Source organism: Modestobacter sp. VKM Ac-2983, assembly GCF_026967885.1.
Taxonomy (GTDB): Bacteria; Actinomycetota; Actinomycetes; order Mycobacteriales; family Geodermatophilaceae; genus Modestobacter.
The window spans coordinates 780,048-893,823 of record NZ_JAPVBK010000003.1; the positions used below are offsets into that span (position 1 = coordinate 780,048).

Consider the following 113,776-nt stretch of genomic DNA (forward strand, 5'->3'; position numbering starts at 1 on the left):
GGTCCGCCGGGAGCGGTGGCCGACCGTGACCTGGACGCCGTCGTCTCGCTGTTCGACGCCGCCGCCGGCTTCGTCGACCGCCTCCCGCACGCCACCGTGGCCGCGTTCGTCCAGCACCTGGGCGCCCAGCAGCTGCCCGGTGACAGCGGCGCCGCGCGGGCACCGATGGGGGAGACCGTGCGGCTGCTGACCGCGCACGCGGCCAAGGGCCTGGAGTGGGACCTGGTGTGCGTCGCCGGCGTCCAGGAGGGGGTCTGGCCCGACCTGCGCAGTCGGGTGAGCCTGCTCGGCGCCGAGGACCTGGTCGACGCCGCCGGTGGGACCGACCCGGCGACGCTGGACCGGCGCACCCAGGCGATGGCCGAGGAGCGGCGGCTGTTCTACGTGGCCTGCACGCGGGCCCGCCGCCGGCTGCTGGTCACCGCCGTCGACGGCGCACTGGACGGCGGCGACGCCGGCGCGACCGCCTCGCGCTTCCTGGACCTCGTGGTGCCGCCCCCGGCCGACGGGGACGGCGCCCGGCCGCACACCCCGTTGCCGCGGCAGCTGACCCTCCCCGCGCTCGTCGCCGAGCTGCGCCGGCACCTCACCGACCCGCACACGGCGCCGGCCCGCCGCGCCAGCGCGGCTGCGGTGCTCCGCCGGCTGGCCGAGGAACGGGTGCCCGGGGCCGACCCGGCGGGCTGGTGGGGGCTGGCCCCGCTGTCCGACGATGCGCCCCTGGTCGACCCGGCCGAGGTGGTGCCCGTCCGGCCCTCGGCGATCGACACCTTCCAGCGGTGCCCGCTGCGCTGGGTGCTCGGCGCGGTCGGCGCCGAGGCGGCCCCCGAGGCCACCCGCACCGTGGGGTCCGCAGTGCACGACGTCGCCCAGCAGGTGGCCGAGGGGCTGCCGCCCGCAGCGGCGCCCGCTGCACTGGACACGGAGCTGGACGGCCTCGACCTGGGGCCGGGCTGGTTCGACCAGCGCCAGCGGGACCGGGCCCAGGAGATGCTGACCAAGTTCCTGGCCTGGCACGCCCGCGCCGATCGGGAGCTGGTCGCGGCGGAGGAGGACTTCGACGTCACGGTCGGGCGGGCGCGGCTGCGTGGGCAGGTCGACCGCCTCGAGCGGGACGCCGAGGGCCGGCTGGTCGTCGTGGACCTGAAGACCGGCAAGACCGCGCCGCGGGCGGTGGAGGAACACGGGCAGCTGGCGGCCTACCAGCTCGCCGTCACCGAGGGCGCCTTCGCCGAGCACGGCACAGCCACCGGAGGGGCGGCGTTGCTGCAGGTCGGCGGCTCGCAGAAGGCGGCCAAGGAGCACGTGCAGGCGCCGCTGCCCGCCGACGTCGACCCGCGGGTGAGCTGGGCGGGCGAGCTGATCGCCGAGGTCGGCCAGGGGATGGGAGCCGGGGAGTTCGTGGCACGCACCGACACCGACTGCGAGCGGTGCGCCTTCCGCCGCAGCTGCCCGATGCAGGAGTCCGGTCGGCAGGTGACCCGATGACACCGCGGACCGTCGCCTCCGACGGGCAACTGAGCTTCGACCTGCCCGGGATGGTGCCGGTGGTCGCACCAGAGCCCCCGCGCCTGCTGACGCCGGCCGAGACCGCGGTCCGCAGCGGCGTCGGCCACTCGCCGTCCCCGGAGCAGGCGGGCGTGGTCGCGGCTCCGGTCGACCGGCCGCTGGTCGTGGTCGCCGGCGCCGGGTCGGGGAAGACCGAGACGATGGCCGCCCGGGTCGCCTGGCTGGTCGCCAACCAGCTCGTCGCCCCCGAGGCGGTGCTCGGCCTGACGTTCACCCGCAAGGCGGCCAGCGAGCTCAACGCCCGGGTGCGCAAGCGGCTCGGCGCCCTGGCCGAGCACCCGGACACCGACCCGGGGCTGCGGGAACGGCTCGCCGTGGCGGCGCCGACGGTCGCGACCTACCACGGCTACGCGGCCAGCATCGTCGCCGAGCACGGGCTGCGGATCGGGGTCGAGCCCGGCTCGGGCGTGCTCGGGCCGGCCATGTGCTGGGGCCAGGCGGCCACCGCCGTGGCCGCGCACACCGGTGACATGAGCGACGTCGCCCTGGGCCTGGTCACCACCACCGAGGACGTGCTCCAGCTCGCCGCCGAACTGGGGGAGCACGACATCACCCCCGACGCCCTGCGGGCCTGGACGGCGCGGTGGGAGTCCCAACTGCGCGGCTACCCCGACGCCGGCCGGAAGAAGGGGCCGTACGCCGAGGTGCTCAAGCTGCTGGCCCGGCAGCGGGCCCGGGTCGCCCTGCTGCCCATGGTCGAGGCGTTCCAGGCGCGCAAGCGTGCGGCCGGGGCGATCGACTACGCCGACCAGGTCTCCCTGGCCGCCCGCGTCGCGGTCAGCTCGGCGGAGGTGGGCCGGCGGGAGCGCGCCCGCTGGCGGGTCGTGCTGCTCGACGAGTACCAGGACACCAGCGTCGGACAGCTGCGGATGCTGGAGGCGCTCTTCGGCGGGCCCGGCGGGCACCCGGTGCTGGCCGTCGGCGACCCCCGGCAGTCCATCTACGGCTGGCGGGGCGCCTCCGCCGGGACGATCGAGCGGTTCGCCCGCACCTTCCCCGGGACCCCCGAGCGCCCGGCCGAGCGGCTCACCCTGTCCACCAGCTGGCGCAACGACCGGGCGGTGCTGGCCGTGGCCAACACGGTGGCCGCCGCGCTGCCCGAGCCCGAGCAGCCGCTGCCGGACCTGCAGCCCTCGCCGGTCGCCGGCGTCGGCGCGGTGCACTGCGGGCTGTACGACACGGTCGCCGAGGAGACCGCGGCGCTCGCTGACCGGCTCGAGCAGTGCTGGAAGGGCAGTCCGGAGGAGGGCAGTGTGCCGCGCCCGACCATCGCCGTGCTCGCCCGGCGCCGGGCCCAGCTGCCCGGCATCGCCGCCGCGCTGCGCGCCCGGGGCCTGCCGGTGGAGGTGGTCGGGCTGGGCGGGCTGCTCGACGTCCCCGAGGTCTCCGACGTCGTCGCCACGCTGCGGGTGCTGGTCGACCCGAGCGCCGGCGACGCGCTGGGCCGGCTGCTGACCGGCGCCCGCTGGCGGATCGGGCCACGCGACCTGGCGGCGCTGGAGGCGCGGTCCCGGGCGCTGGTCCGGGAGCGCCGCAGCCCGTCACCGGAACCGGTCGAGGACGGCACCCCGCCGCAGGCCGGTGCCCCGGCGAGCCCGGTCCTGCCCCGGGAGCGCGGCAGCATCGTCGAGGCGCTGGACGACCTCGGCCGCCCCGAGGCGTACTCGACGGAGGGGCACCGGCGGCTCCGGCGGCTGGCCAACGAGCTGTCCGGGCTGCGGTCCCGGTTGGGTGAGTCGCTGCCCGACCTGGTCGACGAGGTGGTCCGCAGTCTCGGCCTGGAGACCGAGCTGGCCAGCCACCCGGACGTGACCCCCGGCGGTGCCCGGACCCACCTGGACGCGCTGCACGAGGTCGCCGCCGAGTTCTCCGAGCTCGCCGAGCTGCCCTCGCTGCCGGCGTTCCTCGGCTACCTGGCCGACGCCGAGGTGCGGGAGCGGGGGCTTGAGCCCGGCGAGGTGGCGGTCAACCCGGAGGCGGTCCAGCTGCTCACCGGGCACTCGGCCAAGGGGCTGGAGTGGGACGTCGTCGCGGTGCCCGGGATGACCGTGGGCCAGTTCCCGGCCAAGGGCGACGCCTCGGACTCCTGGATCCGCGACCCGGGCGCCGTCCCGGTCGACCTGCGGGCCACCGACCGCGCCGAGCTGCCGCGGCTGCACCTGCCGGTCCCCGGCTCCGGCGACCAGGCTGCGGTCCGTGACGCCCTGGAGGACTACGTCGAGGAGTGGAAGGACTTCGGCCTGGCCGAGGAGATCCGGCTCGGCTATGTCGCGGTGACCCGGGCCAAGCGCCTGCTGCTGTGCTCGGGCAGCTGGTGGCGCGACGGCAAGACCGTCTGCGGCCCGTCGTCCTTGCTGCTGGCCGTCAAGGGTGCCTGCGAGGACGGCGCCGGCGTCGTCGACTCGTGGGCGGAGCCCCCGGCGGAGGACGCCGAGAACCCGGCTCTGGCCGAGTGGCCGGTGGGCGTCTGGCCGGCCGACCCGCTGTCGGCCGGCCGGCGCCGCTCGCTCACCGCCGCCGCCGACCTGGTCGCCGCGACCCAGCCGCACCCGTTGACCACCGAGGCCCTCGGCGCGACCGACGACCCGCTGGTGGCCGACTGGCTGCGCGATGCCGACCTGCTGCTGCGCGAGCGGGCCGAGCACTCCCGCGGCACGGTCGACGTCCCGCTGCCCACCCACCTGTCGGTCTCCGCGCTGGTCGCGCTGCGCCGTGACCCCGGCGAGCTGGCCCGTCGGCTGCGCCGACCGATGCCGGCGGCTCCGGCGCCGCTGGCCCGGCGGGGCACCGCCTTCCACGCCTGGCTGGAGGAACGGTTCGGGGCCGCCCGGCTGATCGACCTGGACGAGCTGCCCGGCAGCGGGGACGCCGGGGCGGCCCCCGACGCCGCTCTCACCGCGCTGCAGCAGGCGTTCCTGGCCGGGGAGTGGGCCGATCGGCAGCCGGTGGACGTCGAGGCGCCGTTCGAGACACCGCTGGGGCCGCTGACCCTGCGCGGCCGGATCGACGCCGTCTACGCCACCCCGGACGGCGGCTACGAGGTCATCGACTGGAAGACCGGTCCGGTGCCGGGGACCGCCGAGCTCGCCGCGGCCGGGGTCCAGCTGGCCGCCTACCGGCTGGGTTGGTCCCGGCTGACCGGGGTGCCGGTGGAGCGGGTCAGTGCCGGCTTCCACCACGTCGCCGCAGGACTGACCCTGCGCCCGGTCGACCTGCTCGACGAAGCCGGCCTGCTCGCCCTGGTCACCGGAGGCCCGGCCGGGTGAGGTCCGTGGTCGCTCGCGGCTCGAGGCGGTGCCCTCACGTACGGCCGGCCTCGCCCTCCGGGCCGGGGTCGTCCCGCTCGTCGCGGACGGTCAAGGGGGCCAGCGGTGCTCCGGACAGGTGCGCCGCCTCAGCGATCTTGTAGCCCGCGATGGGCACGGTGAACAGCTGCAGCGCGATGGCCACCAGCAGCGTCACCACCGCCGAGACGCCCGGTGCGAGCACGACGACTCCGAGCAGGACGCAGACCAGTCCCAGGCTCGCCGCCTTGGTGGCTGCGTTGGCGCGGTTGTAGACGTCCGGCAGGCGGACCAGGCCGACCCCCGCTGCGCCGATGAGCAGGACGCCGATGATCGCCAGGCCCTGGCCCAGCACGCTCTGCACGGTCATCGGGACCGCTCCGCGATCAGCCGCGCGAACGCCACCGTGGCGAGGAAGCCGACCAGCGTGGCGACCAGGACCAGGTCGAGCAACGCCGGCGTGCGCAGGCGTACGGCCAGCAGGGCGATGCCGGCGACGACGACCACGAAGCCGTAGTCGACGGCCAGTGCCCGGTCGGCGTCGGTGGGGCCGGTCATCAGCCGCCAGGCAGCGACCAGGAGGGACAGGGCCAGGACGGCGAGCGCCACGTCCAGCACGAGCACCGCTCAGCTCCGGCGCTCGTCGTCGGGGACCCGGTCGCCGGGCCGTGGGGTCACCGGCCGCAGAGCAGTGAGCAACTGGTCCTCCAGTTCGCACAGTTCGGTACGGAACGCATCGGGGTCGCCGGCGTGCATCCCGTGCACGGTCAGCAGCCGCCGCTCCCGGTCCAGCTCGACCGGCAGCGTGCCGGGGGTCAGGGCGATCAGGCTCATGAACGTGGCCACCTCGAACGGTGTCCGGCTCTGCACCGCGATGACGACCACGGCCGGCGCCACCTGCAGCCCGGGGGTCAGGACCTCGCGGGCGACCGCGACGTTCGCGCGCAGGAAGCGGACGAGGAACCGCGCGGCGAAGGCCGTGATCCGCCAGACCCGGTGTGCACTGCGCTGTGGCAGCGACGTCGGACCGGACCCGGGGTCGGCGCTCATCGCCCGGTCACCGCTGCCACGTAGCCGGACGGGTCGGCCAGTCCGGCGCCGGCCGCGGTGCTGATCGAGAGCAGCGGCTCGGCCCAGAGTCCGAGGACGACGGCGGCCGCGGCCAGGACCATCGGCGGGGCGAGCACCAGCGGCCGCACCCGGCTCCCGACGGCGCTGCCGACCGCCGGCGCACCGCCGGCCGCGCCCGGTGCCGCGCCGGCCCCGTCCCCTGCGTCCTCGTGCACTGCGTCCTCGTCCCCTGCGTCCTCGGCACGCGGCTCCCAGAAGACGCCGTTCCACAGCTTGACCATCGACAGCAGGGTCAGCAGGCTCACCCCGACGACGAGGGCCACGGCCAGGTGCTGCCCCGCCGAGGCGGCTGCCGAGGCCAACCCCAGCTTGGCGACGAACCCGGACAGCGGTGGGATGCCCGCCAGTGTGAGCGCGGCGACCGCGAAGGTGCCGGCCAGCAGGGGCTCCCGCCGCGCCAGGCCGCCGAGACGGTCGAGCTCCCCGGTCCTGTAGCGGTGTTCCACCACCCCCGCGCACATCAGCAGCGCTGTCTTGACCAGCACGTACTGGACCAGGAAGAAGACCGTGGCGCTCAGCCCGGCAGTTGTGAAGAGGGCCAGCCCCACGAAGACGTAGCCGATCTGGTTCACCATGTGGAAGGTGAGGACCGGCCGCATCGCGTGTTCCCCGACCGCACCCAGCACGCCGATCACCATGGTCAGCAGGGCCGCGGCCATGATCACCCAGAGGTACCGCGGTGCGCCCTCGTAGACGACGGAGTACAGCCGGATGACGGCGTAGACGCCGACCTTGGTGAGCAGCCCGGAGAAGAGCGCGGCGACCGCCGGCCCGGTTCGTGAGTAGGTCTGGGGCAGCCAGCCGTGCAGCGGGACGACCGCCGACTTCACGCTCAGCGCGAGCAGGGCGACCGCCGCCGCCACCCCGACGGCCGGCGACGACTCACCGGCGCCGGCCAGCTCCCCCAGGTTCACCGTGCCCGCGGCGCCGTAGACGAGACCGACCCCGGCGAGCAGGACGGTGGAGGCCATCAGGCTGATGCTCACGTACAGCCGGGCGGCGGCCAGGCGTTCGGCCCCGCCGCCCGCGGCGAACAGCAGGTAGCTCGGCACGAGCATGACCTCGATGAAGACGAACAGGTTGAACAGGTCGGCGGTGAGCAGGGCGCCGGAGACCCCGGCCATCAGGACCAGCACGAGGGGGACGAAGGCCGGGTCCTCGTCCTCGCCGAGGGCTGCCGCGAACGGCAGGCTGACCAGCACCAGGAACGAGGTGACCGCCAGCATCACCGCGCTGAAGGTGTCGGCCGCGAAGACGATCGCGATGCCCGGCTGCCAGCCGCCGAGGTGGAGCACGGGCACCGAACCGTCCGACGTCGCGGCCAGCAGGAAGCCGGCGAAGACCAGCACCCCGCCGGCGGCGGCCGGCCCGACCACCCGGTCGAGGCGGGTGGTGTGCGGCCGGAGGTGGTGCAGGAGCGCCAGCAGCCCGGACAACAGCAGCGGCCCGGCCACGGGCAGGACGAGGAGGCCGCCGGTCATGACGTCCCGCCCTCGGGCACGTCGGTGCGCCGGCCGCGGGTGGCGGCCGCGTCGTCCCGGGCTGGGTCGTCCCGCTCTGGGTCGTCCGCTGGGGACGACGCACCGGAGCGGGCCGGCGGATGGCCGGTCGTCGCACCCGGGTCACCCGCCCGGGCCAGGGCGAACATGTACACGGTGATCCCGAAGGTGATCACGACTGCGGTCAGCACGAACGCCTGGGGCAGCGGGTCGGCGGCCACGTCGGCCTCGGCCTCCCCGAGCAGCGGGGCGCCGCGCCGCTGCATGCCGCCGGCGGAGACCAGCAGGACGTTCACTGCGTGCCCGAGCAGCACGAAGCCCAGGACGATCCGCAGGAGCCCACGCCGCAACAGCAGGAAGACCCCGCCGGCCACCAGGAGGCCCACCACGAGCGCGGCGGTCACGGCGCCCCCTCCGGGACTCCGCTGGTGACCAGCGGACCGGTGACCGGGGGACCGGGCGGCTCGTCCGCAGCCGTGCGGTCGGGCTGTTCGAGGCGCATGACGGCGGCCGCGAGGAGGCCGAGCACCAACAGGTAGACCCCCAGGTCGAACAGGAACGTGGAGCCGATCCCGAGGGCGTGCAGCAGCGGGAGCTCGACCGGGGTCAGGAACGCCTGGCCCTGCACGGTGGGCAGCGCCCCGACGGCCACGACGAACACCAGGCCGGCGCCGGCGAGCCGGTCGGGCTGGGTCAGCCGGCTGAGCCGGGTGTCGGGCCCGTGGGTCAGCCGGCTGAGCGCGATCGCGGCCCCGGCGACCAGGGCGGCGATGAAGCCCCCGCCCGGTTCGTCGTGCCCCCGCCACAGCAGGAAGGCCGAGAGCAGGAACATGCCCGGCACCAGCACCCGGCTGCTGACCTCGAGCACGGCGTCACCCCGTCGGTCGGCCGGCGTCCCCGCAGCGTCCGTGCGGCGCCGCTCGGAGCGGCCGAGGACCAGGGCCGTGCCCAGGGCGGTCGTACCCAGCACGACGGCCTCGCCGAGGGTGTCCAGCCCCCGGTAGTCGACCAGGATGGTGTTGACGACGTTGGTCCCGCCGGTCTGCTCCTCCGCCGAGGTCAGGAAGTGCTCACCGACGGCGGAGAGCCCCCGGCGGCCGGTGAATGCAAGGGTGGCCAGCGCCGCGGCCACGCCGGCCCCCAACGCCAGCGCCGCGGCCGGGACCGCCTCACGCCGCGGGCTGTGCACGAGCCGGCCCGGGACGCCCCGCAGCACCAGGACCGCCACCACGGCGGTCATCACCTCGACGAGCATCAGCGTGAGCGCGACGTCGGGGGCCCCGGCGAGGAGGAACCAGGTCGCCACGAGCAGGCCGGTGATGCCGACCAGCCCCACCGCCGCCAGGGTCGAGCCGGTCAGCACCGCGGCCGGCACCACCACCGCCAGCAGTCCGGCGACCACCCAGTCGAGGGGACGATCGGTGTCCGCGCGCGCGGGCAGCCCGCCCACCACCAGGGTCCCCACCGCGCCGAGCGCGACCACCGCCAGCAGCGGACGGCTCAGGTGTGCGGCGGGGGAGCCGGTGCGCTCGGGGCCCCCCACCACGTGTCCGAACGCGATCACCCCGTCGTGCACCCGGTCGAACAGCCGCCCGGCGTCGGGGAGGCGGAGACGCTGCAGGGACCGGTCGACGGGGGCGCGGAACGCGAACAGGACCAGGCCGAGCACGATCGTCAGCGCCGACATGGCCAGTTCCGGGCTGAGCCCGTGCCAGAAGTACACCTCCGGGGGGTCCCCGGCCGGGGCGACGTCGCGGGCGGCCGAGACGATCATCGGGCTCAGCACGCTGACCGCGGGGCCGAGCACCAGGCCGAGCCCCGCGGCGACGGCCCCGGGCAGCAGGAAGGCGGCCGGGGGTTCGGAGACGTCGGCGTGCTGTTCGGAGCCACCGAAACCGCCGTGCACGATCCGGGCGGCGTAGGCGAACGTCAGCACCGACGCGGTGACGCCGAGGGCCAGGGCCACCGGGCCGGCCCACGGGGCGCCCTCGGCCTCGAGCAGCCCCATGAACAGGTACTCCTTGCTCACGAAGCCGAGCATCGGGATGACCCCGGCCAGCGAGAGGGCGGCCAGCACCGTCGTCGCGGCGGTGACCGGCATGGCCCGCCACATGCCGGAGAGCTCGCGGATGTCACGGGTCCCGGTCTCCTCGTCGACGATCCCGGCGAGCATGAACAGCGTCGCCTTGAACAGCGCGTGGGCGAAGGTGTGCAGGACGGCGGCCGCCAGTGCCTCCGGCGTCCCGACCCCGATGACCGCGACCAGCAGGCCGAGCTGGCTCACCGTCGAGTAGGCGAGGATCCCCTTCAGGTCGTTCTCGCGCAGGGCCAGGAACGCGCCGGTCACCGCTGTCAGCAGGCCGACGCTGATCAGTGCTGTCGACCAGGCGGACTCCTCGGCGAACAGCGGCGAGAAGCGCAGCAGCAGGTAGATGCCGGCCTTGACCATCGTCGCCGAGTGCAGGTAGGCGCTCACCGGCGTCATGGCCACCATCGCGCCGGGCAGCCAGAAGTGGAAGGGCAGCTGGGCGGACTTCGTGCACGCCGCCAGGACGAGGAGCCCACCGATCGGCCAGGCCAGCCCGGACTCCAGCACCCGGTCGGGCTCGGCGAGGATCGTCGCCAGGTCCGTCGTCCCCGCGGCCACGGTGAGCAGGACCACGGCGGCGAGCAGCGCCAGCCCGCCGGCAGCGGTGACCAGCAGGGCCTGCCGTGCCGGGCGGGCGGCCGCGGCGCCGGCGGTGGAGATCAGGAGGAAGGAGCAGACCGTGGTCAGCTCCCAGAAGACGTAGAGCAGGACGACGTCGGCGGCCAGGACGAGGCCGAGCATGCTGGTCGCGAAGAGGGTCAGCAGCAGGTAGACGGTCCCGTGCGGCTCGTCGTCGCCGAGGTAGCCAGGGCAGTAGGCCATGACGAGGGCGCCGACGCCGAGGACGATGAGGCAGAAGACGCCGGCGACCCCGTCCAGGCGCAGCGAGAGCGCGACGCCCAGCGACGGCAGCCACTCCCACGACGCGGTCTCGCTCTCGCCGGCCCACACCCGCGGGGCGGCCGAGGCGAGGAGCGCCGCGACCGCCAGGTAGCCGGCCGCCAGCGGGTACCCGGTGGTGCGGCCGAGGCGCCGGGCCAGCAGCGGCGCGGCCACGGCGAGCGCGAGCATGCCCAGCAGGGCGAGGAGGAGGAGCACCGGTCAGTCGTCACCTGGGCAGGTGCTCGCCGCGGGAGCAGCGCAGCGCGGCGGCACGGTCACGCGGTCGCGTCTACCCGAGCCCGCTCCGCGTCAACCCGGGGTCCGGCACCGGGTCGGCCACAGCCCGCGCGATCCGGTCCAGCACCGCGCGGGCGAGGTCCTCGGGCGCCTGCTCGGGGACCCAGTGGGTGACCCCGGGCAGCTCGACGAACCGGTAGTCGCCGGTGACCTGGTCCGCGCACGCCTCGGCGGCGATCCGGCCCACCGCCACGTCGCCGTCGCTCCACACGTACGTCGTCGGCACCTCCACCGGGTCGACCCGGGTGGCCGAGCTCATCGCCCGGTACCAGTTCAGCGCCGCGGTGAGCGCGCCCGGCGCCGAGAGCTGCTCCACGTAGACGTCGACCGCCTCGGCGGGCACGCCGGGCGCATCCAGCATCCGCCGCAGCCGCCGCGCGCCGTCGGCCAGCAGCACCTCCTCGGCCTTGCCGGCCTGCCAGAAGAGCTTGATGTAGGCGGAGCGCTCCTTCTGCTCCGGGTCGGCGCGGAAGGCCAGCGTGTAGGCCGTCGGGTGCGGCACCGAGACCGCGGTCAGGGTGCGGACCCGGTCGGGGTGCCAGCCGGCCAGGCCCCAGGCGACGTTGGCGCCCCAGTCGTGCCCGACGACGTCGGCCACCGGCACGTCCAGCGCGGTCATCAGGTCCGCGGTCACCTGCACCAGGTTGGTCAGCGCGTAGGCGTCGACCTCGCCGGGCCGGGCGCCGGGGGAGTAGCCCAGCTGGTCGGGGGCGTAGGTGCGCAACCCGGCCTCGGCCAGCAGCGGGGTGACCGCCGACCAGCTCAGCGACGTCTCCGGGAAGCCGTGCAACAGCAACACCGGCGGGCCGTCCTCCGGCCCGTCCGTCCGCACGTCGAAGGTCAGGTCGCCCACGTCCACCTGCAGCATCCCCACGGCCATGCAGGCAACCTAGCCCGGCACCTGGCCGTTCGCGTCGGTGCGGCGGGATACGGTCCACGGCGTGAGCAGCTCCGCCGAACGCGACTTCGTCACCGCCCACCTCGACGACCTGCACGCCGACCTGGACGCCTGGCTGCGGATCCCGTCGATCTCGGCCGACCCGGCGCACGCCGGCGACGTCGCGGCCAGCGCCGAGTGGCTGGCCGAGGCGCTGCGCCGCACCGGCTTCCCGACCGTGGAGGTCTGGCCGACCGCCGGGGCGCCGGCCGTCTTCGCCGAGTGGCCCTCCGCCGACGCCGGGGCACCGGTCGCCCTGGTCTACGGGCACCACGACGTCCAGCCGGTCGACCCGCTCGAGCTGTGGGAGCACCCGCCGTTCGAGCCCACCCGGGTCGAGGGCCCCGACGGGCCGGAGCTGCACGCCCGCGGCGCCATCGACGACAAGGGCAACGTCGCCTTCCACCTGCTCGGCATGCGCGCCCACCTGGCCGCCACCGGCCGGGACACCCCCGCCGTGACGGTGAAGCTGGTGATCGAGGGCGAGGAGGAGTCGGGCTCGCCGTACTTCGCCGACCTGCTGCGCGCCCACGCCGACCGGCTGGCCTGCGACGTCATCGTGGTCAGCGACACCGGCATGGCCGCCCCCGACGTCCCCAGCGCCGTCACCGCCATGCGCGGGCTCGCCGACGCCGAGATCACCCTCCGCGGCCCCGCCGTCGACCTGCACTCCGGCTCCTTCGGTGGCGCGGTGCCCAACCCGCTGCACGCCATGGCCGAGCTGCTGGCCGCGCTGCACGACGAGTCCGGGCGGGTCACCCTGCCCGGCTTCTACGACAAGGTGCGGCCGCTCACCGACCGGGAGCGTGAGCTGATGGGCCGCGTGCCGTTCGACGAGCAGGCGTGGCTGGCCGGCCCGGCCGCCTCCCGGGTGGCCACCGGCGAGGCGGGCTTCAGCACCCTGGAGCGGATCGGCGCCCGCCCGACCGCAGAGGTCAACGGCATGTGGGGTGGTTACACCGGCCCCGGCCACAAGACGATCGTCCCCGCCGAGGCGCACGCCAAGGTGACCTTCCGGCTCGTCGCCGACCAGGTGCCCGCCGACCTGGGCGAGCAGGTGCGCGCCTGGGTGCAGGCGAACACCCCCGCCGGCATCGAGGCCGACGTGCACGTCCCGCCCGGCGGCGTCGCCCCGTGCCGCAGCGACCTCGACCACCCGGCGATGGACGCCCTGCTGCGGTCGATCGGGCAGGCCTTCGACACCGACGCCGACCAGGTGCTGTTCACCCGCGAGGGCGGCAGCGGCCCGGAGGCGGACCTGGCCGGCATCCTCGGGGCGCCGCTGCTGTTCCTCGGTGCCGGGCTGCCCACCGACCGGATCCACTCGCCGAACGAGCGGGTGCTGCTGCCGATGCTGTACCGCGGTGCGGAGGCCGCTGCCCACCTGTGGCGCGAGCTGGCCGCCGTCCCGTTCCCGGCACGCTGAGCACGGACGGGGAGCCCCGAGGATGAGCGGGCCGGGCCCGGGGGTGGCGGGGCGGTTGACCGGTCAGGGCGGCGCACCCGCACCCGGTTGGTACCCCGACCCGGACGGTGCCCCCGGGCTGGTCCGCTGGTGGAACGGCCTCACCTGGTCCGACGTGACCACCCCGGCCGGCCCGGGCGTCTCCGTCGGCCGGGGGTTCGAGGCCCCGCCGGCCGAGCTCCCGCGCCAGGCCCCGGTGTCCTGGGACTCCTGGGGCAGCCCCCAGCCGTCCCGGCCGCGTCGCAGCCCGCGGCTGATCGGCCTCGGCGGGTTCCTGCTGGTGCTCGTGCTGGTGCTGGCCGGGTTGCTGGTCAACGCCGCCGGGGGCACCGATCCCGAGCCGGACGACGAGTCGCCCGCGGCCGCGGCCGCCCCTGCGCCCGGCCAGGAGTTCCCGCCGGGCACGGTGCGCATCATCGACGAGGCCGCCGGCATCTCCTACCCCTTCCTCGGCGACGGCTGGTTCGAGTGGGACCGCGGGGTGCAGCTGGAGACCACCGAGGTCGCCGGGCAGTACTTCGTCACCCAGGAGGAGCTGCCCGGCGAGAACGGCGTCTTCATCGCCCAGTGCACCTCCGGTCCGCTGGTCCCCGCCTACGGTTGGGCCGGCCCGGAGAGCCTCCAGTCGACGGCGACCGCGCTGGCCGACTCGGTGCGGACCCGGTACTACCCGGAGCCCAACGAGCGTGTGGTCCGTCGGGACGAGGCGGTGACCGTCGACGGGGCGGCAGCCTGGGTCGTGGAGTTCGACCTCACCTGGGACGTGCCGGGCTACGACTCCAGCGGCGAACGGGCGGCGCTGCTGCTCATCGACGTCGGCCGGCCTGCGCCGGCACTGCTCTACCTCTCGATCCCCAACACCCACGCCGAGCTGTACGGCGCCATCGACCGCGTCCTCGCCGACGTCCAGGTGCTGTGACCGAATCGCTCACGTTCCCGTACGCCCGAGCCGGGGCCGTCCGACGATGGTCCTGTCCGCTCGGGTCGTGGTGATCAAGCGGACAGCGCGGTGCCGGTGAGGCGACGGAGGTCGTCCGGTCGGGTGGTGGAGACCGGTCCCGGCAGCGGCGTGTCGGGGTGCGCGGTTAGGGTCGTCGGCGTGACAGCAGCTGGGCCAGACCTGACCCTGCGGCACCCGGTGGAGCGGTTCACGCTCGACAACGGGCTGCGGGTCGTGCTCGCGCCGGACCGGAGTGTCCCCGTCGTCGCCGTGAGCGTCTTCTACGACGTCGGCATGCGCTCCGAGCCACCGGGCCGAACCGGTTTCGCGCACCTCTTCGAGCACATGATGTTCCAGGGCTCGGCGAACGTGCCGAAGATGGAGCACGCCCGCCTCGTCCAGGCCGCCGGCGGCACCTTCAACGGGTCGACCCACCAGGACTACACGAACTACTTCCAGGCCCTGCCCGCCGAGGCGCTGGAGCGGGCGGTCTTCCTGGAGGCCGACCGGATGGCCGCCCCGGCGATCACCGAGGAGAACCTCCGCAACCAGATCGACGTGGTGAAGGAGGAGATCCGGGTCAACGTGCTGAACCGGCCCTACGGCGCCTTCCCGTGGCTGCAGCTGCCGGGGATCGCGTTCGAGAGCTTCGCCAACACGCACGACGGCTACGGCTCCTTCGTCGACCTCGAGTCCTCCACCGTCGAGGACGCGACCGACTTCTTCTCCCGGTACTACGCCCCGGCCAACGCGGTGCTGTGCATCGGTGGCGACCTGGACGTCACCGAGACCGAGGCCCTCGTCCGCCGCTGGTTCGACCAGGTGCCCGCCCGGCCGGCCCCGCCGGCGCCGGTCGTCGGTGAGCCCTCGCCGACCACGGTCCGCCGCGGTGTGGTCGAGGACCGGCTGGCGCCGGCACCGGCCGTGGCGATCGGCTGGCGGGTGCCCGACCCGGTCGGCGACCTGGACACCTACCTGGGCACCGTGCTGCTGGCCGAGCTGCTCAGCGAGGGCGACGCCTCCCGGCTGGAGCGCCGGCTGCTGCACACCGACCGGCTGGCGGTGGCGCAGAGCAGCTACCTGGGCCTGTTCGGCGACCCGTTCGACGTCCGCGACGCCACGCTGCTGGTCAGCCAGGTGCACCACCCGGCCGACGTCCCGGTCGAGCGGGTCCTCACTGCGGTGCACGAGGAGATCGACAAGGTCGCCACCGACGGTGTCCCCGCCGAGGAGCTGGCCCGGGTGACCGCACGCACCGAGGCGCAGCTGCTCCAGCAGGCCGACTCGGTGCTCGGCCGCACCCTCGGCTTCGCCTCCGCCGAGCTCATCCACGGCCGGGCCGAGCTGGCCGGCGAGCTCGCCGCCCGGCTGGCCTCGGTCAGCCCCGACCAGGTGCAGGCAGCGGCCCGCGGGCTGTCGCCGGACACCGCCGCCGTCCTGGAACTGCGCGCGACCGGAGGGGCAGCCCGATGAGCGCACCCGTGCTGGACCTCTCGCTGATCCCGCCGCTGGGCGAGCCGCGGCCCGCCGTGGCGCCCGAGGTGCACCAGACCACGCTGCCCAACGGGCTGCGGCTGGTCGTCGTCCCGCGGCCGGGTGTGCCGCTGGTCGAGCTGCGCTTGCGGGTGCCCTTCGCCGCCTCTGCGCCGCGGGCGGCGGCCACCCACGCAGCCCGGACCGCCCTGCTGGCCAGCGCCGTGCTGCTGGGCACCGCCCGGCACGACCAGCTGGAGATCGCCCAGCTGCTGCAGGCGCACGGCGCCGAGCTGTCGGTCTCGGCGGACGCCGACCGGCTGCTGTTCTCCACCACGATGCTCCCCGACGGGCTCGGCGCCGTCCTGGGCGTGCTGGCCGAGCTGCTCGGCGCGCCGACCTACCCGGCGGGCCTGGTCGACGCCGAGCGGGCCAGGGTGGGGGAGCGCATCCTCATCGCCCGGTCCCAGCCCGGCGTCATCGCCCGCTCGGCCCTGGCCGCCCGGCGGTTCGGTGCCCACCCGTACGCCCAGCAGCTGCCCTCGGCGGAGCTCGTCGCCGCGGTCACCCCGGCGGCCCTGCGCAAGCTGCACCGGGAGCGGGTCCTGCCCGCCGGCAGCACGCTCGTGCTGGTCGGTGACGTCGACCCGGCGGCCGCGGTCGACGTCGTCGGCACCGCGCTGGCCGGCTGGGTCGCCGAGGGCAAGGCGGTCGCCGCGGCGCCGGTGCCCACGCTCGTCCCCGGCCCGCTGGAGCTGGTGCACCGGCCCGGTGCCGTGCAGTCCAACGTGCGCCTGGGCGGGCCCGCGCCGGGCCGCACCGATCCGCAGCTGCCCGCGCTCCGGCTGGCCAGCATGGTGTTCGGTGGCTACTTCTCCTCCCGGCTGGTGGAGAACATCCGCGAGCGCCGGGGCTACACCTACAGCCCGCGCAGCTCGGTCGAGCACCTGATGGCCGGTTCGTCGTTCACCGTCGAGGCCGACGTCGCCACCGGCGTCACCGGCCCCGCCCTGCTCGAGACCGTGTACGAGCTGGGCCGGATGGCGTTGACGCCGGTCACCGAGGCCGAGCTCGACTCCGCCCGCCGGTACCTGCTGGGCACGCTGGCCCTCGGGACGGCGACGCACGCGGGGCTGGCCAGCACGCTGTCGGCCCTGTTCGGTGCCGGGCTGCCCGCCGAGTGGCTCGCCGAGCACCAGCAGGCGCTGGCCGCGGTGACCATCGAGGAGGTCGTCGAGGTGTCCCGGCGGTGGCTGTCGCCGGCGGGGCTGACCGCGGTCGTCGTCGGGGACGCCGAGGAGGTCGCGGACCAGCTGCGCGTGCTCGGCCCGATCGAGGTCACTGCCCCGGCCGTCGAGCCGGTGCCCGAGTCGCTCGCGTGAGCGTCCCGCCCGGCGGCAGCACCGCGGCGGACAACCCCCCGCCGCCGGCCCGGGGCGAGTGGCCGGAGGACCGGCATGCCGGCGCTGTCACCGACGTCCCGCTGCTGTCCCGCACCGCGCACGACCGCGGCCACCTGGCCCGCTCACTGACCGATCCGGCGCAGGGTCGGCCGGTCCGCCTGCTGCGTGTGGACGAACGACGCACGGTGCCGGTGCACGAGGGTCCCGACGGTCCCGAGCTGGTCTTCGAGGAGCAGTCGGCCTGGCCTGAGGGCGCCATCTACCTGGGAGAGGCCGAGGGCATCGCCTACGGCGCGCTCCGCGTGGCGCGTTCGCTGAGCGTGGCCGGCCGACCGGTCGACTCCTGGGCCGGCCTGCGCGAGGTCGGGGGCTCCCTCGGCGACCTGGACGCGGGGCTGCTGGTCCAGGCGGTCGGCATCATCGAGTGGCACGAGCGCAACCGGTTCTCCCCGATCACCGGCTCGGCGACCACCATCGAGCGGGCCGGCTGGGTGCAGCGCGACCCGGACAGCGGCCGGGAGATCTTCCCGCGGACCGACCCGGCCGTGATCATGCTCGTCCACGACGGGGGCGACCGCTGCGTGCTGGGCCGTCAGGCGGTCTGGCCGGCGGGCCGGTTCTCGATCCTGGCCGGCTTCGTCGAGCCCGGTGAGTCCGCCGAGGCCGCGGTGGTCCGCGAGGTCGCCGAGGAGGTCGGCATCGCCGTCACCGACGTCCGCTACGTCTCCAGCCAGCCGTGGCCGTTCCCGCAGTCGCTGATGCTCGGCTTCGTCGCCCGCGCGACGAGTGAGGAGCTGCGCATCGACCACGACGAGATCGAGGAGGCCCGGTGGTTCAGCCGGGAGGAGCTGCGCTCGGGCACCGGCCCGCAGGCGCTGCCGCCGACGGTCTCGATCGCCCGGCACATCATCGACCGCTGGGTGGCCGGCGAGTTCAGCTGACCGACCACCGCCCCTGCAGGACCAGGGCCGGCCGGTCGGCGTGGTCGGCGAGGACCACCGCGTCGGCCAGCGCCACCGGGTCCACCTCCTCGTCGTAGCGGTCGAAGGCCGGCAGCTCCCAGACCCGGTCGGCGGGTGCCCGCCGCCGCCGGGCAGCCGGGCTGATCCGCAGGTGGACGACGACGTCGAACGCCAGCCCCAGCCCCTGCAACAGCGAACCGGGCACGAGCAGCACGCCGCCGGCAGGGGCCGGGCGGTACTTCGCCCGCGCGGCCCGGTCCCGCTCGAGGTCCCACAACGCGGGCAGGTGCTCCCCGGTGCCCCGAGGCCCGCACCGGTCCAGCACCTCACGGGCCAGCGCACCCGCGTCCAGCCAGTCGCTGTACCGGGCGTCCGGGTCGGTGCGGCCGTGCTCCAGTCGCAGCGAGGCAGGTCGGTAGAAGCCCTCCGCCGGGACGACGACCGCCGGCCGGCTCAGCGTGGGCAGCCGGGTGGCCACGGCGTCGGCGAGCACCCGTGGACCGGTCGTCCCGGGCGCACCGGGCAGCTCCGGTCCGTCGACGGCCACCCGGAGCGAGGCCGCCCCTGGTTCGGGCAGCAGCTGCGACAGCAGCTCGGCGAGCCGGTCGGCCAGCGCATCGGGGGAGAGCGGGAGTGGAGCGGTCAGCTGGGGGCCCCGGAGACGGCGTCGCGGGTCGGGAGTGCGTCGAGCACCTCCGCGGCGAGCTCGGCGGCGGGCCGGCCCTGGGACCTGGCCCGGCGGCGCAGCTCCTCGAACGCCGCGCGGGGGGTGGTGCCGTGCCGCTCGGCCAGGACGCCGATGGCCCGCTCGATCGAGACGCGGGCGGCCAGCGCGTGCTCGAGCTGGGAGACGGTCCGGCGCAGTGCGGCGATCTCCTCGGCGCGCGGGTCGTCGCCCGCGGCAGCACAGGTCTCGCCCGTGGCCGACGGGCCCGCCGTGCGGGCCGCCCGTCGCGCCTGCCGGTCCGGTTCCGGCGTGGCGCCCAGCTCGCCGGCGACCAGGTCGGCCAGCGTCATCGCCTCGATCAGCGCCAGCCCGTCGACCCGCTCGCCCCAGCCCGCGGCGGAGTCGCCGACCGGGCCCTCCAGCACGTCACCGAAGGAGGGCGGGGGGCTGAGCACCGACCAGCCGCGCCTGGTGCGGACCACGAGGGCCGCCGGGCCACCGGACGGTCCCACCAGGACGTCGGGCGGCAGCGCGATCGGCACCGGCCAGCTGCCGGGCAGGGGTGCTCCGGTCATCGGCGTCATCACGGTCTCCCTCGGTGCCGGGGCCCGGTCGGCGGGAGGCGAGCCGCAGCTCCCGGGGGGACGATCATCGCTCCCCGGGGGCCACGGACCTGGGATCACGCGCCGGGGAGCTGCGCGAGCTGGGCCTTCACCTGGTCGATGCTGGGGTTGGTGAGCGCCGATCCGTCGGCGAACACCAGCGTGGGGACGGTGCGGTTGCCCCCGTTGGCCTGCATGACGAGGTCGGCGGCGCTCTCGTCGACCTCGATGTTGACCTCGGCGTAGTCGATCCCGTCGCGGTCCATCAGCTTCTTCAGGCGCATGCAGTAGCCACACCAGTTCGTGGTGTACATCGTGACCGCGGCCGTCGGAGTGCTCATCGGGTGGATCCTCCCTCGTGTGTCCCCCGGGAGGCCACCCGGGGAGGGTGGCCCGGTACCCGGGGCCTGCCGCTGGCGGAACGCACCGGGCCTGGGGATCCTTCCCCCTGGTCGTCGGACGCGGCTGGGAGGATCGGGTCGTGGCGATGCAGCGGGTCGACGACGAGCGGGTGCGCCAGGGCGTCACCGAGGGGCCGACCGGGCCGGAGGCCGTGCTGGCGGGCCTGGACGAGCAGCAGCGGGCCGCGGCCGAGGCCGTGCGCGGGCCGGTGTGCATCCTCGCCGGCGCCGGGACCGGCAAGACCCGGACCATCACCCACCGGATCGCCTACGGCGTGCACCTGGGTGAGTACGTCCCCGAGCAGGTGCTCGCGGTGACCTTCACGGCCCGCGCGGCCGGCGAGCTGCGGGGTCGACTGTCGGCGTTGGGCGTCGGCGGGGTCCAGGCGCGCACCTTCCACGCCGCGGCGATGCGCCAGCTGCGGTACTTCGCGCCGCGCGTGCTGGGCGGGCCGATGCCCGAGCTGATCGAGAACAAGCTGCGCGTCGTCGCCGGGGCGGCGACCCGGGCCCGGCTGACCACCGACCGGACGAGCCTGCGCGACCTGGCCGGTGAGATCGAGTGGGCCAAGACGACGCTGGCCACCCCGGAGGACTACCCGGCGCGCGCTGCGGCCGCCGCCCGTGACCTGCCCTTCGACGCTGCCGCCGTCGCCGAGGTCTACCGGCAGTACGAGTCGGCCAAGCAGCGCGACGGCGCCCTGGACTTCGAGGACCTGCTGCTCGTCACCGCCTATGCGATCGAGGAGCACCGCGACGTCGCCCGCGAGGTGCGCGCCCAGTACCGGCACTTCGTCGTCGACGAGTACCAGGACGTGAACCCGCTGCAGCAGCGGCTGCTGGACGCCTGGCTGGGTGGCCGGGCGGAGGTCTGCGTCGTCGGCGACCCGAACCAGACGATCTACTCCTTCACCGGCGCCGACCCCGAGTACCTGCTGGGCTTCGCCGACCGCTACGGCGACGCCGAGGTGGTCAAGCTCGAGCGCGACTACCGCTCCACCCCGCAGGTGGTCGGGCTGGCGAACAAGCTGATCGGCCAGGCTGCGCCGCGCAAGGGCCTGCCCGGGCTGCGGTTGCTGGGGCAGCGGGCCGAGGGGCCGGCTCCCCGGTTCGTCGAGCACGCCGACGAACCGGCCGAGGCCGCCGCGGTGGCCCGAGCCTGCCGTGAGCTCGTCGACGGTGGTCTCCCGGCCAGCGAGATCGCGGTGCTCTTCCGGATCAACGCCCAGTCGCAGGTGTACGAGTCCGCACTGGCCGACCTCGGCGTCCCCTACGTGCTCAAGGGCGGGGAGCGGTTCTTCGAGCGGCCGGAGATCCGTGAGGCGGTGCTGCTGCTGCGCGGGGCCGCGGCCGGTGGCAACGACCCCGGCGCGCTGGTGCCCGCCGTCCGCGACGTCCTCGCCTCCACCGGCTGGGTGGAGCACCGGCCACCTCCCGGTGGCACGGCACGGGACCGCTGGCAGTCCCTGGCCGCGCTGGTCGACCTCGCCGTCGACCTGGTGGCCGAGCAGCCCACGCTGGACCTGGCCGGCTTCGTGGCACACCTCGCCGAGCGGGCCAACGCCCAGCACGCCCCCACGGTGCAGGGGGTCACGCTGGCCTCGATGCACGCGGCCAAGGGCCTGGAGTGGGACGCCGTGTTCGTCGTCGGGCTGGTCGACGGCGTCCTCCCGATCGCCCAGTCGCAGTCGCGTCCCGAGGCGGTGGACGAGGAGCGACGGCTGCTGTACGTGGCGGTCACCCGGGCCCGTGAGCAGCTCACGCTCTCCTGGTCACTGGCCCGCAACCCCGGTGGCCGCCGCTCCCGGCCGCGCAGCCGGTTCCTCGACGGCCTGACCCCGGATGCGGGGGCCGCGCCCCGCCGTCCGGCCACGCGACCGAAGGTCGTCCTCGAGGGCGAGGCGGGGGAGCTGTTCGACAGGTTGCGGGCCTGGCGCAGCACCACCGCCGAGGCGGCGTCGGTGCCGGCCTACGTCGTCTTCACCGACGCCACCCTCCAGGCGATCGCCGAGACGCGTCCCACCACGGTGCGCGAGCTGTCGGCGCTGCCCGGTGTGGGGGCGCGCAAGCTGGACCTCTACGGCGCTGAGGTCCTCGCGACGATCGACGGCCGACTGGCCCCGGACCAGGGCGAACACGCGCCCTGAGGAATCTCGGTTAATTCGATTGACCCGTCTCCGGCAGCTCCCCTAGCCTTCGTGCCACCACCTGGGAGTGATCCAGGACGCACCATCCCGCAGCAGACCGCAGGGAGACCGGCCGCCAGGCCGGGCTCCGACCCCGGAAGGAGGGGCCCCGTGAACAGCACCGACATCACCACCGCCGGCGTGCGCACCGTGACCTCGCCGGCCGTCGGCCTGCGCTGCTCCACCCCGGACGAGTGGGTCGTCTCGATGGCGACCGCCACCGCTCCGCACCACGGCACCGGTCTGCCCTTCGCAGGGTCGGCCACCGCCGTCCGCCTCCGCGGCCTGACCGCCGCCGCCGGCACGACCGGCCTGTCCACCACCGGCGCACGTCTCGGCACCGATGCCCTGCCGTCCGTCCAGACCACGTCCGTCCAGACCACGTCCGTCCAGACCACGTCCGTCCAGACCATCGCCCTGAAGGGGTACGCCGTCATCGGCGCCCCTGCTCGGCACACCAGCAGCACCCCGGGTGACCTGCCCCCGGAAGACCCACTGGGCTAGCACAGCCCAGCAGGTCCTCCTCGAGGCCGCGGAACCCGGACACCGGGTACCGCGGCCTTCGTCTTGCTCCAGCCTCTCGACGAGCTTCCGCGGACCCCGACCACCGGTCGGCGGGGCCCCGTCGACCGGCCGCACAGACGAAGGAAGAGGAGGAGCGGCCGTGCCGACCACGATCGACCCCGCGACGTCCCATCGCCGACCCGGGCTCGACCGCACGCACGTGTCCACCCAGCGGCCGGTCCGGGAGGGCACCCGTCGGGGGCTGCCCTGCCGGGTGCAGGACCCCGACCTGTGGTTCGCCGAGAGCCCGGCGCAGCTCGAGCAGGCCAAGAGCCTGTGCGGCGAGTGCCCGATCCGGACCACCTGCCTGGCCGGGGCGCTCGACCGCGCCGAACCCTGGGGCGTCTGGGGCGGGGAGATCTTCGACCACGGGGTGGTCATCGCCCGCAAGCGTCCCCGTGGCCGCCCGCCCAAGGTCCGGGCCGAGGCCGCGGCATGAGGCCACAGCACCCGAGCACCCGGATCTCCCCGGTCCGGCGCCCCCACCGGGGCCGACCGGCCACCCGATGCACCTCCACCCGGCCACCGCCCAGCGGTGCCGTCTCACCCTGAGGGACCACGATGTACTCGTTCGACCACGACCTGACCAGATCGCACATGAACCGGCGGATGGCCGAGGCGGAGGCGTCCGCCCGGGCCCGTCGGCTGATCACCGCCCGGCGCTGGGCGCGCAAGGCGGAGCGGGCCTCTCAGCGGGCCGCCCGTGCCAGCTCCGCCGTCTGGTGACGACGGCGGGGCGAGCGAGAGCACCGGGGACCGCCCCCTGTGCGGCGGCAGCCGCTGTCCGTTCCGGCCGCGGGGCCACTGGCTCCCGGTCGGGACGGACCTCGTGGCTCCTCCGGAGCCGGGACGTCACCTGGCCGCGGTGTCGTCCGTGCTCACGACAGGTCACCCGGCGAAGCCGGGCAGCCACTCCTCGCAGACGCCGCGGTAGGGCGCCTCGGCGTCGAGCTGGCACAGCACGGCGATCGACCCCATCGTCACCCGGTGGATCAGCAGGTAGGCCGGCGGCAGGTTGAGCTGGCGGCCCAGCCGGCTGGCGTCACTGCGCGGGTCACCGATCCGGTTGGCCTGCTCCTGTATCCACGCCCGGTTGAACTGGAACGAGGGGGCCGACACCGGGGCCAGGAAGGGCAGCAGGAAGTCCAGCACCCCCTGGGCGTCGACCTGGATGTTCTCGCGGACGAAGCCCTCGGCGCGCAGGTCGGCCAGCACGTCCTCGGCGCGGCCCTCCAAGGCCCAGCGGACGAGCCGGCCGATCGGCTCGGGGTGGCCGCCGGGCAGCCGGGCCGTGGCACCGAAGTCGATGACCCCCAGACGGCCGTCGGGCACCAGCCGGTAGTTGCCCGGGTGCGGGTCGGCGTGCAGCAGTCCGGCGCGCTGCGGCCCGGAGAAGTGCAGCACCGCCATCAGCAGTCCCGCCCGGTCGCGCTCCTCCCGGGTGCCGTTGGTGATGACCTGGGACAGCGGGACCCCCTCGAGCCACTCGGAGACGATCACCTTGGGCGCACTGGCCACCACCCGGGGGACGACGATCTGCTCGTCGTCGGCGTACGCGGCGGCGAACGTCCGCTGGGCGTCGGCCTCCAGCCCGTAGTCAAGTTCCTCCTCCGCACGGGCCTTGAGCTCGGCGATGAGCGGCTTGACCTCCATGCCGGGGAAGAGCACCGCGAACATCCGGGCGAACCGGGCGAGCTGGTTGAGGTCGGCCATCAGGGCGGTGCCCGCACCGGGGTACTGGATCTTCACCGCGACGTCCCGGCCGTCCCGCCACGTGGCCCGGTGCACCTGGCCGATGCTGGCGGCCGCCGCCGGGGTGTCGTCGAAGTCGCGGAACCGCTCCCGCCAGCTGCCCCCCAGTTGCTGGGCCAGCACCGCGTGCACGGTGCGGATCGGCATCGGTGGCGCCGCCTCCTGCAGCTTGACCAGCGCCTCGCGGTAGGGCCCGGCCATCTCCTCGGGCACGGCGGCCTCGAAGATCGACAGCTGCTGCCCCAGCTTCATGGCCCCGCCCTTGAGCTGGCCGAGGACGGCGAAGAGCTGTTCGGCCGTCTGCTGCTGGAGTTCTGCGCTGACCTCCTCGGCGTCACGCCCGGAGAGCCGCTTGCCGATGCCCAGGGTGGCTCGCCCGGCGGCGCCGAGCGGCAGGGCGGCGAGCCTCGCCGTTCGGGACACCGCCCCCCGCGGGATGTCCCGTCCGGTGTCACTCACCACACCAGTGTCCCCTCTACGGCGGCGACGTGCCCCGGCCGCCCCCGTGACAGGCGCATCCCGGGTGCGGCGGCCAGCGGCGGAGGCGGGGGAGGAGGCCGGGCGGGCGCAGCTCCAGGGCCGCCCCCACGGTCACCGGGTCGTCGCCGCCGTCCAGGTGGGCCAGCACCTGCACGGCGGCGGTCAGGGCGGTGAGCAGGCAGGTGACGGTCGCGCCGCTGGCGGCCGGCTCGACGGCGGCGAGCTGGGCGGCCAGCCGGGGCCACGCCGGGTCGTCGTCCCGCCGCCAGGCGTCGGCGCAGCGCAGGCACCCCCCGGCGCCGCCGGGCAGGACCAGCGGGCCGACGACGCCGGTCTCCTCGCGCACCGTGGCCACCAGGTGCGGGGTGCCCGCCTGGTGCAGGGCCGCCGAGAGGGGATCGGCGGCCGCCCAGGGCCGGCACAGGACCACCAGGTCCGGTGCGCGGTCCGGGGGGAGCGGGCGCAGGTCGGTCAGCGGACTGGCCCGCCGGACGGCGTCGGCCGCGGCCAGCGCTCGCGGGCGCCCCTCGTCGGCCGCCGTCACCCCACCGACGACGGCGTCCCCGGCGCGCGTGGGGCCCCGGTCCCGGACGTGCACCGACCCCACCCCGCTGGCGGCCAGCACCGCGGCGAGCGGGACGCCCACCCGGGTGGCGCCGTCGACGACGACCGCGCTCTGCCGGCGGGCGCTCCACCTCCCGCCCGTGCCCGCCCGAGGAACTGCTGCGGGCAGCTCGAGCCCCACTCGGGCGATCGCGGCCGGCCCCGGATCGGCGGCCAGCAGGTCGGCGGCGGCCAGGTCGTGCAGCAGGCCGGTGCCGCGCAGCCCGGCCAGCAGGTCGTCCACCACGTCGCCGGGCACGCCGTCTGCCATCCACTCGGCGCGCACCGCACGGTCGCTGCGGCGGCCGTCCAGCCCGCGCAGCCGGGCGGCGACCTCGTCCCCGGCCGGATGGACGCGCAGCCCGTCACGCCCGTCGACGCCGCCGACCTGCAGCAGGTCCGGGTCGAGCCGGAGCAGCGGCGTCGCGGCGGGCAGCAACGGGTGCGGGCTCTCGGTCATCGCAGGGAGGGTGCCAGCGCGGTGGCCCCGCTCGCAGTCGTCGTCCACAGGCCGGGGGAGTGCGGCCGCCGGCCTCCTCCCACAACCTGTGGACGGTGCTGTGGACGCGATGTTGACCACCAGGCGTGTCGCTGTGCACGACCCGGGGGAGCGGGCGGGGACGATGCCCGTCGATGTCGTCCACCGGTGCGCTCACCTGCGGGAACGCGCGACCGGGCCTGTGGAGGGAGCAGGCCCCGTCCATCGTTCGGGGGACAGCCGCCCGCCCCGTGTCCACTGTCCGTGTGCACCTGTCCACGACCGGGTGTCCTCACCCGGAACGTCCGCCGTCCGGCCCGATACGGTGCGTGGGTGGAGAAGCGACCTGACCGCCGCGCGCCGGCTGCGTCGACGGTGGTCCCCGCCGTCCGCACGGCGCCTCGCCCGGTGCCGGAGGTGGAGGTCCGCCGCAGCGCCCGACGCCGCCGGACGGTCACGGCCTACCGGGAGAACGGGCGCACCGTGGTGCTCATCCCGGCGGCCTTCAGCGCCGCCGAGGAACGGCGCTGGGTCGATCAGATGGTCGCCAAGCTGCAGACCCGCGAGGAGCGGCGTCGCCGCACCCTCGGCTCCGACGACGACCTCATGACCCGGGCGATGGAACTGTCCCGGGCACACCTGGACGGGCGGGCCGTGCCGGCCAGCGTCCGCTGGGTGGACAACCAGAACCGGCGATGGGGATCGTGCACCCCCGCCGACCGCACGATCCGGCTGTCGAGCCGACTGCGGGGCATGCCGGAGTTCGTCGTCGACTACGTGCTCGTTCACGAGCTGGCCCACCTGCTGGAGGCCAGCCACGACCAGCGTTTCTGGGCGCTCGTGCACGCCTACCCGCGCGCCGAGCGCGCGCTGGGCTTCCTCGAGGGCGTCGAACACGGCTCCGCTGGTGACCGGGAAGCCGGCGACGACGACATGGAGCCCGGCGCCGTCGACTGAAGAAGGACCCCGCTGCCCCCCCCCCCACCACTCGCACGCTCGTGGCGGGCCCCTGCAGCGGGGCCGTTCCCCCGCCACGGGCTCGTGGCGGGGGCCGGGCGGTCAGGCGCGGGGCTCGGCTCCGCCGTCTTCGTCGTCCGGTGTGCCCTCGCCCTGCTCCGGCGACGTGCCCTCCGACTGGTCCCGCAGGCCGTCGGTCAGCTCGGCGAACGGGTCGCTCGCTCCCTGGCGGGAGACGAAGTCCAGCGGCTCGTCCAGGTCGTCCGACGTGGGGAGCAGGTCCGGGTGCGACCAGAGCCGGTCACGCTCGGCCGGGCCGTGCTGCTGCGCCATCGCGCCCCAGACCGTGCTGGCGTCGCGCAGTCGCCGCGGGCGCAGCTCGAGCCCGACCAGGGTGGCGAAGGTCTGCTCGGCCGGCCCGCCCGAGGCCCGCCGCCGGCGCATCGTCTCGGCCAGCGCGGAGTGGCCGGGCAGCCGCTCGGCGGCGGCCGCGGACACGACGCTGTCCACCCAGCCCTCGACCAGGGCCAGCAGCGTCTCCAGGCGACGCAGCGCCATCTGCTGCTCGGGGGTCTCCTCCGGCTCGAGCAGCCCGCTGCCCAGCAGCTTCTGGATGCTCTCCGGGTCGCTGGGGTCCAGGCCGCCCTCCATGCCGCTCATCGCGTCGTTCAGGCCCCGTTCGATGGCCTCCCGGTCGACGTGGATGCCCCGCGCGTAGGCGTGCACGGCGTCGGTCAGCTGCTGGCGGAGCCAGGGCACGTGGGCGTACAGCCGCTGGTGGGCGGCCTCGCGCAGCGCCAGGAAGAGGCGGACCTCGTCCTCGGGACGGTCCAGGCCCTCACCGAAGGCGGCGACGTTCTGCGGCACCAGGACGCCGGCGCCCTGCGGTCCCAGCGGCAGGCCCACGTCGGTGCTGGTGGTGACCTCGTCGGCGAGCCGGGCCAACGCCTGACCCACCTGGGCGCCGAACATGACCCCGCCCATCTGGCCCATGATCCCGGCCAGCGGGCCGGCGAAGGACGCCGCCTCGGCCGGCAGCGCACTGGTCATGGCGGCGACCACCCGCTCGGCCAGCGGGTCGATCAGTGCGGTCCAGGCCGGCAGCGTCTGCTCCACCCACTCCACCCGCGACCAGGCCAGGCCCCGGTCGACGCCGGAGGGCAGGTCGGTGACCTGGTCCAGCCAGAGGTCGGCCAGCCGCAGCGACTCGGTCACGGCCGCCTGCTCACCGGCGGACGTCGGCTGGTGGCCAGGGGCCAGCTGGCTGATCGCACCCTGCCGGGCGAGGTCCCAGTTCACCGGCCCCCCGGACCAGTTCATCAGCTTCTGCAGCTCGGCGAACAGCGGCATCTTGCCCAGCAGCTCCGCCGGGTTGCCACCGCCCGCCCCGCCCGCGCCGAAGAGTGCGCCGAGGCCGAAGGGGTCGTTGCCCGGCACGTCGCCGCCCTGGCCGCCGCCGCCCTGCCCGCCGGGCTCGCCCCGGCGCTCGGGGTCGCGGTCAGGGGGCCCGAAGCCGAAGGGGAGATCGCTCATGGTCCCACCGTAACCGCGTGCGACCCCGGCCGACCGCCGTCCGGACCCGCCACCGGACGCACCGCCCCGACGGGGCGCTGACCTGCGTCGGACCGGCGACCTTCGCGGGTCACCTACGCTCGCCGTTCGACGGGCCCGCCCGCCGGGCTGCGGATCCGGCGATGGTGGCGGACCCGCCGAGGGCGGTCGACCGTCAACGAGGAGGGGTCGTGGTCGAGGGCGTGGGGACGGCGACGTCCCGGATGGAGCCGGGCGTCGCCGGTGCGGTGCACCGGTGACCCGGCGGACCACGGTGCTGGGGGCCGGGACGGCGCTGCTGCTGTTCTTCGGCGTCCTGGGGACCCTGCTCCCGGTGCCCTTCGTGGCCCAGGTGCCCGGCCCGACCTACAACACCCTGGGCGACATCGACGGCACGCCGATCATCAGCGTGGAGGGCCGGGAGCCCAACGACGTCTCGGGCAACCTGAACCTGACCACCGTCGGCATCCCGCAGGACCAGCTGACCCTGGTGGGCGCGGTGCAGGGCTGGTGGGACGACGAGGTGGTGGTCGTCCCACGCGAGCAGGTCTACCCGCCGAACCGGTCGGTCGAGGAGACCCAGGCGGAGAACCGGCAGGCCTTCCTCACCTCGGAGCAGGCCGCCCGGGGCGCCGCGCTGGGCGAGCTGGGGTACCCCGAGGCGGTCGTCGTCCAGGAGCTCGCCGAGGACTCGGCGTCGGAGGGCAGCCTGGAGGCCGGCGACGCGATCGACGAGGTGGACGGCACGCCCACCCCGGACCTGGACGCGCTGTCGGCCGTCCTGGCGGAGACCCCGCCCGGCGCCTCGGTGGTCGTCGACTACCGGCGCGGCGGCGAGCCGGGGTCGACGACGGTGACCACGTCCCCGGCAGCCGAGGGTGAGGGCTCGGCGCTCGGCGTGCTGGTGCTGCAGACCCCGTACGCGCCGTTCGACGTCGGGATCGAGGTCGCGGACGTCGGCGGCCCGTCGGCCGGCCTCATGCTCGCCCTGGGGATCATCGACCTCGTGGGCGACACCGACCTCACCGAGGGCGCCGTGATCGCCGGTACCGGGACCATCGACACCGAGGGCGTGGTGGGGCCGATCGGCGGCATCCCGCTCAAGCTCGTCGCCGCCCGGGAGATCGGGGCCGAGCTCTTCCTGGTGCCCGCCGAGAACTGTGCCGAGGCGCTGCAGAACCCCCAGGAGGGTCTGCCGACCGCCCGGGTGGCGACGCTGGACGACGCGCTGACCGCGCTGGAGGACCTGCGGGCCGGGCGGACGCCCACGCCGTGCTGACGTCGACGCGCTTCCGTGCCGACACCCCGCCCTGACCCCGGCTGTCAGCGATCCGTGACCTGCTCGTGACCCCGCTGGGAACCCGGCGTCGCTGACAACAGTTGGGAGGAGCGGACCCCATCGGTCCCGCCCGCCGCCGCTGGCGGTTCCCGGGCCCCTGTGATCGTGTTCCCCGGCCGGGCCCCTGAGCCCGCGCTGCCTCGCAAGTCGCAAGAAGACAGGAGACCGACCGTGGCCATGCGGCCCCCCGTGCCGGTGCCGACGCTGTCCCGGCGCGCCAAGCTGGTCATCGGCGTCGTCGCCGTGCTGCTGGTGCTCTTCACCGTGATCGGCACGCTGACCAACGCCTACGTCGACTACCTCTGGTTCGACGAGACCGGCTTCACCGAGGTGTTCTGGACCGAGGTCCAGACCCGTGCGCTCCTGTTCGCCGTGGCCGCGGTGGCCACCGGAGGGCTGGTCGCCCTCGCGGTCTACCTGGCCTACCGGTTCCGGCCGACGTTCCGGCCGATGTCGCTGGAGCAGCAGAACCTCGAGCGCTACCGCCAGTCGGTCGAGCCGCGGCGCAAGCTGGCGCTGGCCGGCATCGGCGTCGTCCTCGGCCTGTTCGCCGGCATCACCGCCCAGGGCAGCTGGCAGACCTGGCTGACCTACCGCAACTCGACCGACTTCGGGACGGTCGACCCGCAGTTCGGGCTGGACATCTCGTTCTTCGTCTTCGACTACCCGTTCTACCGGCTGCTGCTGGGCTTCGGCTTCGCCATCGTCCTGCTGGCGCTGATCGGGTCGGTGCTGACCCACTACGTGTTCGGCGGCCTGCGGCTGCAGACGCCGGGCCAGAAGCTCACCGGCGCCGCGCGCGTGCAGCTGTCGGTCCTGGTCGGGGCGTTCGTGGCCCTGAAGGCGGTCGCGTACTGGCTGGACCGCTACGAGCTGGTCTACTCCAACCGCGGTGAGGTCTTCAGCGGTGCGTCCTACACCGACCTGAACGCCCTGCTGCCGGCGAAGAACATCCTGGTCGTCGTCGCGGCGATCTGCGCCGTCGCCTTCTTCGCCAACATCCTGGTGCGCAACACGCTGCTGCCGGCCGCGGCGCTGGTGCTGCTGCTGGCCTCCAGCCTGGTGATCGGCGTGGCCTACCCGGCCATCGTGCAGCAGTTCGTCGTCAACCCCAGCGCCAACCAGCGCGAGGCCCCCTACATCGAGAAGGCCATCGCGGCCACGCGCGACGCCTACGGCCTCGACGACGTCGAGTACGTCAACTACGCGCAGGACACCGCAGGCGATCCCAATGTCGGTGCCGTCCTGTCCGAGCTGCGCAACGACGACCAGACCATCCCGAACGCGCGCCTGCTGGACCCCAACGTGCTCAGTGACACGTTCACCGCACGCCAGCAGATCCGGAACGTCTACGGCTTCCCGGAGAAGCTGGACATCGACCGCTACACCATCGACGGCCAGACCCAGGACTACGTGGTCGCCGTCCGTGAGCTGAACAGCGACGGCCTGAGCGAGAACCAGGACAGCTGGATCAACCGGCACACCGTCTACACCCACGGCAACGGCTTCGTGGCCGCCCCGGCCAACCAGGTGACCGCCGGCCGAGAGGGTGGCGAGCCCAACTTCACCACCGGGAACCTGCCCACCACCGGCAACATCCCGGTGGACCAGAGCCGCGTCTACTACGGCGAGCTGATGAGCGACTACTCGGTGGTCGGTGCCCCCGAGGGGGTGGCCCCGCGGGAGTTCGACCAGCCGGAGGGCGGTTCGGACGAGGGGCAGATCAACAACACCTACAACGGTGACGGCGGCATCTCGGCCGGCAGCTTCTTCCGCCAGCTGACCTTCGCCATCTTCTACCGCGAGCGGAACTTCCTGCTCTCCGAGGCGGTCAACGAGGAGTCCAAGGTCCTGCACGTCCGCAATCCGCGGGACCGCGTGCAGAAGGCCGCACCGTTCCTCGAGGTCGACGGCGACCCCTACCCGGCGGTGATCGACGGGCGGATCGTCTGGATCCTCGATGGCTACACCACCTCCGACTCCTACCCGTACGCCGAGCAGATGGAGCTGGGCGAGGCCGCGACCGACGCCCTCACGGGCACCGGGACGACCGCACTGCCGAACGAGACGTTCAACTACATCCGCAACTCGGTGAAGGCCACGGTCGACGCCTACGACGGCACCGTGACGCTGTACGAGTGGGAGTCCGACCCGGTCCTCCAGACCTACATGAAGGCGTTCCCGGGCGTCGTCGAGCCGCGGGACTCGATGGGCGAGGAACTGGAGAGCCACATGCGCTACCCGGAGGACCTGTTCAAGGTGCAACGGGAGATCCTCACCCGCTACCACGTGGACGACCCGGTCGACTTCTACAACCAGAACGACCGGTGGCAGATCCCGGACGACCCGACGCAGGAGACCACGCAGGACCAGCCGCCGTACTACATCCTGGCCCAGCGCCCGGGTGACGAGGAGGCCAGCTTCCAGCTGACCAGCCCGATGAACGCCTTCGAACGGCAGAATCTGTCGGCGTTCATCTCGGCCTCGAGTGCGCCGGAGACCTACGGGGAGATCCAGGTGCTGCAGCTGCCCGGCAACACCCCGTTCCGTGGACCGGGTCAGGTGCAGAACGCCTTCGAGACCAACAACCTGATCCGGCCCGACCTGACGCTGTTCAACAGCGACAGCTCCGAGGCGGTGTTCGGCAACCTGCTCACCCTGCCCATCGGGGACGAGGGGCTGCTCTACGTCGAGCCGTTGTACGTCCGGTCCTCGGGCGAAGGCGGGTTCCCGCTGCTGCAGAAGGTCCTGGTCAACTTCGGGGACCGGATCGGCTACGCGAACACGCTCTCCGAGGCCCTGGACCAGGTCTTCGGCGCGGGGGCGGGGGAGTCGGCCACCGACAGCAACGACATCGCCGACACCGTCGACGAGGACGCCACCCCGGACACGGTGCCCGAGCCGGTCCCGGACCCCGAGGTGCCGGTGGGGGGCCCGGCGACGGGCGACGGGCCGGGCGACGAGGCGGCGACCCCGGAGATGGCCGACGCGGTCACGGACATCAACGCCGCGCTGGACGCGCTCCGGACGGCCCAGCAGGGCGGCGACTTCGCCGGCCAGGGCGCGGCGCTGGAGGACCTGGAGGTCGCGGTCGAGGCATACCAGGCGGCGCAGGCGGCAGCCGAGGCGTCACCGGGCGGCTGAGCTCGACTGCGGGGAGGGGGCCTGAGGGCCCCCTCCCCGCACACCTGGTACAGTTGCTCTTACCGACGCGGGGTGGAGCAGCTCGGTAGCTCGCTGGGCTCATAACCCAGAGGTCGCAGGTTCAAATCCTGCCCCCGCTACCACGACAGAACGGCCCTCACAGTCACTGTGAGGGCCGTTCTCGTGCGTGCCGGGTCCCGTCGTGCCGTGCCGGTGTCCCTGGCCGGGAAGATGGCCGAGCAGATGGCCGTTAGCATGGGTCCAGCACCTGCCTCGGGGGTCTGTCGCTCGTCCGGCGACGACGTCTCCCGTGCGGTGGGTGCCCTGGCCATCGAGTGGTGGCTGCAGGTCCCCACCGTGGGTGGGCTGTCCGGCCCCGATCACGTCGATCTGCTGCAGATCCGTGGGGCCGGGTCGTGATCCGGAGCGACCGTCCTGGTCGCCTCCTCGCGACAGCCGTCACCGCGATCGCGGACCTGTGTGCGGCACCCGCCGCGGCCACCGGGCCGGGCGTTCCAGAGGAGGATTCTTGGCTCGACGAGGCCAGGCCCAGGCGGGCACCCGCCGTGGCGCCCCACGCACCCAGCGACGCACCCGGGACCGGGACGAGGGCGACCTCATCGCGGTGCTCGCCCGCACCGTCCGGGAGGTCGAAGCGGCCGCCCAGCGCGGTCGCGTGACCCCCGCCGTGCGCGCGAAGTTCCAGGTGGTGGCGCTTCTGGTGCGCGAGGAGCACGCCCGGGTCCGGGCGGAGGAGTCCGGCAGCGACAGCCGCCGGACCGAACAGCTCAAGCGGCTCGACGGGATCGGGACGATCCTCGCGAAGACCGCCGTGCGGGACTCGGGCATGCTCGCGCTCCTCGCCGAGGACGCAGTCGTGTCCGAGGCGGCCAGGTCGCTCAAGCGGCAGCTGCTGGAGTCCGTCGGCGTCGAGCCGGTCCCCGACGAGGCACCTGCGCCGGAGCCCGCTGCGGCCTCCGCCGCCCCCGAGCGCCAGGTGGTGCCCCAGTCCGTCGTGTCACGGCAGCTGGCCAACCCGTTCCTCGCCCCGGACTTCTCTGCCGTCCGGCCCGCCGCGCCCCGGCCGCGTCGACTGGGTGGATGGGAGCTGATCGGCCCGCTGCTGAACTCCTTCGAGCGCGCGTCCGGTGGCGCCCCGGCCTGCCTGGACCTGCCGTTCCCGACCAGCCGGTTCACCCCGGCCGGGCTGGACCTGATGCCGCACCAGGGGCAGCTGGTCGCCGCGGCGGCCGCCGGCCACCGGACGTTCCTGCTGGCCGACGAGCCCGGACTCGGGAAGACGGCGCAGGCGCTGCTCGCCGCAGAGGCGGCCGACGCCTGGCCACTGCTCGTCGTCGTCCCGAACGTCGTCAAGACCAACTGGGCACGTGAGGCCGGGCTCTGGACGCCGCACCGCAGGGCGACCGTGATCCACGGCAACGGGGAGACGATCGACGGCTTCGCGGACATCGTCGTGGTCAACTACGAGGTCCTGGACCGCCACGTGGGCTGGCTCGGCGACTTCGGCTTCGGCGGGATGGTCGTCGACGAGGCGCACTTCATCAAGAACAAGACGTCGCAGCGCTCCCAGCACGTGCTCGAGCTCTCCCAGCGGATCCGCACCCGCAACCCCCGGCCCCTGCTCATGGCGCTCACCGGGACGCCGTTGATCAACGACATCGAGGACTTCCGGGCCATCTGGCAGTTCCTCGGCTGGATCGACGACGCCAAGCCGCTCGCGGAGCTGATGGACGCCCTGGAGGAGAGCGGCCTGACGCCCGCGGACGCCGGGTTCTACGGCGCCGCCCGGAGGTGCGTCATCGACCTGGGGATCGTCCGGCGCCGCAAGGTCGACGTGGCCGCCGACATCCCGGCCCGCCGGATCGCCGACCTGCCCGTCGAGCTCGACGGGGCGGCCGGTCGGTCGATCCGCGCGGCCGAGCGCGACCTCTCGCGCCGGCTGGTGAAGCGGTACGAGTCCGCGCTCGCGGCGCGCGAGTCCGCCACCGTCGTCGAGGGCATCGACGTCGGCCTGGTGCGCCAGGTGGCCCGCTGGGAGCTGAAGGACGCGACCTCGACCAAGGCCGGGGAGAACGTCTTCAGCATGATGCGGCGGATCGGCGAGGCGAAGGCCGGCCTCGCCGCCGACTACGCCGCGCAGCTCGCCCGCAGCGCCGGCAAGGTCGTCTTCTTCGCCAAGCACATCGACGTCATGGACACCGCGGAGGAGGTCTTCGCCAAGCAGGGTGTGCGCTTCTCCTCGATCCGCGGTGACCAGACGCCGGGGGCGCGGCAGCGGAACATCGACGCGTTCGTCAACGACCCGGACGTCTCCGTCGCGGTCTGCTCGCTGACCTCGGCCGGCGTCGGGCTCAACCTGCAGGTCGCCTCGAACCTAGTGCTCGCCGAGCTGTCCTGGACCGATGCCGAGCAGACCCAGGCCATCGACCGCGCCCACCGGATCGGCCAGACCGAGCCGGTCACCGCCTGGCGGATCATCGCCGCGCAGACGATCGACGCCCGGATCGCCGAGCTGATCGACAGCAAGGCCGGTCTCGCAGCCCGTGCACTCGATGGGTCGGACGAGGAGGTCGGTTCCTCGACCGACGTGCAGCTCGAGGCGTTGGTCGCCCTGCTGACCGATGCGCTGGAGGCGGCGGCGGCGCCGGTCCCCGCCGCCGAGATCACCCTCTGACCCCCCCGGTGCAGGTGGTCCGCGGCGTGGGGTAACGTTCTCCTTGCGACGCGGGGTGGAGCAGCTCGGTAGCTCGCTGGGCTCATAACCCAGAGGTCACAGGTTCAAATCCTGTCCCCGCTACCAACCGGAGGGCCCGGTCACCGTCATGGTGACCGGGCCCTCCGTCTGTGTGCGCCCGGGCGGTTGTGCAGACTCTGGCTGCTGCAGGAGGACCCGGCAGCGCCGTGCGATGAGGAGGACCTCCAGATGGACGCGGGACCGATCGCCGACCGGGCACGTCGATGGCCGGGGCAGGTCACCGAGCGGACGTTGGCCGACGGGCGGCCGATCCTCTACTTCGACGACGAGGCGACCGACGGCCCGGTGCACGCCACGGCCGACGCCCGTCCCCTGCTGGAGGCGCCGCGGGCGGGAGAGGTCCGCTACGACGTCCTCACCGGTGAGTGGGTGACCATCGCCGGGCACCGGATGAACCGCACGTTCCTGCCCAGCGCAGCAGACTGCCCGCTCGACCCCACCCGCGACCCGGCCCGGCCGACCGAGGTGCCGGACAGCGGGTACGACGTCGCCGTCTTCGCCAACCGCTTCCCGAGCTTCGCGCCGCTGACCGCCGGACCGGCCGAGGGGGCGCCCGCCGTCCCGTTCGGCCCGCCCGACGCGCCCGCCTACGGCCACTGCGACGTGGTGGTCTTCTCCAGCGACCACGACGCCGCGGTGGTGGACCTGCCGGCTGCCCGCATGCGGACGATCGTGGAGGCCTGGGCGCAGCGGACGGCGGTGCACTCGGCCGATCCCGGTGTCGCCGAGGTCTTCGTGTTCGAGAACAGCGGGCAGGAGATCGGGGTCACGCTGACCCACCCGCACGGGCAGGTCTACGCCTATCCCGTCGTCGCACCGCGCACCGGCCAGCTGCTCGAGCAGGCCCGCCGGCACCGGGACGCGACCGGCGGCAACCTGCTGGCCGACGTGCTGGCCGCCGAGCAGGCCGAGGGCACCCGGGTCGTGCTGGCCGGCGAGCACTTCACCGCCTACGTGCCGAGGGCCGCCCGCTGGCCGGTGGAGGTCCACCTCGCACCGCACCGGGACGTCCCCGACCTGGCCGCCCTGGACGACGCCGAGCGCGCCGAGCTGGCCGGGCTCTACCAGGAGCTGCTGCGCCGGGTGAACCGCTTCCACCCCGGTGTCGAGCGGGTGCCCTACATCTCCGGCTGGCACCAGGCACCGACCGGCGAGATGCGCGACCTGGGCCGGCTGCACCTGCAGCTGTTCTCGCTGCTGCGGGCCCCCGGGAAGCTGAAGTACCTGGCCGGCTCGGAGTCCGGGATGGGCGCCTGGATCAACGACACCACGCCCGAGCGGATCGCCGAGCGGCTGCGCGAGGTGGCGTCGTGAGCGGCGGGGGAGCCCAGGCCGAGCTCGCGGTCGCCGAGCTGCGCACCACGTGGGGCAGCGAGCCGGACGGCGTCTGGACCGCACCGGGCCGGGTCAACCTGATCGGCGAGCACGTCGACTACACCGGCGGGCGCTGTCTGCCGATGGCGCTGACCCGGGTGACCGCCGCGGCCGTCCGCCGGCGGGAGGACGACCGGGTCCGGATCAGCAGCACCGACCCCGGCGCAGCACCGTTCGAGGGGACCCTGGCGGACCTGGGCCCCGGCCAGGTCTCCGGCTGGGCGGCCTACGCCGCCGGGACGCTGTGGTCGCTGCAGCAGGCCGGCGTCGAGGTGCCCGGCCTGGACCTCGCGGTGAGCAGCGACGTGCCGCTGGGCGCCGGGTTGTCCAGCTCGGCCTCGCTGGAGGCGGCGGTGGCGCTGTCGGCGGCCGAGCTGGCCGGCCGGGCCGACGACCACGACCTGCGGCACCTGCTGATCCAGGCCGCGATCCGGGCGGAGAACGAGGTCGTCGGCGCCGGCACCGGCGGGATGGACCAGACCGTCGCACTGCTGGCCGAGGAGGGCTCGGCCCTGCTCATCCACACCCGGGACGCCCGCACCGAGCCGGTGCAGCTGGGGCTGGCCGAGGCGGGCCTGGAGCTGATGGTCATCGACACCCGGGTCTCCCACACCCTGGCCGACGGCCAGTACGCCCAGCGCCGCGCCGACTGCGAGGAGGCGGCCCGCCAGCTGGGCCTGGAGTGGCTCAGCGACGCCACCGCGGCCGACGTGGCGCGGCTGGGCGACCCGCGGCTGCAGGCCCGCACCCGGCACGTGGTCACCGAGAACCAGCGGGTCGACGAGGTCGTCGAGCTGGTCCGGGCCGGCCGGGTCGCCGAGATCGGGCCGCTGCTCGACGGCTCGCACACCTCGCTGCGGGACGACTACGAGGTGTCGGCGGTGGAGCTCGACGTGGTCGTGGCGGCGGCCCGGACGGCCGGTGCGCTCGGCGCCCGGATGGTCGGTGGCGGGTTCGGGGGCTCGGCCATCGCCCTGATCCGCTCCACCGACGCCCAGGCGGTCGGGGACGCGGTCACGGCTGCCTGCCGCGAGCGGGACCTGGCCCTGCCCGGCATCCTCACCGTCACCTCCGGCCCGGCGGCCCGCCGGCTGTCCTGACGAAGGGCCGCCGGGGAACACCCCGGCCGCGACGGGGGTTCGGCAGGGCATGGAGCCGACCGTCACCGACGCCCCCGAGGACAGCCGCTACGAGATCCGGGACGGCGACCAGCTGCTCGGCCAGGCCGTCTACCAGCGCCGCGGCGACCAGGTGGTCTTCACCCACACCGAGGTCGACAGCGACGCCGGGCAGTCCGGCCTGGGCAGCACCCTGGTCCGCGCCGCCCTGGACGACGTGCGGAGCAAGGGCGGCACCGTCGTCCCGATGTGCTCGTTCGTGCGCGGCTGGATCGAGCGGCACCCCGAGTACCGGGACCTGGTCGCCGACGAGGCCTGAGGCGACAGGGTCGCTGGGGCCTGAGCCAGCTGCGGGCGCGCGCCGCGCGCCTGAGAAGCTGGGGGCATGCGTGTCCTGGTCACCGGTTGGTTCAGCTTCGACGAGGTGATCGCCACCATCGGCGACGAACTGGGTGCCGATGCGGTGGTCGGCTGGCTCACCGAGGCCGGCATCGACCATGACGTCGCCTGGGCGCCCTACCTCCAGCGGGGCGCGCACTGGCGCGACGTCGACCCGGCCGACTACACCCACCTGGTCTTCGTCAGCGGTCCGCTGTCGGACACCCCGTTGCTGCGGGAGCTGACCGCGGCCTTTGCCGGGGCGCAGCGGTGGGCGGTGAACGTCTCGGTGGTCTCCGAGGCCGGGCGCGGGCTGTTCCACCAGGTCTGGGAGCGGGACGCCCCTGGGATCGCCCGGCCGGACCTGGCGATCGGCACCACCACCCCCGACGTCCCGGTCGTCGCCGTGGCCTTCGCACCCCCGCAGGAGGAGTACGGCGACCGGAGCCGGGCCGCCCAGGTGCGGGGCGCGATCGAGGGCTGGCTGGGTGCCCGGGCGATCCCGTGGTTCGAGCTGACCATGGACCTGTACGAGAAGCCGCACGAGCGGTTCCCGCTGCAGGTGGAGGCGCTGGTCCGCCGCGCCGACGTCGTGGTGAGCATGCGGCTGCACGCCCTGGTGCTCGGGCTGGCGCACGGCGTCCCGGTGGTCGCCTGCGACGCCGTCGTCGGCGGGGCGAAGGTGACCGCCCAGGCCGCGGCGCTCGGCTGGCCGGTCGTGCTGCCCGCCGAGCAGGTCGACGCCAACGCCCTGGACGCGGCGTTGGAGCACGCGCTGTCGGGCACGCTGACCGAGGAGCTGGCCGAGGCGCGACGCCGGGGCGCGGCCGGCAACGCCGCGGCGCGCGAGTGGTTCCTCCGGGAGTTCGCGGCCGGGTGACCGCAGGGGTGTGAGTCACGTCACTGCTGAGCTAGCGTCGGGGAGCTGACCGTCGTCCGCCTGGAGGCCGCCGTGACCGCACCGATGCTGGACCTGGACACCGTCGACCTGTCCGACCGGACGTTCTGGGGGGCTCCGCCCGAGCAGCGACACGCGGTCTACGACCAGCTGCGCCGCGAGCGCCCGTTCGCGTTCTTCGCCGAGCCGGTGATCCCCTACATCGAGCCCGGGCCCGGCTACCACGCGGTCACCCGGTACGCGGACGTCGAGGCGATCAGCTGCCGGCCCGCGCTGTTCTCCTCCGGCGCCGGGGCGGTCTCCATCGCCGACATGCCCCCGGACCTCAACGAGTTCTACGGGTCGCTGATCAGCATGGACGACCCCCGGCACGGCAAGATCCGGCGGATCGTGGCCAAGGCCTTCACGCCGCGGGTGCTGGAGAAGCTGGTGGGCAACGTGCAGGCCGTGGCCGACGACGTGGTCACCCGCGCCCGGCGCACCGCCGAGGACGGCGACGGCACCATCGACGTGGTCGCCGACCTGGCGGCACCGATCCCGCTGCGGGTCATCTGCGACATGATGGGCATCCAGGACGGCGACCGGGCCCTGGTGCTGCGGCAGTCGAACGTCATCCTCTCCGGCGGCGACCCGGAGCTCGTCGAGGACGAGGAGCAGATGGTCACCGCCTTCTTGAAGGCGGGCGAGGAGCTCGCCGGCCTGATGGCCCGGCTGGCCGCGGAACGGCACGCGCACCCGGCCGACGACCTGACGACTGCGCTGGTCGCCACCGAGGTCGACGGTGAGCGGCTGACCAACCAGGAGATCGCCTCGTTCTTCATCCTGCTGCTGGTCGCCGGCAACGAGACGACCCGCAACGCGATCTCCCAGGGAGTGCTGGCGCTCTCGGAGCACCCGGGCGAGCGGGAGCGGTGGGCCGCTGACCCCGGGCTCACCCGCACCGCGGTGGAGGAGATCGTGCGCTGGACCAGCCCGATCAGCTGGATGCGGCGGACGGCGACCCAGGACGTCGAGCTGTCCGGGCAGTCGTTCCCGGCCGGGTCGAAGTTCCTGCTCTTCTACGGGGCGGCCAACCGCGACCCCGCCGTCTTCGCCGACCCACACCGGTTCGACCTGTCCCGGGACCCGAACCCGCACGTCGGGTTCGGCTCCCGCGGCCCGCACTTCTGCCTGGGCGCGCACCTCGCTCGCCGGGAGATCGGGGTCGCCTTCCGGGCGTTCGCCGATCAGCTGCCCGACCTGGAGGTCGTCGGCCCACCCGCCCGGCTGGAGTCCTCGTTCGTCAACGGGCTCAAGCGGCTGCCGGCCCGGCTGACCGGCGCACGATGACCCGGGTGGTGGTCGACCGCGAGGTCTGCATGAGCGCGGGGGTGTGCGAGGTGGAGGCGCCGGAGGTCTTCGAGCTGGACACCGCCGGCCGGCTGCAGGTCGGTGAGCCGACCGACCTCACGGCGGTGGAGACCGCGGTGCGCGCATGCCCGACCGGGGCGCTCTCGCTGGTCGAGGACTGACTGCTCACCCCAGCGGGCGCAGTGCGGTGGCGAACCGCTGTTCCAGCCGGGCCGGCACGGGTCGCCGCTGCCGCAGTGCGGCGGGCAGTCGGCGCAGCACCCCGGCGAGTGCCCGGCGGGCAGCCGCGTCCACCGTCGCCCGCCGGGCCAGCCGGCCGGTCGCGGCCAGCGCCACCGGCAGCGGGCGGCGCAGCCAGTCGACGAGCACGTCGTTGCGGGTCTGCAGCGCCCACCGGGCCGGGCTGGGTGCGTCCGGGCCGGCGGGGTCGTGCCAGGCGACGACGTCCTCGCTGAACACCAGCTGCCACCCGGCGGCCGCCAGGTCCAGGGCCAGCAGGTGCTCCTCGCCGCCGAAGAACAGCAGCGAGGAGAAGCCGCCCACGGCCAGGTGGGCGTCCCGGCGGAGGACGGCGGCGAACGCGGGGAAGCTCAGCACGTCCGAACCGGCAGCGGAGCGACCGAGGACGGCGGCGCGGTGCTTGCGGGTCACGGCGTCCTCGCTGCCGTCCCCGGCCATCCGCACCCGGCCGACCACCACGGCCAGGTCCGGGTGGGCGTCGAGCAGGTCGGCGGCGGCGTCGAGGGCGTCCGGCTCCCACCAGGAGTCGTCGTCGGCGAAGGCCACGTAGCGGGTGCCGGCCCGCTGGACGCCGTGGTCGCGGGCGCCCGCCCCGGCGTTGGCCGGGAGGCGCAGCAGGCCGACCCGGGGGTGTCCGGACCGGACGGCGTCCGCGGTGCCGTCGGACGACGCGTTGTCCACCACGATCACCGGTGGCCCGCCGGGGGAGTCGAGCCGGTCGAGGGATCGCAGCAGCGACTCGCGACGGTCCATGGTGGCGATGACGACGCTGACCCGGGGCTCGCTCACGACGGGCTCCCTACCCGCCCGCCCGGCACCTGCACGGGTGGTCCCGGTGTGGGACCGGCCACCCCGGACCCGCCCCGGCCGCGATCAGGCGGTGAGGGCCGTGCCCTCGGCCGGGGTGTGCAGGGCGGCGACCAGGGAGTCCAGTGGCAGGTCCAGGACGTCGGCCAGCGCGGCGACGGTGAAGAAGGCCGGCGTCGGGACCCGGCCGGACTCGATCTTGCGCAGCGCCTCGAGGCTCACGCCGGAGGCGGCAGCGACCTCGGCGGGGGCGCGGTCACCGCGCGCGGCGCGGAGCAGGGCACCCAGCCGGCGGCCGCGCTCGCGCTCCTCGGGGCTCAGCGGCGGTCGGACCATGGTCGTGATAGTAATACCGGGATACCAATACCGGAAGGGTTGAGATGATCGAGCTGCGCACACCAGGGGAGATCGACGCGATGCGCGCCGCCGGGGCGGTCGTCGCCGACATGCACGCAGCGGTGCGGGCACTGGCCGCTCCCGGGGTGCGGCTGAGCGAGCTGGACGCCGCGGCCCGCCAGGTCCTCGCCGACGCCGGCGCCACCTCGCCGTTCCTCGGCTACGCGCCCACGCCCACGACCCCGCCGTTCCCCGGGGTGGTCTGCCTGTCGGTCAACGACGTGGCGCTGCACGGCATCCCCACCGCCCAGCAGCTCGAGGAGGGCGACCTGCTCAGCGTGGACGCCGGGGCGACGCTCGACGGCTGGGTGGGCGACGCGGCGACCACCTACCCGGTGGGCACCCCGCGCCCCGAGGACCTGCGGCTGGTCGAGGTCACCACCCGGGCGCTGGAGGCCGGGATCGCCGCTGCCGTGGTCGGCAACCGGGTCGGGGACATCTCCGCCGCGATCGCCGCCGTCGGCCGGGCCGGTGGCTGCGGCATCAACACCGACCAGGGCGGCCACGGGGTGGGGCGCACCATGCACGAGGCGCCGCACGTGCCCAACGAGGGCCGGGCCGGGCGCGGGCTGCCGCTGCGCGCGGGTCTGGTGATCGCGATCGAGCCCTGGTTCCTGGCCGGCGGCAGCGACGACTACCGGGTCGACGCCGACGGCTGGACGCTGCGCAGCGCCGACGGCAGCCGCGCCGCCCACGTCGAGCACACCGTGGCGGTCACGGCGGACGGCCCCCGCATCCTCACCCTCCCTGCCTGAGCGCGCCGTTGGTCACCCCGCGCGGCCTCCCGGACCGGGAGACGACGCTGGGTGACCAACGGCGAGGGGCGTCAGGCGAGCGCCCGGTCCAGGTCGGCCAGGAGGTCGTCGACGTCCTCGATGCCGACCGACAGGCGCACCAGGTCGGCCGGGACCTCCAGCGGTGAGCCGGCGGCGCTGGCGTGGGTCATCCGGTGCGGGTGCTCGATCAGCGACTCCACGCCGCCCAGCGACTCGGCCAGGGTGAACAGCGAGGTGCGCTCGCAGACCCGCAGCGCAGCCTCCTCGCCGCCCTTCAGCCGGAAGGAGACCATCCCGCCGAAGCCGGACATCTGCTTCGCCGCGATCTCGTGGTTGCGGTGCTGCGGCAGCCCCGGGTAGAGCACGTCGCCCACGGCCGGGTGAGCCAGCAGCCACTCGGCGATCCGGCCGGCGTTCGCGCTGTGCCGGTCCATCCGGACGCCGAGGGTCTTCAGGCTGCGCAGCACCAGCCAGGCGTCGAAGGGGCCGTTGACCGCGCCCATCGCGTTCTGGTGGTACGCCAGCCGCTCGCCGAGATCGGCATCGGCGACCACCAGCGCCCCGCCGACGACGTCGGAGTGCCCGCCGAGGTACTTCGTCGTGGAGTGCACGACGACGTCGGCGCCCAGCGTCAGCGGCTGCTGCAGGTAGGGGCTGGCGAAGGTGTTGTCGACGACCAGCAGCGTCCCGGAGGCGTGCGCGATCTCGGCCAGCACGGCGATGTCGGAGACGTTGAGCAGCGGGTTGCTCGGGGTCTCGCACCAGATCACCCGGACGTTCTCCGGCGCGACCGCGGCCCGAACGGCGTCGAGGTCGTTGAGGTCGACCGGGGAGTGGGTGACCCCCCACGGCTCGAGCACCCGGGAGATGAGCCGGTAGGTGCCGCCGTAGGCGTCCCCGCCGAGCACCACCGAGTCGCCCGGCCGGCACACGGTGCGCAGCAGGGTGTCCTCCGCGGCCAGCCCGGAGGCGAACGTCATCCCGCGGGTGCCCTGCTCGAGGGAGGCCAGCGCCGTCTGCAGGGTGTCCCGGGTGGGGTTGGCGCTGCGGCTGTACTCGTAGCCGCCGCGCAGCCCGCCGACGCCGTCCTGCTTGTAGGTGGTGGTCAGGTGCAGCGGCGGGATGACCGCGCCGGTGGCGGGGTCTGGCTCCTGCCCGGCGTGGATGGCGCGCGTGTTGAAACCGGTCACGACTGCACCGTAGGCGCCGGGATGCCGACCAGGTGGCCCAGCACGTCCTGCCGGGTGACGACGCCGGCCGGCTTCCCGTCCACGTGCACCAGCAGCGCGTCGGCGTCGCCCAGCGCCCCGACCGCGGCCGAGACCGGCTCACCGGAGCCGATGATCGGCAGCGGGGCGGACATGTGCCGCTCGACCGGGTCGGCCAGCGTGGCCCGGCCGGTGAACAGCGCGTCCAGCAGCGCCTTCTCCGCGACCGAGCCGACCACCTCGCCGGCGGTCACCGGCGGCTCGGCCTTCACGACCGGCAGCTGGCTCACCCCGTACTCGCGCAGGATGTCGATCGCGTCGCGCACCGTCTCGTTCGGGTGGGTGTGCACCAGCGTCGGGGTGCTGCCGGACTTGGCGTCCAGGAGCTCGCCGACGGTCTCGCCGCCGCCGGCGTCCAGGAAGCCGTAGTCGGTCATCCACTCGTCGTTGAAGATCTTGTTCAGGTAGCCGCGGCCGCCGTCGGGCAGCAGCACCACCAGGACGTCGTCCTTCGTCAGCCGCTCGGCCACCCGCAGCGCCGCGACGACGGCCATCCCGCAGGACCCGCCGACCAGCAGGCCCTCCTCGCGGGCCAGCCGCCGGGTCATCGCGAACGAGTCGCCGTCGGAGACCGCCACGATCTCGTCGGCGATCGACTTGTCGTAGGCCTCGGGCCAGAAGTCCTCGCCGACGCCCTCGACCAGGTAGGGGCGGCCGGTGCCGCCGGAGTAGACCGAGCCCTCCGGGTCGGCGCCGATGACCTGGACCCGGCCTCCGCTGGCCTCCTTGAGGTAGCGGCCGACGCCGGAGATGGTGCCGCCGGTGCCCGCCCCGGTGACGAAGTGGGTGACCTTCCCCTCGGTCTGCGTCCAGATCTCCGGCCCGGTGGTCTCGTAGTGCGAGCGCGGGTTGTTCGGGTTGGCGTACTGGTCGGCCTTCCAGCCGTCCGGCGTCTCCTTCGCCAGCCGGTCGGAGACCGAGTAGTAGGAACGCGGGTCGGCCGGGTCGACGGCGGTGGGGCAGACGTGCACCTCGGCGCCGTAGGCCTTGAGCACGTTGATCTTCTCCTGGCCCACCTTGTCCGGGCACACGAAGATGCACCGGTAGCCGCGCGTCTGGGCGACCAGGGCCAGGCCGATGCCGGTGTTGCCGCTGGTCGGCTCGATGATCGTGCCCCCCGGCCGCAGCGCCCCGGAGGCCTCGGCGGCCTCGATCATCCGCAGCGCGATCCGGTCCTTCACCGAGCCGCCCGGGTTGACGTACTCGACCTTGGCCAAGACCAGCGGTGCGTCCGGGCCCAGGTGGGAGGTCACGGAGTTCAGCCGGACCAGCGGGGTGTCGCCGATCAGCTCGACGACGGACTCGGCGTACTGCACGGGGTCTCCTGCTCTGCGGGTGGGCCGGCGGCGGATCCCGCGCACCGGCGTACCCGACCATCCCACCAGACGCCGCCGGGTGCGTCAGTACGGCAGGCACCCACCTGCTCGAGGTCGCCCGGCCGGCAGCCCCGCAGCACGAGCCCGCCGGGGAGGAGCTGCTCCGCTGCCGCCGTCGGGGTCGTCCTCCGGACCCTGGCGGAGTCGGCGGCGCGGGGGCGACCGGGTCCTCCGCCCGGACCTGCCGACCGTCGCTTTACGCCGTATACCCTCGTGCGGCCGGGCGCGTCAGCCCCGGCCAGGCGGACGTCGAACCCACGGTCCATCCGCCGCACTGGAAAGGGACCCTCGAGACGATGACCGAGAGCCTTGGCGCACTGCACCAGGAGCTGGCCGGCGTCGTCCTCGTGGGACGGGAGCTGCCTGAGGTGTTGACCGAGATCGTCCAGATCTCCCACCGTGCGATCCCTGGTGCCGAGGCGACCTCGATCACGCTCATCCGTGACGACCGCCCCTTCACCGCTGCCTTCGACGGGCAGATCGCCATGGACGCCGACGAGCTGCAGTACGAGTACGGGTACGGCCCGTGCGTCGACGCAGGGCGGTCCGGGGAGGTCTTCCTCGTGGACGACATGCGCCACGAGGAGCGCTGGCCCGAGTACGCACGGCAGGTCGCGGGGCTGGGGGTGCTGAGCTCGCTGTCGATCCCGCTGCCCTTCCAAGGCGCGAACATCGGCGCGCTGAACAACTACGCCCGCCATCCCGGGGCCTTCGGCCCCGCCGACCTGACCATCGGCGAGGAGGTGGCGGCCTTCGTCGCGATCGCCGTCGGGAACGCCGAGGCCGCTGCCCGGGCGACCGACGACGTGGCCAACATGCGCCAGGCGATGGCCTCCCGCGCGACGATCGAGCAGGCCAAGGGCATCCTGATGGAGCGGTACAAGATCACGCCAGAGCAGGCGTTCACGCTCCTCACCCACGCCTCGCAGCGCACCAACGTCAAGCTGCGCGACGTCGCCGAGGAGCTCACCGCGACCGGGCTGCTGCGCGGCAGCTGACGGCGGCTGGCGGCCCGCTCGGGGTCGGGGCCAGGATCACCGGCGTGAGGCAGACCCAACGCCGGCCCGCAGCTGTGTCGGGCGTCCGATGACCGTCGTGCTCGGGGCCGACCTGGGCACCAGCGGGCTCAAGCTCGCCGCGCTCGACCTCGACGGTGTGGTCGTCGCGGAGGCCGAGGTCGGCTACCCGGTCGACCGGCCGCGGCCGGGCTGGGCGCAGACGGAGGTCGCCGTCTGGCTGCGGGCGCTGGACGACGCCCTCGCCGCGGTGGCCGGGGCGCTGGGCGACCGGCCGGTGGCCGCCCTCGGGCTCTCCGGCCAGATGCACGGTGCCGTGCTGGTGGACCGGTCCGGTGCCGCGATGGCCCCGGCGCTGCTGTGGCCCGATCAGCGCGCGACCGGGGAGCTGCAGCGCTGGCGGGAGCTCCCCGGACCCGACCGCGCCGCGCTGGCCAACCCCCTGGCCGCCGGGATGACCGGACCGCTGCTGGCCTGGCTCGGTGTCCACCACCCGGAGCTGGTCGCGCGGGCGGCGACGGTGCTGCTGCCCAAGGACGCCGTCCGCGCCGCACTGGTGCCCGACGCCGACCCGGCCGTCACCGACCGCAGCGACGCGTCGGCGACCCTGCTGTGGGACGTGCCCGGCGACCGCTGGTCGGCTGCGGCCACCGTCGCTGCCGGCGCCGACCCGGCCCTGCTCCCGGCCGTCGTGCCGGGGTCGACCGTCGTCGGGGTGACGCCACTGCTCAGCGGGGGAGTGCCGGTGGTGGTCGGTGGCGCCGACACCCCGCTCGCGCTGCTGGCCGCCGGCACCACCACCGGCGTCCAGGTCAACCTCGGCTCGGGCGCCCAGGTCATCCGGCCGCAGGTGTCGCCGCAGCCGGCTGCCGACCCCGCCGTGCACTGCTACGCCGACGTCGAGGCCGGCTGGTACGCCATGGCCGCGCTGCAGAACGCCGGGACCGCATGGGCCTGGGTCCGCGAGGTGCTGGGCCTGGACTGGCCGGCCTTCGCCGCCAGCCTGGCGGGCACCCGGCCGGGGGCGGGCGGCGTGCTGTTCTCCCCGTTCCTGACCGGCGAGCGGGGCGGGGTCGCCGGGCCGGCCGACCGCGGTGGCTGGACGGGGCTGTCGGCCGACACCACCCGGGCCGACCTCGCCCGCGCGGCGCTGGAGGGCGTGGTGTGCGCCGTGGCGGCAGCGCTGGACCTGCTCGGGCCGGAGGCCGGCGGGGCGGTCGTGCTCACCGGCGGGGGCGGGCGGGACGCCGGGGTGCAGCAGCTCCTCGCCGACGTGCTCGACCGACCGGTGCAGCACGTGCAGGTCCGGAGCGCGTCGGCGGCCGGCGCCGCGGTGCTCGCGGCGCGCGGCGTGGGCCTGACCCTGCAGCCCGGTCGGGCGGCCGGGGCGGTCGTCGAACCGCGGCAGGCGGCGGCGTTCGCGGCCGTCCGGGAGCGGTGGGCCGCTGCCCGGCGCTGACCGTGGTCGCCGCGCGGAACGCCGTGGCTGCTGGCACCGTTGTGCTCCACGAGCGGGCCCGGCCGGGAGCCGCAGGAGTGCAAGGGGGTGGGCGCACCATGGCGTCGCTGATGAACAAGGTCATGCAGTTCGCGAACAGCCCGAAGGGCAAGCAGGCGATCCGTCAGGCGACGGAGAAGGCCCAGCAGCTGGCCAACGACCCGAAGACGAAGGCGAAGATCGACGACGTCCGGCGCCGGGTGCAGGGCGGTCGCGGCGGCTCCGGCACGGGGCCGGGCACCACCCACTGACCCGCGGGCACTGACCCGTCCGACCCACGCCGGCGGCGCTCACTCCCCCCGGGGGGCGAGCGCCGTCAGCACGTCGGGGTGCAGGACGCCGTTGCTGGCCACCGCGCTGCCGCCGGCGGGCCCGGCGTTGCCGGCCAGGTCGCTGAACGCGCCCCCGGCCTCGCGCACGATGACGTCCAGGGCGGCGAGGTCCCACAGGGACACCTCGGGCTCGCAGGCGACGTCGACGGCCCCTTCGGCCACCATCATGTAGCTCCAGAAGTCGCCGTACGCGCGGGTCCGCCACACCGCGCGGGTCAGGTCGAGGAACGGCTCGAGCCGGTCCTGCTCCTCCCAGCCGGAGAGGCTGGAGTAGGACAGGCTCGCATCGGCCAGCGCGCCCACCTGCGAGACCGTGCAGCGGGTGGCGTTCTCCAGCCGGCGTCCGGTCCAGGCGCCGGTGCCCGCCGCCGCCCACCACCGCCGGTTCAGTGCCGGTGCCGACACCAGCCCGACCACCGGCACGTCGCCGTCCAGCAGGGCGACCAGGGTCGCCCACACCGGGACGCCGCGGACGAAGTTCTTGGTGCCGTCGATCGGGTCGATCACCCACCGGCGGTCTCCCCGGCCGGTGCTGCCGAACTCCTCGCCGAGCACCGCGTCCCGGGTGCGGGCGCGGGCCAGCGTGCTGCGCAGCTGCTCCTCGACCGCGTGGTCGGCGTCGGTGACCGGGGTGAGGTCGGGCTTGGTGTCCACCCGCAGGTCCTGCGCCCGGAACCGGTCCAGGCTGATCGCATCGGCCTGGTCGGCCAACACGTGCGCCAGGCGCATGTCCTCGTTGTATCCCCGCTGGCCAGCCGTCATGGCCCGAACCTAGCGGGCGGGGTCGGCGCGACCCCGCCCCGAGCTTGGTGACGTGCTGGAGCGGCCCCCTCTCAGGGGCCCGCCCCGAGCCTGCGAGGGGTGGGGGGAGAGGGGGTCCTTCTAGTTGAAGACGGCCTTGCTGACCGCCGCCGGGGTGTCGTACTCCTGGTCGTCGATCCCCTTCAGGGCGTCGAGGACCTCGCCGCTGCCTCCGTGGGACTCCGCGTGCTTCACCACGTCGTCCTTCTTCGCCGGGTAGTCCATGCCGGACAGGGCCTTCTGGATGTCGATCGGGCTCACCATGGCCCACCGGGTACCCGGAGCTCCGCTGGCGATGCACGGATACCGTCGGGGTGTGGAGGCCGGGACGATCGTCGGGCTGTTGGCCGATCCGGTGCGGCTGAAGGTCGTCGCCGCGCTGGCCCTCGGCGCGGGCACGATCGAGGACGTCGCCGAGACGTCCGGGCTGTCCCTGAAGGAGGTCGCGCTGGCCGCGCGGCGGTTGGCCCGGGCCGGCCTGGTGCACCGTGACGGTCACCTCCTCACGCTGCACGCCGAGCGTTTCGGGGAGGCGGCCCGGGCAGCGGCCGCCACCGCCCCGCCGGCGCCGCAGCTGTCCGCCGACCCCGGTGCGGACGCCGTGCTGCGCGCCTTCGTCCAGGACGGCAGGCTGGTCTCCGTCCCTGCGCAGCACAGCAAGCGCCGGATCGTGCTCGAGCACCTCGTGCTCGTCTTCGAGCCGGGTGTCCGCTACCCGGAGCGGGAGGTCAACGCACTGCTGGCCGCCTGGCACCCGGATGTGGCCGCGCTCCGCCGATACCTGGTGGACGAGGCGCTGCTGACCCGGGAGTCGGGGGTCTACTGGCGCAGCGGTGGATACGTGGAGGTGTGACGGTGCGACGACAGGTCTTCGCGTTCTCGGGTGTGATCCAGCCGCGGCCGGGGGAGCGGGGCAACCGGCCGCTCCTGGAGCACGTCCTGGCGCTGGGTGCGGCCCGTCGCACGGACGGCGGGCCGGTGCGGGTCTGCTACCTCCCGACGGCGGTGGGCGACGACCCGGCGGCGGTCTCGGCGTACCAGCGGGTGTTCGGGGGCCGGGACGACGTCGTCCTGAGCGTGCTGCGGCTCTTCCCGCAGCCCAGCGTCCCCGACGTGCGCAGCCACCTGCTGACCCAGGACGTCGTGCTGGTCGAGGGCGGCAGCGTGGTGAACCTGATGGCGGTCTGGCGGGCGCATGGCCTGCACACGGCGCTGCGCGAGTGCTGGGAGGCCGGGGTGGTGCTCGCCGGGCCGAGCGCGGGCAGCCTGTGCTGGCACGTGGGCGGGCCCACCGATTCGTGGTCCGACCGGCTCGACCCGTTCACCGACGGGCTGGGGTTCCTGCCGTACAGCAACGGGGTGCACGACGACCTGACCGACCAGCCGCGCCGGGCGACCTACCGCAGGCTGGTCGCCGCCGGGACCCTGCCCGCCGGCTACGCGACCGAGGACGGCGTGGGGCTGCACTACGTGGGCTCCGAGCTCGCGGAGGCGGTGACGGTGCGGCCCGGGGCCCGGGCGTGGCGGGTCGATCCCGACGACCGCGGCGGCTGGACCGAGCGCGCGATCACCCCCCGCGAGATCTGACGGCGGACCCGGTCAGTGGCCGGGGGTGAGCTGGCCGACGGCGGTGAGCAGTCGGCGGAAGCTGCCCAGCCGCTCCCGCGCGGCGGGTGTGCCCTGGGCGGCCCAGGGGTCCAGGGCGCACTCCGGGTCCGCGGCGGTGTGCCCGCAGGCGGGCGGGCAGTCGACCGCGGCCTCGGCGAGGTCGTCGAAGGCGGCCAGCACGTCCTGCGGGGTCACGTGCGCCAGCCCGAAGGAGCGGATGCCCGGGGTGTCGATCAGGGTGCCGCCCCCAGGCAGGTCCAGCAGGACCGCCGAGGAGGACGTGTGCCTGCCCTTGCCGATCTTGCTCACGTCGCCGATGGCCCGGAAGGCGCCCGGGATCAGCCGGTTGAACAGTGTCGACTTGCCGACCCCGGACTGGCCGACCAGCACGCTCATCTGGTCCCGCAGCCGGGTCACCAGCTCATCGAGCGGCGCCTCGCGGGACATCGGGACCGCGTCGACCTCCAGTCCGGCGTACCGGTCCAGCAGTGGCTGCGGGCTGGCCAGGTCGGACTTGGTCAGCACCAGCAGTGGCGACAGCCCCCCGGCGTAGGCGGCGACCAGGCAGCGGTCCAGGAAGCCGAGCGCCGGCTCGGGGTCGGCGATCGAGGTGACGACGACGAGCTGGTCGGCGTTGGCCACCACGATCCGCTCGGTGGGGTCGGTGTCGTCGGCGGTGCGGCGCAGCGAGGTGACCCGGTCGGCGATGGTCACGATCCGGGCCAGGCTGTCGGTGCGCCCCGTCGTGTCGCCCACCAGCCGCACCCGGTCGCCGACGACGACGCCGTGCTTGCCCAGCTCGCGGGCGCGCATCGCAGTCACGTCGACCGGGGAGCCCCCGGGGCCCTCGACCCGCACCGTCATCCGGCCGCGGTCCACCGCGATCACCAGCCCGGGCACGGCCTCCTCGTGCGTGGGGCGGGTCCGGGTGCGGGGACGGGAGCCGTGCCGCGAGGCCCGGACGCGGACGTCGTCCTCGTCGGACCGGCTGTCCATCTTCCGGCTCACGCGGGCACCCCGGCGTCCTCGCCGAGCAGACCGGCCCAGCGTTCCCGGAAGTCCGGCAGCGTCTTGGTCACCGCGCCCGGGTCGGTGACCTCGATGCCGTCGACCGCCAGGCCCAGCACCGCCGCCGCGTGCACCATCCGGTGGTCGGCGTAGGAGTCCAGGCGGGCCGGGCGGGGCCGCCCCGGGGTGATGACCAGCCCGTCGGGCAGCTGCTCGACCCGGGCGCCGACGGCGCTGAGCACCTCGTCCAGCGCCTGCAGCCGGTCGGTCTCGTGGCCGCGCAGGTGGGCGATGCCGGTGAGCCGGGACGGCCCGTCGGCCAGGGCGCACAGTGCGGCGAGCACCGGGGTCAGCTCGCCCACCTCGCCCAGGTCGGCCTCGAGGGGGGCGATCCGGGCGCCCCCGCTGACCTGGAGCCCGGCGGGGGTGCGGGTCACGGCGGCCCCCATCGCGGTGAACAACGCGTCGAGCTGGGCGCCGGGCTGGGTGGTGACGGTCGGCCAGTCGCGGACGGTGACCCGGCCGCCGGTGACGAGGGCCGCGGCGAGGAACGGTGCGGCGTTGGACAGGTCCGGTTCGACGACGCGGTCCAGCGCCGCGATCGGGCCCGGCGCGACGCGCCACCCACCGTCGGTCCGGCTCACCTGCACGCCGTGCTCGGCGAGCGTCCGCACGGTCATCTCCACGTGCGGCAGGGACGGCAGGCTCCCGGCGAGGGTCAGCTCGATGCCGCTGTCGAAGCAGGCCGCGGCCAGCAACAGCCCGGACACCACCTGGCTGGACTCGCTGGCGTCGACGGTGACCGCACCGCCACGCACCGCGCCGGTGCCGTGCACGGTGAACGGGGCCCGGCCGCGGCCGTCGTCGTCGACCCGGACGCCCAGGTCCCGGAGGCCGGCGATCAGGCCGGCGTTGGGCCGGTCGCGCAGCCGGGCGTCGCCGTCGATCCGGACCGGCCCGGCGGCCAGGGCGGCGACCGGCGGCAGGAAGCGGAGGACCGTGCCGGCCAGCCCGGCGTCCACCTCGGCCGGCCCCCGCAGCGGCCCGGGGGTGACCAGCCAGTCCGCGCCGTCGGCGACGATCGCGACCCCGATCGCCCGCAGCCCGGCGGCCATCAGGTCGGTGTCGCGGGCGCGCAGCGGGCGCACCAGCCGGCTGGGCCCGTCGGCGATCGCGGCCAGCACGAGGGCGCGCGCGGTGATCGACTTGGACCCGGGCAGGGTCACCACGGCGTCCACCGGGGTGCGGCGGGCGGGCGTCGTCCAGACCTCGGTCATGCCGCTCATCCTGCCCTGCCGGCCTCCTCGGCCAGCGCCGCGACGACGGAGGCCACCCGACGTTGCCGGGTCGCCTCCGTCTTCGCGCCCTCGACGGCGAGCACGTGCCGGAGCCGTGCGCTGTAGGAGAGGGACGCGAAGCGCTGTCCGGCCGCCGGCTCGGCCTCGAGTGCTGCGGCCAGGTCCGGCGGGACGTCGACCTCGCGCGGCTCGGTGTCCAGCACGACGTCCACCTCGACCTGGTCGCCGGCGGCGACCCCGGCTGCCGAGCGACGCTCCGCGCTCAGCGGGATGAGGAAGCGCCCGCCCGTGCTGGCGATCGACGTCCGGTAGCCGTGCCCGCCGACGGTGACCGACACCGCCGGCTTCCGCCCACCGCCGAGCGCCTCGACCACCTCCGGCGGCACGGGGATGCCGGTGGCCGTCCGGCCGTGCAGCTCGACCGTGGAGGTGAACCTCATGGGCCAGGAGGATGGCAGCTCCGGGCACTGCCGCGACAGTGCCCGGAGCCGGGGTTCAGCCGCCGACGTGCTGGGCCGGCGCCGCCTGCTTCTTCGGCGGCATCGTGCGCACCAGCCGGCGGTTGGCGAACTCGAACATGCCCAGCTCGGAGAGCTCGCGCCCGTAGCCGGACCGCTTCACCCCGCCGAAGGGCAGCTCGGGGGAGGAGCCCGACGGCTGGTTGATCCAGACCATCCCGGACTCCAGCCGGTCGGCCACCTCGCGGGCCCGCTCGGTGTCGCCGCTGTAGACGGCCGCCGAGAGCCCGAAGTCGCTGTCGTTGGCCAGCGCGACGGCCTCGTCGGCGTCCTTCGCCCGGTAGACGACGGCGGCCGGCCCGAAGAGCTCCTCGTGGTAGGCCCGCATCTCCGGGGTGACGTCGGCCAGCAGCGTGGCCTGGACGAAGGCGCCGTCGTGCTCGGGGCGGCCGCCGCCGGCGAGCACGGTGGCGCCCTTGTCGACGGCGTCCTGGATCTGCGCCGCGAGGTCCTGCGCGGCCCGCTCGGTGGACAGCGGGCCCAGCGTCGTGGCCGGGTCGGCCGGGTCGCCGGGGGAGAAGCTGCCGAAGGCCTGCTGCAGGCCGGCGACCACGTCGTCGTAGACCTCGTCGAGGACGATGATCCGCTTGGCGGCGATGCAGGCCTGGCCGGTGTTGGCCATCCGGGCCATGGTCGCGGCCTTGACGGTGCGGCCCAGGTCAGGGGCGTCCAGCACGATGAACGGGTCGCTGCCGCCCAGCTCCAGCACCGACTTCTTCAGGTGCTTGCCGGCCAGCTGGGCCACGCTGGCCCCGGCCCGCTCGCTCCCGGTCAACGTCACGCCCTGCACCCGCCGGTCGGCGACGACCCGCTCGACGTCGGCGATCCGCAGGAACAGGTTGGTGTAGACGCCCTCCGGCGCCCCGGCGTCCCGGAACAGCTGCTCCAGGGCGACGGCGCACTGCGGGTTGTTCTCCGCGTGCTTGAGCAGGATGGTGTTGCCCAGGGTCAGGTTCGGGCCGGCCACCCGCACCACCTGGTACAGCGGGTAGTTCCACGGCTCGATCGCCAGCAGGACGCCGATCGGCTCGTTCACCACCTCGGCCTCGCCGCCGCCCATCACGTCGATCGGCTTGGGCGCCAGGAACCGCGGGCCGTTGGTGGCGTAGTACTCCAGGATGCTGGCGGCCAGCTGGACCTCACCGGCGGCCTCCTGGATCCGCTTGCCCATCTCCCGGGTGATCAGGGCGGCGAGCTCGTCCTGCCGCTCGCGCATCAGCTCGGCGGCCCGGCCGACGACGGCGGCGCGCTCCTCCACCGACCGGCGGCGCCAGTCGCCGAAGGCGGCGTGGGCCCGCTCGACCACGCCGTCGATGGCGTCGGTCGCCTGGAAGGGGAACTCCTTCTCCGTCTTCCCGGTGTAGGGGTTCACCGTCGCGTACGGGCGTGCGCCTGCGTCGCTGGCGGTCTTCGGCTGCTCGGTCGAGGGAGCCTGGGTGGTCGTCACGTGATGTGCCCTCCGTCGTGCTTCGTCGCGGTGCGTCGGGTCTGTGGTCTCCGTCCTACCCCTCTCCGCACCGGCGACGCGCGGCGGGTCGTCGGTGGGCGCACCTACGCTCGGGGACGTCGTCGTCCGGGAGGAGCCCGTCATGTGTGGTCGGTACGCCGCCAGCCGCCGTCCTGAGGACCTCGCGCTGGAGTTCGAGGCGGTCCCGGCCGAGGGCCAGGCCCCGCTGCCGGCCGACCACAACGTCGCCCCCACCAAGGACGTGTACGTGGTGCGGCACACGAAGGACCGGGACGCCGAGGGCGCGCTCACCGGCGGCGGGCACCGCGAGCTCCGGGTCGTGCGCTGGGGCCTGGTCCCCTCCTGGGCCAAGGACGTCTCGGTCGGCAACCGGATGCTCAACGCCCGGGTCGAGTCGTTGGCCGAGAAGCCCGCGTTCCGCACCGCGGCGGCGAGCCGGCGCTGCCTCGTCCCGGCCGACGGCTGGTACGAGTGGGCGCCCCGGCAGGACCGCCCCGGCAAGCAGCCGTTCTACGTGACCCCGCAGGACGGCTCCGGGCTGGCCTTCGCCGGGCTCTGGGAGGTGTGGGGCCGGGGCGAGGACCGGCTGTACAGCTGCACCGTGGTCACCGCACCCGCCGTCGGCGCCCTCACCGAGGTCCACCCCCGGATGCCGCTGGTGCTGCCGCCCGACCGCTGGGCGGAGTGGCTGGACCCGGCCCGCGAGGACGTCACCGAGCTCGCGGGCCCGACGCCACCGGAGTACGTCGAGCGGCTGGAGATCCGCCCGGTCGACCCGGCCGTGGGCAACGTGGCGCACAACGGGCCGCAGCTCACCGCGCGGGTGGAGTCGGTCAGCGAGCCCGCCGACCAGCCCGCCCTGTTCTGACCGTCCCCCGATCCCCGAGGTGAGCCCGCTGGACCCGCACCCGACCACCGCGTCGACCGACCCGGAGCACGTCCAGGTCTCCGCCCGGGCGCTGCCCGACTGGATCGCCGCGGGCGTGACCTTCCTGTCCTCCGGGGCGGTGCTCGTGATGGAGGTCGTCGGCCTGCGGCTGATCGCCCCCTACGTCGGCATCACGTTGCAGACCAGCACCGCGATCATCGGGTTCGCGCTGGCCGCGATCGCGATCGGCGCCTGGGCCGGTGGAGTCGCCGCCGACCGCACCGACCCACGACGGCTGATCGCGCCGCTGATGATCGCCGGCGGGGCCCTGGTGGTGGCGGTGCTGCCGCTGGTCCGGTTCGCCGGGGAGCTGCTCACCGGCGCCGCGGCCGGCAACGTGCTGCTGCTGGCCGCGGTCGCCGTCGTCGTCCCGGCCGCCTTGCTCTCCGCCGTCCCGCCGATGGTGGTGGCCCTGCAGCTGGGCGACCTCGCCCGGACCGGTTCGGTGGTCGGCCGGCTCTCGGGCATCGGCACGATCGGGGGCATCGTGGCGACGTTCGCCACCGGCTTCCTGCTGGTCGCGGTCCTGCCCAGCAGCGTGATCCTGGTCGGCACCGGGCTGCTGGTCGTCGTGGTCGGGGTGGCGCTGGCCGTGCTGCTGCGCCGCCGGACCCCCGGGGTGGCCGGCCGGCTCCCGGTCGGGCTGCTGGCGCTGGCCGTGGCCGCCCCGGTGCTCGCCGCGGTGGCGCCGACGCCCTGCGAGCGGGAGACCGCCTACCACTGCGCCCGGGTGGTCGCCGACCCGGCGCGCGACACCGGCCGGGTGCTGGTGCTGGACACCCTGCGGCACTCCTACGTCGACCTGGCCGACCCGACGTACCTGGAGTTCGAGTACGTCCAGGCGATCGCCTCGGTCACCGACGCGCTGGCACCGGCGGGTGAACCGCTGTCGGCGCTGCACGTCGGTGGCGGTGGGCTGACCCTGCCCCGCTACCTGGCCGAGGTGCGGCCGGGCACGCAGAGCCTCGTGCTCGAGGTCGATCCCGGCGTCGTCGCGATCGACGAGCAGGAGCTGGGGCTGGAGACCTCCGCGGACCTGGAGGTGCGGGTGGGCGACGCACGGGTCGGGCTCGAGGCGGAGACCGCCGGGGAGCGGGACCTCGTGGTCGGCGACGCCTTCGGCGGGCTGTCGGTGCCGTGGCAGCTCACTACGGCAGAGGCGCTGCGCCTGGTCGACCACGCGCTGGCCGAGGACGGCGTCTACGCGGTCAACCTCATCGACCACCCCCCGCTGTCCTTCGTCCGCGCCGAGCTGGCGACCCTGCAGCAGGTCTTCGACCACGTGCTGCTGCTGGCCCGGGCGCCGGTGCTGGCCGGCGAGGCCGGCGGGAACGTGGTCGCGGTCGCCTCCCAGCGTCCGCTGCCGGCGACGGAGATCGCCGCCGAGATGGAGGAGCGCGGGCTCGCCTGGCAGGTGGCCGAGGGGCCCGAGCTCGACGGCTTCATCGGGGACGCCGGCGTCCTCACCGACGACTTCGCGCCGGTGGACCAGCTGCTGACGCCTTACGGCTGAGCGTCAGCTACGGGTGATCGCGGCGGTCCGGGCCCGGGTCAGCCGCACCAGGTCCGCCGGTGACAGCTCCACCTGCAGCCCGCGCCGCCCCGCGCTGACCAGCACGGTCGGGAAGGCCAGTGCGCTGTCGTCGACCACGGTCGGCAGCGCCTTCCGCTGGCCCAGCGGGCTGATCCCGCCCCGCACGTAGCCGCTGCTCCGCTCGGCGTCGGCCGGGTCGGCCATGGTGGCCTTCCGGCCGCCGGCGGCGGCGGCGAGCGCCTTGAGGTCCAGCTGGCCACTGACCGGCACGACGGCGACGGTGAGGGCACCGTCGACCCGGGTGACCAGGGTCTTGAACACCTGGGCCGGATCGGCGTCCAGGGCGGCCACCGCCACCTCGCCGTAGCCGTGTCCGTCCGCGCCGTCGGCCGGGTCGTACTCGTGCAGGGAGTAGGCGGCCCGCGCCTGGTCCAGGGTCCGCACCGCCGGTGTCGCAGCCACGGCGCAGCAGCCTAGGCCGGACGCGACGGCGCCGGGAGCGGTTTCCCCGACGAACGCCCCGACGGGGAATCGAGCCCGGGTGCGTGCCGTTGCACCGACCGTGAGCAGCACAGTCTCGGGCGCCCCGGCGCGCATCTCGCGCGGTTCTGCGCCCGCCCGCCGTCCCCCCGGCCGCCCCGGCCGCACCCGGCTAGGATCGAGCGACGTGGTCGCCCGTTCCCGGGCGCCGCAGAGAGGACGGTCGGTGCCCGAGGAGCCCGCGAGCGACAACCCCGTCGTCGAGACGGGGAAGCCCGATGAGACGCCGGAGGCGCGCGCCGACGGCAGTCGTGCCGAGCTCGCCGAGACCCGGGCACAGCGCGACGCCCGCTTCGAGCGCGATGCCCTGCCCTACCTGGACCAGCTGTACCCGGCGGCGCTGCGGATGACCCGCAACCCCGCCGACGCCGAGGACCTGGTGCAGGAGACCTTCGTCAAGGCGTACTCCGCCTTCCACCAGTTCGCCGAGGGCACCAACCTCAAGGCGTGGCTGTACCGGATCTTGACGAACACCTACATCAACAGCTACCGCAAGAAGCAGCGCCAGCCGCAGCAGTACCCCACCGAGCAGGTGCAGGACTGGCAGCTGTACGCCGCCGAGGAGCACACCTCCAGCGGTCTGCGCTCCGCCGAGATGGAGGCGCTGGACCACCTGCCCGACACCGACATCAAGGACGCGCTGCAGCAGCTGCCGGAGGACTTCCGGCTCGCGGTGTACCTGGCCGACGTCGAGGGGTTCGCCTACAAGGAGATCGCCGAGATCATGGGCACGCCCATCGGCACGGTGATGTCCCGCCTGCACCGCGGCCGACGCGGTCTGCAGAAGCTGCTGGCCGACTACGCCCGGGAGCGCGGCTTCGTCGCGGCCGGAGCTGCTGAGGAGGCGACCCGCTCATGAGCACCGACGCTCACGACGGCGCCCGGCACGACCTCCACGGTGATGACGTCACCTCGTGCGACGACGTGCTCTCACACGTCTTCGAGTTCCTCGACCACGAGACCGACGACGCCCGCCGGGCGGTCATCGCCGAGCACCTCGAGGACTGTTCCCCGTGTCTGCGGCAGTTCGGCATCGAGCAGGAGTTCAAGGCGCTGGTGCGGCGCCGCTGCGGCGGTGACCCCACGCCGATGGGCCTGCGGGACCGGATCAAGGTGCAGCTGACGACCGTCTCCTTCGAGGAGGACGGCACCCAGGTGCGCGTGGAGAAGGCCAGCTTCGAGTCGACGACCACGCACCTGTACGGCGAACAGTCGCCGGGGGAGCGCCCCACCGCCTAGGGCGGCGCAGCGCTCCCCCCGCCGTCAGGCGTTGGGGCGCTTGCCGTGGTTGGCGCCGCTCTTCTTGCGGGCGCGCCGCTTGCGTCCACGCTTGGACATCGCTGCCCCTCCTCTCTGTGCTCCACCCGGGCAGGACGCCCGGGTGCGGATCGGTCCCGGTGCCGCGGTGCAGGACACCTCGTCACCGGCCAAGCTGACCCTGCAAGGCTCTCACGGGTGGGCCGGGGACCGTGCGCTGGTGCGCGGTCGGGGCCGGTGGTGACACGGGCCACCGGGAGGATCCGGTACGGCAGGTGCGCGGGACGGCGCGGCCGGGAAGAGGAGGACGACGTGGTCCAGGCAGTCGACAGCGTGCTCGTGGCCGGTCGCGGGCCGATGGCCTGCGCGGTGATCCGGGCGTGCGGTCAGCTGGGCGTGAAGGCCGTGGCCGTCCACTCGGAGGCCGAGCGCAACGCGCGGCACGTGCGGATGGCCGACGAGTCCGTGCTGCTGGGTCCGGCCCCGGCGGCCGAGTCCTACCTCGACGTCCGCCGGTTGGTCGAGGCCGCCCGGCGCACCCGGGTCGACGCGGTGCTCCCCGTCCCCCCCGCTCTCGCCGGCAACGCCCGGCTGGCCGCCGCGGTCGCCGACGCCGGACTGGGCTGGGTCGGCCCGGAGGCCGGGGTGCTCGAGCGCCTCGGCGGCGACGGGGTCGAACCGGCCAGCGAACGGGGCTTCCTGGCCTGGGTCAGCGACGAAGGGCTGCACCACGTCACCCCGGTGCTGCGCGACCGCGCCGGGGGCACCCCGCGGGTCTCCTGGACGCCCCCCGACGGGCTGGGGGTACTGCCCGCAGCCGCGCGGCGGCTCCCGGAGCTCGGCTGGCGTGGGCTGGTCACCGTGGGCATCGACCCCGGCGGTGAGCTCGCCGAGGTCGCGGCCGGCTTCTCCCTCGACATCGCCGTGCTGGAGCGGGCACACGGGCTGGACGCCGTCGCCGTGGCGCTGGGCCGTGTGTCCGGTACGCCGGCGGGCGGGCTCCCGGACGACGCCGAGGGGCCGCCGTACGCCGGGCTGGCCGTCCAGCTGCGGTCGACACTGCCGCCGGGGACCGAGGGGCGCGTCACCGGCCGGCTGCCCGACGTCCGGCCCGTCGGCGGGCGGATCGCCGGGGACACCGAGCTGGTCGCGGTGAGCGGCTACGACGAAGGCGACCGGCTCGACGGCTGGTACGACGCACTGCTGGCCACGGTCAGCGCTGCGGGCCCCGATGCGGCGAGTGCGGCACGAGTCGCGACGGAGGTCCTCACCGGGCTCCCGGAGACAGGCGTCCCGCACGACGGTCCGGCAGTGTGCACCGTGCTGCGCCGCATCGCCGGTGCGCTCGTCCCCGGCTGCAGCTGAGCCGGCGCTCGGCACGCTGCGGCGTCCGGCCCTCCGCGTGCTTTCATGTGCAGACCGTCGGCTGAGGCGGCTCGGTGCAGGTCAGGAAAGAGGAGGCGCCGGTGGCGGTCGAGGAGATCCACGCCGAGATGGTCTCCAGCGTGTGGAAGGTGCTCGTGGCCCCCGGCACGGAGGTCGCTGCCGGCGACACGCTGGTCATCCTCGAGTCGATGAAGATGGAGATCCCGGTGCTCAGTGAGCGCGCCGGCACGGTGGGCGAGCTGCACGTGGTGGAGGGCGAGGTCCTCCAAGAGGGCGACCTGATCGCCACCGTCCTCCCCGGCTGACGGGCCCCTCAGAGGTCCAGCGAGTAGACCCGCAGGTCGACGCCGGGCACCGGTGTCCAGTCCCGCTCGGGCAGCCGGGTGAACCCCAGCTGCCCGTAGAGCCGGTGTGCCGCGGCCATCCGGTCGCCGGTGGACAGCACCATCCGCTGCTTGCCGGCCGCCCGCGCCCGGTCCAGGCAGGCCCGCACCAGCGCTGCCCCGACGCCCTGCCCGCGCGCCGCGGTGTCGACGGCGAGCATCCGGAACGCCGCCTCGTCCGGGGACTCGACGACCTCGCCGAAGTCCCCGGACAGCACGAGCGCCACGCTGCCGACGATGCGCCCGTCCTGGTCGCGAGCCACGAGCAGCTCCGCCCGATCCGCCCGGCCCGCCACGTCGGCCAGCTGGGGCAGGTACTCGGCGGGCGCGAGGTCCTCGGCGGCGTAGACGGCCACGGTCAGCTCGGCGATGCGAGCGAAGTCCGCGGGCCCGGCCGGGCCGACGACGGGTGCGGGAGAGGCCACCGGAGCAGGGTAGACACAGGACCCTGTCCACTCCTCCCTCGCAGGCTCGGGTGAGGCTCCGGACGGGGCCGTAGGCTCCGGCCCACGATGAGCAGCCTGTCCGAACGTCTCACCCGCGGCTCGGCGAGCCCCTCCCAGGTCGACCACGCGCGCCGGTTGGTGGCCGACTGGCAGCTGCTGGCCGACCTGTCCTTCGCCGACCTGACCCTGTGGGTGCCGTTGCAGAGCGGGGCCTGGTGGTGCGTGGCCCAGGTCCGCCCGCTGACGGCGCCCACGAGCCAGCCGGAGGACCTGGTGGGCAGTGAGGCCACCGGGTCCGACGCCGAGCCGCTGCTCCGCGCCCAGCGGGAAGGCCAGCCGATCACCGACGGGGAGCCCGATCCGTCGGGGACGAGCCCCCGCCACCGGGAGGTCATCCCGGTGCGGCACGACGGCGCGGTCGTCGCGGTGCTTGCCAAGGACACCAACCTCGCGGCGACCCGGTCCCCGTCGACCCTCGAGCTGACCTACCTCGACATCGCCGCCGACCTGTCGTTGATGGTGGCTGCCGGCACCTTCCCGCCGCGGATGCTGGACGACGCGGAGATGAGCCCACGCGTGGGGGACGGGCTGGTCCGGCTGGACGGCTCCGGGCACGCGGTCTACGCCAGCCCGAACGCGCTGTCGGCCTACCGCCGGATGGGGCTGACCGGGGACGTGGTCGGCGCCGACCTGGCGGAGGTGACGCGCCGGGTCTCGGCGGACCGGGTGGCCGGTGAGGCGGTGGCGGCGAGCATCGCCGCCGCGGTCGCGGGCCGGTTCCCCGAGCCGATGGACGTGGAGAACGACGCGGCGACCATGCTGGTGCGGGCGCTGCCGCTGCAGGCTCCCGGCGGTGAGGCGGGCGCGCTGGTGCTGGTCCGGGACGTCACAGACGTGCGCCGCCGGGACCGTGCGCTGATGACCAAGGACGCCACCATCCGGGAGATCCACCACCGGGTGAAGAACAACCTGCAGACCGTGGCCGCGCTGCTGCGGCTGCAGGCCCGGCGGATGACCGAGCCGGCGGCCCGGGCGGCGCTGGAGGAGTCGGTGCGCCGGGTCGCCTCGATCGCGCTGGTGCACGAGACGCTGGCCGGCAGCCGCGAGGACGTCGTCGAGGTCGACGACGTCCTGGACCAGGTGCTGCCGATGCTCGGCGACGTGACCTCGGTGGGGCCGGCGGCGCGGATCACCCGCGCCGGTGCGATCGGGGAGCTGCCCGCGGCGTGCGCGACGCCGCTGGTGATGGCGGTGACCGAGCTGCTGCACAACGCCGCCGAGCACGCATTCGAGGACGGCGAGCCGGGGACGATCGTGCTCGCGGCCGAGCGGACGGGTGACGACCTGGTGGTCCGGGTCCGCGACGACGGCCGCGGTCTGCCACCGGGGTTCGACCCGGCGGTCAGCACGGGGCTCGGGCTGCAGATCGTCCGGACGCTGGTGACCAGCGAACTGCACGGGACGCTGGAGATGGGCCCGCCTTCGGACGGTGGCCCGGGGACCGAGGCGGTGCTCAGCCTCCCGGGCGCCGGGCGCCCTCGCCGGTGAACGCAGCAAGGGCCGCTCCGGTACGGAGCGGCCCTTGCTGTACGGCCTCGCTGCAGGTGCCCGAGGTGGGCGTCGGCTGCGCGGGGTCCTTCTTCAGGCGGTGCGGACCCGGGTGCGTGCGGTCCGACGCTTCAGGGCACGGCGCTCGTCCTCGGACAGACCGCCCCAGACCCCGGAGTCTTGACCGGAGGTCAGGGCCCAGTCCAGGCAGGACTCGACGACCGGGCAGCGGCGGCACACGGCCTTGGCCTGCTCGATCTGGACGACTGCCGGGCCCGTCGTCCCGATCGGGAAGAAGAGCTCCGGATCCTCGTCCCGGCAGAGCGCGCGGTGGCGCCAGTCCATGGCGGTGTACTCCTCGATCTCGTCAGGGTGTCCGGTCGTCGGTCCGGAGACCGCCCCCGCAGGTCCGTGCGCTGGTGACAGCACGAAGAACGACGACCGCCTGCTGTGTTACCAGCAGGTTGCTTGCTTGTGATGCTTTCACGAGTGGACGCACTGTCAAGCAGTTCGCCGGGCGTTCGACGGCGCTCGTGAGCAACCTCACCACGACCCGCAGGACCTCGCCACTCCGTCCTACCCCACTCGGCGCGTCCGTGCACCACCCCGGGGGGTCCTGTTGCCGAGCCCTCCGTCACACGACGACGCGCAGCGCCTCGGTCACACGACGACGCGCAGCGCCTCCGGGACCGACCGGACGCGGAGCCCGGTGGCGGTGCCCAGGTGGTCACCGTCCAGCTGCCAGCCCTGGGGGCGGGTGGACGTCAGGGTGAGCTCCCCGAGGTCGTGCCAGCGGTGCACCCCGCGGCCCCGGGCGTCCGGCCGGGCGGCCATGGTCTGGCGCAGGTGGTGCAGCATCCGGACGACGCCGACCCGGCCCATCGCGAAGACGTCCAGGCCGGTGTCGAAGGACGCGTCGGGGCTGGGGTCGATCGGGCGGGCCCCCAGGTAGGTCCACGGGCTGACGTTGGAGACCAGGGCGAGGAACAGCCCGTCCACGGGGGGCTCGCCGGGCAGGTCGAGGGTCATCGGCGGACGACGCCTGTCCCGGCCCAGCAGGAACGCGTTGACCCCGGCCCCGATGTAGAGGCTGCCGGTGGACCGCCGCCCCCGGGCGCGCTGGGCCTCGACCCGGGAGATCACGTCGGCGTCGTAGCCCATCCCGGCGGCGAAGACGAACCAGCGGGGCGTGGTCCAGCCCTCCGTCGTCCCCTCCTCGCCGGTCAGCGCGGAGGCGGTGCCGAGGGAGACCAGCCGGGTGCGGCCGGCCCGCAGCGAGTCGAGGATCTCCCCGGTCGCCTCGACCGGGTCCCGGGAGCGGCCGAGGGCGCGGGCGAAGACGTTGGTCGACCCGCCCGGGACGACGGCGAGCATCGGCACCCGGGGCCCCGGACCGGCCGTCAGCAGCCCGTTGGCGGCCTCGTTGACGGTGCCGTCGCCCCCGAGGGTCACGACGACGTCCACGCCGTCCGCCGCGGCCTGGGCGGCGAGTTCCCGCGCGTGTCCGCGGTGCGCCGTCTCGGCCAGCTCGACCTGCAGTTCGCTGGAGAGCGCCCGGACCAGCACGTCGCGCACCTTGCGGGTGGTGGTCGTGGCCGCCGGGTTCGCCACCAGCAGCGCACGCATGCCGCTCAACATATCGACCGGCCCTGCGGCGACCGCGCGGCACGTCCGGTGCACCGGGAGGCGAGGTGCCCGCGCGTAACCTCGGCGGCGTGTCAGGTCAGGACGGACAGACCCCGGGCCGTCGTCGGTCGCGGGCAGAGGGACTGCTCGGGAGGGCGGCCCAGCCCACCACACCGCACCCGGCCCGGCCCCGCACGGCGGCGCCAACCGCCGTCCGGCGGGCTGCCCTGGTGGTGGCCGTGGAGGCGCTCGCACTGACCGCCCTCGCGCTCACGCTGCTCGTGCTGACGCTCACCGGCTCACCGGACAGCGTCGGCCGGGCGCTGGCCGAGGTGGTCTACGTGGGGCTGGGGGCGGGGCTGCTGGCGGCAGCAGCGGTCGGGTTGTGGCGGGTGTCCGGCTGGTCCCGCGGCCCGGTCATCGTGCTGCAGGTCCTGCTGGGCCTGCTCGCCTACAACGCGGCGTTCGAGGCGCAGCAGCCGCTGATCGGCCTGCCGGTGCTGGCCCTGGTCGCGACCGAGCTGTGGTTGCTGGCCACCCCCGAGGCCCGGCTCGCCTTCTTCGAGCGTTAGGCCCCCTCGCAGGGTCCCGGCGCGAGCCTACGAGTCGTGGGGGTCCTCCCTCAGATCAGCTCGATGACCTCGGCGATGGAGGGCAGCACCCGGCTGGGCCGGAACGGGAACCGGCTGACGTCCTCGGCGCGGGTCGAGCCGGTGAGCACCAGGATCGTGTCCAGCCCCGCTTCGATGCCGGCCACGACGTCGGTGTCCATCCGGTCGCCGATCATCGTGGTGGACTCCGAGTGCGCCTCGATCCGGTTCATCGCGCTGCGGAACATCATCGGGTTGGGCTTGCCGACGAAGTAGGGCTCGGCGCCGGTGGCCTTGGTGATCATCGCCGCCACCGAGCCGGTCGCCGGCAGCGGGCCCTCGGGGGAGGGGCCGGTGACGTCGGGGTTGGTCGCGATGAACCGGGCGCCGGCGCCCACCAGCCGGACCGCCTGGGTGATCGCCTCGAACGAGTACGTGCGGGTCTCCCCGAGGACGACGTAGTCCGGGTCGGTGTCGGTCATCGTGTACCCGGCCTCGTGCAGTGCCGTGGTCAGCCCGGCCTCGCCGATGACGTACGCCGATCCGCCGGGCAGCTGGGAGGCCAGGAAGTCCGCCGTGGCCAGCGCGGAGGTCCAGATCGCCTGTTCGGGGACGTCGAGGCCGCTGCGGGAGAGCCGGGCGGAGAGGTCGCGCGGGGTGAAGATCGAGTTGTTGGTCAGCACCAGGAACCGGCGGTTGCGCTCGACCAGCCGGGCCAGGAAGTCAGCGGCGCCGGGCAGCGCCTTGCCCTCGTGCACCAGGACGCCGTCCATGTCGGTCAGCCAGCACTCGGACTCGCCGCGTTCGGTGGTCACGCCGTTCTCCTGTCGGTCGGGTGGGTCAGCGACGGTCGGCCGCGAACCGGGTCAGGGCGTCACCGGTGAGCCGGAAGACCGTCCACCCGTCCATCGGCACCGCACCGGCAGCTCTGTAGAACTCGATGGACGGGGCGTTCCAGTCCAGGACGGACCACTCCAGCCGGGCGAACCCGCGGGCCACGCACTCGTCGGCCAGCGTGCGCAGCAGCTCCCGGCCCAGCCCGGTCCCCCGGTGCGACGGGGAGACGTAGAGGTCCTCCAGGTACAGCCCGTGGGTGCCGCGCCAGGTGGAGAAGTTGAGGAACCACAGCGCGAAGCCGGCGATCTCGCCGTCGCCGGCCAGCGCCACGTGCCCGAACAGGGCCGGGGACTCCCCGAACAGCGCGGCGTGCAGTTGGTCGGCGGTCATCCGGGCCTCGTGCTCGGACTCCTCATAGGCGGCCAGCTCACGGACCAGTCGGAGCACCGTCGGGACGTCGTCGGGTCGGACCCGGCGCACGCTCACGACAGCGCCTCCTTCACCCGGTCGGGGACCAGCCGGCCCAGCGGGGTCAGCACCGGCATCACCAGCGGGGAGACGAGGTAGCTGTAGGCGACCACCAGGCTGGTCACGGTCGGGACGGTGAGCAGGCCGACGACGACCAGGACGACCGACGTGACCAGACCGTAGGGCTTGCCGCTCTTCGGGCTGACCAGGGACCGGAACGAGCGGTAGCGGATGTTGCTGATCATCAGCAGCCCGGGGACGACGACGACCAGCAGCACCCACAGCCGGTCACGGCCCTGCATCAGGTCGGCGAAGGCGTACACGCTGGCCAGCACGACCCCGGCCGCGCCAGGGCTGGGCAGGCCGGTGAAGAAGCGCTTGTCGGCCGTCGGGTCGATCGTGGTGTTGAAGCGGGCGAGCCGGATGGCGGCGCAGGCGACCCAGAGGAAGCAGGCCACCCAGCCCAGGGCGTCGAGCTCGTCCCGGCCGTCGGAGAAGAGGGCGAAGACCAACAGGGCCGGGGCCAGGCCGAAGGAGACCAGGTCGGCCAGCGAGTCGAACTGCAGGCCGAACGGGGAGACGGCGCCGACCAGCCGGGCCACCGCGCCGTCGGCGATGTCGAACACGACGGACAACGCGATCAGCAGGCAGGCCAGCCGGTACTCCCCCCGGAACGCGACCAGGATGGCGCCGAAGCCGCACATCATGTTGGCGAGGGTGAAGAGGCTGGGCAGCCACGAGCGGGCCCGCCGCCGACCGCCGCGCACGGACCCCCGGACGAACTCGACGGTGGTGGTGCGCCTCCCTGGCATCCGCCCGCTCCTCAGCTGGGGGAGGACCAGCGGGCGATGACGGTCTCGCCGCCCCGCACCCGCTGCCCCTTCGTGACGGTGACGGTGCACTCCGGGGGGACGAAGACGTCCATCCGGGAGCCGAACTTCATCAGCCCGATCCGCTCACCGGTGGCCACCTGCTGTCCCGGCACCACGCGGGTGACGATCCGGCGGGCCAGCACGCCGACGATCTGGCGGAAGACGACCGTGCGGTCGCCGTCGCGCACCCACAGCTCGCTGTGCTCGTTGCGGTGCGCGCTCTCCGCCCGGTAGGCGGCCAGGAAGCTCCCCGGCGTGTAGGTGGAGGAGGTGATCCGGCCGCCGTAGGGAGCCCGGTTCATGTGCACGTCCACGACGGACAGGAAGACGCTCACCTGCTGCCAGTCGCCCTCGGGGGCCACCCCCGGTTGGGGATCGCCGGCGACCATGACGACGCCGTCGGCCGGGGAGAGGACGTCGTCGGCCGCGGGCGGAGTCGAGTCGCACCGCCGGTCGGGGTCGCGGAAGAAGGCGGCCATGTACGCCGACAGGGCGAGGAAGGGCCACGTCAGGGCACGGGCCGCACGGGGACCGCTGCCCCGGCCCAGGGCGGTGGAGACCGCCGCAGAGGCCAGGGGAACGGCGAGGAAGGGCCAGCCGGCCCGGTCGATGCGCATCGCAGACCGAGGTTACCGGGACGGGAGCCGAACGCCTGCGGACGGCGGCGTCACGGCGGGTACGCGCTCCCGTGGGCTCACGGGGAGGCGAGCCGGTCGCTGGCCCCGGTCTGGCTCACGCGGTCGCGGGGTGGGCCGCCGTACCAGTCGAGGCACACGACGGAGGCGTCGTCCCGCAGGACGCCGCCGGTGGCGCGCAACACCGCCTGCCCGAGCTCGTGCACGACCTCGCGGGGGTGCAGCGCGGCCGTGGCGGCCAGCGCGGCCGCGACGTCGAGGGAGGCCGCGTTGCGCTCCTGCATCCCGTCGGTCACGAAGACGACCCGGTCCCCGGGCTCCAGCACGAAGCGCTGGAGCCGGTACTCGGTACCGGCCTCGACGCCGAACGGCAGGTCGATGGCCAGCTCCACCTCCTCGACGCGGCCGTCGCGGAGCCGCAGCGGGAACGGGTGCCCGGCGTTCACGATCTCGGCCTCGAGCGTGTGCAGGTCGACACGCAGGACCTGGCCGGTGACGAACTCGCCGGGCGCCGAGTGCGAGCTGACGGCGTCGTTGGCGTTGCGGGTCTGGTCGCCGAGGCCGAGCCCGCGACGCCGCTCGTTGCGCAGGCTGCCGACCAGCAGGGTGGCCAGCAGCGCCGCGCCGACCTCGTGTCCGACCGCATCGCTGACCGAGACGTGGAGGGAGTCCCGGTCCAGGGCGTAGTCGAAGGTGTCCCCGCCCACGGTGGCGGCCGGCTCCAGCCAGCCGGCCAGGGTGAACTGACCGGCCTCGCAGGTGAAGGCGCTGGGCAGCAGGCGACGCTGGATCTCCGCGGCCAGCGAGAAGGGGGTCGTGCGCTGACCCCACTCGAAGAGGTCGGTGTGCCGCCGGTTGGCGATGATCACGTAGGCGAGGGCGTGGCCGGCCGCGGAGATGTCGGCCAGTTCCTGCTCGTCGGGCGACTCGGGCAGCACCAGTTCCAGGACACCGATGGCGTCGCCGCGGTCGGTGACCGGGACGAGCACGCAGGTGCCCGCGTCGCCGGTCTGCACGACCGCCTGCTGGGTGCGCAGGACCTGCTCGTGCACCGTGCCCGCCAGCCGCAGGGTCTCCGCGTGCTCGGGACCTCGGACACGGGAGCCCTCCGGCGCGCGGCTCGCCGTTCCGAGTCGGACCAGGGCGTGCCCGCTGAAGTCGGCGATCAGGAAGGAGACCTCGGTGGCGCCGGAGAGGGTGGCGAGCTCCGCGGTGACCGCGGTGACGGCGTCGATCGGCGCGGCTGCCTCCACCCGTTCGAGCAACGAGCGCAGGTCGAAACGGGGGCTCACGGGGCTGCTGGTCTCCTGGGTCGGGCGAGCTGCCACCCGACCGGCAGCAGGTACGACACTGCCGGGCCACCCCAGAGGGGATGACCCGGCAGTCCGGCCCCGTCCCGAGGTCCACCCCGAGCGTGCGGGGTGAGGAGGACGGGGTCCTTGATCAGGCGGCGGCCTTGGTCTCCCAGAAGATCTTGTCGATCTCGGCGATGTAGTCGAGCAGCTTCTGACCCTCGGCGGGGTCCATGCTGCCCTTGCCGCCGGCGGCGCCGGCCTGCTTGGTCGCCTTGTTGAACAGCTCGTGCAGCTGCGGGTACTTCTCGAAGTGCGGGGGCTTGAAGTAGTCGGTCCACAGCACCCACAGGTGGTGCTTGACCAGCTCGGCCCGCTGCTCCTTGATCAGGATGGCGCGGGTGCGGAAGACCGGGTCCTCGTTGCCCTGGTACTTCTCCTGGATGCCCTTGACGCTCTCGGCCTCGATGCGGGCCTGGGCCGGGTCGTAGACGCCGCAGGGGAGGTCGCAGTGCGCGGTGGCCTCCACGGCGGAGAACATGCGGAACAGACGCATGGGTGTGCCTCCGGGTTCGCGGGGATGGGTCTTCTGCGACCCTACCCGCGGTGATCAACGAGGACACGTCGAGAAGTGGCAGCCCGGACGACCTGCCCGGGCTGCCGACCCGTTGGGTCTCGGCCCGGGTCACCGGGCCCTCGATGACCCCGACCGTGCGGCACGGCGACCGGCTGCTGGTGCGCCGGGTGGCGGTCGGGGCGACCGTGCCCAGCGGCACCGTCGTGCTCGCCCGCTTCCCGGCGCGGCCGGAGCTGTTGGTGGTCAAGCGGGTGCGCCGTGCGGTGCCCGGCGGGCACTGGGTGGAAGGGGACAACCTGCTGGTCACCGACGACTCCCGGGCGTTCGGGACGGCGGTCGTCGTGGGCCGGGTGGTGGGCCGGCTGTGGCCCCGGCCGGGGAGGCTGCGCCCTGCCCCACCCGGCTGACGGGCCGGCGTCAGCCGAGGCGGTCCAGCAGGGGGGCGACGAGGTCGTGCGCCGCGGTGTTGAGGTACAGCAGGACGACGGTGGCCACCAGGAACAGCGGGACCAGCACCGCCTTCTCCACGATCGCACCGGTGCGCAGGTGCACGGGCGCCAGCCGGCTGCGCCGGACGAGCCAGAAGACCGGGACGGGCACCCCCTCCTTGGTCAGCCAGTCACCGGCGATGTGGGTCAGCGTGCCGAGGACGACGGCCAGGGGGAGCCACCCGGGCGCCGGGCTGTGCTCGAGCAGCAGCCACGCGCCGGCCCAGGAGAGCGCCAGGTTGCCGATCACGGTGTTCTCCGCACGGCCCGGGATGACGAAGTGCAACGCCCGCAGTGCCAGCCCGATCGCGAGCGCCAGCAGCAGCAGGGTGGACCAGCGGTGCCACGTCGCGGCGGTGGCCAGGAGCCCGAACGCCAGGGAGCCGAGAACCGCGTCGTGGGTCCCCCAGCGGTGCCCTCGGGCGACCGTGTTGACGAGCCCGGACGGGACGTCGGTCAACGGGCCCCACATCCCGGAGATCGTGGAACCCCGCTGGTCCAGGTCCGGGAGCATGGCGAACCCGCCGACGGCGGAGACCCAGGCGACCTGGGCGACCGTGCCGTGCACCGGGACCCAGGGGAGCGTCGCGGCGCCGGCGGCCAGGCCGGAGAGGGCGTGGGAGTGACCGAGCACCTACGCAGCGTGCCGCCAGGGCGGCCCGCTGCCCAGGAGGCGCGCGAGGAGAGGCGAGAACGGCCACCCACCCGGAACCCGCGTCGGGCTCGGGAGGGGCGTTCCTCAGTCCTCGTCGACGTCGTCCGTGCCGCCCCGGGCCAGCCAGGTGGCCAGCCGCTCGACCGGCACCTCGAAGTCGGGGTGCTGGTCGACGAAGGCCTGGAGCTGGTCGGCCAGCCAGGAGAGCGAGACCTGCTCCTCGCCCCGCCGGCCGGCCAGCTCCTCGATGCCGCGATCGGTGAAGTACATGGTCGAGCCCGTCAGTCGGCGAAGGCCCGCGCGACCAGCTGACGCTGCTCGACCTCGTGCACCTTGGCCGAGCCCACGGCCGGGCTGGCCGAGGCCTTCCGGGACACCCCGCGCAGCGTGCGCCCGCCCGGCAGGTGTTCGGGCAGGTTCACGGCCATGAACTGGGCGGCGCCCATGTTGGCCGGCTCCTCCTGCACCCACACGACGTCGGTCGCGTTCGGGTAGGCAGCCAGCGCCTCGGCGATCTCCTCGGCCGGCAGCGGGTAGAGCTGCTCGACCCGCAGGATCGCGATGTCGGCGGTCCCCTCGTTCTCCCGCTGGGCGAGCAGCTCGTAGCTGATCTTGCCGCTGCACAGCAGGACGCGGCGCACCGCCGAGCCGTCCAGGGGCTGCCCACCCACACCCGGGTCCGGGAGCACCGGGCGGAAGTGCTGCTCGGTGAAGTCGCTCACCGAGCTGACCGCGGCCTTGGCGCGCAGCAGCGACTTGGGTGTGAACACCACCAACGGGCGGTGCACCTCCGACAGCGCCTGACGGCGCAGCAGGTGGAAGTAGTTCGCCGGCGTCGAGCAGTTGGCGACCGTCATGTTGTTCTCGGCCGACAGCTGCAGGAAGCGCTCGATCCGGCCGCTGGAGTGGTCGGGCCCCTGGCCCTCCAGCCCGTGCGGGAGCAGCAGGACGACGCCGGAGCGCTGCCCCCACTTCGCCTCGCCGGAGCTGATGAACTCGTCGATGACCATCTGTGCGCCGTCGACGAAGTCGCCGAACTGGGCCTCCCAGAGCACCAGGGCCTTGGGGTTGGCCACCGAGTACCCGTACTCGAACCCGAGCGCGGCGTACTCCGACAGCAGGGAGTCGTAGACGAAGAACTTCGCCTGGTCCTCGGTGAGGTTCAGCAGCGGGGTGTGCTCGCTGGCGGTCTCCCGGTCGATGAGCACCGAGTGCCGCTGCACGAACGTGCCCCGGCGGGAGTCCTGCCCGGCCAGCCGCACCGGCACGCCCTCCATGAGCAGCGAGCCGAAGGCCAGCAGCTCGCCCATCGCCCAGTCGACGCCGCCCTCGCTGGCCATCGCCGCCCGGCGCTCCAGCATCCGCTGCAGCTTCGGGTGCACGGTGAAGTCGGTGGGCAGCGAGACGTGCGCGTCGCCGATGGTCTTGAGCACCTCCGGCGTGATCGCCGTGTCGACCGTCGCCTCCTGCGGGGACCGCGGGTCCATCACCGGCTCGGGCGCGGAGGAGTCACGGGCGTCGTGGGTCTCGGCGAAGGCCCGCTCGAGCTGCCCGCGGTAGTCCTTCAGCGCCTCCTCGGCATCGGCCAGGGTGATGTCACCGCGGCCGACGAGCGCCTCGGTGTAGAGCTTCCGGACCGAGCGCTTGCGGTCGATGATGTCGTACATCAGCGGCTGGGTCATCGACGGGTCGTCGCCCTCGTTGTGCCCGCGGCGGCGGTAACAGACGAGGTCGATGACGACGTCCTTCTTGAACTCCTGCCGGTAGTCGACCGCCAGCTTGGCCACCCGGACGCAGGCCTCGGGGTCGTCACCGTTCACGTGGAAGACCGGGGCACCGATCATCCGCGCCACGTCGGTGGAGTAGAGGGTCGAGCGGGACTGGGCCGGGCTGGTGGTGAAGCCGACCTGGTTGTTGATGACCACGTGCACCGTGCCGCCGGTGCGGTAGCCGCGCAGCTGGGAGAGGTTCAGGGTCTCCTGGACGACGCCCTGACCGGCGAACGCCGCGTCGCCGTGCAGCAGCAGCGGCAACACGGTGAAGCCGCCCTCGCCCTTGTCGATCATGTCCTGCTTGGCCCGCACGATGCCCTCGAGCACCGGGTTGACCGTCTCCAGGTGGCTGGGATTGCTGGCCAGCGACACCGCGACCGAACGGCCCTCGTGCTCGAAGCTCCCCTCGGCCCCGAGGTGGTACTTCACGTCACCGGAGCCCTGCACGGTGCCCGGGTCGATGTTGCCCTCGAACTCGCCGAAGATCTTGGCGTAGCTCTTGCCCAGCACGTTGGCCAGCACGTTCAGCCGGCCGCGGTGGGCCATGCCGATCGCGACCTCCTCGATGCCGTGCTGGGAGGAGCTGACCAGCACCTCGTCCAGCAGCGGGATGACCGACTCGCCGCCCTCGAGGCTGAACCGCTTCTGGCCGACGTACTTCGTCTGCAGGAAGGTCTCGAAGGCCTCGGCGGCGTTGAGCCGCCCGAGGACGCGCTTCTGCTTGTCCCGGCTGGGCTGGTCGTGCTTGACCTCGACGCGCTCCTGGAGCCAGCGGCGCTCCTCGGGGTCGGTGATGTGCATGTACTCGATGCCGACGGTGCGGCAGTAGGAGTTGCGCAGCACGCCGAGGATGTCGCGCAGCAGCATCGTGCGCTCGCCGGCGAAGCCCCCGACCGGGAAGGGCCGGTCCAGGTCCCACAGGGTCAGCCCGTGCTGGACGATGTCCAGGTCGGGGTGGGTGCGGACCTTGAACTCCAGCGGGTCGGTGTCGGCCATGAGGTGGCCGTTGCGCCGGTAGGCCTCGATGACCTCGATGACCCGGGCTTCCTTGTCGATCTGGCCCTCGTGGCTGATCCGCTTGTCCGGCACCCAGCGGACCGGCTCGTACGGGATGCGCAGCGAGCGGAAGACGTCGTCGTAGAAGCCGTCCTGGCCCAGCAGCAGCCCGTGCATCCGGCGCAGGAAGTCGCCGGACTCAGCACCCTGGATGACCCGGTGGTCGTAGGTCGAGGTCAGCGTGATGATCTTGGAGACGGCCATCTCGGCGAGGGCCTCCGGGCTCATCCCCTGGAACTCGGCCGGGTAGTCCATCGCGCCGACGCCGACGATCGTGCCCTGGTTGGTGGTCAGCCGCGGCACCGAGTGGTTGGTGCCGATGGTGCCGGGGTTGGTGAGGCTGATCGTCGTGCCGGAGAAGTCCTCCATCGTCAGCTTGCCCGCCCGGGCGCGCCGGATGATCTCCTCGTAGGCGCCCCAGAAGGCGGCGAAGTCCATCCCCTCGGCGGCCTTGATGGAGGCGACCACCAGCGAGCGGGTGCCGTCGGGCTTGGGCAGGTCGATGGCCAGGCCGAAGTTGACGTGCTCGGGCTGGACGTGCACCGGCTTGCCGTCGACCTCGGCGAAGGCGCTGTTCATGTTCGGGAAGTCGTCCAGCGCCCGGACCAGCGCGTAGCCGATCAGGTGGGTGAAGGAGATCTTCCCGCCCCGGGCGCGGGCCAGGTGGTTGTTGATGACGATGCGGTTGTCGACCATCAGCTTGGCCGGCACCGCTCGCACGCTGGTGGCCGTCGGCACGGTCAACGAGGCGTTCATGTTCTTCACGACGCTCGCGGCGGCCCCGCGCAGGGGGGTGCGCTTGGGGCCGGCGTCGTCGCCCTCGGCGCGGCCGGGACCCGGCTTGACGACCGGCTTGGCCGGCGTCGCGGGCTGTTGCTGGGAGGCGCGCTCGGCGGCACGGGCCACGACGGTGCCCTCGGACCGGGTGTCGCTCGCGGCGGTGCGGGAGGCCGGGGCGGCAGCCCCCTTGTCGGAGGAGCCCTTGTCGGAGGAGTTCTCGGCCGAGGCGCCCGTGGCGCCCTCGTCGGAAGAGCTCGTGCTGGCGGGTGCCGGCTTCGATGTGGCGGGGCCCGACTGGGTCATCTGCGGTGCGACCTCTCGGCTGGGCGCGGGGGAGGCGTAGGTGGTGGCCGACGGCGTCGACGCCGCCTGGGCGCTCCGGGGCTCGGACGTTTCCGGCGACGGGGCCGGTTCGGCCGGCTCGGTCGTGCGGTCCTGTCCGTCGGCGACCGGGCTGCCGGGCCGGTAGTCGGCGAAGAAGTCGTGCCAGGCCTGGTCCACGCTCCGTGGATCGGCGAGGTACTGCTGGTACATCTCCTCGACCAGCCACTCGTTGGTACCGAAGCCCGCGACCGGGTTGGCGGAGTGGGCAGGGGACGGCTGGGATGAGCTCACGCTTGACACGGGGTCGAGTGCCTTCTTCGTCGAGGGACGTCGTTGGACCGGGTGCCGACTTTACGCCCCGGCTCCGGCGGTGCAGTGATGCTCCGTGAGTTGCCGCACGTGTCCCGGGTCACCGGCCCCTCGCGACCCACGAGAACCGGCACCGCGCGGTCCGTTGCGCCCGCGCCGGGATCATCCGGTGGCGCCGGCGGTGGTCAGCATCTCGACGAGCGAGTCGGCCTCCGGCGCCTCCCCGCTGGCCGTGGCGCGCTGCCGTGCGGCCGCCACCCGGGCGATGTCCAGCGCGGAGGCGCCGTCGTGGGTGGTGGCGTCCACGTCGGCCCCGCTCTCGATCAGCAGCCGGACCACCGCCGGGGTGTCGTTCCCGACGCCGGAGCCGGCGACGGCGGCGTGCAGGGCGGTGCGGCCGGTGGCCGGGTCACGGCGGTCGACGTCCGCGCCGGCGTCGAGCAGTGCCTGCACGACCGCCGGTGCGCCGGCGGCGGCTGCGGCGTGCAGCGCGGGGCCGGGTGCCGCACCGCGCCGCAGCAGGAGCGCGACGGCGTCCAGGCGGGCGCCGGCCGCGGCCCAGCTCAGCAGGTCGACCTCGGTGTCCGGGTCGTTGAGCGGGGTGCCGTCGTCCACTGCCCGGGACAGCGTCTGCAGCTCGCCCAGGAACGCCGCCGAGGCTGCGTCGACGGGTGCACCGAGCTCACGGAGCACCTCGACGAGGTGCGGGGTGTGCGCCATGGCCAGGTGCAGTGGGGTGCGGCCGTCCTCGGTGCGGGCGCTGGTGTCGGCCCCGGCCTCCACCAGCGCGGTCACCATCGGCGCGTGCCCGGCGGCCACGGCCAGGTGCAGCGGGGTCCAGCCGTCGGCGCCGTCCCGCTCGATGCCGGCCGACAACAGCTGCGGCTGGTCCTGCACCGCCGTCCGGACGGCGGCCAGGTCGCCGTCGGTGACCAGCCGGCCCAGTCGCTGGGCGGTCATCCGGCTGGTCACGCAGCGGCCCCCGGCATGGTCGGGCACCGGTACGTGCGCACTCAGACCACGTCCCGGCGGACGGCCAGCAGCGTGCCGAGCAGGGCGGCGGCCAGCCCGTAGCCCAGCAGCAGGAGCACGCCCTGCCACTGCTCCAGGAGGTCCGGACCCTGGAAGGTGGCGGTCATCGCCTCCAGGGCGCCGCCGGGCAGCCACTTGTAGGCCCCCGAGGTCGCCGGGATGCTGCGCAGCAGCGGCTCGACGACGTAGAGGTAGACCAGGGCGGCGACGATGGCCCCCACCTGGTTCTTCAGGAGGGCACCGAGCCCGACGCCGATCACCGTGTAGACGACCAGTGCCAGACCGGCGAAGGCGAGCACCTCCAGGTTCTCCCCGGTCAGCTCGGGTGCGTTGCCGCGGGCGTTGCCGTAGACCAGCACGACCGCCACGGTGACCGCGCAGACGAGCACCGCGTAGGGGACGGCCACGAGGGCGTAGGCCAGCAGCTTGGCGATCACCACCCGGCCACGCTGCGGGGTCGCCAGGAAGGTGGGCGTCGCGGTGCGGTGCCGGTACTCCTGGGTGATCCCGATGATCCCGAGGACGACGGAGATGACCGTCGCGTTCGTGGCGATGGAGAAGGCCAGCCGCGCGTACTCGGGCGAGTCCAGCGGCGGCAGCCCGCTGTCCTGGTTGCCGGCGAAGGCGGTGAACAGCGCCGCGAACGCACCGGAGAGCACGCAGGCGCCGAGCAGCAGCCCGATCCAGACCCGGGTGGTGAACAGCTTCGTCCACTCCGCACGGACCAGCCGTGCGACGACCGTGCCCATCACGCGGCTCCCTGCTCGGCGTGGGCGGCGGCGTACTGCTCCTGGCCGGCGGTGAGCTGGAAGTAGATCTCTTCCAGTCCGCTGGTGTGCGACCGCAGCTCGTGCAGCTCGATCCCGCCGGCGAAGGCCCGCCGACCCACCTCGTCCGTGCTCAGCCCGGTGACGGTCAGGCCGTCGGGGATGGCATCGGTCGGGGCCACCGTCGTCCCGGTGGTGCGCAGCAGGTCGGCCAGGGCGGTGCTGTGCGGGCTGCGCACCAGCACGCTGCCGGCGTTCCCCGAGCGCAGCTCGGCCAGCGTCCCCTCGCGGACGAGCTTCCCGGCGCCGACGATCACCACCCGGTCGGCGGTCTGCTCGACCTCGGCCAGCAGGTGGCTGGAGACCAGCACGGTGCGGCCCTGGGCGTGGGCCAGGTGGCGGAGGAAGCCGCGCAGCCACTGGATGCCCTCCGGGTCCAGGCCGTTGGCCGGCTCGTCGAGCACCAGCACGGCCGGGTCGCCCAGCAGTGCCGTGGCCAGGCCGAGGCGCTGGCGCATGCCCAGGGAGTAGCCCCCGGCCCGGCGCCGGCCGGCGGTGCCGAGCCCGACCTGGTCGAGCACCTCGTCGGCGCGGCGGACCGGCAGGCCGGTCGCGCGGCAGTAGACCCGCAGGTGGTCGCGGCCGCTCCGAGCAGGGTGGAACGCCGTCTCCAGCACCGCGCCGACCTGGCGCATCGGCTCGGGCAGCCCGGCGTAGCGGACGCCGTTGAAGGTGGTCGTGCCGGTGTCCGGGGTGATGAGGCCCAGGGCCATCCGCAGCGTGGTCGTCTTCCCTGCGCCGTTGGGGCCCAGGAAGCCGGTCACCTGTCCCGGCTCGACGGTGAAGCTGAGGTCGTCGACCGCGCGCACCTTGCCGAACGTCTTCGTGAGGCCGTTCACCTCGACCCGGACGGGGTCGACGGCGGCCGATCTGACGCTGCTGATCTCGCCCTCCTCGTTCCGCCGGCCGGTCCGGCACCGCGGCCATCCAAGCGCACCGACCCCGTCCGGCGCGAGGACTCCGCAGGCGGAGAGTGACCGGTGGCACGTCCTCGGCCGCGAGTTCGGTAGGTTCCGCGCGGATGGGTGAACCCGCACACCGACGGATGTCCCAGCAGCGCCGTGGACGCCCGACGAACGTCCTCCGAGGAGGTCCGGTGAACGTCTCTCGCAGCCTCGTCGGCCCATCGGCCGGTACGCACAGCGCGGGCTGAGCGCTGCCGACGTCCGAACCGGGTGCCGCCGGCGGCCCCGACCCCCGCGAGTCCCTGGAGCGGTTGCTCCTCGAGGGGCCCCGCCGGTACACCCGCCGACAGGTGGCCGAGCTGGCCGGCATGCCACCCGAGCGCACCCAGCGGCTGTGGCGGGCCCTGGGCTTCGCCGACGTCCCCGAGGGCGACCCCGCGTTCACCGACGCCGACGTCACCGCCCTGGCCCGGCTGTCGGCGCTGATCGACTCGGGCTTCGTCGAGCCCGGTGCCGAGGCGTCCATCGCCCGCGCCATGGGGCAGTCGCTGTCCCGGCTGGCCGACTGGCAGACCGACATGCTGGCCACGCTCCTGACCCCTCCCGAGGCTGCGCCGGCGGACCGTGCGGCGGTCGAGGCCGAGGCCGTCCGGTCCACCGAGCGGCTGCTGCCGCTCATGCGCGAGCTGCAGGACTACGTCTGGCGGCGGCACCTGGCCGCCAACGCCGGCCGGCTGTTCCTCGCCGCCCCGGGTGGCGGTGACCGGCGGGAGCTGGCGGTTGGCTTCGCCGACCTCGTCGGCTACACCTCGCGCAGCCGCGGCATGGGCGGCCGGGAGCTGGGCGTGATGGTCGAGGACTTCGAGGGGCTGGCCGCCGACGTCATCGCCCGGTTCCGCGGTCGGGTGGTGAAGACGGTCGGGGACGGCGTGCTGTTCACCTGCGCCGACCCGGTGGACGCGGTGGAGATCGCGTTGCTGCTGCCCGAGGAGTGGACCGCCGCGGACCGTCCACCGCTGCGGGTGGGCGCCGCCCACGGCCCGGTGCTGACCCGGCTCGGGGACGTCTACTCGCCGGTGGTCAACCTGGCCAGCCGGCTCACCTCGATCGCCCGGCCCTCGACCGTGCTGGTCGACCAGCAGCTGGCGCGGGAGCTGCGCGGCGTCCGGGAGTACCGGGTGCGGCCGCTGCGCCGGGTGTCGGTGCGCGGCTACGACAACCTGCGCCCGTGGCTGGTCCGCCGCAGCGCCACGGGTGGCGAGGCGCCGGGGGTGGCCGCGTTCGAGGAGCTGCTCGACGAGATCGCCGACGACGTGCTGGCGGCGCCCGAGGAGGAGGAGCTGCCCGGCGGCGCCGGTCCCTTCGCCGACTGAGTCGGTCCCCGCCGGGGCCACTCGCCGGTCGTCCGGCCGCCGGGCGGCACCATGGGCGCGTGTCCGCCACGCTGCTCGCCCGTGGACTGGCCGCCGGTCACGGCGCCCGGGTCCTGTTCGCCGACCTCGACCTGGTGGTCGCCCCTGGTGACGTCGTCGGCCTGGTCGGGGTGAACGGCGCCGGCAAGTCCACCCTGTTGCAGACCCTCGCCGGGGTGCTGCCGGCCGAGTCCGGGGAGATCGCGCTCAGCCCGCCGTCGGCGACGGTCGGGTACCTCCCGCAGGAGACCGACCGGCGGCCGGGTGAGTCCGTGCTGGAGCTGCTGGCCCGCCGCACCGGGGTCGCCGCCGCCGAACGGGTGATGGAGGAGGCCACGGAGGCGCTCACCGCCGGTGCCCCCGGCGCCGACGACCGGTACGGCGACGCCCTGGAGCGCTGGCTGGCCCTCGGTGGCGCCGACCTGGCCGAGCGCGCCGAGGCGGTGGTCGACTCGGTGGCCCCCGGTGTCGCGCTGGACGCGGCGACCATCGGGCTCTCCGGCGGGCAGGCCGCCCGGGTCGGGCTGGCGTCGCTGCTGCTGAGCCGGTACGACGTCCTGCTCCTCGACGAGCCCACCAACGACCTCGACCTGGCCGGGCTGGAGCAGCTGGAGCGCTTCGTCGCCGGTCTCCGCACCGGGGTGGTGCTGGTCAGCCACGACCGGGAGTTCCTCGCCCGGACCGTCACCCGGGTGGTCGAGCTGGACCTGGCCCAGCAGCTGGTCCGGGTGCACGACGGCGGCTACGACGCCTACCTGGTCGAGCGGGAGGTGGCCCGCCGGCACGCCCGCGAGGAGTTCGAGGAGTTCGCCGACACCAAGGCGTCGCTGGAGTCGCGGGCCCGGATGCAGCGCAACTGGATGGCCAAGGGCGTCCGCGACTCGATCAAGAAGTCCAAGGACGGCGACAAGCACATCAAGGCCGCCAACCGGTCCTCGTCGGAGAAGCAGGCGGCGAAGGCGAAGCAGACCGAGCGGCGGATCGAGCGGCTGGAGGTGGTCGAGGAGCCGCGCAAGGAGTGGGAGCTGCGGATGGAGATCGCCGCGGCACCGCGGGCCGGGGCGGTGGTCGCCACGCTGCGCGGCGCCGTCGTCCGCCGAGGCGGGTTCACCCTCGGGCCGGTGGACCTGCAGGTGGACTGGGGTGACCGGGTGGCGATCACCGGGGCGAACGGCTCGGGGAAGAGCACGCTGCTCGCCGCGCTGCTGGGCCGGTTGCCGCTGGACGAGGGGACGGCGGCGCTCGGCTCGGGTGTGCGGCTGGGCGAGGTGGACCAGGTTCGGGGCAGCTTCCTGGGGGACGAGCCGCTGGCTGCGGCGTTCGGGGCCGAGGTGCCCGACCTGCCCGATGCCGAGGTGCGCACGCTGCTGGCCAAGTTCGGGCTGCGCGCCGACCACGTGGTGCGGCCGGCCGGCACCCTGTCACCGGGGGAGCGGACCCGGGCGGCGCTGGCGCTGCTGCAGGCCCGCGGGGTCAACGTGCTGGTGCTCGACGAGCCGACGAACCACCTGGACCTGCCGGCGATCGAGCAGCTGGAGCAGGCGCTGGCCGACTACACCGGCACCCTGCTGCTGGTCACGCACGACCGCCGGATGCTCGAGGTCGTGCGCACCACCCGGCGGTTCGCGGTGGCCGGCGGCCGGGTCCAGCAGGGCTGACGGCGCCCGGAGACGACGCCGCCCGCCCGGACGCGATGTCCTGGGCGGGCGGGGGGTCGTGGTGCGAGCTGGGCTGGTGTGCCCCCGGCAGGATTCGAACCTGCGCCCCTGCCTCCGGAGGGCAGTGCTCTATCCCCTGAGCTACGGGGGCTCGTCCACGTTTCCTGCTGTCCTGCTGTCCTGCGATCGTGCTGCGCTCCGCTCCCGCTCGGCGCCCGTGGCACGTTACCAGCCCGCGGGTACGGCACCGGCAGGGGCCCCGGCGACCCCGCGACCGGGTCAGGGCGCCGGCAGGGGCTCCCCGCCCCGGGCCCGGAGCATCGCCGCCATGGTGGTGCTCTCGGCGTCCTGGGTCTCCGCGATCGAGCGGGCCAGGCGCTCCACGACGTCCACGTCGGAGTGCTCCCGCCCGTACTCGGCCATCGCCAGCCCGCCCTGGTGGTGCCGGATCATCAGCTGCAGGAACATCCGGTCGAACGCCGTCCCGGAGAGCGAGCGCAGCTCAGCGAGCTCCGCCTCGGTCGCCATCCCCGGCATCAGCGCCGCGCCGGCAGTCCCGTGGCCGGCCATGTCGTGTCCGGCCATCTCCCCGTCCGACATCCAGGCCATGGTCTCCCCGCCGGTGAACGGCAGGTCCCACAGCGCCAGCCAGCCCTGCATCCGGCCCAGCTGGTTGGTCTGCGTGGCCGAGATGTCGAAGGCGAGCTGAAGGATCTCGGGGTCGGTGGTCTCGGTGAGGGCCAGGTTCGCCATCTCGACCGCCTGCAGGTGGTGCCGCGACATGTCCCGGGAGAACCCGGCCGCCACCGAGTCCGTGGTGGGCTGCTCCTCCCGGCCGACGCCCAGCGCCACGGCCAGCCCGCCACCGGCCAGCAGCAGTCCCACGGCGATCACCGCCACCAGGACGCCGGTCAGCCAGCCGCGGGGCCGGCCGGAGCTCGTCGCTCCACGGTCGTCCTCGGTCGCGGGGTCGGTCATCGGGTCCTCTCAGGTGGTGTGCCGGGGGTGGAGGTGGATCAGGGGGCCGAGGTGGTCTCCGGCGCCGGCGTCGACGTCGTCGGCGCGTCGGTGACCATCGCGTCGGTGCCCCGGCTGCTGCCGTCCTCCACGACCGGGTCGGTGATGAACAGCGGGTTCTCGCAGCTGGCCCCGACCTCGGGGTAGAAGTCGGCGTTGTAGGTCATGAAGTCGGCGTACTGCTGCACCCGGAGGTCGTCGGCGGAGTCGACGGTCAGCTGGTGGTTCCACGACTGCAGGCTGATCGGCGAGCCGAGCCCGGCGTAGGGCGAGAGCATGAGCCCCGACGTCCCCTCGACCAGCTCCTCCAGCGTGGCCAGGTCGCCGTCGGTGATCAGCTCGGGGTCGTAGGTGATCCAGGTCGCGCCGTGCTCCATGGAGTGGACGGCGTTCTCGTGCCGGATGTCCACGTCGTAGACGGTGCCGGTGCAGTCGGCCCACTCGCCGTCGTGCGGCCCGCCGACCGGCGGGCTCTCGGTGTAGCTGACCGGCGTGGTGACGTGTTCCTGGCCGGCGGCGTACTCGAAGGTCTCCAGGCCGGCGATCTGGCTGGCCTCGGTGACCTGGTTCGCGTTCGACTCGTTCACCTGGACGACGGCGTAGCTGATGACGGCCGCGGCGAAGACCACCACCGCGACAGCCGCGGCGATCAGGCCCCAGGGCTTCTGCTTGGTGACCACGTTGGCCGGCGGTCGGGTCCGCCCCCGGCCGCCCGAGCCCTTGCCGGGCACCCGCTGGCTACCGGCACCGGACCCTCCACGGGAAGCGCCGCCGGTCGCGCGGCTGTTCTCGGGCTTGGGGTCCTTGGCCACTGCCGCTCCTCGTTCGCTGTGCGTCGTGAGCCGCGCCCTCCCGTGGGAGCCGCACGCTCGCGTCCGTCCCGGGCTGCTCCCGTCCGGCGGCTGCGAGTCTAGGTCGCGGACCTGTGTGGTCCCCGACCGTCGGCGGTCACTGCGGAGGTGTCCCGGCACACAGTCGGCGGGCAGGTCGGAACGGGGATGCCCCGCTCCGTACGATCGAACGGTGACACCCGAGCAGCTCAGCGACGTCGTCCGGTCCGCAGTTGCGGCGGCCGTGGAGCGCGGCGTGCTCTCGGCCGCCGTCCCCGACGACGTCGTGATCGAGCGCCCGAAGAACCCCGAGCACGGTGACTACGCCACCAACGTGGCCCTCCGGCTGGCCAAGGCCGCCGGTCGCCCGCCGCGGGAGGTCGCCGAGGTGCTCGCCGGTGAGCTGCGTGGCGTCGAGGGCGTCTCCGCGGTCGACGTCGCCGGGCCCGGCTTCCTCAACGTCACCCTGGCCAAGGACGCGCTGGGGCAGATCGCCGTCCGGGTGGTCGCCGCGGGGGAGGCCTACGGGCGCACCGAGGTGCTGGCCGGGCAGCGGCTGAACCTGGAGTTCGTGTCGGCGAACCCGACGGGGCCGGTGCACATCGGCGGCACCCGGTGGGCGGCCGTGGGTGACGCCCTCGGCCGGTTGCTGACGGCCAGCGGCGCGCAGGTGACCCGGGAGTACTACTTCAACGACGCCGGCGCGCAGATCGACCGGTTCGCGCTGAGCCTGCTGGCCGCGGCACACGGGCGGCCGGTGCCGGAGGACGGGTACGCCGGCGACTACATCGGTGAGATCGCCGCCCAGGTGGTGGCCGTTGAGCCCGGCGTGCTCGAGCTGCCCGAGGCCGACCAGCAGGAGCGGTTCCGGGTGCTCGGCGTCGACCTGATGTTCGCCGAGATCAAGCGGACACTGGCCGACTTCGGCGTCGTCTTCGACGTCTACTTCAGCGAGCGCACGCTGCACGAGACCGGTGCCCTGGAGAAGGCGGTGGCCCGGCTGCGGGAGCAGGGGCACGTCTACGAGGCCGACGGCGCCGTCTGGCTGCGGACGACGACCTTCGGCGACGACAAGGACCGGGTGCTGGTCAAGAGCGACGGCGAGACGACCTACTTCGCCGCCGACTGCGCCTACTACCTGGACAAGCGGGAGCGCGGCTTCGACAAGGTCGTGATCATGCTCGGCGCCGACCACCACGGCTACATCGGCCGGTACAAGGCGCTGGTCGCCGCCCTCGGCGACGACCCGGACGTCAACCTGGAGATCCTGATCGGCCAGCTGGTGAACCTGGTCCGGGACGGGGAGCCGCTGCGGATGAGCAAGCGGGCCGGCACGGTGGTGCTGCTGGAGGACCTGGTGGCCGCCGTCGGGGCCGACGCGGCCCGGTACGCGCTGGCCCGGGCCTCGGTCGACCAGCAGATCGACCTGGACCTGGACCTGTGGAGCCGGCAGACCAACGACAACCCGGTCTTCTACGTCCAGTACGCCCACGCCCGGATCTCCTCGCTGTTGCGCGGCGCCGCCGACCTCGGCCTGCCGCTGGGCGAGGCCGGCGACGTGGACACCGCGGCGCTGGCGCACCAGCGGGAGGGCGACCTGCTGCGGGCGCTGGGGGAGTTCCCCCGGGTGATCGCCTCGGCCGCGGAGCTGCGGGCCCCGCACCGGGTGGCCCGCTACCTGGAGGAGCTGGCCGGCACCTACCACCGGTTCTACGACTCCTGCCGGGTGCTGCCGCGCGGTGACGAGGAGGCCACGCCGGTGACCACGGCCCGGTTGTGGCTGTGCGCGGCAACCGCGACGGTGCTGCGCAACGGCCTGACCGTCCTCGGCGTCTCCGCCCCGGAGCGGATGTGAGGGCGCACCCGGCCGGTCCGCTGCACGGGAACATCGCGCCGCCTCCCGCGGCCGGCCCGGCACCGGCCGACCTGGGCGTGCTGGACCCGCAGGTCTGGCCGCGGTCGGCCCGGCGGGTCGACGGCGAGCTGGAGCTGGGGGGACGCCGGGTGACCGACCTCGCCCGGCAGCACGGCACCCCGCTGTTCGTGCTGGACGAGGGTGACTTCCGCGGCCGGGCCGCCGACTTCGCCGACGCGTTCGTCGACGCCGACGTGCACTACGCCTCCAAGGCGTTCCTCTGCGGGCAGGTGGCCCGCTGGATCGCCGACGACGGGCTCCACCTGGACGCCTGCAGCGGCAACGAGCTCGCGGTCGCGCTGGCGGCCGGCTTCCCGGCCGAGCGGATCGCGCTGCACGGCAACAACAAGTCGCTGGTCGAGCTGCAGCTCGCGGTGGACGCCGGGATCGGCCACGTGGTGCTCGACTCCTTCGACGAGATCGACCGGCTGGTGCCGCTCGGGGAAGCCCGGGTGGCCGCCGGTGGCGCGCCGGTGTCGGTGCTCATCCGGTCGACGGTGGGCATCGAGGCGCACACCCACGAGTTCATCGCCACCGCCCACGAGGACCAGAAGTTCGGCTTCTCGCTGGCGACCGGCGACGCGCTCACCGCGGCCGTCCGGGTGATCCGGGAGCCGGGGTTGCACCTGGCCGGCCTGCACAGTCACATCGGCTCGCAGATCTTCGACACGGCCGGGTTCGAGGCCGCCGCGCACCGGGTCGTCGGCCTGCTCGGCCAGGTCCACCAGGCCACCGGCGAGGTGCTCGGCGAGCTCAACCTCGGCGGCGGCTTCGGCATCGCCTACCTCGCCGAGGACGACCCGGTCAGCCCCGAGGACGTCGCGGTGAAGCTGCGGTCGGTCATCGCCGCCGAGTGCGCGGCCCTCGGGCTGCCGGTGCCCCGGCTGGCGGTCGAGCCGGGCCGCGCGATCGCCGGGCCGGGCACCGTGACGCTGTACGAGATCGGCACGATCAAGCCCGTGCGACTCGGGGCCAGCGGCGCACCGGGCACCCCCCTGGTGCGCAACTACGTGTCGGTCGACGGTGGGATGAGCGACAACATCCGCACCGCCCTCTACGACGCCAGCTACACCTGCGTGCTGGCCAACCGCAGCTCCGACGCCCCGCCGGCGCTCTGCCGGGTGGTCGGCAAGCACTGCGAGAGCGGCGACGTGCTGGTCCGTGACCTGTGGCTGCCCTCCGACGTGCAGCCCGGTGACCTGCTGGCGGTCGCCGCCACCGGCGCCTACTGCTGGTCGATGGCGAGCAACTACAACTACCTGCTGAAGCCGCCGGTGGTCGCCGTGCGGGACGGGGTGGCGACCGAGATCCTGCGGCGTCAGACACTGTCCGACGTGTTCGCCCTCGATGCCGTCCTCGCCGACGTGCCCGCCCCCAGCCCGGCGATCGACCAGCCGGCGCCCGAGCACGCCGCAGGAGCCCAGTCGTGAGCGATTCGTTGAAGGTCGCCCTGCTGGGCTGCGGCACCGTGGGCGGTGCCGTCCTGCGGCTGCTGTCCGAGCAGTCCGACGACCTGACCGCCCGGATCGGCCGCCGGGTCGAGGTCGCCGGGGTCGCCGTCCGCCGCCCCGACCGGCACCCCGAGGTGCCCGCCGAGCTGCTGACCACGGACGCCGAGGGGCTGGTCACCCGGCCCGACGTCGACCTGGTGGTCGAGGTGATCGGCGGCATCGAACCCGCGCGCACCCTGCTGCTGGCGGCCATCGGCGCCGGGAAGTCGGTGGTCAGCGCCAACAAGGCGCTGCTGGCCGAGGACGGCGTCGCGCTGCACGCCGCCGCCGCCGAGGCCGGGGTCGACCTGTACTACGAGGCCGCGGTCGCCGGGGCGATCCCGCTGCTGCGCCCGCTGCGCGAGTCACTGGCCGGTGACCAGCTCCGGCGGGTGGTCGGCATCGTCAACGGGACGACGAACTACATCCTGTCCCGGATGGTCGAGACCGGGGCCGGCTTCGCGGAGGCGCTGGCCGAGGCGACCGAGGCAGGGTTCGCCGAGGCGGACCCGACCGCCGACGTCGACGGGTTCGACGCCGCCGCCAAGGCCGCGATCCTGGCCTCGCTGGCCTTCCACACCCCCGTCACCGCCGCCGACGTGTACCGCGAGGGCATCTCCGCGGTCTCCGCAGCCGACGTCGCCCGGGCCACCGAGATCGGCTGCACGGTCAAGCTGCTGGCGATCTGCGAACGGGTCGCGGGCAGCGACGGCGCGGACGACTCCGTCGCCGTCCGGGTGCACCCGGCCATGATCCCGACAACCCACCCGCTGGCGGCGGTGGGCGGCGCGTTCAACGCCGTGTTCGTCGAGGCGGAGGCGGCCGGTGAGCTGATGTTCTACGGCCAGGGCGCCGGTGGTCAGCCCACTGCCAGTGCGGTGCTGGGCGACCTGGTCGCGGTGGCCCGCAACCGGGTCGCCGGCGTCGCCGGGCCGGGGACGACGGGCTACGCCGGGCTCACCGTGCGGCCGATGGCGGACACCCCCACCCGCTACCACGTCAGCCTCGACGTCGCGGACAAGCCCGGCGTGCTGGCGACCGTCGCGCACGAGTTCGCGGCGCAGGGCGTGAGCATCGCCACCGTCCGCCAGGACGGGCACGGCGACGCCGCCACGCTGGTGATCGTGACCCATCGCGCCCCGGACGCGGCGCTGGCCACGACGGTCGCCCGGCTGCGGGAGATGTCGGCCGTCCGGGGCGTGACCAGCGTGCTGCGGGTGGAGGGGCTGTGACCGGGGTGTGCTGCGGAGACGAACAGGTGATGTGGTCATGAGCGCTGGGCTCCCGACGGGGCTGCGCGCCCCGGTCTCGCCGTACTGGCCCGGGCTGATCGAGGCCTACCGGCACCGGCTGCCGGTGAGCGCCGCGACCCCGGTGGTGACGCTGCAGGAGGGCGCCACCCCGCTGCTGCCGGCGCCGGAGCTGTCCCGCCGCACCGGGTGCGACGTCTGGTTGAAGGTCGAGGGGGCGAACCCCACCGGGTCGTTCAAGGACCGCGGTATGACCATGGCCATCTCGAAGGCGGTGGAGGAGGGCGCGCAGGCGGTGATCTGTGCCTCCACCGGCAACACCAGCGCCAGCGCGGCGGCCTATGCGGCCCGGGCCGGTCTGGTCTGCGCGGTGCTGGTGCCGCAGGGCAAGATCGCCACCGGCAAGCTGGCCCAGGCGCTGGTGCACGGGGCGAAGCTGCTGCAGGTCGAGGGCAACTTCGACGACTGCCTGACCCTGGCCAGCAAGCTGGCGATCGACTACCCGGTGAGCCTGGTCAACAGCGTCAACCAGTACCGCATCGAGGGTCAGAAGACGGCGTCCTTCGAGATCGTCGACGTGCTCGGCGACGCCCCCGACGTGCACTGCCTGCCGGTCGGCAACGCCGGCAACATCACCGCCTACTGGCAGGGCTACCGCGAGTACGCCGCCGACGGCCCGGCCACCCGCACCCCGAAGATGTGGGGCTTCCAGGCCGCCGGCGCCGCGCCCATCGTCACCGGCCGGGTCGTCGAGCAGCCGAGCACCATCGCCACCGCCATCCGGATCGGCAACCCGGCGTCCTGGACCAAGGCGCTGGACGCCCGGGACGCCTCCGGTGGCCGGATCGACGCGGTCACCGACCGGGCGATCCTGGCCGCCTACCGGCTGCTGGCCCGCAGTGAGGCCGTCTTCGTCGAGCCGGCGTCGGCCGCATCGGTGGCCGGGCTGCTGCAGGTCGCCGAGGCCGGCGGGCTGGAGCCGGGCCAGCGGGTCGTCTGCACGGTCACCGGCAACGGCCTGAAGGACCCGGAGTGGGCGATCTCCGGTGCCCCCGTCCCGGTCACCGTCCCGGTCGACGCCGCCGCCGCGGCGGCGCAGCTGGGGCTCTGAGTGGCACAGCTCCCAGCGGTCCGCGTCCGGGTCCCGGCGACGAGCGCGAACCTCGGGCCGGCCTTCGACTGCGCCGGGCTGGCACTGTCGTGCTGGGACTCCGTCGACGTCGCCGTCACCGACCGTGGGCTGACCGTCGAGGTGTCGGGCGCCGGGGCCGGTGACCTGCCCACCGACGAGTCGCACCTGGTGGTGCGGGCGTTCCGCGCCGCCTCGGCCGAGCTGGGCTGGACGCCGCCCGGACTGCGGCTGTCCGCGCACAACACCATCCCCCAGGGGCGGGGGATGGGCTCCTCCGCGGCGGCGGTGACCGCCGGGGTGCTGGCGGCGTGGGCGCTGTGCCCCGACGTCGCCGAGGTCGACGAGCACGCCGTGCTCCGGCTGTGCTCGGAGCTCGAGGGCCACCCGGACAACGTGGCCCCGTGCCTGCTGGGTGGGGCGACGCTGTCCTGGACGACGGACTCGGGGGCGCGCGCCGCGCGACTGGCCGTCGACCCGCGGATCGTCCCGGTCCTCTTCGTGCCGGCCACCACGTTGTCCACCCACCTGGCCCGGGGGCTGCTGCCGGAGTCCGTGCCGCACGCCGACGCCGTCCACGCCGCCGGCCGCTCCGCCCTCCTGGTGCACGCGCTCACCCGCGACCCCGCACTGCTCCTGGCGGGGACCGAGGACCGGCTCCACCAGGCGCAGCGGGCACCCGCCATGCCGGAGAGCGCCGCGCTGCTGGCCCGGCTGCGGGCCGACGGGCACCCGGCCGTCGTCTCCGGTGCCGGCCCGTGCGTGCTGGCGCTGGCGGTGCTGGGTCCGGGCGAGGACGCCGCGGCACCGGCTGCCGCGGCGCAGGTCAGAGCGCTGCAGGAGCTGACGCCGGGGGGCTGGGAATGTCGCCCCATGGCCGTCGACCCCACCGGCGCGGTCGTCACCTCGCCGCCCGGTGATCACGATGCGGTATCGTCCTGGGCGCCTGGAACACACCCGTGACGGACTGTGTTGTGAGCATTGTCGGCCTGTGTCTAGGCTGATGCCGTAGCCGCCTCCGGGCGAGCCTCACGCGAGGCGTTGCAGACGGTCGATCCGTCACCGCTGAACCCCTCGCATCCACAGACCCGAGCACTCCCGATCGATCCGACGAGTCCTCCACCGGGCTCTCGCGTTCCGGGGCCGGGTCACCTCCTGCGCTGGTAGGCGCAGGTCACCGCAGGGAAGGACCTGTACGTGAGCGAGAGCACCGACCTCATCGACGGCGCGCACGACGCCGCCCCGTCCGACGAGGCAGCTGCCGGAAGCGCGACGGCTCCCCGTTCGCGCCGCCGTGGCAGCGGACTGTCCGGCATGCTGCTGCCCGAGCTGCAGCGCCTGGCCGGCGAACTCGGCATCCCCGGGACCGGCAAGATGCGCAAGAGCGACCTCGTCGCCGCGATCTCCGAGCGCCAGGTCGGCGGCGCTCCCGCCGCCGAGGCGCCCGCCGCTGGGCCGGCCGGCGCTGAGCCGGCCACCGCCCCGGACGTGTCGGCCCCCCGGGCCGACGAGGCCGTCACCGGTGGTGCCGCTGCGTCTGCCGCCCCCCTGGAGGCCCCCGTCAGCGGCGGCGCCAACAGCGGCCCGGTGACCGGCACCGAGGCCACCCCCACCGACGTTGCCCCCACCGACGCCGCCCCGACCGGCCGTCGCCGTCGCGCGGCCAGCCGTCCGGCGGGTGCGCCCACCGTCGACTCCACGGCCAGCACCCCCGACGCGCCGGCGAGCCCGGCCGCTGCGGACGAGATCGCCCAGCCGACCGCGGCCGAGGGGACTGCCGAGGACACCGACCAGGCTCCGCCGGTCGACGCCCGTACCGGCGGCGACCGGCCGCAGCGCAGTCGCAACCGGGACCGGGCCGAGCGTGCCCCCCGGGAGGGTGGCGAGCGCGAGGAGCGCACCCCCCGCGAGGACCGCAACCGGGACGCCGGCAACCGAGATGAGCGGCCCACCCGCGACTCCGGCAACCGCGACTCCGGCAACCGCGAGGACCGGAACCGCGACGCCGACAACCGTGACGAGCGGGGCAACCGCGACTCCGGCAACCGCGACGCCGACAACCGTGACGAGCGGGGCAACCGCGACTCCGGCAACCGCGAGGACCGCAGCCGGGACGCCAGCCGGGATGAGCGGGGCAACCGGGACGGCACCGACCGTGACGGCGAGCAGCGCGGCGGGCGCAACCGCACCGACGGCGAGTCCGGACGCCCGGGTCGCAACAACCGGGACGGCAACCGCACCGACGGCGCCGGCAACCGCGGCGACGCGGGCGCCAACCGCAACGACACGCGTGCCGACACCCGTGGCGAGGCCCGGACCGACGAGGACGACGACGACTTCGAGGGCGGCCGCGGTCGCCGCGGTCGCCGGTACCGCGACCGGAACCGGCGCGGTGGCAGCGCCGGTGGCCGTGAGCGCTTCGACCAGGGCGAGCCCACCGTCAGCGAGGACGACGTCCTGCTGCCGGTGGCGGGCATCCTGGACGTGCTGGACAGCTACGCGTTCGTCCGCACGTCGGGGTACCTGACCGGCCCCAACGACGTCTACGTCTCGCTGTCCCAGGTGCGTCGCTACGGCCTGCGCCGCGGCGACGCCATCACCGGGGCCGTCCGTCAGCCCCGTGAGGGCGAGAAGAAGGACAAGTACAACGCGCTCGTCCGACTGGACTCGGTCAACGGGCTGGACCCGGAGCAGGCACGCAACCGCCCCGAGTTCACCAAGCTGACCCCGCTCTACCCGCAGGACCGCCTGCGGCTGGAGACCGAGTCGCACCTGATGACCACCCGGCTCATCGACCTCGTCATGCCGATCGGCAAGGGCCAGCGGGCGCTGATCGTCAGCCCGCCGAAGGCCGGCAAGACGATGGTCCTGCAGTCGATCGCCAACGCGATCACGACCAACAACCCCGAGGTCCACCTCATGGTGGTGCTGGTCGACGAGCGGCCCGAAGAGGTCACCGACATGCAGCGCTCGGTGAAGGGCGAGGTCATCGCCTCGACCTTCGACCGGCCGCCGGCAGACCACACCACGGTCGCGGAGCTGTCGATCGAGCGGGCCAAGCGCCTGGTCGAGATGGGCCACGACGTCGTCGTCCTGCTCGACTCGATCACCCGGCTGGGTCGCGCCTACAACCTGGCGGCCCCCGCCAGCGGGCGGATCCTCTCCGGTGGTGTCGACTCCACGGCGCTCTACCCGCCGAAGCGCTTCCTCGGTGCGGCCCGCAACATCGAGAACGGCGGCTCGCTGACGATCATCGCCTCGGCGCTGGTCGAGACCGGTTCGACGATGGACACGGTCATCTTCGAGGAGTTCAAGGGCACCGGGAACGCCGAGATCAAGCTGGACCGGCGACTGGCCGACAAGCGGGTCTTCCCGGCGGTCGACGTGAACGCCTCGGGCACCCGCAAGGAGGAGATCCTCCTCTCGCCCGACGAGCTGGCGATCATCATCAAACTGCGCCGGGTGCTCTCCGCCCTGGAGCCCCAGCAGGCCCTGGAGCTGCTGCTCGACCGGATGCGCAAGACGCGCAACAACATCGAGTTCCTGATGCAGGTGCAGAAGACGACGCTGGGCGTGAACGAGAAGGACTGACGAAGGCCCCCTGCTCCCCGCCGCGTGCCAGGTCGCGACGGGGCTCGGCAGGGGGGCCGTACACTGGGCGATCGAGCCTCCGCCGTCAGGGGTCGCCCAGTTCCCCGACGGTGCATGACCAGCAGACTGACCAGCAGACCACGAGACCAGAGAGAGGGTGTACCGGCATGAAGGCCGACATCCACCCGCAGTACAACGTCACCGAGGTGACCTGTGGTTGCGGTAACACGTTCACCACCCGCAGCACCTCGCCGTCCGGTCAGCTGACCGTCGAGGTCTGCTCGGCGTGCCACCCCTTCTACACCGGCAAGCAGAAGATCCTGGACACCGGTGGCCGCGTCGCCCGCTTCGAGAAGCGGTTCGGCAAGCGCGCTGCCGGCACCCCGGCCGACAAGTAGCACCCCCGACGGCGCCTGCGCCGCCCTCCACCAGGGCGGCGCAGGCGCCGTCGTCGTGTCCGCACCCCGGCCGGGGCCCGCGAGATCGAGCAGCAGCGGGATCGAGCAGCAGGAGGAGTGCCCGTGAGCAGCAGCACCGGAGCCGGCAGCGACCGGCTCGCCGGCCTGCTCGCCGAGCACCGTGAGCTCGAGGCCGAGCTCGCCGACCCGGCGGTGCACGCCGACGCCGCGCGGGCCCGCCGGCTGGGGCGGCGGTACGCCCAGCTCGCGCCGGTCGTGGAGACCGCACGGGCCCTGGACGCGGCGGCCGACGACCTCGCCGCCGCCCGCGAGCTCGCCGGCGAGGACGCCTCCTTCGCCGCCGAGGCGGAGGAGCTGGCCGGCAGCGTCGGTGAGCTGACCGGTCGGCTCACCGAGCTGCTGCTGCCCAAGGACCCCGACGACGAGAAGGACGTCATCCTCGAGATCAAGGCGGGGGAGGGCGGGGCGGAGTCGGCGTTGTTCGCCGGCGACCTGCTGCGGATGTACCTGCGTTACGCCGAGCGGCGCGGCTGGGCGACCGAGGTCCTCGACGCCGTCCCGGCCGAGCTGGGCGGGTACAAGGACGTCGCCGTGGCGATCAAGTCACGCACCGACGAGGGGATCTTCGCCCGGCTGAAGTTCGAGGCCGGGGTGCACCGCGTGCAGCGGGTCCCGGTGACGGAGTCCCAGGGCCGGATCCACACCTCGGCGGCCGGGGTGCTCGTGCTCCCCGAGGCCGAGGAGGTCGACGTCAGCGTCGACCCGAACGACCTGCGCATCGACGTCTTCCGCTCCTCCGGCCCCGGCGGGCAGAGCGTCAACACGACCGACTCCGCGGTGCGGATCACCCACCTGCCCTCGGGGATCGTGGTCAGCTCGCAGAACGAGAAGAGCCAGCTGCAGAACCGCGAGTCCGCGCTGCGGGTGCTGCGTTCCCGGCTGCTCGCCGCCGCGCGGGAGGAGGCCGCCGCCACCGCGTCGGACCAGCGGCGCAGCCAGGTGCGCACGGTCGACCGCAGCGAGCGGGTGCGCACCTACAACTTCGCGGAGAACCGCATCGCCGACCACCGGGTCGGCTTCAAGGCGCACAACCTCGACCAGGTGCTGGACGGCGACCTGGACCCGGTGCTCGACGCGCTCACCGCGGCCGCGACGGCCGAGCTGCTGGCGGCCGGCTCCTGACCGCCGCCCGCACCCTGCTCGCCGAGGCCGCCCGGCGGCTCGCCGCGGCCGGGGTGGACTCGCCGCGGGTGGACGCCGAGCTGCTGCTCGCCGCCGTCCTGGGCACCTCCCGCGCTGCCCTGCTCACCGCCGGCGACGTGCCCTCGGCCGACGCCGAGCGGTTCACCAGGTGGATCGAGCTGCGCGCCGACCGGGTGCCGCTGCAGCACCTCACCGGCACCGCCCCCTTCCGGCACCTCGAGCTCGCCGTCGGGCCCGGGGTGTTCGTGCCCCGCCCGGAGACCGAGCTCATCGCCGGCTGGGTGCTCGAGCGCATCGCCGGGCAGGACGCGCCGCTCGTCGTCGACCTGGGCAGCGGGTCCGGGGCGATCGCGCTGTCGGTGGCCCACGAGCACCCCGGCGCCCGGGTGGTCGCCGTGGAGCGGGACGCCGGGGCCATCGAGTGGACCCGGCACAACGCCCGCACCCGGGCCGCGGCCGGAGACACCCCGGTCGACGTGCGCGCCGGGGACATGACCGACCCGCTGCTGCTGGTCGAGCTCGACTGCACCGTTGACGTCGTCGTCTCCAACCCGCCCTACGTGCCCGACGGCGCCGGGCTGCCCCGGGAGGTCACCGAGCACGACCCGCCGCTGGCGCTGTGGGGCGGGCCGGACGGGCTGGACGTCGTCCGCGGCCTGCTGGGCACCGCCGCCCGGCTGCTGCGGCCCGGCGGGTGGCTGGGCATCGAGCACGCCGATCAGCAGGGGGCCTCGCTGCCGGCGCTGGTGCGGGCTCACGGCGGCTGGGCCGGGGTGGCCGACCACGCCGACCTCGCCGGCCGGCCGCGCTACACCACGGCTCAGCTGGCCGGGCACCACTCCGCCACGTAGGCAGGGTCGCCCGGTACCGAGACCGCCAGGTCGCGGCGCTGCACGCTCAGGCCCGCGACACCGCAGGCCGCGGCGAACCCCTCGTCGGTGTACTCGACGTCGAGCACCACGTCGTAGGCGTCGGTGAAGGTCGTGCACTCGTCGTAGGCGCCACAGTCCTCGACCACGGCGAAGTCGAACCCCAGGCCCGTGCCGGCCAGCTCGGGGGCGTTCTTCTGCGCGACCGCAAGACCGGCGGCGTGCGCCCGGTCGACCAGCAGCCGCGCCATCGCCGCCGCGTCGGCCCGGTCCAGCCGACCCCCGGACCGGGTCCAGCTGTCCAGGTTGTCCAGCTCGACGGCGGCGAACCCGTCGGCGGCGCAGCCGGTGAGCCAGCCGCCCACCCGCTCGGCGAGACGCTCGCGCCGAGCGGCGGTGGAGACGTCCAGCAGGTGCTCCCCGGGCCAGTCCGGGTCCTCGACCAGGGCGCCGTCATCGCGCAGCAGCAGGTCGGCGGGGAGTTCCGTGGCGCCCGGCTGGGTCTGGAACGCGTTGACGTAGCAGACCGGGTACCCGTCGTGCGCCGGCTCGGCGGTGCGGTCACGGACCACCACCTGCACGCCGTCCGCCGGCAGATGGGCCCCGCCCAGCTGGTAGTCGAAGCGGGCCCCGGTGGCCGGTGTGGTGACCTGCCCTGCGCGGGCACCGGCCTCCCCGCAGCCGGCCAGCAGCAGGACCAGGGACGTCGCCATCGCCCACCTGTGCACGAGGGCGCAGCCTAGGTGGAGCAGACTGCGCACTCGTGCCCGATGTCTACGACTGCAGCGACCCCGACCAGCGCGAGGCCGGGCTGACCGAGGCCGCCATGGCGCTGTCCCGCGGGGAGCTGGTCCTGCTCCCGACCGACACCGTCTACGGCGTGGCCGCCGACGCCTTCACCCCGGCCGCGGTGACCCGGCTGCTGGCGGCCAAGAACCGGGGCCGGAACATGCCGGTCCCCGTGCTGGTGGGGGAGGCCTCGACGCTGGCCGGGCTGGTCGTCGTCGTCCCCCCGGTCGCCCACCAGTTGGCCGAGGCCTTCTGGCCCGGGGGGCTGACCCTGGTGGTCGAGCACGCGCCGTCGCTGGCGTGGGACCTCGGGGACGCCGAGGGGACCGTCGCCGTCCGGCTGCCGGACGACGACGTCACCCGGGACCTGCTGCGCCGGACCGGCCCGCTGGCGGTCTCCAGTGCCAACCGGTCCGGCCGGCCGGCCGGCACGACCGCGGCGGAGGCGGCCTACCAGCTGGGCGAGCATGCGGCGGTGGTCCTGGACGGTGGGCCGCGCACCGGGTCGGCGCCCAGCACCATCGTCGACTGCACGGCCCCGACCCCCCGGGTGCTGCGCCTGGGCGCGATCAGCCTGGAGCAGCTCCGCGAGGTCGTCCCGGACATCACCGACTGAACTGCGACCCTCCGGGCCGCTGCTGTGACATGGCGGCCCTGCCGGGCCGCGGTGCGATCCGGAGGATCGCGAGGTCATAGCGATACCGTGGTGCGACAGCCGCGCGCCTCTCACGACGAGTGCACGCGGGCACCGGCACCGAGCAGCAGGAGTGCACCCGCGATGAGCACCCCGGCCACCACCCCCTACTGGGGCCCCGACTTCGACGCCCTGGCCGACTTCGACCCGGAGATCTCCGGAGTCGTCCTCGACGAGCTCGACCGGCTGCGGGGTGGGCTGCAGCTGATCGCCAGCGAGAACTTCACCAGCCCCGCCGTCCTGGCCGCGCTGGGCAGCACGCTGTCGAACAAGTACGCCGAGGGCTACCCGGGGCGGCGGTACTACGGCGGCTGCGAGGTCGTCGACCGCGCCGAGGAGATCGGCATCGCCCGGGGCAAGGAGCTGTTCGGCGCCGAGCACGTCAACCTGCAGCCGCACTCCGGTGCCAGCGCGAACCTGGCGGCCTACGGCGCCTTCCTGCAGCCCGGTGACACCCTGCTGGGCATGGCGCTGCCGCACGGCGGGCACCTGACCCACGGCACCAAGGTCTCCTTCTCCGGCAAGTGGTTCAACGCCGTGCAGTACGGCGTCGACGAGAAGACCGAGCACATCGACTACGACCAGGTCCGCGACCTGGCCCGCGAGCACCGGCCCAAGCTCATCGTCGCCGGTGGCTCGGCGATCCCGCGGCTGATCGACTTCGCCGCCTTCCGGGAGATCGCCGACGAGGTCGGCGCGATCTTCATGGTCGACGCGGCCCACTTCATCGGCCTGGTGGCCGGCAAGGCGATCCCCTCGCCGGTGCCCTACGCCGACGTCGTCACCTTCACCACGCACAAGGTGCTGCGCGGCCCCCGCGGTGGGGCGATCGTCTGCAAGGCCGAGCACGCCAAGGCCATCGACAAGTCGGCCTTCCCGATGATGCAGGGCGGCCCGCTCATGCACGCCATCGCGGCGAAGGCGGTGAACCTGAAGGAGTGCCTCGCGCCCGAGTACCAGACCTACGCCCGCCAGGTGATCACCAACGCCCAGGCGCTGACCGAGGGCCTGGCCGCCGAGGGCCTGCGCCCCGTCGCCGGTGGCACCGACACCCACCTGGCGCTGCTGGACCTGCGCAAGGTGACCGACACCGCCGGCGAGCCGGTCACCGGCAAGGTGGCCGAGGCCCGCTGCGACGCGGCCGGCATCGTGCTCAACAAGAACGCCATCCCGTTCGACCCGCAGCCGGCCTCGGTCGCCTCCGGCGTCCGGGTCGGCAGCCCCTCGGTCACCACCCAGGGCATGGTGGAGAGCGACATGAAGTCGATCGCCTCGCTCATCGGCACCGCCATCCGGGACGCCGACGGCTCCCGGACGACCGAGGTCGCGGCCGGGGTGCGCGAGCTGGTCGGCGCCCACCCTGCCTACCCCGTGCCCACGCGCGTCGGCTGAGCCGTGCGCGAGTACGCCGTCGTCCTCCTCGCCGCCGCGCTGGTCACCTTCCTGGCCACGCCGGTGGTGCGGGTGGCGGCGGTCCGGTTCCGGGTGATGGCGGCGGTCCGTGACCGCGACGTGCACGTCATCCCGACCCCGCGGGGCGGGGGAGTGGCGATGTACCTCGGCGTGGCGGCCGGCGTCCTGGTCGCCTCGCAGCTGCCCTCGCTGCAGCGGAGCTTCGAGTTCAGCACCCAGACGATCGCCGTCCTGGTGGCCGGCGGGCTGATCTGCGCCCTCGGGGTCCTCGACGACCGGTTCGGTCTCGACGCGCTCACCAAGCTCACCGGCCAGATCGCCGCGGCCGGGGTGATGGTGCTGCTCGGCGTGCAGCTGGCGTACGTGTTCCTGCCGGTCGCCGACATCGGCACGCTGTCCCTGGGCCCGGACGTCGGGGTGCCGGCGACGATCCTGCTGACCGTCCTCACGGTCAACGCGCTCAACTTCATCGACGGGCTGGACGGGCTGGCCGCCGGGGTGTCGGCGATCGCGGCGCTGGCCTTCTTCGCCTACAGCTACAACCTCGGCCTGGTCGGTTTCGACGACGTGGCCAGCGCGCCCGCCCTGATCACCGCGGTGCTCGCGGGCGCCTGCCTGGGCTTCCTGCCGCACAACTTCAGCCCGGCCCGGATCTTCATGGGCGACTCAGGCTCGATGCTGGTCGGGCTCATGCTGTCGGCCGCGGCGGTCTCGGCCACCGGGCAGACCGACTCGCAGACCCTCGGCTCGGCGGCCAGCCTGCTCCCGCTGACCCTGCCGCTGCTCGTGCCGATCGCGGTGCTCTTCATCCCGTTCATCGACCTGCTCATGGCCGTGGTGCGCCGCACCCGGCGCGGTCGGTCACCGTTCAGCCCGGACAAGATGCACCTGCACCACCGGTTGCTGTCGATCGGGCACTCGCACCGCCGGGCGGTGCTCATCATGTACTTCTGGGCGGCGCTGCTCAGCTTCGGCGCCGTCGCCCTGTCCATCACCGGTGGCACCGCCGAGGTCCTGGTCATCGTCGGAGCCCTGCTCGTGGTGGGCGTCGTCGTGGTGCTGAGCCCCCGTGCCCGCCGCGCGGCGATCGCCGCCCGCGAGGCCGAGCTCGCGGCGATGCGGGACCGCAGCCGTGCCGCACATCCGGCAAGCCGGGCGGTCCGGCACGGTGCCGGGGCGCCGCGTCCGCCGTCTCCTGCCGCACCGTCCACCCCGGCGGGGGTGCGCCGGTGAGCGGTGTCCGGACGACCGGGGACGCACCTTGGGACCTGTCGTTCCTCCGGGTCGGCCTGCTCGTCACCGCCGCGGTGACCGGGGGGGCCGCTGTCGTCGTCGGGGTGGCGCTGAGCTGGGCGGACGCGCTCACCGTGCTCATCGGCGCGGCCGTCGTCACGGCGTTCTTCTGCGTCTCGGGGCTGGTCGTGGCCTGGGCCGGCAAGGTGGACGACACCTGGACGATGCCGGCGGCGCTGGGCACGTTCGGGCTCAAGGCGCTGGTGCTGTTCCCGCTGCTGACCGGCCTGCCCGCCGAGGGGTGGCCGGACCGTCAGGTGCTGGCCTGGACCGTCGTCGTCGGGGCGCTGCTGTGGAGCGGCGTGCAGCTGCGCTGGGTCTGGACGCGGCAGCTGTTCTACGTCCCGCCGCCCACCCCACCGGGGGGTCGGCGGCATTCCCCGGAAAACCCGGCCCCACCCGGCTGATAGTGTCCGAACCGATGGCCGAGGACACCCCCGAACCTGGGGGCGCACGACCACGACCTGCGCGTGCAGCTCGTCAGCCCAGCGGGGCTGACATGGGCTGGGCGGTCACCGGGACGCTCCTGTCCGGGATGGCGGTGTGGGGCGGGGTCGGGTGGCTGATCGACCAGTGGCTGGACACGCGAGTGTTCTTCCCGGTCGGGATCATCCTCGGCGTGGCAGTGGCCATCTACGTGGTGGTCAAGACCTATGGCGAACCCGACCCGGCCCCCGGGCGGAGTGCCGGACACCCCCCGGGCGGACGACGGAGCCGGCCCAGGACGCAGAAGGGACAACGGTGACCTCCAGCGCCCACGCGCTCGGCGACGTGCTCGCTGTGGAGAGCGACCCCGGCGGCGGCTTCACGCCCCCGGGCATCGGTGAGTTCTACCCCGAGGTTCTGACCAGCTTCTCCGTGCTCGGTGTCGGTTTCGAGATCACCCGGATCACGATCATCGCCTGGGTGGCCACGCTGGCCATGATCGCCTTCCTGGTGGCCACGGTCCGCAAGCCGCAGATCGTCCCCGGCAAGATGCAGTTCATCGGCGAGACCGGCTACTCGTTCATCCGCGACGGGATCGCCCGCGACGTGGTCGGCCCCAAGGGCCTGCCGTTCGCCCCGTTCCTCGCCTCGCTGTTCTTCTTCATCCTGGCGAACAACCTGATGGCGATCATCCCGTTCGCCCAGATCTCGCCGATGTCGAAGTTCGCCTTCCCGCTGGTGCTGGCGCTGATCTGCTGGGTCGTCTACATCGTGGTCGGCATCAAGAACCAGGGGCTGTGGCCGTACTTCCGGGACATCATGTTCCTGCCGGGCGTGCCCAAGCCGATGTACCTGCTGATCACGCCGCTGGAGCTGCTGCAGAACTTCATCGTCCGGCCGTTCACGCTGGCGATCCGGCTCTTCGCGAACATGTTCGCCGGCCACATGCTGCTGGTGACGTTCGCGCTGGGCGCCACCTACCTGCTCTCGGTCGGCAACTTCTCGGCCGTCTTCGGGCCCATCTCCGCGCTGATGGCGATCGTGATGACGTTCTTCGAACTGCTGGTCATCTTCCTGCAGGCCTACGTCTTCACGATGCTGATGGGGACCTACCTCAACGGCTCCGTCGAAGCGGCCCACTGACCCGCACCACGGTGGCCCGTACGCCGGGCCGCCCCCATGGACTGCACCACCCGTACGACCCCGCCAGCCGCCCGGTGACCACCGGGCGACGACACAGGAGGAACACCCCGCAATGATCGAGGTACTCGCAGAGCTCGAGGGCAGCATCGGTTCGGTCGGCTACGGCATCGCCACGATCGGCCCCGGCATCGGTGTGGGCCTCGTCTGGGCCGCCTACATCCAGGCCACCGCTCGTCAGCCCGAATCGGCTGGCCTGACCCGTACCTACGCCTTCCTGGGCTTCGCCCTGGCCGAGGCGCTGGCACTGATCGGCTTCGTCGCTCCCCTCGTCTACGGCACCTGATCCGAACTCGTCGGACGAGTTCGGTCACTGACACCCAGACGAGGACGTTGAGAGCATGAGCATCCTGGCTGCGGAGAGCGCGAACCCGCTCCTCCCGCCCGTCGGCGAGATCATCGTCGGACTGATCGCCTTCGCGGTCCTGCTCTTCGTGGTGGTCAAGTTCGTCGCCCCGCGGTTCGAGCAGGTCTTCCAGGCGCGCCGTTCGGCCATCGAGGGCGGCATCGAGCGGGCCGAGGCCATGCAGGCCGAGGCTGAGGCAGCGCTGCAGCAGTACCGGGCCCAGCTCGCCGAGGCCCGCAACGAAGCCGCGCAGATCCGGGACTCCGCCCGGGCCGAGGGGCAGCAGATCATCGAGCAGCTGCGCGCCCAGGCCCAGGAGGAGTCGGCCCGGATCGTGGCCCGCGGCGAGGAGCAGCTCGCTGCCTCCCGTCAGCAGGTCGTGGCCGAGCTGCGCGGCCAGATCGGCAGCCTGGCCGTCGAGCTGGCCGGCCGGGTGGTCGGCGAGTCGCTGGCCGACGATGCCCGCCGCAGCGGGACGGTCGACCGGTTCCTCGACGAGCTGGACGAGATGGCCGCGAGCAACCCCGCCGGGAACGGTGGGGTGCAGCCGGCCTCGGGCGCCACGACCGGCAGCACGGTCTACGTCCCCGAGGGCAACCGCTGATGGACGCGTCCAGTCGGGCTGCGATGGAGGAGTCGCGGGCGAGCCTGCAGGAGAAGTCCCAGGGGGCTCGCAGCCGCAACCACGGTGACGTCCTGCTCACCCTGGCCGACGAGCTCTTCGCCGTGGCTCAGCTCCTGCAGAGCCAGCCGTCGCTCCGCCGGGCGCTGTCGGACGCCTCCGTGCGACCCGACGACCGCGCCGGGCTGGCTCGGCGGCTGCTCTCCGGCCAGCTCGGTGCCGACACCATGTCGGTGGTCGAGACGGTCGTGCGGCAGCGCTGGTCGCGACCGCGGGACCTGGTGGAGGCCACCGAGACCCTCGCCACCGAAGCCGCACTGGACGCGGCCGACGCGCGTGGCGAGCTGGAAGGCGTCGAGGACGAGCTGTTCCGGTTCGGCCGCATCGTGGCCGGGGACGACGACCTCGCCCGCATCCTGGGTGACCGGTCCGCACCGCGGGAGGGCAAGACCGCCCTCCTCGACCGGCTGCTGGCGGGCCGGGTCAGCCCGGTGACCGAGCGGCTGGTGCGGAACGCGCTGACCAGCCCGCACGTCCACAACCCGGAGAACGAGGTCGAGCGGCTCTCCACGATGGCCGCCCGGCGCCGGGGGCGCTCGGTCGCCCACGTGACCTCCGCCGTCCCGTTGACGGCCGCCCAGGAGCAGCGGCTGACCGACGTGCTCGGCCGGCTCTACGGGCGGACGATGGGCCTGCAGGTCCAGGTCGACCCCGACGTGCTCGGTGGCCTGGTCGTCCGGGTGGACGACGAGATCATCAACGGCAGCATCGCTGCGCGACTCGAGGCCAGCGGCCGGCGACTCGCCGGCTGAACCAGCTCGACCGCGACCGCGGCACCGCACCACCACAGACACCAGCAGGAAGAGGACGCAGAGCCATGGCCGAGCTGACGATCTCCGCGGACGAGATCCGCAGTGCCATCCAGAACTACGTGACCGACTACACCCCGGACGTCTCCCGGGAAGAGGTCGGGGTCGTCACCGAGTCCGGCGACGGCATCGCCCGGGTCGAGGGTCTGCCCTCGGTCATGACCAACGAGCTGCTCGAGTTCGAGGGCGGCGTGCGGGGACTGGCGCTGAACCTCGACGTGCGCGAGGTCGGCGTCGTCATCCTCGGTGACTTCTCCGGGATCGAAGAGGGCCAGACGGTCCGCCGGACCGGCGAGGTCCTCTCGGCGCCGGTCGGCGACGGCTTCCTCGGCCGGGTCGTCGACCCGCTGGGCAACGCCATCGACGGTGGCAGCCCGATCGAGAGCACCACCCGGCGCGCCCTCGAGCTGCAGGCGCCCAGCGTGGTCCAGCGGCAGTCGGTGCACGAGCCGATGCAGACCGGCATCAAGGCCATCGACGCCATGACGCCGATCGGCCGTGGCCAGCGTCAGCTGATCATCGGTGACCGGCAGACCGGCAAGTCGGCGATCGCGCTGGACACGATCATCAACCAGAAGCAGGCCTGGGCGACCGGTGACCCGGCGCAGCAGGTTCGCTGCATCTACGTGGCGGTCGGTCAGAAGGGCTCGACCATCGCGGCGACCAAGGCCGCGCTCGAGGACGCCGGCGCGATGGAGTACACGACCATCGTCGCCGCCCCTGCCTCGGAGGCCGCCGGCTTCAAGTACATCGCGCCGTACACCGGCTCGGCCATCGGCCAGCACTGGATGTACGAGGGCAAGCACGTCCTGATCGTCTTCGACGACCTGTCCAAGCAGGCCGAGGCCTACCGCGCGGTCTCGCTTCTGCTGCGCCGTCCGCCGGGTCGCGAGGCCTACCCCGGCGACGTCTTCTACTTGCACTCCCGGCTGCTCGAGCGTTGCGCCAAGCTCAACGACGAGCTGGGCGCGGGCTCGATGACCGGGCTGCCGCTGATCGAGACCAAGGGCAACGACGTCTCGGCGTACATCCCGACCAACGTCATCTCGATCACCGACGGTCAGATCTTCCTGGAGACCGGGCTCTTCAACTCCGGTGTGCGCCCGGCGATCAACGTCGGCGTCTCGGTGTCCCGGGTCGGTGGCTCGGCGCAGATCAAGGCGATGAAGTCGGTCGCCGGCCGGTTGCGGCTGGACCTGGCCCAGTTCCGTGAGCTCGAGGCGTTCGCTTCGTTCTCCTCGGACCTGGACGCCTCCAGCCGGGCGACCCTGGAGCGCGGTCAGCGTCTGGTGGAGCTGCTCAAGCAGGGCCAGTACTCGCCGTACCCGGTGGAGCGCGAGGTCGTCTCGCTGTGGCTGGGCACCACCGGCAAGCTGGACCGGGTGCCGGTGCCCGACGTGCGTCGCTTCGAGGCCGAGTTCCTGGACTTCCTGGACCGGGGCGACAGCATCGCCTTCGACTCGATCCGGACGTCGAAGAAGCTCGAGGACGACACCGTCTCCAGCCTGGAGTCCTCGGTCGAGCAGTTCTACGGCCAGTTCACCACCTCCGAGGGTGAGTCCTTGCAGGGCAACGAGCCCGAGGTCGAAGCCATGGACGCTCGTGAGCGGGGCCAGGAGACCGTCCAGGTCAAGCGGGCCGGCTGACGATGGCTGGTTCCCTCCGCGCGCTGCGCCGCCGGATCCGCTCCACCCAGTCGACGAAGAAGATCTTCTCGGCTCAGGAGCTGATCGCGGCCGCGCGCATCGTGCGTGCCCAGGCCCGGGTCGAGGCCTCCAAGCCCTACGCCCGGGAGATCACCCGCGTGCTGTCGGCCCTGGCGGGCTCGGCGAGCCTGGACCACCCGCTGCTGACCGACCGGGAGAACCCCCGGCGGGTCGCCGTGCTGGTGGTCACCTCCGACCGCGGGTTCGCCGGCTCCTACAACGTCAACGTGCTGCGGCGGACCGAGGAGCTGCTCGCCCTGCTCCGCGACGAGGGCAAGGAGCCGCTGCTCTACGTCGTCGGCCGCAAGGGCGAGACGTACTACCGGTTCCGTGACCGGGACGTCGAGGAGACCTGGACCGGGTTCTCCGAGCAGCCGGGGTACGAGGACGCCCAGGAGATCGGTCGGACTCTCATCACCGCCTTCACCGCCGGTGAGGACGACGACGAGACCGGCGGGGGTGCCGACGACGTGCTCGGCGTGGACGAACTGCACATCGTCTACACCGAGTTCCGTTCCCTGCTCTCCCAGGTGCCGGTGGCCAACCGGATGGCGCCGCTGGTCGTGGAGGAGGTCGACGAACTGCGCGACGATCGCGACGTCCAGGCCGAGGAGTCCCGCAGCAGCGACATCACCCCGGCCTACGAGTTCGAACCGTCGGCCGAGCAGCTGCTGGACGCGTTGTTGCCGAAGTACGTGACGACCCGGATCTACGCGGCGCTGCTCGAGGCAGCTGCCTCGGAGTCGGCGTCGCGCCGCCGGGCCATGAAGTCGGCGTCGGACAACGCCGAGGAGCTGGCCAAGAACCTCTCCCGGCAGGCCAACGCGGCCCGTCAGGCAGAGATCACCCAGGAGATCAGCGAGATCGTCGGCGGCGCCGACGCGCTCGTGTCGGCCAACGCCGACGACTGAGCCACCCGCCCCGTCCGCGGCGTCAGCCGCCGCGGACGGGGACACTCAACACGCGAGACCACCGAGCCCCAGGGCAGGAGAGCAGCACAGATGACCGTCACCGAGGAACGTCCGTCCAGCCAGGAGACCGTCGGCGCAGGCCGCGTCGTCCGGGTCACGGGCCCGGTCGTCGACGTCGAGTTCCCCCGCGACGCGATGCCCGAGCTCTTCAACGCCCTCAAGGTCGAGGTCACCCTCGCCGACCTGGGCAAGACGCTGACCCTCGAGGTCGCCCAGCACCTGGGCGACAACGTGGTCCGCACCATCTCGATGGCCCCGACCGACGGCCTGGTCCGCGGCGCCCCGGTGAGCGACACCGGCTCCCCGATCATGGTGCCCGTCGGCGACGTGGTGACCGGGCACGTGTTCAACGCCCTGGGGGAGTGCCTGGACACGCCGGGCTACGCCGAGGACGCCCTGCACTGGTCGATCCACCGCAACGCACCCAAGTTCGACCAGCTCGAGGGCCGCACCGAGCTGCTCGAGACGGGGATCAAGGTCATCGACCTGCTGACCCCCTACGTCCGCGGCGGGAAGATCGGCCTGTTCGGCGGTGCCGGCGTGGGCAAGACGGTGCTCATCCAGGAGATGATCCGCCGCGTCGCCCAGGAGTTCGGTGGCGTGTCGGTGTTCGCCGGCGTCGGCGAGCGCACCCGTGAGGGCAACGACCTCATCACCGAGATGACCGAGTCCGGCGTCATCAACTCGACCGCCCTGGTGTTCGGCCAGATGGACGAGCCGCCGGGCACCCGGCTCCGGGTGGCCCTCTCGGCCCTGACGATGGCGGAGTACTTCCGCGACGAGCAGGACCAGGACGTGCTGCTCTTCATCGACAACATCTTCCGGTTCACCCAGGCCGGCTCCGAGGTCTCCACGCTGCTGGGGCGCATGCCCTCCGCGGTCGGCTACCAGCCGACCCTGGCCGACGAGATGGGCACCCTGCAGGAGCGGATCACCTCCACGCGGGGCCGGTCCATCACCTCGCTGCAGGCCATCTACGTGCCCGCCGACGACATCACCGACCCGGCGCCGCACACCACCTTCGCCCACCTGGACGCGACGACCGTGCTCTCCCGGCCGATCTCGGAGAAGGGCATCTACCCGGCCGTCGACCCGCTGGACTCGACCAGCCGGATCCTCGACGCGCAGTACATCGGGCAGGAGCACTACGACATCGCCCGCGAGGTCCAGCGGATCCTGCAGCGCTACCAGGAGCTGCAGGACATCATCGCGATCCTCGGCATCGACGAGCTCGGCGAAGAGGACAAGCTCACCGTCAACCGGGCCCGTCGCATCGAGCGGTTCCTCTCGCAGAACATGTTCGTCGCCGAGGCGTTCACCGGGCAGCCGGGGTCCTACGTCCCGCTCACCGAGACCCTGCAGGCCTTCAAGGCGCTGACCGTCGGCGACTACGACCACGTCCCCGAGCAGGCCTTCTTCATGTGCGGTGGCCTCGAGGACCTCGAGCGGAACTACGACAAGCTCAAGAAGAGCTGATCGAGGACCCCTCGCCCCCGCCGCTCGCGACGGGCCCGGCGAGGGGGCCGTCCCAGCACCGCGCCACGGCCGGGCATCCCCACGGGGGTGCCCGGCCGTGGCGTTCTCCGGCGTCCTGCGCCGGTCCAGGGCGCGGAACCGGTGACGGTCCGGGTGCGGGCGGCGCCGCTGTGCTGGTGGCGCGCCACCCGATCGGATGGGCCGCACTCGGGAGCCTCAAGTTCGGGGGGCCGGGTGACGAACATGTCCACCGGAACGTCCGAGCGGCGGGCGTCATGCACAGGAGTACGACACGTGCACACCTGGCACCTGGCAGCGGCCCTGCGCAGCGGGACGTCGATGACGGCGACCTCGCTGAGCGGGACCACCCGCCACGATGCGTCACCGGACGACGCGATGGAGTGGAGCTGGCCGCCGTACGCGCCGCTGGCAGTGGGCGGTGAACCGTTCGACACGACCGAGTGGGCGCCGTCGTCGGTGGTCTGGCACCCGCAGCTGCGGCTCGGGCGCTGGACCGTGGTCTACCGCCGCACCGAGTACTGACCGCCGCCTGCCCGCACCGCTGACCGGCTTCCGGCGGCGCGCGCGGCGGGAGCCCTCTCTCCCCATCCGGGGTGTGCCCGCGGGGCCGGTGACAGCCTGTGGCGGAGGCGGGGCCACACCGCCGGTACAGTGGAGGAGACCCGCTGCCGCTCCGACCGGACCGGCGGCCCGCATCACCGGCCTGGCTCGGGCGGTCGATGACCCTGGAGGACATACGTGGCGACCCTGCAGGTCGAGCTCGTGGCCGTGGAGAAGATGCTCTGGTCCGGTGAGGCCAGCATGGTCATCGCCCGTACCACCGAGGGTGAGCTCGGTGTCCTGCCCGGCCACTCGCCCCTCCTGGGAGAGCTCGCCCCCGGGGGCGTCGTGCGCATCCGCACGGAGTCCGGCGAGGACCTGGTCGTCGCCGCGCACGGGGGCTTCCTGTCGGTGACCGAGCGCGGGGTCTCGATCCTCGCCGAGACGGCGGAGATCTCCGCCGACATCGACGTGGAGCGGGCCCGTGAGGCGCTCCGCCGCGCAGAGCAGGCCGGGGACGACCCGGAGGCGCTCGCCGCGGCCCGGCGAGCCCAGTCCCGGATCCGCGCCGCCGGCCAGGACGCCTGACCGCCGACCGAGTCCGTACCTGACCCGCCTCGGCTGACGAGCCCCGCCCGGTGACCACCGTCGTCCTGGTCCTCGTCGGGCTCTTGCTGGTCGCCCTGGTCGCCGCGTTCCTGCTGCGCCGGCGGTTCCTGCTCTCCGGGCTGGGGGCGGTCACCATGTGGCTGCGAGCTCCCGGCACCTCGCGCTGGGCCGTCGGCGTCGCCTGGTACTCCGGCGACACGTTGCTCTGGTACCGCGCGCTCTCCCTGTCGGTCCGCCCGAACCGGCGGCTGTGCCGCGCCCAGTTCCAGGTCGACGCCCGGCGTCGTCCGACCGCGGCGGACCTGTCGCTGCCCGACGACAGCGTGATCCTCACCGTGCGCACCCGAGCCGGGCCCCAGGAGCTCGCGATGGACTCCTCGACGGTGACCGGGTTCCTGTCCTGGATCGAGTCCGCTCCGCCGGTCGACCGCTGAAGAAGGGCCCTCCTGCCCCCACCGCTCGCGAGCTCGCGGCGGGCCCCTGCAGGAGGGCCGAGCACGTGCCGCCGTTGGGCTCGGGCCGGTCTCAGCTCTCGCGGGCGGCCCGCTGGGCGTGCACGCCGCTGTGCGCGCCGGGCTCCCAGAGCACGTCGCCGTCCGGGTTGGCGCTGCGGGCGAGGATGAAGAGCAGGTCCGACAGCCGGTTGAGGTACCGGGCGGTCTCGGTGTTGGTCCGCTCCACGTCGTCGGCCAGCAGTGCCCAGACGCTGCGCTCGGCCCGCCGGGCGACCGTGCGTGCCGTGTGGAGCAGCGCGGCCAGCGGGGTGCCTCCCGGGAGGACGAACGAGGTCAGCGCGGGGAGCTCGGCGTTGGCCGCGTCACAGGCTGCCTCGAGTCGCTCCGTGTACGCCGCGGTGATTCGCAGCGGCGGGTGCTCCGGCGCCTCCTGGATTGGGGTGGAGAGGTCGGCGCCCACGTCGAACAGGTCGTTCTGCACGCTGCGGAGCAGCTCGGTGACCTCGGTCGACGGCCCGCCCAGGGCGATGGCGACCCCGATGGCGCTGTTGGTCTCGTCGACGTCGGCGTAGGCGATCAGCCGCGCATCCGTCTTGGCCACCCGGGACATGTCCCCGAGGTGGGTCTGCCCGGCGTCACCGGTGCGCGTGTAGATGCGGGTCAGCCGGACGGTCATGGTCCCGAGACTAGGCCGGACCAGGCGGTGCGTCGCCACCCCCGCGCCCGGTCGGGCTCCGTCCGCACGCGCCTCTAGGCTGGGCGGGTGGACTGCTTCGAGGTGACCGGCGGGTCGTCCCTGCGCGGACGCGTCCGGGTCACCGGCGCCAAGAACAGCGCGCTGAAGCTCATGGCGGCAGCGCTGCTCGCCCCGGGCCGGACGACGCTGGACGAGGTGCCCGACATCCTCGACGTCACGATCATGAGCGAGGTGCTGCGGCGCCTGGGCTGTGGCGTGACCTTCGAGCGCTACCCGCTGGAGCCCGGCGACAGCCCGAGCGGCGGCGGGCGGGTCCTGATCGATGTCCCCGAGCGGCCCTCCAGCGAGACCGACTACGACCTGGTCCGCCGGATGCGCGCGTCGATCAGCGTGCTCGGCCCGCTGGTGGCCAGGCTGGGTACCGCCAAGGTGGCCCTGCCCGGTGGCGACGCCATCGGTTCCCGCGGGCTGGACATGCACATCGCCGGGCTGGAGCGGCTCGGCGCGACCGTGGTGAACGAGCACGGCTTCCTGATCGCGACCGCCCCCAAGCTCGTCGGCACCTCGATCTGGCTGGACTTCCCCTCCGTGGGGGCCACCGAGAACCTGGTGATGGCCGCCGCCCTCGCCCAGGGGACGACGATCGTGGACAACGCGGCCCGCGAGCCGGAGATCGTCGACCTGTGCCGGATGCTGGTCGCGATGGGCGCCGAGATCGAGGGCGCCGGCACCTCCACCATCACCGTGGAGGGCGTCCGGGAGCTGCGGCCGGTGGCCTACTCGACCGTCCCGGACCGCATCGTCGCGGGCACCTGGGCGATCGGTGCGGTGATGACCCGGGGCGACCTGGTGATCGAGCGGGCGGTGGCCGAGCACCTGAGCGTGCCGCTGGAGAAGCTCGTCAACGCCGGGGCGACCGTGGAGTCCCTGGACGACGGCATCCGGGTGGCGATGGCGGACCGGCCGCGGGGCATGGACATCGTCACGCTCCCGTTCCCCGGGTTCCCGACCGACCTGCAGCCGATGGCCGTGGCGCTGGCCGCGGTCTCCAGCGGCACTGCGCTGATCACCGAGAACGTCTTCGAGGGCCGGTTCATGTTCGTCAACGAGCTCGTCCGGCTCGGGGCCGACGTGCGCATCGACGGCCACCACGCGGTCGTGCGGGGCCGGGAACGGCTCTCCAGCGCGCCGGTGCTGGCCACCGACATCCGCGCCGGTGCCGGGCTGGTGCTCGCCGGGCTGCTGACCGACGGCGTCACCGAAGTCCAGGACGTGCACCACGTCGACCGCGGCTACCCGGACTTCACCGAGCAGCTCCGTGGCGTGGGCGTGCAGATCGAACGGACCCAGCGCCCCAGCTGACGGATCGGCCCCCTCGCAGGGGCCCGGGCCGAGCGGAGCGAGGTCTGGGGGGCGAGGGGGTCCTTCTTCAGCGCCCTCCGAAGGACAGCGCGAGCGCGCGGGCGCGCTGGAGGTCCTCGGGGAAGACCAGCACGTCGGCCCGGTGCGCGGCCGGCTCGCGGATCGTGGACCGGATGCCGGCGTCGCTCAGCACGGCCCGCAGCGCCAGCGCTGACTCCCGGCGGGTGAGCGTGGCCACCGGGGTCAGCAGCTCCTCGCGCTGCACCGGGGTGCCCGACGTGCTGTCCGAGGCGAAGGCCCAGCGGAGGAACAGCCCGATCAGCACCAGCATCAGGAAGGCGATGGCCGGCCCCACGGCGTAGTGCAGGCTCCCGGCGTCGATCGGCACGCTGACCCCCTCCGGAGGGGCGCGGCCGGCCGGCCACGAGCCCGGCCCCGAGTGTGCCACCGCGGGGGGAGGCCCGTGGCTACTGGCGAGTAACCGCCCTACACTCCGCTGGCATGCCGTTCCCTTCAGCGCCGAAGGACCGCGACCGTCCCTGGGTCATGCGCACCTATGCCGGCCACTCCTCGCCCGCGGAGTCCAACGCCCTCTACCGGCGGAACCTCGCCAAGGGTCAGACCGGCCTGTCGGTCGCCTTCGACCTCCCCACCCAGACCGGCTACGACCCCGACGACGAACTGGCCGTCGGGGAGGTCGGCAAGGTCGGGGTGCCGGTGGCGCACATCGGTGACATGCGGGCGTTGTTCGACGGCATCCCGCTGGACGAGATGAACACGTCGATGACGATCAACGCGACCGCGATGTGGCAGCTCGCGCTCTACCAGGCGGTCGCGGAGGAGCACGGTCACGACGTCGCGCAACTGGCCGGGACGACGCAGAACGACATCATCAAGGAGTACCTGTCGCGGGGGACGTACGTCTTCCCGCCGGCGCAGAGCATGCGGCTGATCACCGACATGGTCGCCTACACGGTGACGGCGATGCCGCGGTGGAACCCGATCAACATCTGCAGCTACCACCTGCAGGAGGCCGGGGCCACGCCGGTGCAGGAGATCGCCTACGCGATGAGCACCGCGATCGCCGTCCTGGACTCGGTGCGCGACTCCGGGCAGGTGCCGCCGGAGCGCTTCGGTGACGTCGTCGCCCGGATCTCCTTCTTCGTCAACGCAGGGGTCCGGTTCGTCGAGGAGATGTGCAAGATGCGCGCCTTCGGCCAGCTCTGGGACGAGCTGACCGCGGAGCGCTACGGAGTCACCGACCCGAAGCAGCGGCGCTTCCGGTACGGGGTGCAGGTCAACTCCCTGGGCCTGACCGAGGCGCAGCCGGAGAACAACGTCCAGCGGATCGTGCTGGAGATGCTCGCGGTCACGCTGTCCCGGGACGCCCGGGCGCGGGCGGTGCAGCTGCCGGCCTGGAACGAGGCGCTCGGCCTGCCGCGGCCCTGGGACCAGCAGTGGTCGCTGCGGCTGCAGCAGGTCCTGGCGTTCGAGACCGACCTGCTGGAGTACGAGGACCTGTTCACCGGCTCGGTGGTGGTCGAGCGCAAGGTCGCCGAGCTGGTCGAGGGCGCCCGGGTGGAGATCGCCCGAGTGCAGGAGCTGGGCGGCGCGGTGGCCGCGGTCGAGTCCGGCTACATGAAGAGCGAGCTGGTGGCCTCGCTGGCCCAGCGCCGGCGGCGGATGGAGAGCGGCGAGGACGTCGTCGTCGGGGTGAACCGCTACACGACCAGCGAGCCCAACCCCCTGCTGGCCGACCTCGAGACCGCGATCCAGACCGTCGACCCGGCGGTCGAGGCGGCGGCGCAGGCGGCGGTGCAGCGGTGGCGCGAGGAGCGGGCGCCCGGGGCGGTGGCCGCGGCGCTCGACGAGCTGCGCGCGGCCGCGGCCACCGAGCAGAACCTGATGGCCGCCACGCTGCGCTGCGCGCGGGCCGGCGTGACCACGGGGGAGTGGGCCGGCGCGCTGCGTGTGGTGTTCGGTGAGTACCGGGCCCCGACCGGCGTCGGTGGGGCCAGCGCCGGTGCGGCCGACGCGAGCCTGACCGAGGTGCGGGAGCTGGTCCGGCGCACCGGCGCGGAACTCGGGGGGCGGCTCCGCTTCCTGGTCGGCAAGCCCGGGCTGGACGGGCACTCCAACGGTGCCGAGCAGATCGCCGTGCGGGCCCGGGACGCCGGCTTCGAGGTGGTCTACCAGGGGATCCGGCTCACCCCGGCGCAGATCGTCTCCGCGGCCGTCGAGGAGGACGTGCACGTGGTCGGCTTGTCGGTGCTCTCCGGGTCGCACCTGCAGGTCGTCCCGGCGGTGCTGGCCGGCCTGCGGGCGGCCGGCCTGGACGACGTCCCGGTGGTCGTCGGCGGGATCGTCCCCGACGGCGACGCCCGGCGGTTGCGGGACCTCGGGGTGGCCCGGGTCTTCACGCCCAAGGACTTCGGGATCACCGACATCATGGCCGAGGTGGTCGCCGTCGTCCGGGAGGCGAACGGCCTCGCCGAGGACGCCCCGGTGCCCGTCTGAGGGACGGTGGTCGGCCCGACGGCTCGCACCTGTTGACTTTCGATCTACAGCGAGCGAATGTCGATCCATGCCGCATGTGCACCCGCTGGTGCTCCCGATCCGGTTCCTGCTCGCGGTGCTGTTCGCCGCCCTGGTCGCCGCTCAGATCTGGGTGGTGCCCGGGACGCTGCCGGACCTGGCCGACCCGTCGCTGGAGCAGTCGCTCGTGCGGGGGACGATGTTCGTGGCCTCGATCGTGGGGCTGGCGTGCGTGCAGGTCGTCGTCGTCTGCACCTGGAAGCTCCTGACCATGGTCCGGCGGGACTGCATCTTCAGCACCAGCGCGCTGCCGTGGGTCGACGCGATCGTCGTGGCGATGGTCGTCGGCTGGCTGATGCTGCTCGGCGCCTTCGTCAGCTCGTACTACTTCGTCATCGATGAGGTCAGTGACGACCCGGGGCCGCCGGCCCTCCTGCTGGTGCTGCTGCTGGTCGGCGCCGTGGTGGGGCTGCTGATGGCGGTCATGCGCGCGCTGCTGTTGCAGGCCACGACGCTGCGCAGCGACATGGAGGCGGTCATCTGATGCCGATCGTCGTGCGCATCGACGTGGAGCTGGCCAAGCGGAAGATGAGCGTCGGCGAGTTCGCCGAACGGGTCGGGCTCACCCCGGCCAACGTGGCGGTGCTGAAGAACGGCCGGGCCAAGGCCGTCCGCTTCAGCACGCTGGAGGCGATGTGCCGGGTGCTGGGCTGCCAGCCCGGTGACCTGCTCGAGTGGGTCGAGGACGAGCACGCCGAGCCGCTCGCGGTGCAGGCGGCCCACCGGTGACCGACCGATGGTCCGCCCCGGCCGTCACCCGAGCCGGACGACGACGCCCTCGGTCGCGCTGCGGCGGGCGGCGTCGAGCACGGTGAGCGAGGCGACGGCGTCCTGCGGCTCGACCGGGACCGCGCCCAGGCCGCGGACCGCGGCGGCGAACGCC

Annotated in this window: 112 protein-coding genes and 3 tRNA genes (2 of these 115 only partly in view); 68 read left to right on the forward strand and 47 right to left on the reverse strand. The window is 73.9% G+C overall.

The features are described from left to right. Both O2W18_RS15730 and O2W18_RS15735 read left to right on the forward strand, forming a co-directional pair. On the forward strand, nt 1-1,488 hold the final stretch of the coding sequence (locus tag O2W18_RS15730) for an ATP-dependent helicase (RefSeq protein ID WP_269188408.1). Its footprint begins 1,704 nt before the window's first position; 1,488 of the gene's 3,192 nt are visible here — the last part of the coding sequence; its start codon lies beyond the left edge, outside the window; the stop codon is at nt 1,486-1,488. After that, nucleotides 1,485-4,835: an ATP-dependent helicase gene (locus tag O2W18_RS15735; RefSeq protein WP_269188409.1), complete on the forward strand. Its 3,351-nt coding sequence runs from the start codon at nt 1,485-1,487 to the stop codon at nt 4,833-4,835. Before O2W18_RS15730 ends, O2W18_RS15735 begins: the two co-directional genes overlap by 4 nt. 34 nt (nt 4,836-4,869) lie before the next feature. Here O2W18_RS15735 and mnhG read toward each other — a convergent pair whose 3' ends face one another. The 7 genes from mnhG to O2W18_RS15770 form a co-directional block, all read right to left on the reverse strand. Beyond that, a complete protein-coding gene (gene mnhG / locus O2W18_RS15740; protein ID WP_269188410.1) occupies nt 4,870-5,223 on the reverse strand; it encodes a monovalent cation/H(+) antiporter subunit G in 354 nt (117 codons plus the stop codon). Continuing rightward, the gene (locus O2W18_RS15745; RefSeq protein WP_269188411.1) at nt 5,220-5,477 is read right to left on the reverse strand and encodes a monovalent cation/H+ antiporter complex subunit F; all 258 of its coding nucleotides are present in this window, start codon (nt 5,475-5,477) and stop codon (nt 5,220-5,222) included. The genes mnhG and O2W18_RS15745 overlap by 4 nt, the downstream gene beginning before the upstream one ends. Nucleotides 5,478-5,480: 3 nt before the next feature. Then, complete coding sequence (locus O2W18_RS15750; RefSeq protein WP_269188412.1) at nt 5,481-5,903, reverse strand: Na+/H+ antiporter subunit E; 423 nt, start codon at nt 5,901-5,903, stop codon at nt 5,481-5,483. Continuing rightward, nucleotides 5,900-7,465: a monovalent cation/H+ antiporter subunit D family protein gene (locus O2W18_RS15755; RefSeq protein WP_269188413.1), complete on the reverse strand. Its 1,566-nt coding sequence runs from the start codon at nt 7,463-7,465 to the stop codon at nt 5,900-5,902. The genes O2W18_RS15750 and O2W18_RS15755 overlap by 4 nt, the downstream gene beginning before the upstream one ends. Next, nucleotides 7,462-7,887, reverse strand: a complete 426-nt coding sequence (locus O2W18_RS15760; RefSeq protein ID WP_269188414.1) for a sodium:proton antiporter — start codon at nt 7,885-7,887, stop codon at nt 7,462-7,464. The genes O2W18_RS15755 and O2W18_RS15760 overlap by 4 nt, the downstream gene beginning before the upstream one ends. Continuing rightward, a complete protein-coding gene (gene mbhE / locus O2W18_RS15765) occupies nt 7,884-10,670 on the reverse strand; it encodes a hydrogen gas-evolving membrane-bound hydrogenase subunit E (RefSeq protein WP_269188415.1) in 2,787 nt (928 codons plus the stop codon). Before mbhE ends, O2W18_RS15760 begins: the two co-directional genes overlap by 4 nt. A 73-nt stretch (nt 10,671-10,743) precedes the next feature. Continuing rightward, the gene (locus O2W18_RS15770; RefSeq protein ID WP_269188416.1) at nt 10,744-11,631 is read right to left on the reverse strand and encodes an alpha/beta fold hydrolase; all 888 of its coding nucleotides are present in this window, start codon (nt 11,629-11,631) and stop codon (nt 10,744-10,746) included. A 61-nt stretch (nt 11,632-11,692) separates the two neighbouring features. Between O2W18_RS15770 and O2W18_RS15775 the strand changes: the two genes are divergently transcribed. The 5 genes from O2W18_RS15775 to nudC all read left to right on the forward strand — a co-directional run bounded on the left by O2W18_RS15775 (nt 11,693) and on the right by nudC (nt 17,910). After that, nucleotides 11,693-13,114 (forward strand): M20/M25/M40 family metallo-hydrolase, encoded by a 1,422-nt coding sequence (locus O2W18_RS15775; protein WP_269188417.1) that lies wholly within the window; start codon nt 11,693-11,695, stop codon nt 13,112-13,114. 22 nt (nt 13,115-13,136) lie between these two features. Continuing rightward, entirely contained in the window at nt 13,137-14,072 is a 936-nt protein-coding gene (locus O2W18_RS15780; protein WP_269188418.1) for a DUF2510 domain-containing protein, read from the forward strand. A gap of 180 nt (nt 14,073-14,252) precedes the next feature. Further along, a complete protein-coding gene (locus O2W18_RS15785) occupies nt 14,253-15,566 on the forward strand; it encodes a M16 family metallopeptidase (protein ID WP_269188419.1) in 1,314 nt (437 codons plus the stop codon). Next, a complete protein-coding gene (locus O2W18_RS15790) occupies nt 15,563-16,948 on the forward strand; it encodes a M16 family metallopeptidase (RefSeq protein ID WP_269188420.1) in 1,386 nt (461 codons plus the stop codon). The genes O2W18_RS15785 and O2W18_RS15790 overlap by 4 nt, the downstream gene beginning before the upstream one ends. Continuing rightward, nucleotides 16,945-17,910: an NAD(+) diphosphatase gene (gene nudC / locus O2W18_RS15795; RefSeq protein WP_269188421.1), complete on the forward strand. Its 966-nt coding sequence runs from the start codon at nt 16,945-16,947 to the stop codon at nt 17,908-17,910. Before O2W18_RS15790 ends, nudC begins: the two co-directional genes overlap by 4 nt. Here the strand turns inward: nudC and O2W18_RS15800 are convergent. From O2W18_RS15800 to O2W18_RS15810, 3 genes are all read right to left on the reverse strand, one after another. Continuing rightward, the gene (locus O2W18_RS15800; protein WP_269188422.1) at nt 17,903-18,478 is read right to left on the reverse strand and encodes a uridine kinase; all 576 of its coding nucleotides are present in this window, start codon (nt 18,476-18,478) and stop codon (nt 17,903-17,905) included. The two genes, nudC and O2W18_RS15800, sit on opposite strands and share 8 nt — an antisense overlap. Before the next feature lie 95 nt (nt 18,479-18,573). Continuing rightward, nucleotides 18,574-19,173, reverse strand: coding sequence for an ANTAR domain-containing response regulator (locus O2W18_RS15805; RefSeq protein WP_269188423.1), 600 nt, complete (start codon nt 19,171-19,173; stop codon nt 18,574-18,576). A gap of 104 nt (nt 19,174-19,277) precedes the next feature. Next, on the reverse strand, nt 19,278-19,541 hold the full coding sequence (locus tag O2W18_RS15810; protein ID WP_269158725.1) for a mycoredoxin: 264 nt from the start codon (nt 19,539-19,541) through the stop codon (nt 19,278-19,280). A 146-nt stretch (nt 19,542-19,687) separates the two neighbouring features. On the opposite strand from O2W18_RS15810, the gene O2W18_RS15815 reads away from it, so the two are divergent. The 4 genes from O2W18_RS15815 to O2W18_RS15830 all read left to right on the forward strand — a co-directional run bounded on the left by O2W18_RS15815 (nt 19,688) and on the right by O2W18_RS15830 (nt 23,077). Then, entirely contained in the window at nt 19,688-21,748 is a 2,061-nt protein-coding gene (locus O2W18_RS15815) for an ATP-dependent helicase (RefSeq protein WP_269188657.1), read from the forward strand. Nucleotides 21,749-21,898: 150 nt separating this feature from the next. Beyond that, on the forward strand, nt 21,899-22,291 hold the full coding sequence (locus tag O2W18_RS15820) for a hypothetical protein (RefSeq protein WP_269188424.1): 393 nt from the start codon (nt 21,899-21,901) through the stop codon (nt 22,289-22,291). A gap of 160 nt (nt 22,292-22,451) precedes the next feature. Beyond that, nucleotides 22,452-22,790, forward strand: a complete 339-nt coding sequence (locus tag O2W18_RS15825) for a WhiB family transcriptional regulator (protein WP_269170743.1) — start codon at nt 22,452-22,454, stop codon at nt 22,788-22,790. 122 nt (nt 22,791-22,912) lie between these two features. Beyond that, entirely contained in the window at nt 22,913-23,077 is a 165-nt protein-coding gene (locus O2W18_RS15830) for a hypothetical protein (RefSeq protein ID WP_269188425.1), read from the forward strand. A 162-nt stretch (nt 23,078-23,239) separates the two neighbouring features. Here the strand turns inward: O2W18_RS15830 and O2W18_RS15835 are convergent, their stop codons facing one another. After that, the gene (locus tag O2W18_RS15835) at nt 23,240-24,562 is read right to left on the reverse strand and encodes an ABC1 kinase family protein (protein WP_269188426.1); all 1,323 of its coding nucleotides are present in this window, start codon (nt 24,560-24,562) and stop codon (nt 23,240-23,242) included. A 16-nt stretch (nt 24,563-24,578) separates the two neighbouring features. After that, nucleotides 24,579-25,646 carry a ThiF family adenylyltransferase gene (locus O2W18_RS15840; protein WP_269188427.1) on the reverse strand — a complete coding sequence of 356 codons (1,068 nt, stop codon included), beginning with the start codon at nt 25,644-25,646 and terminating at the stop codon, nt 24,579-24,581. Nucleotides 25,647-25,997: 351 nt separating this feature from the next. Between O2W18_RS15840 and O2W18_RS15845 the strand changes: the two genes are divergently transcribed. After that, nucleotides 25,998-26,621, forward strand: coding sequence for a M48 metallopeptidase family protein (locus O2W18_RS15845; RefSeq protein ID WP_269188428.1), 624 nt, complete (start codon nt 25,998-26,000; stop codon nt 26,619-26,621). Between the two features lie 102 nt (nt 26,622-26,723). Here the strand turns inward: O2W18_RS15845 and O2W18_RS15850 are convergent, their stop codons facing one another. Then, entirely contained in the window at nt 26,724-28,154 is a 1,431-nt protein-coding gene (locus tag O2W18_RS15850; protein ID WP_269188429.1) for a zinc-dependent metalloprotease, read from the reverse strand. A 274-nt stretch (nt 28,155-28,428) separates the two neighbouring features. On the opposite strand from O2W18_RS15850, the gene O2W18_RS15855 reads away from it, so the two are divergent. From O2W18_RS15855 to O2W18_RS15910, 12 genes are all read left to right on the forward strand, one after another. Beyond that, complete coding sequence (locus tag O2W18_RS15855; protein ID WP_269188430.1) at nt 28,429-29,451, forward strand: YlbL family protein; 1,023 nt, start codon at nt 28,429-28,431, stop codon at nt 29,449-29,451. 237 nt (nt 29,452-29,688) lie between these two features. Next, nucleotides 29,689-32,655 (forward strand): UPF0182 family membrane protein, encoded by a 2,967-nt coding sequence (locus tag O2W18_RS15860; RefSeq protein WP_269188658.1) that lies wholly within the window; start codon nt 29,689-29,691, stop codon nt 32,653-32,655. A gap of 66 nt (nt 32,656-32,721) precedes the next feature. Beyond that, a tRNA-Met gene (locus tag O2W18_RS15865) sits at nt 32,722-32,798 on the forward strand. Nucleotides 32,799-32,862: 64 nt separating this feature from the next. After that, on the forward strand, nt 32,863-33,075 hold the full coding sequence (locus tag O2W18_RS15870) for a hypothetical protein (RefSeq protein ID WP_269188431.1): 213 nt from the start codon (nt 32,863-32,865) through the stop codon (nt 33,073-33,075). A gap of 109 nt (nt 33,076-33,184) precedes the next feature. Continuing rightward, nucleotides 33,185-35,350, forward strand: a complete 2,166-nt coding sequence (locus O2W18_RS15875; RefSeq protein ID WP_269188432.1) for a DEAD/DEAH box helicase — start codon at nt 33,185-33,187, stop codon at nt 35,348-35,350. Nucleotides 35,351-35,399: 49 nt separating this feature from the next. Continuing rightward, a tRNA-Met gene (locus O2W18_RS15880) sits at nt 35,400-35,476 on the forward strand. A gap of 123 nt (nt 35,477-35,599) precedes the next feature. Then, nucleotides 35,600-36,745, forward strand: a complete 1,146-nt coding sequence (gene galT, locus O2W18_RS15885) for a galactose-1-phosphate uridylyltransferase (RefSeq protein WP_269188433.1) — start codon at nt 35,600-35,602, stop codon at nt 36,743-36,745. Continuing rightward, complete coding sequence (gene galK / locus O2W18_RS15890; RefSeq protein ID WP_269188434.1) at nt 36,742-37,905, forward strand: galactokinase; 1,164 nt, start codon at nt 36,742-36,744, stop codon at nt 37,903-37,905. Before galT ends, galK begins: the two co-directional genes overlap by 4 nt. A gap of 49 nt (nt 37,906-37,954) precedes the next feature. Continuing rightward, the gene (locus tag O2W18_RS15895; RefSeq protein ID WP_269188435.1) at nt 37,955-38,242 is read left to right on the forward strand and encodes a GNAT family N-acetyltransferase; all 288 of its coding nucleotides are present in this window, start codon (nt 37,955-37,957) and stop codon (nt 38,240-38,242) included. Nucleotides 38,243-38,308: 66 nt separating this feature from the next. Further along, nucleotides 38,309-39,181, forward strand: coding sequence for a polysaccharide pyruvyl transferase family protein (locus O2W18_RS15900; protein ID WP_269188436.1), 873 nt, complete (start codon nt 38,309-38,311; stop codon nt 39,179-39,181). A 72-nt stretch (nt 39,182-39,253) separates the two neighbouring features. Beyond that, a complete protein-coding gene (locus O2W18_RS15905; protein WP_269188437.1) occupies nt 39,254-40,528 on the forward strand; it encodes a cytochrome P450 in 1,275 nt (424 codons plus the stop codon). A 5-nt stretch (nt 40,529-40,533) separates the two neighbouring features. Next, on the forward strand, nt 40,534-40,710 hold the full coding sequence (locus O2W18_RS15910) for a ferredoxin (protein ID WP_269188438.1): 177 nt from the start codon (nt 40,534-40,536) through the stop codon (nt 40,708-40,710). 4 nt (nt 40,711-40,714) lie between these two features. Here O2W18_RS15910 and O2W18_RS15915 read toward each other — a convergent pair whose 3' ends face one another. Both O2W18_RS15915 and O2W18_RS15920 read right to left on the reverse strand, forming a co-directional pair. Continuing rightward, a complete protein-coding gene (locus tag O2W18_RS15915) occupies nt 40,715-41,578 on the reverse strand; it encodes a glycosyltransferase family 2 protein (RefSeq protein ID WP_269188439.1) in 864 nt (287 codons plus the stop codon). A gap of 84 nt (nt 41,579-41,662) precedes the next feature. After that, a complete protein-coding gene (locus tag O2W18_RS15920) occupies nt 41,663-41,932 on the reverse strand; it encodes a helix-turn-helix domain-containing protein (protein ID WP_269188440.1) in 270 nt (89 codons plus the stop codon). 44 nt (nt 41,933-41,976) lie between these two features. Here O2W18_RS15920 and map point away from each other — a divergent pair, with 44 nt between their 5' ends. Next, nucleotides 41,977-42,747 (forward strand): type I methionyl aminopeptidase, encoded by a 771-nt coding sequence (gene map / locus O2W18_RS15925; RefSeq protein ID WP_269188441.1) that lies wholly within the window; start codon nt 41,977-41,979, stop codon nt 42,745-42,747. A 71-nt stretch (nt 42,748-42,818) separates the two neighbouring features. Here the strand turns inward: map and O2W18_RS15930 are convergent, their stop codons facing one another. Both O2W18_RS15930 and O2W18_RS15935 read right to left on the reverse strand, forming a co-directional pair. Continuing rightward, nucleotides 42,819-43,958, reverse strand: coding sequence for a cystathionine gamma-synthase (locus O2W18_RS15930; RefSeq protein WP_269188442.1), 1,140 nt, complete (start codon nt 43,956-43,958; stop codon nt 42,819-42,821). Continuing rightward, on the reverse strand, nt 43,955-45,352 hold the full coding sequence (locus tag O2W18_RS15935) for a cystathionine beta-synthase (RefSeq protein ID WP_269188443.1): 1,398 nt from the start codon (nt 45,350-45,352) through the stop codon (nt 43,955-43,957). Before O2W18_RS15935 ends, O2W18_RS15930 begins: the two co-directional genes overlap by 4 nt. A gap of 356 nt (nt 45,353-45,708) precedes the next feature. Here O2W18_RS15935 and O2W18_RS15940 point away from each other — a divergent pair, with 356 nt between their 5' ends. The 3 genes from O2W18_RS15940 (at nt 45,709) to O2W18_RS15950 (ending at nt 48,177) form a co-directional block, all read left to right on the forward strand. Next, on the forward strand, nt 45,709-46,410 hold the full coding sequence (locus tag O2W18_RS15940) for a GAF and ANTAR domain-containing protein (protein ID WP_269188444.1): 702 nt from the start codon (nt 45,709-45,711) through the stop codon (nt 46,408-46,410). Between the two features lie 88 nt (nt 46,411-46,498). After that, a complete protein-coding gene (locus O2W18_RS15945; RefSeq protein WP_269188445.1) occupies nt 46,499-47,887 on the forward strand; it encodes an FGGY family carbohydrate kinase in 1,389 nt (462 codons plus the stop codon). A 98-nt stretch (nt 47,888-47,985) separates the two neighbouring features. Beyond that, complete coding sequence (locus O2W18_RS15950; protein ID WP_269188446.1) at nt 47,986-48,177, forward strand: hypothetical protein; 192 nt, start codon at nt 47,986-47,988, stop codon at nt 48,175-48,177. A 39-nt stretch (nt 48,178-48,216) separates the two neighbouring features. Here O2W18_RS15950 and hisN read toward each other — a convergent pair whose 3' ends face one another. Further along, nucleotides 48,217-49,020, reverse strand: a complete 804-nt coding sequence (hisN, locus tag O2W18_RS15955) for a histidinol-phosphatase (protein WP_269188447.1) — start codon at nt 49,018-49,020, stop codon at nt 48,217-48,219. Nucleotides 49,021-49,140: 120 nt separating this feature from the next. Then, nucleotides 49,141-49,323: a DUF2795 domain-containing protein gene (locus tag O2W18_RS15960; RefSeq protein ID WP_269170774.1), complete on the reverse strand. Its 183-nt coding sequence runs from the start codon at nt 49,321-49,323 to the stop codon at nt 49,141-49,143. A gap of 52 nt (nt 49,324-49,375) precedes the next feature. Here O2W18_RS15960 and O2W18_RS15965 point away from each other — a divergent pair, with 52 nt between their 5' ends. Further along, nucleotides 49,376-49,912, forward strand: a complete 537-nt coding sequence (locus tag O2W18_RS15965; RefSeq protein WP_269188448.1) for a DUF2087 domain-containing protein — start codon at nt 49,376-49,378, stop codon at nt 49,910-49,912. Nucleotides 49,913-49,914: 2 nt separating this feature from the next. Further along, nucleotides 49,915-50,646: a peptidase E gene (locus tag O2W18_RS15970; RefSeq protein ID WP_269188449.1), complete on the forward strand. Its 732-nt coding sequence runs from the start codon at nt 49,915-49,917 to the stop codon at nt 50,644-50,646. Nucleotides 50,647-50,658: 12 nt separating this feature from the next. On the opposite strand, the gene rsgA is transcribed toward O2W18_RS15970, so the two are convergent. The 4 genes from rsgA to O2W18_RS15990 are packed head-to-tail and all read right to left on the reverse strand — an operon-like array spanning nt 50,659 to nt 54,938. Continuing rightward, nucleotides 50,659-51,675, reverse strand: coding sequence for a ribosome small subunit-dependent GTPase A (gene rsgA, locus O2W18_RS15975; protein ID WP_269184053.1), 1,017 nt, complete (start codon nt 51,673-51,675; stop codon nt 50,659-50,661). Continuing rightward, entirely contained in the window at nt 51,672-52,952 is a 1,281-nt protein-coding gene (aroA, locus tag O2W18_RS15980) for a 3-phosphoshikimate 1-carboxyvinyltransferase (RefSeq protein WP_269188450.1), read from the reverse strand. Before aroA ends, rsgA begins: the two co-directional genes overlap by 4 nt. 5 nt (nt 52,953-52,957) lie before the next feature. Then, entirely contained in the window at nt 52,958-53,413 is a 456-nt protein-coding gene (locus O2W18_RS15985) for a YdeI/OmpD-associated family protein (protein WP_269188451.1), read from the reverse strand. A 55-nt stretch (nt 53,414-53,468) separates the two neighbouring features. Beyond that, complete coding sequence (locus O2W18_RS15990) at nt 53,469-54,938, reverse strand: NAD-dependent succinate-semialdehyde dehydrogenase (RefSeq protein WP_269188452.1); 1,470 nt, start codon at nt 54,936-54,938, stop codon at nt 53,469-53,471. A gap of 142 nt (nt 54,939-55,080) precedes the next feature. Here O2W18_RS15990 and O2W18_RS15995 point away from each other — a divergent pair, with 142 nt between their 5' ends. Next, complete coding sequence (locus O2W18_RS15995) at nt 55,081-55,827, forward strand: SOS response-associated peptidase (RefSeq protein WP_269188453.1); 747 nt, start codon at nt 55,081-55,083, stop codon at nt 55,825-55,827. 19 nt (nt 55,828-55,846) lie between these two features. Further along, a complete protein-coding gene (locus O2W18_RS16000; RefSeq protein WP_269188454.1) occupies nt 55,847-57,400 on the forward strand; it encodes a fused MFS/spermidine synthase in 1,554 nt (517 codons plus the stop codon). A gap of 3 nt (nt 57,401-57,403) precedes the next feature. Here O2W18_RS16000 and ybaK read toward each other — a convergent pair whose 3' ends face one another. Then, entirely contained in the window at nt 57,404-57,883 is a 480-nt protein-coding gene (gene ybaK / locus O2W18_RS16005; RefSeq protein WP_269188455.1) for a Cys-tRNA(Pro) deacylase, read from the reverse strand. A 244-nt stretch (nt 57,884-58,127) separates the two neighbouring features. Between ybaK and O2W18_RS16010 the strand changes: the two genes are divergently transcribed. Both O2W18_RS16010 and rsrA read left to right on the forward strand, forming a co-directional pair. After that, nucleotides 58,128-58,820, forward strand: coding sequence for a sigma-70 family RNA polymerase sigma factor (locus tag O2W18_RS16010; RefSeq protein WP_269188456.1), 693 nt, complete (start codon nt 58,128-58,130; stop codon nt 58,818-58,820). Continuing rightward, nucleotides 58,817-59,200 carry a mycothiol system anti-sigma-R factor gene (gene rsrA, locus O2W18_RS16015; RefSeq protein ID WP_269188457.1) on the forward strand — a complete coding sequence of 128 codons (384 nt, stop codon included), beginning with the start codon at nt 58,817-58,819 and terminating at the stop codon, nt 59,198-59,200. The genes O2W18_RS16010 and rsrA overlap by 4 nt, the downstream gene beginning before the upstream one ends. Nucleotides 59,201-59,224: 24 nt before the next feature. On the opposite strand, the gene O2W18_RS21780 is transcribed toward rsrA, so the two are convergent. Next, a complete protein-coding gene (locus O2W18_RS21780; RefSeq protein ID WP_014742531.1) occupies nt 59,225-59,299 on the reverse strand; it encodes a 50S ribosomal protein bL37 in 75 nt (24 codons plus the stop codon). A gap of 231 nt (nt 59,300-59,530) precedes the next feature. Between O2W18_RS21780 and O2W18_RS16020 the strand changes: the two genes are divergently transcribed. Further along, entirely contained in the window at nt 59,531-60,583 is a 1,053-nt protein-coding gene (locus O2W18_RS16020) for a biotin carboxylase N-terminal domain-containing protein (RefSeq protein WP_269188458.1), read from the forward strand. Nucleotides 60,584-60,684: 101 nt separating this feature from the next. Then, nucleotides 60,685-60,909: a biotin/lipoyl-binding carrier protein gene (locus O2W18_RS16025; protein WP_269170787.1), complete on the forward strand. Its 225-nt coding sequence runs from the start codon at nt 60,685-60,687 to the stop codon at nt 60,907-60,909. An 8-nt stretch (nt 60,910-60,917) separates the two neighbouring features. Here the strand turns inward: O2W18_RS16025 and O2W18_RS16030 are convergent, their stop codons facing one another. Beyond that, nucleotides 60,918-61,412 carry a GNAT family N-acetyltransferase gene (locus tag O2W18_RS16030; RefSeq protein ID WP_269188459.1) on the reverse strand — a complete coding sequence of 165 codons (495 nt, stop codon included), beginning with the start codon at nt 61,410-61,412 and terminating at the stop codon, nt 60,918-60,920. An 87-nt stretch (nt 61,413-61,499) separates the two neighbouring features. On the opposite strand from O2W18_RS16030, the gene O2W18_RS16035 reads away from it, so the two are divergent. Beyond that, a complete protein-coding gene (locus O2W18_RS16035; protein ID WP_269188460.1) occupies nt 61,500-62,981 on the forward strand; it encodes a sensor histidine kinase in 1,482 nt (493 codons plus the stop codon). Between the two features lie 93 nt (nt 62,982-63,074). Here the strand turns inward: O2W18_RS16035 and O2W18_RS16040 are convergent, their stop codons facing one another. Continuing rightward, on the reverse strand, nt 63,075-63,326 hold the full coding sequence (locus O2W18_RS16040; protein ID WP_269158766.1) for a WhiB family transcriptional regulator: 252 nt from the start codon (nt 63,324-63,326) through the stop codon (nt 63,075-63,077). 315 nt (nt 63,327-63,641) lie between these two features. Further along, nucleotides 63,642-64,607 carry a diacylglycerol/lipid kinase family protein gene (locus O2W18_RS16045; RefSeq protein WP_269188461.1) on the reverse strand — a complete coding sequence of 322 codons (966 nt, stop codon included), beginning with the start codon at nt 64,605-64,607 and terminating at the stop codon, nt 63,642-63,644. A 239-nt stretch (nt 64,608-64,846) separates the two neighbouring features. Here O2W18_RS16045 and O2W18_RS16050 point away from each other — a divergent pair, with 239 nt between their 5' ends. Next, nucleotides 64,847-65,179 carry a hypothetical protein gene (locus tag O2W18_RS16050; protein ID WP_269188462.1) on the forward strand — a complete coding sequence of 111 codons (333 nt, stop codon included), beginning with the start codon at nt 64,847-64,849 and terminating at the stop codon, nt 65,177-65,179. Nucleotides 65,180-65,229: 50 nt separating this feature from the next. On the opposite strand, the gene O2W18_RS16055 is transcribed toward O2W18_RS16050, so the two are convergent. From O2W18_RS16055 to sodN, 6 genes are all read right to left on the reverse strand, one after another. Next, nucleotides 65,230-66,012: an HAD-IIA family hydrolase gene (locus O2W18_RS16055; protein ID WP_269170792.1), complete on the reverse strand. Its 783-nt coding sequence runs from the start codon at nt 66,010-66,012 to the stop codon at nt 65,230-65,232. A gap of 25 nt (nt 66,013-66,037) precedes the next feature. Then, entirely contained in the window at nt 66,038-66,520 is a 483-nt protein-coding gene (locus tag O2W18_RS16060) for a GNAT family N-acetyltransferase (protein WP_269188463.1), read from the reverse strand. After that, nucleotides 66,517-67,314 (reverse strand): CDP-diacylglycerol--serine O-phosphatidyltransferase, encoded by a 798-nt coding sequence (gene pssA, locus O2W18_RS16065; RefSeq protein ID WP_269170794.1) that lies wholly within the window; start codon nt 67,312-67,314, stop codon nt 66,517-66,519. The genes O2W18_RS16060 and pssA overlap by 4 nt, the downstream gene beginning before the upstream one ends. Before the next feature lie 11 nt (nt 67,315-67,325). After that, nucleotides 67,326-67,991: a phosphatidylserine decarboxylase gene (locus O2W18_RS16070; RefSeq protein WP_269188464.1), complete on the reverse strand. Its 666-nt coding sequence runs from the start codon at nt 67,989-67,991 to the stop codon at nt 67,326-67,328. Between the two features lie 77 nt (nt 67,992-68,068). Then, nucleotides 68,069-69,301 carry a PP2C family protein-serine/threonine phosphatase gene (locus O2W18_RS16075; protein ID WP_269188465.1) on the reverse strand — a complete coding sequence of 411 codons (1,233 nt, stop codon included), beginning with the start codon at nt 69,299-69,301 and terminating at the stop codon, nt 68,069-68,071. Nucleotides 69,302-69,452: 151 nt separating this feature from the next. Next, nucleotides 69,453-69,857 carry a superoxide dismutase, Ni gene (sodN, locus tag O2W18_RS16080; RefSeq protein ID WP_269164662.1) on the reverse strand — a complete coding sequence of 135 codons (405 nt, stop codon included), beginning with the start codon at nt 69,855-69,857 and terminating at the stop codon, nt 69,453-69,455. A 50-nt stretch (nt 69,858-69,907) separates the two neighbouring features. Here sodN and O2W18_RS16085 point away from each other — a divergent pair, with 50 nt between their 5' ends. After that, a complete protein-coding gene (locus O2W18_RS16085; RefSeq protein WP_269188466.1) occupies nt 69,908-70,285 on the forward strand; it encodes a S26 family signal peptidase in 378 nt (125 codons plus the stop codon). A 10-nt stretch (nt 70,286-70,295) separates the two neighbouring features. Here O2W18_RS16085 and O2W18_RS16090 read toward each other — a convergent pair whose 3' ends face one another. From O2W18_RS16090 to O2W18_RS16115, 6 genes are all read right to left on the reverse strand, one after another. Continuing rightward, entirely contained in the window at nt 70,296-71,000 is a 705-nt protein-coding gene (locus O2W18_RS16090; RefSeq protein WP_269188467.1) for a metal-dependent hydrolase, read from the reverse strand. Nucleotides 71,001-71,105: 105 nt separating this feature from the next. Next, nucleotides 71,106-71,291 (reverse strand): DUF6104 family protein, encoded by a 186-nt coding sequence (locus tag O2W18_RS16095; protein ID WP_269158777.1) that lies wholly within the window; start codon nt 71,289-71,291, stop codon nt 71,106-71,108. A gap of 11 nt (nt 71,292-71,302) precedes the next feature. Next, a complete protein-coding gene (locus tag O2W18_RS16100) occupies nt 71,303-75,244 on the reverse strand; it encodes a multifunctional oxoglutarate decarboxylase/oxoglutarate dehydrogenase thiamine pyrophosphate-binding subunit/dihydrolipoyllysine-residue succinyltransferase subunit (RefSeq protein ID WP_269188468.1) in 3,942 nt (1,313 codons plus the stop codon). Between the two features lie 180 nt (nt 75,245-75,424). Further along, entirely contained in the window at nt 75,425-76,234 is an 810-nt protein-coding gene (locus O2W18_RS16105; RefSeq protein ID WP_269188469.1) for an ankyrin repeat domain-containing protein, read from the reverse strand. A gap of 41 nt (nt 76,235-76,275) precedes the next feature. Then, nucleotides 76,276-77,043, reverse strand: coding sequence for an ABC transporter permease (locus tag O2W18_RS16110; RefSeq protein ID WP_269184075.1), 768 nt, complete (start codon nt 77,041-77,043; stop codon nt 76,276-76,278). Beyond that, entirely contained in the window at nt 77,043-77,960 is a 918-nt protein-coding gene (locus O2W18_RS16115; protein WP_269188470.1) for an ABC transporter ATP-binding protein, read from the reverse strand. The genes O2W18_RS16110 and O2W18_RS16115 overlap by 1 nt, the downstream gene beginning before the upstream one ends. 377 nt (nt 77,961-78,337) lie before the next feature. On the opposite strand from O2W18_RS16115, the gene O2W18_RS16120 reads away from it, so the two are divergent. Together O2W18_RS16120 and O2W18_RS16125 are read left to right on the forward strand one after the other, a co-directional pair. After that, nucleotides 78,338-79,399, forward strand: coding sequence for an adenylate/guanylate cyclase domain-containing protein (locus O2W18_RS16120; RefSeq protein ID WP_269188471.1), 1,062 nt, complete (start codon nt 78,338-78,340; stop codon nt 79,397-79,399). 59 nt (nt 79,400-79,458) lie between these two features. Next, a complete protein-coding gene (locus O2W18_RS16125) occupies nt 79,459-81,096 on the forward strand; it encodes an ABC-F family ATP-binding cassette domain-containing protein (protein ID WP_269188472.1) in 1,638 nt (545 codons plus the stop codon). 79 nt (nt 81,097-81,175) lie between these two features. Here the strand turns inward: O2W18_RS16125 and O2W18_RS16130 are convergent. The 3 genes from O2W18_RS16130 to O2W18_RS16140 form a co-directional block, all read right to left on the reverse strand. Further along, nucleotides 81,176-81,247, reverse strand: a tRNA-Arg gene (locus O2W18_RS16130). 128 nt (nt 81,248-81,375) lie between these two features. Further along, the gene (locus O2W18_RS16135) at nt 81,376-82,074 is read right to left on the reverse strand and encodes a DUF305 domain-containing protein (protein ID WP_269188473.1); all 699 of its coding nucleotides are present in this window, start codon (nt 82,072-82,074) and stop codon (nt 81,376-81,378) included. Nucleotides 82,075-82,112: 38 nt separating this feature from the next. Further along, the gene (locus O2W18_RS16140; RefSeq protein ID WP_269188474.1) at nt 82,113-82,925 is read right to left on the reverse strand and encodes a DUF3105 domain-containing protein; all 813 of its coding nucleotides are present in this window, start codon (nt 82,923-82,925) and stop codon (nt 82,113-82,115) included. A 211-nt stretch (nt 82,926-83,136) separates the two neighbouring features. Here O2W18_RS16140 and argS point away from each other — a divergent pair, with 211 nt between their 5' ends. The 9 genes from argS (at nt 83,137) to prmC (ending at nt 94,791) form a co-directional block, all read left to right on the forward strand. Beyond that, nucleotides 83,137-84,798: an arginine--tRNA ligase gene (gene argS / locus O2W18_RS16145; RefSeq protein ID WP_269188475.1), complete on the forward strand. Its 1,662-nt coding sequence runs from the start codon at nt 83,137-83,139 to the stop codon at nt 84,796-84,798. Beyond that, nucleotides 84,795-86,288 carry a diaminopimelate decarboxylase gene (lysA, locus tag O2W18_RS16150; RefSeq protein ID WP_269188476.1) on the forward strand — a complete coding sequence of 498 codons (1,494 nt, stop codon included), beginning with the start codon at nt 84,795-84,797 and terminating at the stop codon, nt 86,286-86,288. The genes argS and lysA overlap by 4 nt, the downstream gene beginning before the upstream one ends. Continuing rightward, a complete protein-coding gene (locus tag O2W18_RS16155) occupies nt 86,285-87,580 on the forward strand; it encodes a homoserine dehydrogenase (protein WP_269188477.1) in 1,296 nt (431 codons plus the stop codon). The genes lysA and O2W18_RS16155 overlap by 4 nt, the downstream gene beginning before the upstream one ends. Before the next feature lie 37 nt (nt 87,581-87,617). Continuing rightward, on the forward strand, nt 87,618-88,709 hold the full coding sequence (thrC, locus tag O2W18_RS16160) for a threonine synthase (RefSeq protein ID WP_269188478.1): 1,092 nt from the start codon (nt 87,618-87,620) through the stop codon (nt 88,707-88,709). Next, nucleotides 88,710-89,690 carry a homoserine kinase gene (gene thrB / locus O2W18_RS16165; protein WP_269188479.1) on the forward strand — a complete coding sequence of 327 codons (981 nt, stop codon included), beginning with the start codon at nt 88,710-88,712 and terminating at the stop codon, nt 89,688-89,690. It begins immediately after the preceding gene. A gap of 234 nt (nt 89,691-89,924) precedes the next feature. Continuing rightward, nucleotides 89,925-92,318, forward strand: coding sequence for a transcription termination factor Rho (gene rho, locus O2W18_RS16170; RefSeq protein WP_269188480.1), 2,394 nt, complete (start codon nt 89,925-89,927; stop codon nt 92,316-92,318). A gap of 167 nt (nt 92,319-92,485) precedes the next feature. Continuing rightward, entirely contained in the window at nt 92,486-92,716 is a 231-nt protein-coding gene (gene rpmE / locus O2W18_RS16175) for a 50S ribosomal protein L31 (protein ID WP_036340197.1), read from the forward strand. Nucleotides 92,717-92,839: 123 nt separating this feature from the next. Beyond that, a complete protein-coding gene (gene prfA, locus O2W18_RS16180; protein WP_269188481.1) occupies nt 92,840-93,919 on the forward strand; it encodes a peptide chain release factor 1 in 1,080 nt (359 codons plus the stop codon). Nucleotides 93,920-93,933: 14 nt separating this feature from the next. Beyond that, entirely contained in the window at nt 93,934-94,791 is an 858-nt protein-coding gene (prmC, locus tag O2W18_RS16185) for a peptide chain release factor N(5)-glutamine methyltransferase (protein WP_269188659.1), read from the forward strand. Here prmC and O2W18_RS16190 read toward each other — a convergent pair. Beyond that, the gene (locus O2W18_RS16190) at nt 94,761-95,522 is read right to left on the reverse strand and encodes an endo alpha-1,4 polygalactosaminidase (RefSeq protein ID WP_269188482.1); all 762 of its coding nucleotides are present in this window, start codon (nt 95,520-95,522) and stop codon (nt 94,761-94,763) included. The two genes, prmC and O2W18_RS16190, sit on opposite strands and share 31 nt — an antisense overlap. A 50-nt stretch (nt 95,523-95,572) precedes the next feature. Between O2W18_RS16190 and O2W18_RS16195 the strand changes: the two genes are divergently transcribed. The 14 genes from O2W18_RS16195 to O2W18_RS16260 all read left to right on the forward strand — a co-directional run bounded on the left by O2W18_RS16195 (nt 95,573) and on the right by O2W18_RS16260 (nt 108,218). Beyond that, nucleotides 95,573-96,214, forward strand: coding sequence for an L-threonylcarbamoyladenylate synthase (locus O2W18_RS16195; protein ID WP_269188483.1), 642 nt, complete (start codon nt 95,573-95,575; stop codon nt 96,212-96,214). A 162-nt stretch (nt 96,215-96,376) separates the two neighbouring features. After that, complete coding sequence (gene glyA / locus O2W18_RS16200) at nt 96,377-97,684, forward strand: serine hydroxymethyltransferase (RefSeq protein ID WP_269188484.1); 1,308 nt, start codon at nt 96,377-96,379, stop codon at nt 97,682-97,684. Between the two features lie 3 nt (nt 97,685-97,687). Beyond that, nucleotides 97,688-98,938, forward strand: coding sequence for a glycosyltransferase family 4 protein (locus O2W18_RS16205; RefSeq protein WP_269188485.1), 1,251 nt, complete (start codon nt 97,688-97,690; stop codon nt 98,936-98,938). Then, entirely contained in the window at nt 98,935-99,405 is a 471-nt protein-coding gene (locus O2W18_RS16210) for a hypothetical protein (RefSeq protein ID WP_269188486.1), read from the forward strand. Before O2W18_RS16205 ends, O2W18_RS16210 begins: the two co-directional genes overlap by 4 nt. Before the next feature lie 334 nt (nt 99,406-99,739). Continuing rightward, a complete protein-coding gene (atpB, locus tag O2W18_RS16215) occupies nt 99,740-100,567 on the forward strand; it encodes a F0F1 ATP synthase subunit A (protein WP_269170817.1) in 828 nt (275 codons plus the stop codon). 112 nt (nt 100,568-100,679) lie between these two features. Then, nucleotides 100,680-100,910 carry an ATP synthase F0 subunit C gene (gene atpE, locus O2W18_RS16220; protein WP_014377627.1) on the forward strand — a complete coding sequence of 77 codons (231 nt, stop codon included), beginning with the start codon at nt 100,680-100,682 and terminating at the stop codon, nt 100,908-100,910. 55 nt (nt 100,911-100,965) lie between these two features. Further along, the gene (locus O2W18_RS16225; RefSeq protein ID WP_269188487.1) at nt 100,966-101,574 is read left to right on the forward strand and encodes a F0F1 ATP synthase subunit B; all 609 of its coding nucleotides are present in this window, start codon (nt 100,966-100,968) and stop codon (nt 101,572-101,574) included. After that, nucleotides 101,574-102,404: a F0F1 ATP synthase subunit delta gene (locus tag O2W18_RS16230; RefSeq protein ID WP_269158801.1), complete on the forward strand. Its 831-nt coding sequence runs from the start codon at nt 101,574-101,576 to the stop codon at nt 102,402-102,404. Before O2W18_RS16225 ends, O2W18_RS16230 begins: the two co-directional genes overlap by 1 nt. A gap of 65 nt (nt 102,405-102,469) precedes the next feature. After that, the gene (atpA, locus tag O2W18_RS16235) at nt 102,470-104,107 is read left to right on the forward strand and encodes a F0F1 ATP synthase subunit alpha (RefSeq protein WP_269188488.1); all 1,638 of its coding nucleotides are present in this window, start codon (nt 102,470-102,472) and stop codon (nt 104,105-104,107) included. Nucleotides 104,108-104,109: 2 nt separating this feature from the next. After that, nucleotides 104,110-105,078 carry a F0F1 ATP synthase subunit gamma gene (locus O2W18_RS16240; RefSeq protein WP_269158803.1) on the forward strand — a complete coding sequence of 323 codons (969 nt, stop codon included), beginning with the start codon at nt 104,110-104,112 and terminating at the stop codon, nt 105,076-105,078. Between the two features lie 90 nt (nt 105,079-105,168). Beyond that, entirely contained in the window at nt 105,169-106,614 is a 1,446-nt protein-coding gene (gene atpD, locus O2W18_RS16245) for a F0F1 ATP synthase subunit beta (protein ID WP_269188489.1), read from the forward strand. Nucleotides 106,615-106,908: 294 nt separating this feature from the next. Continuing rightward, nucleotides 106,909-107,157 (forward strand): hypothetical protein, encoded by a 249-nt coding sequence (locus tag O2W18_RS16250; RefSeq protein ID WP_269188490.1) that lies wholly within the window; start codon nt 106,909-106,911, stop codon nt 107,155-107,157. Nucleotides 107,158-107,373: 216 nt separating this feature from the next. Further along, nucleotides 107,374-107,763 carry a F0F1 ATP synthase subunit epsilon gene (locus O2W18_RS16255; protein ID WP_269188491.1) on the forward strand — a complete coding sequence of 130 codons (390 nt, stop codon included), beginning with the start codon at nt 107,374-107,376 and terminating at the stop codon, nt 107,761-107,763. A 50-nt stretch (nt 107,764-107,813) separates the two neighbouring features. Continuing rightward, nucleotides 107,814-108,218: a DUF2550 domain-containing protein gene (locus O2W18_RS16260; RefSeq protein ID WP_269188492.1), complete on the forward strand. Its 405-nt coding sequence runs from the start codon at nt 107,814-107,816 to the stop codon at nt 108,216-108,218. Nucleotides 108,219-108,309: 91 nt separating this feature from the next. Here the strand turns inward: O2W18_RS16260 and O2W18_RS16265 are convergent, their stop codons facing one another. Then, on the reverse strand, nt 108,310-108,915 hold the full coding sequence (locus O2W18_RS16265; RefSeq protein WP_269188493.1) for a cob(I)yrinic acid a,c-diamide adenosyltransferase: 606 nt from the start codon (nt 108,913-108,915) through the stop codon (nt 108,310-108,312). Nucleotides 108,916-109,002: 87 nt separating this feature from the next. On the opposite strand from O2W18_RS16265, the gene murA reads away from it, so the two are divergent. After that, on the forward strand, nt 109,003-110,298 hold the full coding sequence (gene murA, locus O2W18_RS16270; RefSeq protein WP_269188494.1) for a UDP-N-acetylglucosamine 1-carboxyvinyltransferase: 1,296 nt from the start codon (nt 109,003-109,005) through the stop codon (nt 110,296-110,298). A gap of 67 nt (nt 110,299-110,365) precedes the next feature. Here the strand turns inward: murA and O2W18_RS16275 are convergent, their stop codons facing one another. Continuing rightward, nucleotides 110,366-110,686: a hypothetical protein gene (locus tag O2W18_RS16275; RefSeq protein ID WP_269188495.1), complete on the reverse strand. Its 321-nt coding sequence runs from the start codon at nt 110,684-110,686 to the stop codon at nt 110,366-110,368. Nucleotides 110,687-110,799: 113 nt separating this feature from the next. On the opposite strand from O2W18_RS16275, the gene O2W18_RS16280 reads away from it, so the two are divergent. The 3 genes from O2W18_RS16280 to O2W18_RS16290 all read left to right on the forward strand — a co-directional run bounded on the left by O2W18_RS16280 (nt 110,800) and on the right by O2W18_RS16290 (nt 113,622). Then, a complete protein-coding gene (locus O2W18_RS16280; protein WP_269188496.1) occupies nt 110,800-112,815 on the forward strand; it encodes a methylmalonyl-CoA mutase family protein in 2,016 nt (671 codons plus the stop codon). 67 nt (nt 112,816-112,882) lie between these two features. Then, nucleotides 112,883-113,377 (forward strand): DUF2975 domain-containing protein, encoded by a 495-nt coding sequence (locus tag O2W18_RS16285; RefSeq protein ID WP_269188497.1) that lies wholly within the window; start codon nt 112,883-112,885, stop codon nt 113,375-113,377. After that, a complete protein-coding gene (locus tag O2W18_RS16290) occupies nt 113,377-113,622 on the forward strand; it encodes a helix-turn-helix domain-containing protein (protein WP_269170829.1) in 246 nt (81 codons plus the stop codon). The genes O2W18_RS16285 and O2W18_RS16290 overlap by 1 nt, the downstream gene beginning before the upstream one ends. Before the next feature lie 24 nt (nt 113,623-113,646). Here the strand turns inward: O2W18_RS16290 and O2W18_RS16295 are convergent, their stop codons facing one another. Beyond that, nucleotides 113,647-113,776, reverse strand: partial view of a Gfo/Idh/MocA family protein gene (locus O2W18_RS16295; protein ID WP_269188498.1) — the 3' portion only. The gene runs 938 nt beyond the window's last position; 130 of the gene's 1,068 nt are visible here — the last part of the coding sequence; the start codon falls outside the window, past its right edge — the gene reads right to left on this strand; its stop codon occupies nt 113,647-113,649.

Coding starts and splice junctions, on each gene's coding strand:
- O2W18_RS15995 (WP_269188453.1), top strand. CDS start 55,081: ATGTGTGGTCGGTACGCCGCCAGCCGCCGTCCTGAGGACCTCGCGCTG.
- O2W18_RS15770 (WP_269188416.1), bottom strand. CDS start 11,631: ATGGCCGTGGGGATGCTGCAGGTGGACGTGGGCGACCTGACCTTCGAC.
- O2W18_RS15945 (WP_269188445.1), top strand. CDS start 46,499: ATGACCGTCGTGCTCGGGGCCGACCTGGGCACCAGCGGGCTCAAGCTC.
- galT (WP_269188433.1), top strand. CDS start 35,600: ATGGACGCGGGACCGATCGCCGACCGGGCACGTCGATGGCCGGGGCAG.
- O2W18_RS15985 (WP_269188451.1), bottom strand. CDS start 53,413: ATGAGGTTCACCTCCACGGTCGAGCTGCACGGCCGGACGGCCACCGGC.
- O2W18_RS16285 (WP_269188497.1), top strand. CDS start 112,883: ATGCCGCATGTGCACCCGCTGGTGCTCCCGATCCGGTTCCTGCTCGCG.
- O2W18_RS15920 (WP_269188440.1), bottom strand. CDS start 41,932: ATGGTCCGACCGCCGCTGAGCCCCGAGGAGCGCGAGCGCGGCCGCCGG.
- thrC (WP_269188478.1), top strand. CDS start 87,618: ATGAGCGCTGGGCTCCCGACGGGGCTGCGCGCCCCGGTCTCGCCGTAC.
- O2W18_RS16190 (WP_269188482.1), bottom strand. CDS start 95,522: ATGGCGACGTCCCTGGTCCTGCTGCTGGCCGGCTGCGGGGAGGCCGGT.
- sodN (WP_269164662.1), bottom strand. CDS start 69,857: ATGCGTCTGTTCCGCATGTTCTCCGCCGTGGAGGCCACCGCGCACTGC.
- O2W18_RS16280 (WP_269188496.1), top strand. CDS start 110,800: ATGCCGTTCCCTTCAGCGCCGAAGGACCGCGACCGTCCCTGGGTCATG.
- glyA (WP_269188484.1), top strand. CDS start 96,377: ATGAGCACCCCGGCCACCACCCCCTACTGGGGCCCCGACTTCGACGCC.
- rpmE (WP_036340197.1), top strand. CDS start 92,486: ATGAAGGCCGACATCCACCCGCAGTACAACGTCACCGAGGTGACCTGT.
- O2W18_RS16070 (WP_269188464.1), bottom strand. CDS start 67,991: ATGCGCATCGACCGGGCCGGCTGGCCCTTCCTCGCCGTTCCCCTGGCC.
- O2W18_RS16045 (WP_269188461.1), bottom strand. CDS start 64,607: ATGCGTGCGCTGCTGGTGGCGAACCCGGCGGCCACGACCACCACCCGC.
- mnhG (WP_269188410.1), bottom strand. CDS start 5,223: ATGACCGTGCAGAGCGTGCTGGGCCAGGGCCTGGCGATCATCGGCGTC.
- O2W18_RS16040 (WP_269158766.1), bottom strand. CDS start 63,326: ATGGACTGGCGCCACCGCGCGCTCTGCCGGGACGAGGATCCGGAGCTC.
- O2W18_RS15950 (WP_269188446.1), top strand. CDS start 47,986: ATGGCGTCGCTGATGAACAAGGTCATGCAGTTCGCGAACAGCCCGAAG.
- O2W18_RS15815 (WP_269188657.1), top strand. CDS start 19,688: ATGCAGCGGGTCGACGACGAGCGGGTGCGCCAGGGCGTCACCGAGGGG.
- hisN (WP_269188447.1), bottom strand. CDS start 49,020: ATGACGGCTGGCCAGCGGGGATACAACGAGGACATGCGCCTGGCGCAC.
- aroA (WP_269188450.1), bottom strand. CDS start 52,952: ATGACCGAGGTCTGGACGACGCCCGCCCGCCGCACCCCGGTGGACGCC.
- O2W18_RS15900 (WP_269188436.1), top strand. CDS start 38,309: ATGCGTGTCCTGGTCACCGGTTGGTTCAGCTTCGACGAGGTGATCGCC.
- O2W18_RS15805 (WP_269188423.1), bottom strand. CDS start 19,173: ATGACCGGAGCACCCCTGCCCGGCAGCTGGCCGGTGCCGATCGCGCTG.
- atpE (WP_014377627.1), top strand. CDS start 100,680: ATGATCGAGGTACTCGCAGAGCTCGAGGGCAGCATCGGTTCGGTCGGC.
- O2W18_RS16110 (WP_269184075.1), bottom strand. CDS start 77,043: ATGGGCACGGTCGTCGCACGGCTGGTCCGTGCGGAGTGGACGAAGCTG.
- O2W18_RS16240 (WP_269158803.1), top strand. CDS start 104,110: ATGGCTGGTTCCCTCCGCGCGCTGCGCCGCCGGATCCGCTCCACCCAG.
- O2W18_RS16290 (WP_269170829.1), top strand. CDS start 113,377: ATGCCGATCGTCGTGCGCATCGACGTGGAGCTGGCCAAGCGGAAGATG.
- O2W18_RS15895 (WP_269188435.1), top strand. CDS start 37,955: ATGGAGCCGACCGTCACCGACGCCCCCGAGGACAGCCGCTACGAGATC.
- O2W18_RS15840 (WP_269188427.1), bottom strand. CDS start 25,646: ATGACCGAGAGCCCGCACCCGTTGCTGCCCGCCGCGACGCCGCTGCTC.
- O2W18_RS15790 (WP_269188420.1), top strand. CDS start 15,563: ATGAGCGCACCCGTGCTGGACCTCTCGCTGATCCCGCCGCTGGGCGAG.
- O2W18_RS15850 (WP_269188429.1), bottom strand. CDS start 28,154: ATGAGCGATCTCCCCTTCGGCTTCGGGCCCCCTGACCGCGACCCCGAG.
- O2W18_RS15755 (WP_269188413.1), bottom strand. CDS start 7,465: ATGACCGGCGGCCTCCTCGTCCTGCCCGTGGCCGGGCCGCTGCTGTTG.
- O2W18_RS16095 (WP_269158777.1), bottom strand. CDS start 71,291: ATGTACTTCACCGATCGCGGCATCGAGGAGCTGGCCGGCCGGCGGGGC.
- O2W18_RS16135 (WP_269188473.1), bottom strand. CDS start 82,074: ATGACCGACCCCGCGACCGAGGACGACCGTGGAGCGACGAGCTCCGGC.
- O2W18_RS16035 (WP_269188460.1), top strand. CDS start 61,500: ATGAGCAGCCTGTCCGAACGTCTCACCCGCGGCTCGGCGAGCCCCTCC.
- O2W18_RS15735 (WP_269188409.1), top strand. CDS start 1,485: ATGACACCGCGGACCGTCGCCTCCGACGGGCAACTGAGCTTCGACCTG.
- O2W18_RS15780 (WP_269188418.1), top strand. CDS start 13,137: ATGAGCGGGCCGGGCCCGGGGGTGGCGGGGCGGTTGACCGGTCAGGGC.
- pssA (WP_269170794.1), bottom strand. CDS start 67,314: ATGCCAGGGAGGCGCACCACCACCGTCGAGTTCGTCCGGGGGTCCGTG.
- O2W18_RS15960 (WP_269170774.1), bottom strand. CDS start 49,323: ATGGTGAGCCCGATCGACATCCAGAAGGCCCTGTCCGGCATGGACTAC.
- atpD (WP_269188489.1), top strand. CDS start 105,169: ATGACCGTCACCGAGGAACGTCCGTCCAGCCAGGAGACCGTCGGCGCA.
- O2W18_RS15810 (WP_269158725.1), bottom strand. CDS start 19,541: ATGAGCACTCCGACGGCCGCGGTCACGATGTACACCACGAACTGGTGT.
- map (WP_269188441.1), top strand. CDS start 41,977: ATGATCGAGCTGCGCACACCAGGGGAGATCGACGCGATGCGCGCCGCC.
- O2W18_RS15750 (WP_269188412.1), bottom strand. CDS start 5,903: ATGAGCGCCGACCCCGGGTCCGGTCCGACGTCGCTGCCACAGCGCAGT.
- rsrA (WP_269188457.1), top strand. CDS start 58,817: ATGAGCACCGACGCTCACGACGGCGCCCGGCACGACCTCCACGGTGAT.
- O2W18_RS15940 (WP_269188444.1), top strand. CDS start 45,709: ATGACCGAGAGCCTTGGCGCACTGCACCAGGAGCTGGCCGGCGTCGTC.
- O2W18_RS15830 (WP_269188425.1), top strand. CDS start 22,913: ATGTACTCGTTCGACCACGACCTGACCAGATCGCACATGAACCGGCGG.
- O2W18_RS15860 (WP_269188658.1), top strand. CDS start 29,689: ATGCGGCCCCCCGTGCCGGTGCCGACGCTGTCCCGGCGCGCCAAGCTG.
- O2W18_RS16225 (WP_269188487.1), top strand. CDS start 100,966: ATGAGCATCCTGGCTGCGGAGAGCGCGAACCCGCTCCTCCCGCCCGTC.
- O2W18_RS16265 (WP_269188493.1), bottom strand. CDS start 108,915: ATGACCGTCCGGCTGACCCGCATCTACACGCGCACCGGTGACGCCGGG.
- O2W18_RS16230 (WP_269158801.1), top strand. CDS start 101,574: ATGGACGCGTCCAGTCGGGCTGCGATGGAGGAGTCGCGGGCGAGCCTG.
- atpA (WP_269188488.1), top strand. CDS start 102,470: ATGGCCGAGCTGACGATCTCCGCGGACGAGATCCGCAGTGCCATCCAG.